Genomic DNA, 99,352 nt, shown 5'->3' with positions numbered 1-99,352 from the left:
CGGTCCCGAGCGTGCGGCGGCGCGGCGCGACGCGGGCAGCACCGTGCGCGCCGCGGCGTGCGGCGGAGGCGAGGGCGGCGGTGAGCGAGGCCCGGCTCGCGGTGTGGCGGCCCATCTAGCGCGCCTCGCCGCGGGCGGCGGGTCGCGCGCCGGTCGTGGTGCGGGCGGTCGTGTGGTGCTGTGCAGTGGTCAAGCGAACGATCCGATCATCGGGCCGTGGTCGCGGGCGGTCGAGCACGGTAGCGCTCCCATCCCTGGTGCACCTGCGCAGGACTGAGCGCTGGGTGACCACGACGGCGTGCGGTCGGGGCGGGGCGCACGCGCCCTCTCACCACGACGCCGGCAGGCCTGGTCGCAAGGTGGACCCAGGAGGCCTGTCGGCTGTTCCATCTTCAACTAGACATGTGTCCAGCGGGGTGCCGTGACGGGGGGAAGCCTCGGGAATGAGGTGCCGACCGTGTGGTCAGGATGTGAAGAGGGTACGTGTCACGCGTCCTGCGTCCCGGGTGACCGGCGAGCCGGCTCGCGTACCGCGGGCGGTCAGGGAGTGCCCTCCGCGCTCGCCGCGACGAGCGCGAGCACCGCGCGCGCGTAGGCGTCCGAGGCGTCCGCGGCGGCGAAGGTCCCGACGTCGTCGAGCACCTCGGTGCGGACGACGTACCCGCCCGTCGTCCGCTCGAGCCGCCGGAACGTGCCGCCGAGCAGGTCCCGGAGCTGACCCTCGAGCGGGTGCCACAGGGCGTCCTCGATCGCGACGGAGTCGAGCGCCCACTCGGTCGTCCCGTTGAAGCCGAGCACGACGCCCGTGTCGAACTCGTGCGGCTCGATGGTCATGTCGCTCACCGTGAACACGTCGCCGTCGTGACCCGTGGCCAGGAGGCGGAAACGGTCGCCCGACGCGGGCGACCATCGCACGCCCGCGTCGCGCAGGGCGAGCGCGAGCTCCCACGAGATCATGCCTGCCACGGTAGGCCCGGGTCGCCCCGCCCGCGCGTCGGCCGTCGTCCCGACCCGCGGGACGATCCGTCCCGCGTCCCGCGCACGTTCACGGCCCGGAAACACGTGCCGCGTTCACTCGTCCCATGACCCACGACGTCCCCGGGGACGCGCGGCGGACCGGCGGTGACCCCGCCGGTGCCGTGCCCCTGATCCCGACCTCCCCCGCCCCTCGCCCGCCCGCCGCCGGCACCGGCCCCGTGACCGTCGCGATCGAGCGGCGGGTCCTGCCCGAGAACGTCCCGGCGGTCACGCGCTGGGTGCAGACCGGGGTGAACCTCGCCAACCGCTACCCGGGCTTCCTCGGCTCCGGCTGGGTGCGCGCCTCCGCCGGGTCGCACGACTGGCACATGCTGTATCGCTTCGCCGACGCCGCCACGCTCGACGCGTGGGAGACGTCGCCGGACCGGGTGGGCTGGCTCGCGCAGGGCCGGGACCTCGTCGAGGAGACCCGGGTCGAGCGCCGCACGGGCATCGAGGGCTGGTTCGACGCCCCGACGGCGAGCACGCCGGCACTCACGGTCGAGGCGTCCGCGGCCGCGCCTCCCCGCTGGAAGCAGTCGGTGAGCATCTGGCTCGGGTTCTTCCCGGTGAACCTCGTGTTCACGCTCCTCGTGGGGGGTCTGGTCCCCGCCTGGGACGCCGTGCCGGTCGTCCCGCGCGTCCTCGCCACGACGCTCGTCCTCACGCCTGTCATGACGTACCTCGTGCTGCCGCGCGTGACGCGGCTGCTCGCCCCGTGGCTCGCCCGCCCGCCACGGGGCGGGGAGCGTCGCTCCCGTCCCGCGGCCCGGAGGTGACGACCCGAAGGCCTGCCTAGCCTGGAGGGATGGACACCGAGATCGAGAGCACGACCGACGTCCTCGTCGCCCTCGGTGCGGTCGCGGCGGGCGTCCTGCTGGCGTTCGTCCTGGGGACGGTGATCTCCGCGGTGGTCCGCCGGGCGGGCCGGCGCAGCGAGCTCGCCCGCGACCTCTCACGGCGGCTGCGCCGACCCGACCGGGCGGTCCTCACCGTCGTCGCGGTGTGGATCGCGGTCCGCCTGACCACCGACGCGTCCACGCCGTGGCGTCCCGCGGTCGAGCACCTCCTGCTCATCGCTCTCATCGTCGTCGGCGCGTGGTGGGTGGGCGCGATCGCGTTCGTGCTCGAGGACTCCGCGCTCCAGCGCTACCGCATGGACACCGCGGACAACCGGCACGCGCGCCGCGTCCGCACCCAGATCACGGTGCTGCGCCGGCTGACCGTGGCGGTGATCGTCGTGTGCGCGGTCGCGGGCATCCTGCTCACGTTCCCGGCGGCCCGAGCGGCCGGCGCGAGCCTGCTGGCGTCCGCGGGACTCATCTCGATCGTCGCGGGCCTCGCGGCCCAGACGTCGCTCGCGAACGTGTTCGCGGGCATGCAGATCGCGTTCACGGACGCGATCCGCGTGGACGACGTCGTGGTGCTCGAGGGCGAGTGGGGCCGGATCGAGGAGATCACCATGACCTACGTCGTCGTGCACCTCTGGGACGACCGCCGTCTCATCATGCCGTCGACCTACTTCACGACGACGCCGTTCCAGAACTGGACCCGGCGCGCGGCCGACCTGCTGGGGACCGTCGAGCTCGACCTCGACTTCGAGGTGCCGGTGGGCCCGATGCGGGCCGAGCTGCGGCGCCTCCTCGCGCTCACCGACCTGTGGGACGAGCGCGTGGGCATCCTCCAGGTGACCGACGCCGTCGGGGGCCTGGTGCGGGTGCGCGCGCTCGTGAGCGCGCACGACGCGCCCACCTTGTTCGACCTGCGGTGCTTCGTGCGCGAGGGGTTGGTCGACTGGCTGCAGCGCGCGGCGCCGCAGGGGCTGCCCCGCACGCGCCTCGAGCGGGCGGCCGACGCTCCGGAGGTGGGCGGGCCCGACGAGCGGGAGGGGTCGGGTGCTCTCGGGCCGGACGGCGCGGAGGCGCCCGGTGGTCTCGACCGTGGCGCCGCGGAGGACGGCGCGCCCGTCGCTCCCGCGCGACCGCCCCGGCTCCCCGCCGAGCGCGGGTCGCGCCGCGCCGACGCGCCCGTCGTCCTCGGGACGATCCGGCGCGCGGGGCGGGGTGCTGGTGCCGCGCCGAGCGAGGACCCGACACGGCTCGTGGGCGTCGTCCCGGGCCCGGCCGGCGACCCGGGCCGTCCCGGCGGTGCGGGCGACGGGAGCGCCTCCGATGCCGAGGCGCCAGGCGGCACCCGGCCGTTGCCCGCCGTCGGGCACGACACGCACGACGACGCCACGCCCGAGGCGGCCGAGTCCGCCTTCTTCAGCGGCACGCCCGAGGGCGAGGAGCGCTCGCGGGCGTTCGCCGGGCCTGGCCAGGACGTCATCGACGAGCGCGAGCGCACGGCCGAGCACGGCGTCGTGCCCGACGACGACGACGAGCCGGGGAGGTCGGTCACGTCCGACGCGGACGGCGAGCGGCAGGCCGACGTCCACGGGGACGGCGACCGCGGCGACGGCGACCACGGCGACGGCAGAACACGCGGCTGACGGCCGGGAGCGCCGCGCCCCGTCGCGGACCGGGTGCCCGGTCGCGGAGAGTCGCCGTCAGCCGAGCCCGGGGACCTCCACCGTCGCGTCGGCGTAGGGCGCGACGAGGAGCGTCGCGGTGGCCCAGCCGCGCGTGAGCAGCCCGGTGTCGGAGTCGGGCTCGGAGTGGCGCTCCGTGCCGGAGTACTGGAGCACGAGGTGCCGGTCGCCGTCCTCGTGGATGTTCGCCTGCACGAGCCCGAACGTGGCGAGGGGCGCCTGCCGCAGCCCCCGCAGCCCGTCCGGGGGGACGTCGGGGACGTTGACGTTGAGCGTGCGCCGGTCGAGCGGGACGCCGTCCGAGGCGGCACCGTCCATCCACGCGAGCACGTGGTCGGTGACCAGGCGCGCCGTGTCCCAGTGCTGCGGCTCCGCCGCGTCGACCGAGACGGCGAGCGAGCGGATCCCGTGCGTCATGGCCGAGAGCGCCGCGCCCACGGTCCCGGAGTGCAGGATCGCGTTGCCGGTGTTGGCACCCTTGTTCGCCCCCGAGAGCACGAGGTCCGGCCGCGTACCGAACCCGCCGTACGCGGCGACGAACGCGATGAGCGCGGGCGCCGCCCGCACCGCGTAGGACGTCACGCCGTCGGGCAGACCGGGTGCCGACCTGGTCTCCACCGCGAGCCGGCCGTCGCGCTCCGCGCCGAGCAGGGACGCGCTGGCGCCGGATGACTCGCGGGCGGGCGCGGCGACGACGACCTCGTAGCCGGCGTCGAGCGCCGCCCCGGCGAGCACCGCCAGTCCGGGGGAGTCGATCCCGTCGTCGTTGGTCACGAGGGCGCGCACGGTGGTTCTCCTCTGTCGTCGGGGTCGGTCGGGACACTCGGGGTCAGGCAGGGGCCTCGCGCACCGTGATGCGGCGCGCGAGGCGTTCGATCTGGTCGCGGCGCCCCGTCCCGAGACCGCGCCGCGTGACGTTGAGCGCACCCGCCGCGGCGCCGAGGCGCACCGCGTCGGGCAGGTCGAGGCCACGGCCGAGCCCGACGGCGATGCCCGCCGTCATGGAGTCGCCCGCGCCCCGGTGGTCGACGGTCGTGATGCGGGGCGTGCGCACGGTGTAGGTGTGCTCGCGCGTCACGAGCAGCGAGGGGTCGTGCGCGCGCGAGACGACGACCGCGCGCGGCCCGGCGTCGACCATCGCGCGCGCGGCGGCGAGCAGCGCCGCCTCGGTGTCGTCGTCGGCGAACCCGCCCTCGACCATCTCCTCGTGGCTGATCTTGAGCACGGCACCGGGCGCGTCCGCGACGGCGCGCGCCTGCTCCCCGGAGAGGTCGGCGACGACCTGGCGCTCGGACGCGTGCAGGTCCCGCGCGAGGCGCCCGAAGAACGAGGCCGGGACCCCGATCGCGGTCTCCGACCCGGTGAGGATGGTCACCGCGGCGTCGAGCCCGGACACGAGCACCGTCCCGTACAGGTCGTCGACCTCGTGCCGGTTCAGCGGGAAGGGGTCCATGGTCGCGACCTCCTCCCGGTGCCCGCCCCGCCGGTCGTGGACGTAGGCGCCGTTCCCGCCGGTCGTCGTCGCGCGCAGGTCGAGGTTCTCGGCCCGCGCGAGGTGCGCAGCGACCGTGCCCGTCTCGCCGCCGAACGGGCCGCACACGACGACCTGGGCGCCGAGCGAGTACGCCATGCGCGCGAGCCACAGGCCCTGGCCGCCGGGGTGGACGTGCACCTCGGGCGACGTCTCGTACGGCCCGGCGGGCTCGATCTCCACCGTGAGCAGCGGCGTCAGGGCGAGCACGCACACGCTGGGGGTGCGGGCGGGGGCGGGCGGGTCGGGCGGGACGGAGAGCGGACCGGGCGCGGGCGTCGGGGTGGCGCTCATCCGTCCACGCTAGGGCGACGGCGCGCGCCCCACCCGTCGAGAGCCGCCCGGGCGTCCGCCGGGTCCGCGTCGGGTCGCGAGTCCGCCGACGCGTCCACCCGACCGTCGAACCGGGCGTCGAGCCAGCCGACGAGCCGGTCGGGACGGTCGGTCATGATCGCGTCGACGCCCTGGGTCAGGAGGTCTTCCCACTCGTCGGTCGTGTTCGCGGTCCAGACGTGCACGCGCAGCCCCGCGCCGCGGAGCGTCTCGACCAGTCCGGGCTCGTGCGCGAGGAGCGCGACCTCCGGGTTGCAGGCCACGACCCCCAGGTCCGCGCACACCTCGACGAGCTCGGCGAGGCTGTCCGGGTGCAGCGCCAGCAGGAGCGCGCGGTCGAGGTGGCCCGCCGCGTCGCGGAGCGCCGCGACCGTGGGCGGCCAGAACGACTGGACGACCACCCGGTCGGCGAGCCCGGCGTCGTCGACCTGCTGGGTCACGAGCAGGACGTCCTCGACCGTCCACAGGCCCTTGAGCTCGACGAGCAGCCCGACGCCCGGGCGTGCGACGGCGAACCGCGTGACCTCCGCGAACGTCGGGACGCGCTGGCCCGCGAACGCGCGCGAGAACGACGACCCGGCGTCGAGCGCCCGCACCTCGGCCAGTGCGAGCCCGTCCACGCGGCCGGTCCCGTCCGTCGTCTCGTCGACCACGTCGTCGTGCAGCACGACCACCTGGCGGTCGCCCGTGAGGTGCACGTCGAGCTCGATCGCGTCGGCGCCCGCGCGCCACGCGGCCTCGAACGCCGCGAGCGTGTTCTGCGGCGCGACGGACGAGTTGCCGCGGTGCCCGACGACGAGGGGTCGCCCGCCGCGGTCGGCGACGGGCCGGAGCAGAGGGGACGGGTGCCAGCTGCCGGGTCGTGAGGGGGTGATGGGCACCATGGCGTCAGTTTCGCGTACCTACGGGCGTCATGCCACGCCCGGTCCCACCGCTCGGGCTGATCGACGGGACGTCGCCTGGGAAGGGTGCTCCGGGTGGGCGGATGTGGTGTGTGCGGCCAGATGGCGTCCTGCCTCACCAACCGGCAGGTCGCGGCCTGGATCACCCCGCAGGGCCCGGCCGACACCCGGCCCCAGTCCAGCCCGGAGGAGTTCCTGTGCGCCGGGCTGCCGTCCGCGGCGGGGGAGTCGGCGCCGACGAAGCCCGGCACCCTGTACTCGCTGTCCAAGGAAGGGCGCGGCACGGCCGGACCGCTCGTCACCGCGCTCACCCTCGCCGTCGTGGAGGCAGCCGAGGAGCTGGCCGCCCAGTCCGCTGGCGGACGCCTGGCGACCCCGCTCGTCGGCGTGCTCGACGAGGCCGCGAACGTGTGCCGCTGGCGCGAGCTGCCCAACCTCTACTCGCACGCGGCTCGCGCGGGATCGTCCTGGACACCGTGCTGCAGAGCTGGTCCCAGGGCGTGGAGGTCTGGGGTGAGTCCGGCATGAAGAAGCTGTGGAGCGCATCAAACGTCAAGGTCTACGGCGGGGGAGTGAGCGAAGCGAACTTCCTCGAGGACCTCTCGCGCATGATCGGGGACTACGACCGACTCTCGTCCTCGACATCGACGGGGCGCGGCAGCGCACGGTCTCCCAGCAGACCCGCCGCGAACGCAACATGGACGTGGCCGACCTCGCGGCGCTGCCCAATGGCCGCGCCGTCGTCCTGGCCTCCGGGGCCCGCCCGACGCTCATCCGGACAGTCCCGTGGATGGCCGGCCCGCACCGCAAGGCCGTCGAGGCGTCGATCGCCGCGAACGACCCGCAGGCGGGGCGCACCCTGCGCGAAGCCCACGACGAGATGGCGACCGTCGCGGCCGCCATCGGCGTGATGGACCACGGCGGCTGCGTCCTCAAGCTCGCGTTCCCGGGTGCTGACCGCGGCGGTACGCCGGGCGAGGACACGGCGGGCCCTCTCGACGTCCTTGGCCGCCGCGACGCGCTGCCACGTCGCCCTGGTCGCGTCGCCGGAGTAGTCGGTGACCTTGGCCTCGGCGACGCGCACCGCGCCCTCGGCGTCCGCGAGGGCGTCGCGCGCGTCGTCGAGCTGGGTCGTCGCGCAAGCGTGCGCCGCGAGAACCTCGCCGACGCCATCGACCGGGCACGGCCCTCCGCCGAGCACGCGAGCGACGAGACGGCGCGCCGGCGCTCTACTACGGGTCGGTCGACGAGTTCGTGCGCGAATACCTGCGTAACGTCTACCGCCGCCACATCGTCGGCCGCGGCGAGCACCGGGTCTGGGCCGCCGAGTGGTGGAAGTACGACGAGGCCGTCATCCGCCTCGAAGCACTCTGGCGCGCCTGGGAACACCTGCGCCGAGACCCCGCCACCTGCATGAGCGTGTGGTGGCGCGACCACGCCGACCACCACATGGCCGTTCTGCTCGACCCCCAGAACGGCCCGTACGGCCCGATCGACGGCCAGCAGGACCGCAACACCCCCGGCGCACCGCTACCCTACGTCGCACCTCCGGAGGGAATGTTCACTGACGCCCGAGTTCATGGCAACGGGTCGCGCCGATGAAGCAGAGGGGAACTACGCTCATCGCTTTCGATGAGACCTCCAGTTTCCCGCCGCTCTCCGGACTCTTGAATTGCGGGACAGACCACGGGTACATTGACTCAGTGATGCCAAGAAGCATGAACGGCTCAGTCGCGACGGGGATGCTACTAGTTCTGCTTTGCGCCTGCTCACAAGGCCGCAGTCAGCAAAACGGATCGTGCCTTCCGCAGGATCCAGTGATCACACCGGCCACCGCTGCACCCGGCGAGATGATCGAGATCGCGTCCGCAGGCTTCAATGATACGTCGGATTGCGAGCCGTCCTTGCCCGAGGGCGCGACCTATCGAATTCGCGTCAAGTCGCTCGATGGCGGGGACTCCATCGAAGTTCGCGAACTTGCGCCACAAGAGGATGGCGGACTGGTTGCGCACGTCGAAGTACCTAGCGAATTCCCACCCGGGCGGGCAGCTGTCGATCTGCTCGTCGACGGAGCCCGACTATTCTGCGAAGTTGATCAGTCGATTGAGTGCGGAAGATCGACCGCGCTTCTCGAGGTGGCGGAGGCGCATTAGCACGCCTCCGCCACCCTCAAGAATCTTAGTCGCTCGCAACGGCGTTTGCACTCGCTCCATCAAGGGCGATGCGCTCGGGCAAATCGGTCTGGCCCGATGATGCGGTCCCTGACTCCCCTGAAAGTTGCCACGCGGCCTGGCCTCCGACAATTACATGCTGACCGGTCTCTGCGGACGAGATCCTCTCCCAGGGCTTCAAATAGAGCAGGTACTCACTTCCCTCCCGAAGAAGAGGTGCCGCATTAACGGCGTACTCGGCGTCATCCCCGAACTGCCGCACCTCCACCATGTCCCCCACGGCGAGATCTCCGCTCAAGGCTCCCGTGACTCGCGCGGTGGTGACGGTGAAGGGTGTTGGCTCGCTATTCAGCGACCCTCCGATGTACTCCACGCGAGAGGATACTGTTGGTTCGACGACAACAACATCGGAGGCGTCTGCCTCGAGCGCCTCAAGAGAATCGTACGTGCGGACAAAGTCGAGTACCGACGGAGTTGCTGACGGGTTCGGTGGAGCCGTTGCGTCACGCTCTTCGATTCGCGCGATATCTACTGGACCACAATCGTCGCACGGATCCGAGAGCGCATAAATCCAATTGACGCCCTCAATATCATCGCCCTGAGGCGTGTAGACATCGCAATTTGACCGGGGCGCCCAATAGTGATTCATAAGCGAGACCTCGGCGCACGGCATGCTCTCGACCTGATTCGGCGGGTGCGCGAGCCCTACGGCATGCCCAAACTCGTGGGCGATCGTACTCCGCTTTTCCTCGATCGTTGCGGTTTGGTGCTCAAAGTGGTTGATCTGCACCGTTTGCCAGTCGTGAATACCAGATCCGCAATCAAACGCCTCGGGTGCTCTGCCCGCCCAGTCAGTGTTCCCGAAATCCTCGACTTCGACGCCAATGTCTGCTGGCCCCATGTTGATGTACTGGCGTGACGATAGAAGGGTTGAGGCAGCCCAGCTTCCAGCTGCCATCCTGGTAATTGTCTCGTAGTGGGCCGAGTATTCTCCCCAGATCGCCCAAGTCATGAATCGGTCAGGCATCTGACACCCGGTGGATGACCAAGCTTGTGCTGGTTCGGCTGATACCGCGCCGGCTCCAAATAGTGCTGCTGTGAGCGCGACCGTAGCCCCTGCGCTGATGACGGTCATTTTCTTGCGTACTTTCACGATGCCCCCTCAGGCTACACAACGCCGTGTGGAGTGATCGCAACCTAGCAGCCTTGTCAAGAGAGCGCCTCGCAACGTCCCCGCATCACGAGCGGGGTGGTGCCCGTGCTTGTGCAGCAGGATGCCGCGGTTCAGGTGGCAGAACAGAGATCGCGGCACGGTGCACTCATCGAGTCAGGATGGCGATCGCATTCTTCGGTTTCGTCCCGGCCGATCCGCGCGCCAGGTCCAGGGCGTTTCGTAGAGGGTCTGCGTGCGCATCTTCTCGAGAACGTGTGCGCTGATCGTGGCACACGACCTCTCCTTCGAGTTCCCGCGTTCGGCCGTCGGCGCACCATCGAGAGTTCAGCGGTCGACGCCTGTCCGCTGAGCCTGAGCCACGCGCCCGCGGATGTTGCGGGCTTCACCCTGAGTGCGCCGCGGCGGAGGCCCCGCGGACGGGCATGGGGCCGCAATGCTCAGCGGCGGCGACCCGTGAGCGCGAGGAGGTGCGTGAGGTCGTCGGCGCCGTCGTCGACGTCGAGCGGGCCGCGGAACAGCGGGCCCGGCTCGAGGAACGTCGAGCGCGACTCCGCGTAGTGCAGCGCCCAGGCGACCAGCGCGGGCTCGCCCTCCTCGTCCGCCCCGACGGCGCGGGCCAGGTCCCACGCGTGCACCACGAGGTCGAACGTCATCTGGGCGCAGTACTCCGCGCCCGACTCGTCGCCGTAGGACAGGTGCACGCGGCGGTCCAGGGCGTCGGGCGCGAGGAACGCCTCGCGGGCCTGGACGGACGCGTCGACCCACCGGTCCACCGGGTCGTCGCCGAGCACGTCGCCCTCGAAGACGGTGCCGACGTCCTCGATCCAGCGCCCGGCGAGCAGCTCGGGCGCCCAGAGCTGCTCGACCGTGAGGTGGTTGACGAGCTCGCGGACGGTCCAGTCGGCGTCCGGGGTGGGCAGCGACCACTGGTCGTCGCGCAGCGGGCGGACGAGCGCGTCGAACGCGCCGATCGCGTCGCCGTGGGCGGCGAGGACGTCCATGCGCACCTCCCGTGGCCTCGTGAGCCTCCACCGTGGCACGCCGGACCGCGCGCCGCAGGTCGAGCGCGGGCCGGCGGAACGGTCCGGTCGAGCAGCGCGGCCCGCGGCCCCCGGGGACGGTGGGGGCCGCGGGCCGCCGTCTCACACCGACACGACGATCTTCACGTGGTCGTCCTTGTGGTCGATGAGCTCTCGGTACCCCTTCTCCACGACGTCCTCGACCGCGATGCGGCTCGTGACGAACGGGGCGAGGTCGACCTTGCCCTCCTGGACGAGGCGGATCACGGCCGGGTGGTCGTCGGCGTACCCGATGGCGCCCTTGATGGTCAGCTCGCGCAGCAGCACCGTCATGACGTCGAGGGTCGGCGGCTCGGAGAACAGCGCCACGATCTGCAGCGTCCCGCCCGCCTTGAGCGCGTGGGTCAGGGTGTCGAGCACCGGCTGCGCGCCGGAGCACTCGATCGCGACGTCCGCGCCCCGACCGTCGGTGAGCTCGAGGACGCGCGCGGCGACGTCGACCTCGCGCGGGTCGAGCACGATGTCGGCCACCCCGGTCTCCAGCGCCTTGGCCTTGCGCGCCCCGCTCACCTCGGTGACGACCGCGCGCGCCCCGATGGCGTGCAGCACGGCGCACGTGAGCAGGCCGATCGGCCCCGCACCCCCGACGAGCACCGTGTCGCCCACCTTCGCGCCCGACAGCCGGACACCGTGGTACGCGACCGCGAGCGGCTCGATGAGCGCCGCCTGGTCCAGCGGGACGTCGCCGACCGGATGCACCCACCGCCGCTCGACGACGATGTGCTCGGACAGGCCGCCGCCCCGCCCGGAGATGCCGATGAACCCCATCTTCACGCACGCGTTGTAGAGGCCGTCGCGGCACGGCGGGCACTCGCCGCACACCATGAACGGCTCGACGACGACCGCGTCCCCGACCGCGAGGCCCTCGACCCCCTCGCCGAGCTCCTCGACCACCCCGGAGAACTCGTGCCCGAACACCACGGGCACCGTCTCGCCCGACAGCGGGTGCGGCTGGGTCTCCGACGGCGCCGGCGGGAACGGGCCCTCGAGGTAGAGGTGGAGGTCGGATCCGCAGATGCCCGTCCACGCGGGCCGGATCTTCACGGTCCCCGGCCTGGTCTCCGGCTCCGGGACGTCCTCGATCCGGAGGTCTTCCTTGCCGTGGTACCGCGCCGCCTTCATCGTCCTCACCTCGTCCGTCGGGCCGCGCGCACCGCTCGGTGCGCGGCGGGCGGTCCCCGGACCGGTCCTCGGTGAGACCTCGGCGGGCCGTGGCGACCGACCGCACCTCCACGGTAGGCCGGGGCTCGACCGCCACGCCGCGCCGAAGGTCCTCACCGGCGGGGCCGGTCGTCGTCCGCGCTCGCGTCCGCGGGCGACGTGGCCGCGCCGGTCGTGTGGCTGTTCGCCGTGGTGTCGGTCGCCGCGGTCCCGTTCACGCGCGGACGGCGCGGGCTCTCCGGGGTGGTGTCCGGTGCGGAGGTCGTCGACGCACGGGAGACGGCGCTCAGTCCTGCGTGAGGAGCCCGATGGTCAGGGCGATCGCGCCCCAGATCACGAGGCCCCCGCCGACGGCGATGGCCATCCCGTTCGCCCCCGTGGAACCGACCCGGCGCGCGCCTCGGGCGGCCGTCGCGGCGATCGCGAGGCCGGACACGACGAGCACAGCCCCTGCCACGATCCAGAACATCGCGAACACCGTCGCATACGTCCCCTGTGCGGCGCATCGTGGACGGATGTCCAGGATCCGCGGGACGGAGAGCATCGACCCCCGCGAGCCGCGGGGACCTGCGGATTCTCCGGCCCGTGGTCTTCACGGAGAGCGAACACGCCCAGCGCGCCCTGGACCGAGCCGTGAGACGGCTTGCACCGATGTGGCGCCGCACCGCACGGTGTGCGGGTGCACCCTCCCGCCTCACCGGTCCGTCGCGTCCTCTTCCCGGGGCGTCACCACGTCGTCACGCGCTACCAGGTCGACTACCTGCGGGCCCTGCGTGCCGGGCTCGTCCGCGACCTCGACGGGCGCCGCGTGCGCTGCGCCCCCGACGTCGAGGTCGTTTGGGTCGTCACGTCCGCGAACCACGCGGGCACGCGCCGCAACCCGCTACCGGGGCACCGGCGCGAGGCGCTCGTCGAGAACGTGACGACGCGCGAGGGGATCGCGTCCGTCGTCGTGCCCGTGCCCGACGTCGCGCCCGACGACCGGTTCGCGCACCTCGTCGTGACGAGCGTCGCGACGGCGACCGGGGTCGCGCCCGACCCCGCCGACACCGTCGTCGCGTGCTCGACCCCGGCGCTCGTCGACGCGTACCGCGCGCTCGGCTACCGCGTCGCGGGCGTGGAGCTCGACGTCGTCGAGCCCGGCGGCGAGCCTCCCGCCCGGCCGTGGGACGTCGTCGAGCAGATCGCCGCGGGGGACGAGCGCTGGCGGGAGATCGCGCACCCGGCCGTGCCCGACTTCTACGCGCGCTACCGGTTCGTGGAGGACGTCCGGCGCATCTTCGCCGACCCGGTCGTCTCCGGTGACGGCGACCTGACCTCGACGCGTGACTACCGCACGTACGCCGCCGCGTTCGAGGACGCGTCGGCGCGCAAGTGGGCCCAGGTGGCGCCGCACGTGCGGCCCGGGCGGATCGTCGACATCGGCTGCGCGACCGGCGGCCTGCTCGAGCACGTCGCGCGCGAGCCGCGCCTGCACGAGTCGGACCTGTTCGGGGTCGACGTCGCGCGGCACCTCGTCGCCGAGGCCGAGCACAAGAAGGCGCAGGGCGCGTTCGCGAACCCGCACGTCTGGTTCGTGCAGGCCAACATCCTCGACCGGTCCGTGATGCCCGACGCGACCGTCGACACCACCCTGACGATCGCCCTCACGCACGAGGTCTCGTCGTACGGGGCGGGCGTCCGCGACGTCGAGGCGTTCGCGCGCCGCGTCCACGCCCACACGCGACCCGGCGGAGTGTGGATCAACTCCGACGTGTGCGGTCCTGCCGAGCCGGACCGCGTCGTCGTGCTCACGCTGCGGACCGACGACGGCGCCGCGGCCACCGGGGACGGGGCCGGCGGGGCCCGCACCGACCTCGACGACCTCGCGCGCGCGGACGTCGCCGCATGGGTCGGGGCGCTGTCCACGGACGCGCGCCTGATCCAGTTCGCGCACGACTTTCCGCGCCTGTCCGGCGCCGCGTTCGGCCCCGAGCGCCTGGCGCCGGGGTCGTGGCGGCTCACGCTGCGCGAGGCCATGGAGTTCCTGACGCGCAAGGACTACGTCGACAACTGGCTGTCCGAGTGCCACGAGCGGTTCTGCGACCTCAGCGGCCCGCGGTGGGCGGACCTGCTCGCGAGCGCCGGCTTCGAGCTCGAGCCGGGCAGCGGCGCGTGGCGCAACGAGTGGGTCGTCGAGCACGCCCTCGCGCCCGTGGCGGCGTTGCACGACGCCGCGACCGGCGAGCCCGTCGACTGGCCGGACACGCACGTCCTCACCGTCGCCCGCCGCCCCGAGCTCGCCTGACCGGCCCCCGAGCCGAAGCCGCCGAGGTAGAGCCCTGGTGCGCCGAGGTAGAGCCCTGGTCATGACCACGGCTCTACCTCGCGTGATCGGGGCTCTACCTCGGGAGACCGGGGCCGCGCCGTCGTACGCTCGGAGGCGTGCTCCTCGACGCCCGCACGCTGCGCGGCCTCCAGGACGGGACCGTGACCCTCGCGTTCCGCCGCTGGACGACGCCGCGCGTGCGGGTGGGGACGCTCCAGCGGACGCGGATCGGGGTCGTCGAGGTGACGTCGGTCGAGCGCGTCCCCACCGGCGCGGACGGCGCCCCCCTCGTGTCCGACGACGAGGCGCGGCTCGCGGGGATGGCCTCGCCGGAGCGGGTGCTCGCGCGGGGCGCCGCACGAGAGGGCGACCTGTACCGCGTGGGGATCCGGCTCGCGGGGCCCGACCCGCGCGTCGCGCTGCGCGAGGACGCCGAGCTGGACGCGGCCGCCGTCGAGCAGATCCGCGCGAGCCTCGCGCGCAAGGACCGTGCCGCCGCCACGCCGTGGACCCGGCAGTACCTCGAGCTGGTCGCGGCGAACGAGGGTGTGGTCGCGCGCGAGCTCGCCGCCGGGCTCGGGATGGCGCGCGACGACTTCAAGGTGCGCGTGCGCCGGCTCAAGGAGCTCGGCCTCACCGAGAGCCTCGACGTCGGCTACCGCCTCTCTCCGCGCGGCCGGGCCTACCTCGACGCGACGGAGCCCGGCCCCTGACGGAGCAGAGGACTGTCAGCACCTGCTCGCGACGCCGCGCGACGACGCCCTGACCGGTGGCGGACGCATCGACTCGTCAGCGAGAGGTCGCGCTCGACCGCGACGACGTGCTGGCAGGCTCGCCGATCGCCGGGAGCCCGTCGATGCTCGTGGAGTTCTTGGTGACGCGGTAGGCGTCGAGCTGTTCCGGGGTCTTGCGGTCGGCCCAGCGGTCGAGCAGGTCGCGGTCCTCGACGAGCTCGAGGTGCGGGACGGAGAAGCCGCACGAGTCCGAGACGCGCGTGACGTCCACGACGACGATGCCGCGCTGCCCGGCGGTCTCCGCCTTGGCGAAGTGCCCGCGCAGCGCGTCGAACCCCGCGCTCCCGGCCTCGACGTACCGGCCCGTGCCGTGGAACCGGACGATGGTGGGCGGCCCGGTGAACGCGCAGAACATCACGACGACGCGGCCGTTCTCCCGCAGGTGCGCGGGAGCCTCCGCGCCCGACCCGGTGTAGTCGAGGTAGGCGACGCGGTGCGGGTCGAGCACGGCGAACGTGCCCGCCATGCCCTTGGGCGAGACGTTGACGTGGCCGTCCGCCGCGAGCGGCGCGGTACCGACGAAGAACACCGGCTGCGCGAGGACGAACGCCGCCAGCCGGTCGGTGATCTCTGCGTGCACGGTGCCCATGAGGGCGAGTCTGGCACCGGCGTCGGAGGGCGTCGGTAACGTCCGGTGGATGAGCACGAGGACGGCACCTGGCCACGACCCCAAGGCGACGCTGCTGCGGTACCTGAGCCGGGAGCGCGACGCGCTGCTCGCCAAGGCGGAGGGGCTGAGCGAGTACGACGTCCGCCGTCCGCTCACGCGCACCGGAACGAACGTCCTGGGCCTGGTGAAGCACGTGGGCAGCGTGCAGCTCGGCTACCTGCACGAGGCGTTCGGCGGTACGCACGACCTGGAGCTGCCGTGGTTCGCCGACGGCGCGGAGGTGAACGCCGACATGTGGGCCACGGCGGACGAGAGCCGGGAGGAGATCCTGGAGCTCTTCCGCCGGTCGTCGGAGCTGTGCGACGCGACGGTGGCGTCGCTCGACCTCGACGCTCCCGGGCGCGTGCCGTGGTGGCGCCCGGAGAACCGCGACGTCACCCTGCACCAGGTGCTCGTGCACGTCCTCGCGGAGGTGGCCCACCACGCCGGCCACGCGGACATCGTGCGCGAGCTCGTCGACGGCGCGGCGGGAGACGGGCGGGGCAACCTGCCGGCGCTGGACGACGACGAGTGGGACGACTACCGCGCGCGGGTCGAGGCCGCGGCCGTCGAGGCCGCCCGACGTGCGGGGGAGCGCTCCTGAGGGTCGCCGTTCCGTCGTCGGCCGCGGTCAGGCGCGTTCGAGGAGGACCGCGACCTCGTAGTGCGACGTCTGCGGGAACATGTCGAGCACGCGCGCGGCGCGCGGGCGCAGCGACGGCATGAGCGCGAGGTCGCGCGCGAGCGACGTCGCGTTGCAGCTCGAGTAGACGACGTGCCCGACGCCGGACTCCTCGAGCCACGTGCTGAGCGTCTCCCCGATGCCGCGTCGCGGCGGGTTGACGACGACGAGGTCGGGCGCGTCCTGCCGGGACAGCGCGAACGCGGTGGCGTCCTGCGCGAGGAACGTCGTGCGGTCGAGGCCCGCGTCCCGCGCGGTGAGCCGCGCGCTCGCGACGGCCTCCGCGCTCGTCTCGACGCCGACGACGTCGCGGCCCGGTCCCGCGACGTGCAGGGCGAACCCGCCCACCCCGCAGTAGAGGTCCCAGACCGTGGCGGGCGCGGCGTCGTCCACCCACTCCCGGCCCTGGCGGTACAGCGCCGCGGCGACGTCGGTGTTGGTCTGGAAGAAGCTCTGCGGGCGCAGGTGCAGGTCGATCCCGTTGACGCGCATGCGCAGCGTCTCGGCGTCGGTGAGGAGGATCTCCGTCTCGCCCTCGACCACGGCCTTGTGCTCCGGGTGGAGGTTCGCGGAGACGACGCGGAGCGACGGCAGCGCGTCGAGCAGGCTCGGCAGGTGCTTGCGGATCCGGGGGAGCGACTCGGTGGACCGCAGGACGAACCGCGCCATGAGGTCGCCGTCGGGGGAGAGCGTGACCAGCACGTACTTGAGCTCGCCGCGGCGGGCGCGCACGTCGTAGGGGACGAGCCGCGCGCGCGTGACGAACTCCGCGAACGCCGGGAACGACGCCTGGAGCGCGGCCGGGTAGAGCGGGCAGTCGGTGAGGTCGACGCCGCCGCCCTCGCCGAGGATGCCGAGCACCGGGGCGTCCGTCGTGCCCGTGACGACCATCTTCGCCTTGTTCCGGAAGCCCGACTCCGCCGACTCGACCGTGGGGAGCCAGGTCAGGTCGGGTGCGAGCGGCGCGAGGAGGTCGGCGCAGTGCTCCTGCTTGCCGGTGAGCTGCGCCGGGTACGCGAGCTCGAGGAGGCTGCACGACCGGCACCGGCCGGCGTCGTAGTGGTGGCACTGCACTCGTTCGAGTCTAGGTGCCGGGCGGGCCGGCGGACCCGCCGTGGCGGGCGCGCACGACGTCGGTGGCTCTCCTGACGAATCCGTGGGAGCGCTCCCTGGCGTGTTCGTCCGAGGTCGGCTAACGTCGTGGCAGCGCTCCCACGCCGGTGTGGAGCGGCGCTGTCGCCGGGCCGGTCCGGCGAGTGCGGTTTCGACGGAGCAACCGAACAAGGAGCAGATCCGGCATGAGCCTCGACAGGCGGAGAAGAAGCAGACGAGCATGGGCGGCGCTGTGCGCGGCCGTCCTCGCGGTGAGCGGGGCGGTCGTCGGCGCGGCGGCCCCCGCGAGCGCGGTCCCGGCGACCATCCCGCTCACGATCACCAACGACTCGGGCAAGGGGCCGATCTACCTGTACGTCCTCGGCGAGCGCGACGGCGTCGCCGGCTGGGCCGACGCGGGCGGCACGTTCCACCCGTGGCCCGGCGGCGTCGGGCCCGTGCCCGTCCCGGCACCCGACGCGTCCATCGCGGGCCCCGGCCCCGGCCAGTCCGTGACGATCCAGCTCCCGAAGCTGTCCGGGCGCGTCTACTACTCGTACGGCCAGAAGATGACGTTCCAGATCGTGCTCGACGGGCGGCTCGTCCAGCCCGCGGTCCAGAACGACAGCGACCCCAACCGCAACGTCCTCTTCAACTGGACCGAGTACACGCTCAACGACGGCGGCATCTGGATCAACAGCACCCAGGTGGACCACTGGTCCGCGCCGTACCAGGTGGGCGTCAAGCGCGCCGACGGGCACGTCCTCAGCACGGGCATGCTCAAGCCGAACGGCTACGAGGCGTTCTACACCGCCCTCGAGAGCGCAGGGTGGGGCGGGCTGGTGCAGCGCGCCCCCGACGGGAGCCGCCTGCGCGCGCTCAACCCGTCGCACGGGATCGACGTCGGCAAGATCTCCTCGGCGTCGATCGACGCGTACGTCACCGAGGTGTGGAACTCGTACCGCACGCGCGACATGGTCGTCACCCCGTTCTCCCACGAGCCCGGCACGCAGTTCCGCGGCCGGGTCGACGGCGACTGGTTCCGGTTCAGGAACGGGTCCGGGCAGGAGGTCGCCGCGTTCAAGAAGCCCGACGCGTCGAGCGTCTACGGGTGCCACAAGGACCTCCAGGCGCCGAACGACCACGTCGTCGGGCCCATCGCCCGCACCCTGTGCGCCGCGCTCGTCCGCACCACGGCGCTGACCAACCCGAACCAGCCCGACGCGAGCAACGCCGGCTTCTACCAGGACGCCCGGACCAACGTCTACGCCAAGCTCGCGCACCAGCAGATGGCGAACGGCAAGGCGTACGCGTTCGCGTTCGACGACGTCGGCGCGCACGAGTCGCTCGTCCACGACGGCAACCCGACCGCCGCGTACATCAAGCTCGACCCGTTCACGGGCACCGCGACACCCATCGGCGACAGCGGAGGCGGCACCGAGCAGCCCAACCCCGGCGGCGGCCTGCCGACCGGCACCGGGACGATCCGCGCCGGCGCCGCGCTGTGCCTCGACGTGCCGTGGGCGGACCCGACCGACACCAACCAGGTCCAGCTCGCGACCTGCAGCGGCAACGCGGCGCAGCAGTGGACGCGCGGGTCCGACGGCACCGTGCGAGCGCTGGGCAAGTGCCTCGACGTCGCGCGCAGCGGGACCGCAGACGGCACCGTCGTCTGGATCTACACGTGCAACGGGACGGGCGCCCAGAAGTGGGTCTACGACGCCGGTACCCAGGCCCTGCGCAACCCGCAGTCCGGCAAGTGCCTCGACGCCCAGGGCGGGGCGCCGCTCCGCGACGGCCAGAAGGTCCAGCTCTGGACCTGCAACCAGACCGAGGCCCAGCGCTGGTCGTTCTGACGCCGCCCGGTCCCTGACCCGGCAGCACGCCCGGTGCCCGACGCCGCCCGCTCGCGGGACGTCGTCGGGCACCGGTGCGCGCGGGGCACGACCGGGGGACCCGCGCGGTGTCCGGGGGCGTCAGGCCGGCTTGGTCGCCTTGCCGTCGAGCCACAGGGTGTCGGACTCGTCGCGGTGCGTGCCGTCGGACCCGACGTGCTTCGAGGAGATCTGCGGGCCCTTGGTGATGACGTGCACGATCGCCATCCCGTGGCCCCGTCCCAGCCCGTAGTCGGCCTGGAGCCACTCGAGGATCGGCGTCGCCTTCGTGGACTCGTCGAACCCGCGCTCGTGCGCGAGGTCGACCAGCTGGCGCGGGGTGAGGCCGGTCTTGTCCTCGACCGCGTCGAGATAGGCCTGGAAGGACATGCGTGCTCCTCGTCGTCGGGGCGGCTCGGTCGAACCGCTGGTGAACCTACCGACGCCCTCCCACACCCTGACTCATCGGTCGTGACGTGGGGTCCTGCGCCGCGGGCGGGGCGACCGCTCGCCCGACCTCAGGACGTCCGACACCGCGTTCTCCACCAGGACGGGGACGAAGTCGCGCACGTGCGCGGTCTGGTACCGCCCGAGCTCCGCGAGCACCTGGTCGCGGACGTCGTCCACCGGCACGTCCGGGAAGCGCGTACTGATCCGCTCGACCACGACGTCGATCTCGCGGTCCTCGTCCTCGATCGCCATGACCCGACGTTCCGGCCCCGCGGCGCGGCGCGCAACCAACTGCTGGTGAACATCGGGCGTCCGTGCCGTGGCAGGGACGGAGTGGGCCCCGTGGGGTTCGAACCCACAACCTACGGATTAAAAGTCCGCAGCTCTGCCAATTGAGCTAGAGGCCCTGGACGCTCGGCGTCCAGGCACAGGTTACCCGCGTGCCGAGGCGGCGGTTCGTGTCGAGTTCGGCAGCCCCGGTCGAGATCGGCAACGGGGATCGCCGACCTCGGCAGGAACTGCCGACCTCGGTGTAAAAAGCGCGCGGGCGCGGACCTTACGCGCGTCGTCGGGTGCTGTCACGCGCAGTCTTGCTCCGTGAGAAATTCGGTGAGAATCGGGCGATTCGCTTGCGAGCGGCGCGCGTTCTTGTTTCGGTGGAGTGGACCGAGGAGCCCGCGGGAGGGTGCACCGACGGCAGGTCACGCCGGCCAGGCGTGAGCCGCACGGACGTGTCCCGCAGGGTTCCGCCCGGCGACGAGAGGAGCTCTCGTGCTCACCCTGACCGACAACGCCCGTACCGCTGTCCACGACCTGCAGACCCAGGCCGGTGTCCCCGAGGGAGGCGGTCTGCGGATCGCCGAGTCCGCGGACCAGGCGGGCAGCTTCGAGCTCGCGCTCGTGCCCGCCCCGCAGCCCGACGACACGGTCGTCGAGGACGGTGAGGCGAAGGTGTTCGTGGAGTCCGCCACGGCCCCGACGCTCTCGAACCTCACGCTCGACACGGACCCGAACGCGCAGGGCCCGGCGTTCGTCCTGACTCCTCAGGGCTGACCCACCAGTTCTACCGGCGCCCGCGCCGGACGATCTCGACGACGCGTCCTCCTCCTCCAGGCGCGTCCTCGGTCGCACGACGGGCCGTCCGCTCCGGCGGGCGGCCCGTCGTCGTGTCCGGGCAGGTCGGTTCAGGCCGCCGGCCCCACGATCCACGACCCGCCGAGCACGGCGGCGCCGAGCGTGACGACGAGGAACACGCCCACCCAGAACAGCCCGGGCATGTGCGTGAGGCGCGCGAGGATGTCGGCGTCGGACGTCGCCGCCCGTCCGCGCGACCGCTCGCTCTGCAGCTCGAGCACCGGCCGGACCGCGCCGAGCAGCAGGAACCAGGTGACGGCGTAGGCGACGGCGCTCTGCACGTCGGGCGTCGCCCACCACGACACGCCGACGAGCGCGGCGCCCGTGACGAGCACGGACCACAGCCCGAACCAGTTGCGGATCTGGAGCAGCATGAGGGCGAGCAGCACGACGAGCAGCCACAGCAGCCCCACCGCGTAGCCCTGGCGGAGGAGCGCGGCGGCACCGAGCCCGATGAGGCCCGGCCCGACGTATCCCATGAACGCGGTGAGGATCATGCCGAACCCCCGCGGGCGGCCCGACGACACGGTGAGCCCGGACGTGTCGGAGTGCAGCCGGATACCCGAGAGGCGTCGTCCGGTGAGCAGCGCGGCGAGCGCGTGCGACGCCTCGTGCGCGATCGTCACGACGTGCCGCGCAACGCGCCACACCGGCGTCACGAGCACGACCGCCAGGGCGAGCGCACCCATCGCGACGACGACGGCGGTCGCCGGGGGAGCGACGGGCGTCGTCGCGGCCTCCCACACCTGCCCCACGACGTCCCCCACGGACGCGGCGACGTCGCCGCCCGAGGTGGTGCCGCCGTCGGACAGCACGGCCAGGTCTACGGCGAGGGAGGACGTCAGCGCGTGCACGCGCGCCATTCCACCACAGCCCGTGAGGAGCTCGACACGCCGAACCCGGGGTTGCGGGTCACGGCACCGTCGGCGTGCCCCGCAACCCCGGGTTCGGCGCAGGGACCCACCCCGGCAGAGGCGGACGAGACGCACCTCACCCGTGCTCCGGCGTCGGGCATGAGACACTGGATGTTCGAGGGCAGCGCGATCCCGCGCGCCCCGCGTCGTGGAGATCCCCCCGGATTGCGTGCGGCGGACCCCGACCTTGAGCCCCGAGAGGCCCATCACCTGTGACTTCCTTTGCCGATTTCGGCCTGCCCACCCCCGTCGTGCGCGAGCTCTCGCGCCAGGGCATCGACTCCCCGTTCCCCATCCAGACCGCCACGCTGCCCGACTCGCTGAAGGGCCGTGACGTCCTCGGCCGTGGCCGCACAGGCTCCGGCAAGACGCTCGCGTTCTCGCTGCCGACCGTCTCGCGCCTGTCGTGGGCCAAGTCGTCGCGCCACCCGCGCCGGCCCCGCGCGCTCGTGCTGTGCCCGACGCGCGAGCTCGCCAACCAGATCAACGCCACGATGGAGCCCGTCGCGAAGGCGCTCGGCCTCGTGACGACGACGATCTTCGGCGGCGTCGCGCAGTCGCGCCAGGTCGCCGCGCTCGACACGGGCGTGGACATCGTCATCGCGTGCCCCGGCCGTCTCGAGGATCTCCTCAACCAGCGCCTGCTCACGCTCGACGCCATCGAGATCACCGTGCTCGACGAGGCCGACCACATGGCCGACCTCGGGTTCCTGCCCGGCGTGAAGCGCATCATGGACAAGACCCCCAAGCAGGGCCAGCGCATGCTGTTCTCCGCGACGCTCGACAACGGCGTGGACCAGCTCGTCAAGCGCTACCTCAACAACCCGGTGCGCCACTCGGTGGACGACGCCGCGGCCGCGCCCCCGCAGATGACGCACCACATCCTCGCGGTGCGCGACGCGGACGCGAAGAAGCAGATCGTGCACGAGCTCGCGTCCGGCACCGGCCGCCGCGTGCTGTTCATGCGCACCAAGCACCAGGCGAAGAAGCTCGCGAAGCAGCTCACCGCGAGCGGCGTCCCGGCCGTCGACCTGCACGGCAACCTCGGCCAGGGCGCGCGCGAGCGCAACCTCGAGGCGTTCTCCTCGGGCGCGGTCAAGGTGCTCGTCGCGACGGACATCGCGGCGCGCGGCATCCACGTGGACGACGTCGAGCTCGTCGTGCACGTCGACCCGCCGGCCGAGCACAAGGCATACCTGCACCGGTCGGGCCGCACCGCGCGCGCCGGGTCGGAGGGCGTCGTCGTGACCGTCATGCTCCCGGAGCAGCGCGGCGACGTGCGCGACCTGACCCGTAAGGCCAAGATCACGGCCCAGCCGAAGCCCGTCGCCCCCGGCGACGCGACGATCAAGGGCCTCGTCGGCGAGGTCGCGGAGTACGTGCGCCCGGCGGACATCACGCCGCCGCAGACGCAGGCGAAGCGCGGCACCGGCTCGTCCAACGGCGGGTCGCGCGCGTCGCGCCGCAACCGTGGCAGCCAGGGCGGCGGCCGTCCCGCCGCCCAGGGCGCCGGTCAGGGCACGACGGCGCAGCGCGGCCAGGGCGGTCAGCGCCCGGCGGGTGCGGGACGCCCCGAGGGCGGCCGGGACGGACGCGGCGCCTCGGGCACCGGGAACGGCGCGGCGGGCCAGGGCGGCGGCCGTCGTCGCGGCGGCCGCGGTCGCGCGCAGCGCCCCGCCGGCGGGTCGAGCACCGTCTACTCGACCTCCAGCCCGCGCTGACGCCCCCAACGCTGAGTGCATGAAATAGTCGCGGTCGAACCGATTCGGCCGCGACTATTTCATGCACTCAGCGGATGGGTGGGACGGGAACACCGGGGCTCTGCGCGCGGTTGGGATCGTCGGAGGTGGATCATGACCAGCCAGACCCACGACAACCAGCCCTACGAGGTCGTCAAGACCGACGACGAGTGGCGCGCCGAGCTGTCGCCGCAGGAGTTCGCCGTGCTGCGGCAGGCGGGGACCGAGCGCGCCTGGACGGGCGAGCTCCTCGACGAGAAGCGCGTCGGCGTCTACGCGTGTCGCGCGTGCGGCAACGAGCTGTTCCGCTCGGACACCAAGTTCGACTCGCACTGCGGGTGGCCGAGCTTCTTCAGCCCGCTCGCGGGCGACCGCGTCGAGCTCCTCACCGACCGCAGCCTCGGCATGGTGCGCACGGAGGTGCGCTGCGCGCGCTGCGGGTCGCACCTGGGCCACGTGTTCGACGACGCGCCCCAGACGCCGACGGGCGACCGGTTCTGCATGAACTCGGTCAGCCTGACCTTCCAGGCCGGCGAGGAGTAGCCCACCGGGCGACGGCCCACGTGTCGACCGCGCACGCGAGGCCGACGCCCACGAGATAGCAGACCAGGTCCCGCACCGCGAACGTGCTGCCCAGCAGCCACGCCGCGGGCGGGACCGCGTCGTTCACGGCGGCCGCCAGCCCCGTGGCCTGCACGGCCTCGACCGCCCAGCACCAGCCGAGCGCGAGGGCGCCCGCGACGAGCGGGCGGGTGCGCGCGAGCACGAGGACCACGAGCACGTAGGTCGCGACGGCGTAGAGGACGTCACCGCCGACGTCCCCCCACGGGTCGGGCACCCGCGTCGCGACGAGGAGCCCCGCGACCACGACGACCCCGAGCACGAGGGCGACGGCGAGGCGCCGTCGGCGGGGCCGCGAGAGCACCGGCGAGGCGCCGGGGCGGGGTGAGCGCGCGGCGTCGGGCACCGTCACGACGGGTCAGGGCGAGGCGTCACCGGTTCGCGGCCCAGCGCACGACGTCCTCGGAGTAGCGGTGCAGCAGCGCCGCGAGCGCTGCGACGTCGGCGCGGTCCCAGCCGTCGAGCGCCTCGGTGATCGAGACGACCCGGCCGCTGTGCGCGGCGTGGAGCCGGGCCTCGCCGTCGGGCGTGAGCGTGATGAGCTGGCCGCGCGAGTCGTCGGGGTCGACCTCGCGCGCGACGAGACCCAGGGCGTGGAGCCGGCTGAGCTGGCGGGAGATCGTCGCGCGGCCGACGCCGAAGTGCGCGGCGAGCTCCGACCCGCGGATCCCGGGGTGGTCGGCGATGTGCGCGAGGAGCGGGTACGCGCTCGCCTCGAGGTCCGGGTGGATCCGACGCGCCATGGCGGTCGCCGCCGCCCCGCCGCGGCGCAGCAGGACCCGCAGCTCGCGTTCGAGGTCGACGTACGCGACGTCCGGCTCGGCGTCGCGCGCGGCGTCGGGAACGGTGCGGGTGGGAGCGGTCTCGGCGGGCACACGCCCATCATGACGCCCGGGACGGCACGGGGTCACGCCCGTCCGAAAAACCTCACCCGCTGGACGACCGACCAACACCCTGAGTGCAGGAAATCTGCGGCCTCGAACCGATTCGAGACCGCAGAATTCCTGCACTCAGCGTGCGGGGGTCAGCGCGACGAGCGCGGCCCCGCCTCGTCGACGACGCCCGCGGGCTCGTACGCCTCGAGGAGCGTCGACTCCGTCTCCTCGGCCGGCGTCACACGGCCCGGGGTCGCGTCGACCGGGGCGTCCGAGCCGAGCAGGGCCGCCTCCTTCTCGAGGCGCTCCTGCAGGCCGGTCTTGGTGCCGAGCGGCACCTCCTTGAGGAACGACACGGCGATCAGCGCGACGAGCGCGAGCGGCACCGCGACGAGGAAGATCTCGGCGATGCCGTCGCCGTAGGACTTCTCGACGAGGTCCTTGATCGGCGCGGGCAGCGTCGAGACGTCGGGCACGGCGTTGCCGCCGCCCATCGAGTCGGCCGGGACGCCGAGCCTGGTCAGGCCGTCCTGGATCGACGTCGTGACCTTGGTCGCGAGCACCGCGCCGAGCACGGACACGCCGATCGCGCCGCCCAGGCTGCGGAAGAAGGCGACGGTCGAGGTGCCGGCGCCCATCTCGTCGACGTCGAGCGTGTTCTGCACGGCGAGCACGAGGTTCTGCATGAGCATGCCCATGCTGACGCCGAGGAAGAACAGGTAGACGCTGATGAGCGTGAAGCTCGTGTGGTAGTCGATCGTCGACAGCGCGAACAGCGACGCCACGAGGACCGCGCCACCCGTGACCATGAAGGCCTTGTAGCGGCCGTAGCGCGTGATGAGCTGACCGAACAGGGTCGACGCGACGAACGTTCCGACGATCATCGGGATCGTCAGGAGCCCCGACTCGGTCGGGGTCTTGCCGCGCGCCACCTGCATGTACTGGCTGAGGAACACGGCGGTGCCGAACATCGCGACGCCGACGGCGACGGACGCGACGACCGCGAGGACGAACGTGCGGTTCTTGAACAGGTGCAGCGGGATGAGGGGCTCGGGCGTCACGCGCTCGACGAGCACGGCACCGACGAGCGCGAGGACCGCGCCGCCGACCATGGCGAACGTCTGCCACGAGAGCCACTCGAAGTTCTGCCCGGCGAACGTCACCCACAGCAGGAGCGAGGAGACGCCGACGCTGATGAGGATCGCGCCCCAGTAGTCGATCCGGACGACGCGGCGCGCGACCTTCGGCAGGTGCAGCGTGCGCTGGAGGACGATGATCGCGGCGATGGCGAACGGCAGGCCGACGAAGAAGTTGAGGCGCCAGCTCACGGCGTCGGTGAGGACGCCGCCGAGGAGCGGTCCGCCGATCTGGCTGACGGCCATGATGCCGCCCATGAGGCCCATGAACTTGCCGCGCTCGCGCGGCGAGATGATGTCGGTGATGAGCACCGTGGCGAGCGCCATGAGGCCACCGGCGCCGATGCCCTGGAACGCGCGCAGCGCGATGAGGGTGCCGACGTTCTGCGAGAGCCCCGCGAGCGCGGAGGACACGACCGCGACGACGAGTGCGATCTGGATGAGGACCTTGCGGTTGGTGAGGTCGGCGAGCTTGCCCCAGATGGGGGTCGAGATCGTCATCGCGAGCAGGGTCGAGGTGACGACCCAGGTGTAGGACGACTGCGAGCCGTCCAGGTCGCTGACGATCTTGGGGAGCGAGCTCGAGACGATCGAGCTCGCGAGGATCGCGACGAACATGCCGAGGAGGATCCCGGAGAGGGACTCCATGACCTCGCGACGGGTCATGGACGTCCCGGTCGCGCCGGGCGGGGCGGTGCGTTCTGGAGTGGTGCTGGTCATGAGGCGCTGAGTTCCTTCTGCTCACGGGGCCGTGTCGGAGCGGCCGTGTCGTGTGGCGGTGTCGTGGGGCGGTGTCAGGTGGTCGTGGCCGGTCGCGCGGCGGCGCGGTCGGCGGTCGAGGGCGTGCCCGACGGCGGTGGCGCCGCGGGTGCCGTCGGTCACCCGGTCGTGCGGGGTGCGTCGTGGCCGGCGACGACCGCCGCGACGACACGCTCGATGTGGCGCGTGGCCTCGACGATCTCGTCGTCGTGCCACTCGGCGAACGTCGTGGCGGCCAGGGTGTCGATGTGCTCGTACGCCCGCAGGACGAGCGTGCGCCCGTCCTCCGTGAGCTCGACGGTCCGGGCGCGCCGGTCGTCGTCGTCCACCGTGCGACGGACGAGGCCCTCGTCGACCAGGTGGCTCACCTGGCGGCTGGCCACGGACAGGTCGACGCGGAGCCGCGCGGCGACGTCCCCGAGCTGGACGGGACCGCACCGTTGGAGCATGCGGAGCAGCCCGAACGACGAGCGCGGGATGTCGAGGTCCCGCGCGATGCGCACGGCCGACTCGCGCTGGGCGCGGGCCAGCTCGTCGAGCGCCCGGATGAGGCCCGCCGCGGGGGACGGGTCGGGCACGAGCTCGGGGGCCGCGGTGGTCGCGGAGGGGGTGATGGTGGGCACGACGACTCCTTGGTTGCTGCAGGCAAGCATACGCCTCGCAGTTGCTTACAGCAACCATTGTCAGGGGCAAGGAATTCCCGGGCGTCCCGCCGAGGCCCAGAGACGGCCGAACCCGGGGTCCGACCTCACCCGGCGCGCGCCGTGAGGACCGACCCCGGGTTTGGGACGAGAGTCAGTGCGCCGTGCGCCCCACGCGCTCGTCGCCCATGTCCTCGAGCTCGATGCCCTTGGTCTCGGGCACCTTGCTGAAGACGAAGACGAACGACAGCGCCGCGAAGATCGCGTACATGAGATAGGGGATCGTGGCGCCGAAGGCCGACAGCATCGGCGGGAACGTGAGGGTGATCGCGAAGTTCGCGAGCCACTGCGCCATGGCCGCGACGCCGAGCGCGGCCGCGCGGATGCGGTTCGGGAACATCTCGCCCAGCAGCACCCAGACGAGAGGCCCCCACGACGCCCCGAAGAACACGACGAACGCGTTCGCCGCGACCAGGGCGATGGGGCCCCAAGGGTCGGGCAGGGTGATGTCCTTGCCGCTCCCGACCGCCTGCGTGAACGCGAGCGCCATGAGGCCGAGCGAGACCGTCATGCCCGCCGAGCCGATGAGCAGGATCGGCCGACGGCCCACCTTGTCCACGAGAGCGATCGCGATGAACGTCACCGCGACGTTGGTCACGGACGTGATCGTCGAGACGAGGAACGACTGGCTCTCGTCGAACCCGACCGCCTGCCAGAGCGTCGTCGAGTAGTAGAAGATGACGTTGATCCCGACGAACTGCTGGAAGACCGACAGCAGGATGCCGACCCACACGATCGGCTTGAGACCGAACGCCGAGCCCTTGAGCGTCCCCTCCTGGGCGTTCTTCTCGTCGACCGCGATCGAGCGGTGGATCTGCGCGATGCGGTCGTCGACGTCCTCCTCGGGGCCGAGCACGGACTCCAGCACGGCACGCGCCTCGTCGTCACGGCCCTTCGCCACCAGGTAGCGCGGGGACTCGGGGATGCGCAGGGCGAGGATGCCGTACACGGCCGCCGGGATCACGCACACGAGGAACATCCACCGCCACGCCTCCCACCCGAGCCACAGCTCGTTGGAGGCGCCGCCCGCGGTCTCCGCGAGGAGCTGGTCGGACAGCAGGGCCGCGAAGATGCCGACCGTGATCGCGAGCTGCTGGAGCGAGCCCATGCGGCCGCGCAGGCGGGCCGGTGCGATCTCCGCGATGTACGCGGGGGCGATGACGGAGGCGATCCCGATCCCGACACCCGCCATGAAACGCCAGATCGCGAGGTCCAACGCCGACCAGGCGATGGCCGACAGGATCGAGGAGGCGAAGAACAGGATCGCGCCGAACACCATCACGCGCGTGCGACCCCAGCGGTCGGCCAGCTTGCCGCCCGACCACGCACCGAGCGCGCAGCCCAGGAGGGCGATCGCGACGACGAGACCCGTGACCGCGGAGTCGAGGTCGAACTGGCCTTCGATCGCGGCGACCGCACCGTTGATGACGGAGCTGTCGAAGCCGAAGAGGAATCCGCCGACGGCCGCGGCGACGGCCAGGCCGATCGCCTTGCGGTGGGCGCTGCGCGCGCTCACGGTCCCGTGACCTGCTGCGTCGCTGCTCGACATCTCTCCTCCGCTCCTTCCGGAGCCGGTAGGAGGCCCCTTTCGTCACTGTAGGACGGGGTGCTCGCGGTGGCGCGGTGAACGGGGTGCGGCGAACGTCACGCGCACCGGACCCCAGCCGCGCAGGGCCGGTGGCCGGCCGGTACCGCTGCGACCGCCCCCGCGCCGGGTGGAGACTGGGCGCGTGCCCGACGACGCCTCCACCACCCCCGGACCCCGGCCCGACGCCGGCCGGTCCGACCGCACGCAACGCCCTCGCCGCCCGGCGATGCTCGACCCGCGCGACGCGGACGAGCTCCCGGGCGAGCTCGACCCCGCGCTGCGCGACCAGGTCGCGCACACCACCGCGCACGCGATCGTGCACCGCGCGCGCGACACCGAGGACCCCCAGGTCGTCGAGCGACTGGTCCACCTCGTCGAGACCGAGGGGCTCGACGTCGTCGCCGGTCTGTGGTCCGACGCGGCGCCGAACTCCCTGCCGGGCGCGCTCTGGCGGCTCTACGTGCTGCGCGAGTGGGTGCGTCGCGACCCGCAGACGGTGGCGCTGCGCTACCGCCTCGGGGTCGACGCCGCGCCGGTCCACGAGGCCATCGCCGGAGTGCCCCGGCCGCCCGGGCCGCAGGACGTGCGCGACCTCGCCGACGCCGTGCTCTCCGGCGTGTTCACCGGCGACCTCGCGGTCGCGCTCGAACGCGCCGGGTCGTTCTGCCGCATCCTCGCGACCGGCGCCGCGTTCGACGCCGACGCCCGCGAGGTCGCCGACCCCGACGGCGCGCTCCGCATGACCCGCGGCGCCGGCTCCCTCCTCCGTACTGCGCAAGAGCTCGAGCACGCCGCCGAGCTCTGGCGCGCCGACCGCCTCGACTGACCCACCAGCGGCCGCCCGGCTGCCGAGGGAGAACCCCGGTCGCGCGAGGTAGAGCCGTGGTTGCGCGAGGTAAAGCCCTGGTCACGCGAGGTAGAGCCGTGGTTGCGCGAGGTAGAGCCGTGGTTCTTGTGCTCGACGGCGTGTGGCTGGGTGGGGTGGTCGGGGTGGGTGGTGGTGCCGCGTCTACCATCCGCCGCTCGTTCCTCGCGGCTCCCGCCAGGCCCGCCACGACGCGGCACCACCACCCACCCCTCCCGGCGTCGTCTCGCCTTGGTCGGTCCTCACCGCGGGCGACCGCCCGCGGTGTCGGTTTCAAACCTTCCCCCATGCCCCCGGTCGTCGTAGCAGTCGGCGTTCGGTGTCTCGCTGTCCCGAAGTTCGGCGCAGGCCCGATGCTGTCCCATCGTGTCGAGCAGGCGGTGGGACGCGGGCCCGCCCATGGCGGCGACCCGGCTGCGCTGGGCGAGCCACCGTCGTCGGCCGTGACCACGGCTCTACTTCGCGTGACCACGGCTCTACCTCGCGCGAGGGTTCTACCTCGGTGGACCCGGGTTCTGTCTCGGCCGGGCGGGGCGGAGGGTGCGGGACACGGGGCGGGCGCGCACGTCGGCGGGCGGGGTTCTCGCGGAGCGCGAACACGGGGTCGGTCGGGTACCTCGCGGGGCGCTCGGCACGTACGATGGGTCACGACGCCGGGCCGCGGTAGCCCCGGGCTCCACACTCAGCCGCTACGAGCGGCCACGCGCCGAGAGGCGCTCCCGGTCCGGCGTCACTTCTTCCCCTCCTGGTGCGAGCACGATGCCGCGCGCCGGAGGGTCGCCGCCCCGGCGAGGACGCCGGGCGCGGGCCGTGAGCGTCCTGAGGATCCGGGACCTTCGCCCCGACGATTCCAGCATCGCTCCGCGCGTCGGCTACATTTGACGAGAGTTCGACGTGCGTTCATCCAGAGATCATCCGACCCGAGATCGTGACCACCCCGGCCGGCCGGCCTGTCCGGCGGCCGAGCGGCCCTTGTGGCCGACGCCAGCTCAGACCCCTACCCCGCGTCCCTTCCGGAGCCTCCCGTGCGCCTGCGCCTGACACCGCGCGACACCTCGTTCTTCGACCTCCTCGCCGCCTCGGCGCAGCACCTGGTCACAGGGTCCACGCTCCTGGCGGAGCTGCTCGGCGCGGACCGCCCGACGCGCAAGCAGCTCGCGAAGCAGCTCAGCGAGACCGAGCACCTCGCGGACGACGCGACGCACTCGATCATGCGTCGGCTCAACCAGACGTTCGTCACACCGTTCGACCGGGACGACATCTACGCCCTCGCGTCGGCGCTCGACGACTGCATGGACTTCATGGAGGAGGCGGCCGACCTCATCGTCCTCTACAAGGTGGACGAGCTCCCGGCCCGTGTGTCCGAGCAGGTCCAGGTGCTCCAGCGCGCGTCGGAGCTCACGGCCGAGGCGATGCCACGCCTGCGCTCCATGGACGACCTCCCCGAGTACTGGGTCGAGGTCAACCGCCTGGAGAACCAGGCGGACAAGGTGCACCGCAAGCTGCTCGCCGAGCTCTTCGACGACGTGTCCGACCCGGTCCTCCTCATGAAGCTCAAGGAGATCGTCGAGGTCCTCGAGCAGGCGGCCGACGCCTTCGAGAAGGTCGCGAACACGGTCGAGACCATCGCCCTCAAGGAGTCCTGAGCCCCGTGGAGGCAGTGCTCGTCGTCGTCGTCGTGGCGTTCGCCCTGGCGTTCGACTACACCAACGGGTTCCACGACGCCGCGAACGCCATCGCGACCTCGGTCTCGACCAGGGCCCTCACGCCGCGCGCGGCGCTCCTCATGGCGGCGGTGTTCAACCTCATCGGCGCGCTGCTCGGCACCGCGGTCGCGCAGACGATCGCCGAGGACATCGTCGCGGTCAACGACGTCCCACCACATCAGGGCCTCGTGATCGTGCTGTGCGGTCTCGTCGGCGCGATCACGTGGAACCTCATCACGTGGTGGCTGGGTCTGCCGTCGTCGTCGACGCACGCGATCATCGGCGGCCTCGCGGGTGTCGGGATCGCGTCAGGGATCACGGTCCACTGGGACGCGATCCTCGACAAGGTCGTGCTCCCCATGATCTTCTCGCCGCTCATCGGCTTCGGTCTCGCGTTCGCGCTCATGGTGCTGCTGCTGTGGGTGTTCCGGAACGCGGCGCCCGCCCGGGCGTTCCGCCGCTTCCGCATCGCGCAGACGGCGTCGGCGGCGGCGATGGCACTGGGCCACGGCCTCCAGGACGCGCAGAAGACGATGGGCGTGATCGTGCTCGCGCTCGTCGCGGGCGGGTTCCAGGACGACAACACGATCCCGTTGTGGGTCAAGCTGTCGGCGGCGACCGCGATCTCTCTCGGCACGTACGCCGGCGGGTGGCGCATCATGCGCACGCTGGGCCGCAAGATCATCGAGCTCGACCCGGCGCGCGGCTTCGTCGCCGAGTCGGTCTCCGCGGTCGTGCTGTACGCGAACGCGTTCATCTTCCACGCGCCGGTGTCGACGACGCACACGATCACCTCCGCGATCATGGGCGTCGGTGCGACCAAGCGGCTGTCCGCGGTCCGCTGGGGCGTCGCGAAGAACATCGGCGTCGCGTGGGTCCTGACCATCCCGGCGGCCGCGCTCGTCGCCGCCGTCGTCTACTGGATCCTCAGCCCGATCCTGCTCTGACCTGCTCGCGCGTCCGTGCTGCCGGGGCGGTCAGTGCAGCGGCGGGGCGACCTTCTCGGCCGCGACGACGCGAGGCCCCTTGGGCGTGCGGGCCACGTGGGCGACGATCATCTCGCCCGGCTCGAGAAAGGGGTCGTGCGTCGGGAGCGCGTTCGCGACGGGCCGCCGCGAGTGCTGCCCGAGCACGTCGAGCACGGTGGGCAGCACGGGCCGGTGGGTGCACAGCACCGACGACCGCTCGGCCTCGAGGAGCTCGCGGACCGTCCGGGCGACACGGGACGGCGAGCGCTCGTGCTGCGCCTCCGTGAGGTGGTCGATGCTCACGGTCTCCAGGCCTGACGCGCCGGCGTAGGGCGCGATCGTCTGGGCGCACCGGTCCCAGCGGCTCGTGACGACCGTCTCGACCCCGTAGGCGGCGAGCACCGGCACGAGCGCGACGGCCTGGGCATGGCCGGCGGGCGTGAGCGGACGGTCCTGCTCGTCGCCGTGCCATGCCGCGCGCGCGACGGCCTTGCCGTGCCGGGCGATGACGACGACGTGCGTCGCCAGCCGCCCCTCCTCGCGCTCGCGCACGAGCGCCTCGAGCGGGGCGCGGTCGGCCTCGCGCGTGAGCCGGTGCGCGGCGTCGTCGGCCGACAGCCACGCGGCGCGGTCGATCTCCTGCGGTGACACGGGCGGGACGGGCGCGCGCGCGGCGAGCGCGCCGGCGTCCACCTTCTGCGACGCCCGGCGCGCGGCCCAGTAGTGCACGCGTTTCACGCGGCCCTCGGGCGTGAGGTACTGCAGTCCCGGCAGCGGGACGCCCAGCACGACCGGCTTGCCCGTCTCCTCGGCGACCTCGCGCGCGGCCGCGGCCTGGAAGGTCTCGCCGGGGTCGAGCTTGCCCTTGGGCCACGACCAGTCGTCGTAGCGGGGCCGGTGGACGAGGCGCACCTGGAGGTCGTCGCCGCGCACGCGCCACACGAGGGCCCCGGCGGACTCGATGACCGGGGCGTGGGAGACGTGCGTCGGGCCGAGGGCGTCCACGAGGGGCAGCCCGCTGCGCAGGGCGGGGGAGGGCACACCCATCCGCTACCGCCTCCCGACGAGCCGGCGGCGCTGTCGCTGCACGAGGCTCGCCTGGAGGTCGACGAGCGGCGTGCCGTCGGGGCCCGACTCGGGTCGGTGCCACGTGCCGTCGGCGTCGAGGTGCCAGGACGCGGTGCGCTCGGACATCGACACGTCGAGCAGGTCGAGCAGCTCGATGACCTGGTCGGGGTCCGTGATGCGCACGAGGGCCTCGACGCGGCGGTCGAGGTTGCGGTGCATGAGGTCGGCCGAGCCGATGAACACCTCGGGCCCGCTGTCGGGCCCCTCCCCGATGGCGGGGCCCGCGGAGTTGGCGAAGGCGTAGATGCGCGAGTGCTCGAGGAAGCGGCCGAGGATCGAGCGCACGCGGATGTTCTCGCTGAGCCCGGGCACGCCCGGGCGGACGGCGCAGATGCCGCGCACGACGAGGTCGATCTTCACGCCCGCCTGCGACGCGCGGTAGAGCGCGTCGAGCGTCGTCTCGTCGACGACGGAGTTGACCTTGATCTTCACCCACGCCTCGTGCCCGGCCTGCGCCGCGGCGGCCTCGCGGTCGATGCGCTCGACGAGCCCCGAGCGGACGGTGCGCGGCGCGACGAGCAGGCGGTGGAACCGCGACTGGGGCGCGTACCCGGAGAGCTGGTTGAACAGGCGCGTGAGGTCCTGGCCGACGTCGGGGTCGCACGTGAGCAGGCCGTGGTCGGTGTACAGGCGCGCGGTCTTGGGGTGGTAGTTGCCCGTGCCGACGTGGCAGTAGCGCCGCAGGCCGTCCGACTCCTGGCGCACGACGAGGGACAGCTTGCAGTGCGTCTTGAGCCCGACGATCCCGTACACGACGTGCACGCCCGCCTGCTCGAGCTTGCGCGCCCAGGAGATGTTGGCCTGCTCGTCGAACCGTGCCTTGATCTCGACGAGCGCGAGCACCTGCTTGCCCGCCTCGGCGGCGTCGATGAGCGCGTCGACGATCGGCGAGTCGCCCGACGTCCGGTACAGGGTCTGCTTGATCGCGAGCACCGCGGGGTCGGCGGCCGCCTGCTCGAGGAACGTCTGGACCGACGTCGAGAACGAGTCGTACGGGTGGTGCAGCAGGACGTCGCGCTCGCGGATCGCGGCGAACACGTCCGTGGGCGACGCGCTCTCGACCTCGGCGAGGAGGCGGTGCGTCGTCGGGACGAACGGCGGGAAGTGCAGGTCCGCGCGGTCGAGGTCGGCGATGAGGTTGAGCCCCGTGAGGTCGAGCGGCTCGGGGATCTCGTAGACCTCCTCCTCGACGACGCCGAGCTCGCGCACGAGCAGCGCGCGGATGCGCGGGCTGATCCCGGGCGTGAGCTCGAGCCGGACGGGCGGGCCGAACCGCCGACGCAGGAGCTCCTTCTCCATGGCCTGGAGCAGGTTCTCGGCGTCGTCCTCCTCGACCTCCACGTCCTCGTTGCGCGTGACGCGGAACAGGTGGTGCTCGCGCACCTCCATGCCGGGGAACAGGTGGTCGAGGTGCTGGGCGATGACCTCCTCGATCGGCACGAACGACGTCGGTCCTCGGTCCGGGGCGGCGGTCTGCGAGGTCGGCGCGCTCGGGCGGCCCCGCGCGTCCACGGCGATGAACCGCGGCAGGAGCGGCGGCACCTTGACGCGCGCGAAGTGCTCCTTGCCCGTGGTCGGGTTCGCCACCACGACGGCGAGGTTGAGCGACAGCCCCGAGATGTAGGGGAAGGGGTGCGCCGGGTCGACGGCGAGCGGCGTGAGCACCGGGAAGATCTGCTTGCGGAAGAACTTGTGCAGGCGCTCCTGCTCGCGCGTCTCGAGCTCGTCCCAGTGGACGAGCGTGATGCCCTCGGCGGCGAGCGCCGGCTGCACGTCGTCGGCGAACACGCGCGCGTGGCGCGCCATGAGGTCGTGCGCGCGCTCGCTGATCGCGTCGAGCACCTGGCGGGGCGAGAGCCCGGACGCGGCGGTGACCGCGATGCCGGTCGCCATGCGGCGCTTGAGGCCGGCGACCCGGACCATGAAGAACTCGTCCAGGTTGGACGCGAAGATCGCGAGGAACCGGACACGCTCGAGGAGCGGCTGGCTCGGGTCCTCCGCGAGCTCGAGCACCCGCTGGTTGAACGCGAGCCAGCTCAGCTCGCGATCGGCGAACCGGTCGTCGGGCAGCGGACCGAGGCCGAGCTCCGCGCCCACCGGCTCGATCTCGGGTTCCTCCGCGATGTGCTCGGCGATGTGCGCCGCGAGGTCCGGGTCGAGCGTGCGCTGCGTGGACGTGTCGGTCATGGGTTCATGGTGGCACCAGTTGGTGAACGGTGCGTGACACGGGTCACCGAGCGCTCGGCCGTGCGTACTGCACGTGCACCGCGCGGCGCGTGAAGCCGGCGCGCTCGTACGTGCGCACGGCGGGCACGTTGTCGCCGTCGACGTACAGCACCGCGGTGGTCGCGCCCCGCTCGGCGAGGTGCGCGAGCCCGACGGCGGTCAGCAGCCGGCCGAGCCCCTCGCCCTGGGCGGTCGGGACCACGCCGACGACGTAGATCTCGCCCTCGCGCGCGTCGTCGGGCTGGCCGGTCGGGATCTTGGTCCACACGAACCCGACGAGCTCCGGCGTCCCGGAACCGGGAGTCGGGGTGCGCTCCAGGAGCAGGAGGCCCGCGGCGTCGAACCAGTCCTCGCGCATGCGCGCGCGCAGGTCGTCGACCGCGAGCCGGCCCTGCTCCGGGTGGTGCGCGAACGCTGCCGCGTTGGCCCCGACCCACGCGTCGTCGTCGTCCCCCGGCACGAACGCGCGCAGCCGCAGGCCCGCGGGGATCTCGGGACGCGGGTGCGCCCCCGTGCCGCCGAGCGGCCGCTCGAGGACGAGCAGCTCGCGCACGACCTCGTACCCGGCCCTCGCGGCGAGGCCGCGGGCCGCGGGGAGATCGCCGTGGGCCCAGACGCGCAGCGGCGGGCGCGGCGTCCGGGCGGGCTCGCCGTCGGTCTCCGCGCCGGGGTGCGGCTGCCCGTCGTGGTCGGGGTCGCTCGGGCGGGGCTCGGCCGCGCGGTCGGCCGCGCTGCCGAGCAGGTGGAACCCGAGCCCGTGCCGCCGGTGCTCGGGGCGGACCACGAGCTCGGCGCTCGGCGCCTCGCCGCGCTTGTCCACCTGGGCGTACCCCGCGAGCTCGCCCGCGCGCCACGTGAGGAGGTGCACGACGTCGTCCGTCGCCGCGCGCAGGTTGAGCAGCGGCTGCTCCGAGAGGGCGGCGACGCCGTCCTCGCGCTCGGCGGCGGCGGCGAGATCGTGGACCTGCGCGATCTCGACGTCGTCGATGAGCGGGCCGGTGTGCCAGAGGATCGCGGTCTCCACCGGTCCATCTTGCCCCCGCAGACCGCTCCCGCCCGTCCGCGAGAACGACACCACCCGCCGTCGAGCACGACATGGGGGTCGTCGACGTGCCCAGAGCGACCCCCATGTCGTGTTCGGCACAGTGTCGGATGCCCCGGGAAGGTTCGGCGGGCCGGGGTCGTTGAGGCGGTCGTGAGCGAGGTGACGGACGCGCGGGAGACGGTGGACGTCGTGGTCGTCGGTGCCGGACAGGCGGGGCTGTCCGCGGCCTACCACCTGCGCCGTGCCGGGCTGGACCCGCTCGTGCTCGACGGCGGTCGCGGCCCCGGCGGGGCGTGGCAGGACCGCTGGGACTCGCTGACGATGGCCGAGACGCACGCCGTGCACGACCTCCCGGGCGTCCCCCTGCCGGCCGGGGACCCCGCGGAGCGCGCCAACGTCGCCGTGCCGCGCTACTACGCCGCGTACGAGCGCGAGAACGGCCTGCGCGTCGTGCGCCCGGTCACGGTCGACGACGTGGCCCAGGACCCCGACGACCCGGCCCTGCTGCGCGTGCGCGCGACGGTCGGCGCCGGGCCGGACGCCCGACGGCTCACCGTGCGCACGCGCACCCTCGTCAACGCGACGGGCACGTGGACCCGGCCGTTCTGGCCCCGCTACCCGGGGATGGAGACGTTCCGCGGCCGCCAGCTCCACACGCACGACTTCCGCGCCGCCGAGGACTTCGCGGGGCAGCACGTCGTCGTCGTGGGCGGCGGGGCGTCCGCGACGCAGCTCCTGCTCCAGATCGCCCCGCACGCGTCCGGCACCACGTGGGTCACGCGCCGCGAGCCCGTCTGGGTCGAGGAGGAGTTCTCGCCCGAGCTCGGGCGCGCCGCGGTCGCGCGGGTCGCCGAGCGGACGTCCGCGGGCCTCCCGCCGGGGAGCGTGGTCTCGGTCACGGGGCTGCCGCTCTCGCCGCGCTACCGCGCCGGGATCGCGAGCGGCGTGCTGCGCCGCCGGCCGATGTTCGAGCGGGTGACGCCGTCGGGCGTCGAGTGGGCCGCGGGGGCGAACGACGACGGCCTGCTCTTCCAGCCTGCCGACGTCGTCCTCTGGGCCACCGGGTTCCGCGCCGCGCTCGACCACCTCGCGCCGCTCGCCCTGCGCGAGCCCGGCGGCGGGATCGTCCTCGACGGCACGACGGCGGCCCGCGACCGGCGGGTCCAGCTCGTCGGGTACGGGCCGAGCGCGTCGACGATCGGCGCGAACCGGGCCGGTCGCGAGGCCGCGCGGGGAGTGCTGCGCGTCCTGCGGGCGAGCCGGGTACCCGGAGACGCGGCAGGATCTCGCCTCGCGGTGGCGGTGTAAGCCCTCGTCAGGACGCCCGCCGCGGCCTACCGTGCACCGGTGAGCACCGAACCGCCCGTCCCCGACCCGTCGTCCGTGCGCCCCGCGTCCGCGCCCGACGACCCCGCCCTCCCGACGCAGCGCCGCACCCTCACGACGCTCGTCGCGACGCAGGTGCTCTCGGGGGTCGGCGTCGCGAGCGGGATCGCGGTCGCCCCGCTCGTCGCGTCCGCGCTCTCGGGGTCCGACGCGATCGCGGGGCTCACCTCGACGTCGGGGGTCGTCGGCGCCGCGCTCGTCGCGCTGCCGCTCGCGCACGTCGCCGGGCAGCGCGGGCGGCGGCCGTCCCTGCTCCTCGGCTTCGGCGTCGCGACCGGCGGCGCGGTCCTCGCGACGGTCGCCGTGCTCGTCGGCGCGTGGCCCCTGCTCGTCGTGGCGATGCTGCTGTTCGGGTCGGGCACGGCCGCCGGGCTCGCGTCCCGGTTCGCCGCGACCGACCTCGCGACGCCCCAGCGGCGGGCGCGCGACCTGTCGGTGGTCGTGTGGGCGACGACGGTCGGTTCCGTCGTCGGGCCCACGCTCGCCGGGCTCGCGGACCGCGTCGCCGGCCCCGGCCTGCGCCTCGGCGACGCGCACGCGCAGCAGGGCTCGACCGCGCCGAGCGCGGCGCCGTTCCTCCTCGCGGCGGTCGCGTTCGCGCTGGCGGCGGCCGTCGTCGCGGTGTGGCTGCGGCCGGACCCGCTGCTCGCGTCGCGCACGACGACCGATGAGGGGGGCACCGTGCCGGGTTCCGGACCGGGCGACGGCAAGGGGTCGTCGTGGCGCGACGGGCTGCGCGCGGGGTGGGCCGTCGTGTCTGCCAGCCCGACGGCGCGACTCGCCCTCGGCGCGATCGTCCTCAGCCACCTCGTCATGGTCGGGCTCATGTCCATGACCCCCGTCCACATGAACCACGGCGGCGCGACGCTCCAGGTCGTCGGCCTCGTCATCAGCGCGCACATCGCGGGCATGTACGCGCTCAGCCCGGTGGTGGGCTGGCTCGCGGACCGGGTCGGGCACGCGCGCGTGCTCTACGTCGGGGGTGCGCTGCTCCTCGCGGCGGCCGTCGTGGTGGCGGGTGCGCCGGGCGAGGACTCCGCGCGGCTGACGGTCGGCCTCGTGCTGCTCGGGCTCGGGTGGTCGTGCGGGCTCGTCGCCGGGTCGGCGCTGCTCGTCGACGCCACGCCCGGTCCGTCACGCACGTCCGTCCAGGGCCTCTCCGACCTCGCGATGAACTCGGGCGGCGCGGTCGGCGGCATCCTCGCCGGGGCGATCATCGGCTTCTCGTCGTACGGCGCGCTCGCGTGGGGCGCGGCGGCCCTCGTCGTCGTGTGCGCGGTGGTGGCGGCGCCGCTGGCGCGGCGGGCCACGCTGCGCTGAGGTCGGTCCCGCCCAGGTCGGCACTCCCGGCCGAGATCGGTCGTCGTGGCTGCCGATCTCGGCTGTGAGTGCCGACCTCGCGTGGTGCCCTGTCAGCGGCGGACCGCGGCTGCCTGCGCCGGGGTGAGGAAGAGCGCACGCGAGAGGTCCGCACCGCGCGCGTCGGCACCGCGCAGGTCCGCACCGAGGAGGTCGACGGCGTCGAGCCGGGCGCCGCGCAGGTCGGCGCCGAGCAGCAGCGCGCCCCGGAGGTCGGACCCGGTGAGGTCGAGCCCGCGCAGGTCGGCACCGACGAGGTCCGCGCCGGGTCGCAGGCGGCGCCGCACACCGCCGTCCGGCACCCGGTGCTCGACGGCGTGCCCCGGCTTCCGCCGGTCGTGGCCCGCGGCGGGTCCTCGGCCGCCTGCGGACCGCGGTCCGGCGTCCGCCGCTCCCCGACGGGGAAGCCGGCGCGTCGCGGCGCGCCGGGCGGAGTCGCGCACGAGCACGCTCGCGCGGTCGACGAGCGGCCCGACGTCGCGGCGGACGGCGCCGACGTCGAGCGCGAGCAGGGCGGCCGGGGCGAGGTCCGCAAGGGGTGCGGTCCGGTCGAGGGCCTGCCGGGCGTCGTCGTGCACGGGCGCCGCCGCGGGCAGCGCGAGCACCTCGGTGAGGTACCAGAGCAGCTCGTGGAGCTGGGTGACGACGGGGAGCGCGGCGAACGCGTCGCGCGCTGCGGCCGGGTCGTCGCGCCACGTGGCGCCGCCGTGCGCGGACCGGACGGCCGCCGTCACGCGCTGGCCCGCACCCAGACAGTCGTAGGCGACGCAGCCCGGGAACCCGGACTCGCGCAGCTGCGCGTGGATGCCGCAGCCGAAGTCGGAGCGCAGGTTCGGGCACGGGGTGCCCGCGGGCTTGTCGATCGCGAAGTCGGCGGAGCGCACGAGGTGCAGCCCCACGCAGCACAGGCCGGTGCAGCGCGCGCAGTCGCTGCGCAGGTCGAGCTGCTCGACGAGGAGGGCGCGACCGTCGGCCGCGGGAACGGGTGGCACGTCTCGACGCTACGCCGTCCGCGGGACGCCCGGCACGGACATATCGACCGCGCGGCGCGGGACGGCGACCGGACCCGGGCGGTCCGGTCGCCGGTCCCGCGTCCGGCGTGCGGGCTCAGGGAGCGGTGCAGCCCGCCGTGGTGGCGGTGGTCGGGGCGGCGCCCGTCGCGATGAACCCGACGGTCGCCGTGCCGCCCGCGGCGAGGGCGCCGTTCCACGCAGCGTTCGTCACCTGCACGCCCGAGGCGGTCGTGCCGTGCACGCCGCCCCAGAGCTGCGCGACGGCTGTGCCCGACGGCAGCGCGAACGTCGCCGTCCAGCCCGTGACCGCGGCGTCCCCCGCCGTGACGACGAGCTCGCCCTGCCACCCGCCGGGCCAGGCGTTCGCGACCCGGACGGTCGCGGAGCACGCCGCGTCGTCCGGCGGGTCGGTCGGGTCGGGCGGGTCGGTGGGGTCCGGCGGGTCCACCGGTCCGTCGCCGCCGAACCATGACGCCTCGACCGCGGTCTCGCGCAGACCGTCCGGCCCGTCGATCAGGCGCGTGCCCCACGCGCTCGGGCGCGCGGGGTCGAAGCCCTGGACCAGGTCGAGGTACTCGACTCCGCCACCGTTGCCGCTCCACGACCAGCCGAGCCAACCGATCCCGAGGCGCCGCGACTCGGCGAGGATCGCGTCCTCGTCGACGTCGCCGTCCGAGTGCGTGTTCCCGAACTCCCCGACGATCAGCGGCAGGCCCTCGGCGACGAAGTGCTCGAGGTAGCCCGTGACCGTCGCCGCCTGCGCGTACACGCCGTACATGTGGACGGAGAAGATCGTGTTGGCGTCCGGGTCGGCGGCGAAGACCTGCCCGGCCTGGTCGTACTGCGTCCGCTTCCAGTCCTGGCCCCAGTTCGGGGCGTCGACGACGACCGCGTGCTCGTACCCGATCGTGCGCAGGCGCTGGATCGCCGCCGACGTGTCCGCGGCCCACGTCGCGTTGGTGGTCTCGTCGTTGCCGTACGGCTCGTTGCCGATGTTGACGAGGACGAAGTCCTCGGTGCCCGCGAGCGTCGGGTACAGGTCCTCCCAGTAGTCGACGGCCCGGTCCAGCGACACCGCTCCCGGCGCGTGCTGCGGCTCGCCGTACCCCGTCGTGTCGTGCACCTCGAGGACGCACACGAGGCGGTTCTCCTCGCACAGGTCGACGACCGCCGCGACGTCCTCGGGGGAGTTCCGCGTCCATCGGTCGCCGCTCGAGAGCACGACACGCACGGAGTTCGCGCCCGCGGCCTTGATGTCGGCGAAGGAGCCCGTCTCGTGGGCGTACCAGGTGTGCGCGTGGTTGACGCCGCGCAGCACGAGGTCCGTGCCGTCGGCCTCGACGACCCGGCCGTCCGCGACGTGGATGCCCGGCGGCGCGTCCGCCTCGGCGGCGGTCGCGGACCGTGCGGCGGCGGTCGCGACCGCGCCGCACGTGGCGAGGACCGCGGCGGTCGCGAGCGCCGCGACGAACGGGGCGGACCGTCCGGTCCCGGGCGGGCGGGCGGCGTCGGCGTCGGGTACAGGGGCGGTGCGGCTCATCGGACGACCTCGTCTCTGTCGGCTGCGCACGCCCGGGTCGGCGTGCCCCGACATCGTGCGGGCGCGGGACCGCCGTCGGGCAGGGACTGAACCGCTTAGGCGACGACGCCCGCCGCCGAGCCCGAGCCTGTCCGCGCACGAGAACGGGGTCGGTGCCGTCCTCGCGCGGAGGACGACACCGACCCCGTGGTCGGCGGTGGGCCGGTCAGTCGTCGGTGGACGACGGCTTCTGGAGGCCGACCGAGATGAGGTCCATCACCGACGAGTCGGCGAGGGTCGTCGCGTCGCCGACGGTGCGGTTCTCCGCGACGTCGCGCAGCAGGCGGCGCATGATCTTGCCGGACCGGGTCTTGGGCAGCTCCGGCACGACGAGGATGCGCTTGGGCTTGGCGATCGGGCCGATCTCCTTCGCCACGTGGTTGCGCAGCTCGGTCTGCACGGCGGCGGCGCCGTCGGCGTCCGCGGCCCTGGCCGCGTGCTCGCCGCGCAGGATGACGAACGCGACGACGGCCTGGCCCGTGAGGTCGTCGCTCGCGCCGACGACCGCGGCCTCCGCGACGATCTCGTGGGAGACGAGCGCCGACTCGATCTCCGTGGTGGAGAGGCGGTGGCCCGAGACGTTCATGACGTCGTCGACGCGCCCGAGGAGCCAGATGTCACCGTCCTCGTCCTTCTTGGCGCCGTCGCCCGCGAAGTAGATGCCCGGGAAGCGCGACCAGTACGTGTCCTTGAAGCGCTCGAGGTCGCCCCAGATGCCGCGCAGCATGGACGGCCACGGCTCGGACAGCACGAGGTACCCGCCGCCGCCGTTCGGCACGGAGTGCGCCTCGTCGTCGACGACGTCCGCGACGATGCCCGGGAGCGGAACCTGGGCGGAGCCCGGCTTGGCGGCGGTGACGCCCGGCAGCGGCGAGATCATGATCGCGCCCGTCTCCGTCTGCCACCACGTGTCGACGATCGGCGTGCGGTCGCCGCCGATGACGCGGCGGTACCACATCCAGGCCTCGGGGTTGATGGGCTCGCCCACCGACCCGAGCACGCGCAGCGACGACAGGTCGAACTTCGCCGGGATCTCCTCGCCCCACTTCATGCACGCGCGGATCGCGGTCGGCGCGGTGTAGAGGATCGAGACTGCGTACTTCTGGACGATCTCCCACCAGCGGCCCTGGTGCGGGGAGTCCGGGGTGCCCTCGTAGATCACCTGCGTCGCGCCGTTGAGCAGCGGGCCGTAGACGACGTACGAGTGGCCTGTGACCCAGCCGATGTCGGCGGTGCACCAGTAGACGTCCGTCTCGGCCTTGAGGTCGAAGACGTTGCGGTGGGTGTACGCGGCCTGGGTGAGGTACCCGCCGGTCGTGTGGAGGATGCCCTTCGGCTTCCCGGTCGTCCCGGACGTGTAGAGGATGAACAGCGGGTGCTCGGCCTCGACCCACACGGGCGTGTGCGTCGTGTCGGCCGACTCGAGCGCGTCGTGCCACCACACGTCGCGGCCGTCCGTCCAGGCCGTGTCCTGGCCCGTGCGGCGCACGACGAGCACGTGCTCGACCGTCGTCGGGTCCGCGCCCTCCTTGGGCGCGAGCGCCTCGTCGACCGCCGGCTTGAGCGCCGATGCCGCGCCGCGGCGGTACCCGCCGTCGGCCGTGATGACGAGCTTCGCCTCGGCGTCAGCGATGCGGCTGCGCAGCGCGTCGGCCGAGAACCCGCCGAAGACGACCGAGTGCGGGGCGCCGATGCGCGCGCACGCGAGCATCGCCACGACGGCCTCGACGACCATCGGCAGGTAGATGACGACGCGGTCGCCCGTCTCCACACCGAGCGCCGCGAGCGCGTTGGCAGCACGCGACACGTCGCGCTGGAGCTCCGCGTACGTCACCGTGCGCGTGTCGCCCGGCTCGCCCTCGAAGTGGATCGCGACCCGGTCGCCCAGGCCCGCCTCGACGTGACGGTCCACCGCGTTGTACGCGGCGTTGAGCGTGCCGTCGGCGAACCACCGCGCGACGGGAGCCTGCGACCAGTCGAGCGTCTCGGTGAAGGGCGTGCGCCACGTGACGAGGTCGTTCGCCTGCCGCGCCCAGAACGCGAGCCTGTCGGCCCGCGCCTCCTCGTAGAGCTCCGGCGTCGCGTTCGCCTGCGCGGCGAGCTCCGGGCTCGGCGGGAAGCTCCGGGTCTCGTGGAGGAGGTTCTCCAACCCGGGCTGGGCAGTGGTGGACTCGTTCTCTGGCACGCTGACCTCCGGTGCGCATCGACTCTGGTGCGGCGCCCGCGCGTGGGCCACCGGGGAGCGGCGGCGGGCGCAGGGCGGTCGGACGCCCACCGCGGCGGGCCCCGACCTTCGGGAGTCTAGACCCGTCGTCGTGAGCGCGGTCACAAGGGTCCACCATTCGGCGGGATCGCTCGCAAACTGCCCGGGCTGCGACCCGCGCCGGTCGCGCGGTCCCCGGAACCGGCCCCCGTCAGCGCGCCCGGCGCTGGCGCACGGCCTCGTACAGGACGACCGTGGTGGCGCTCGCGGCGTTGAGCGAGCTCGCCGTGCCGAGCATGGGGATGCTCACCATGACGTCGCACGCGTCGCGCCATCCCGCGCTGAGACCGGTCGTCTCGTTGCCGGTGAGGACGAGCGTCGGGCCGGTCAGGTCGTGCTCGGCGAGCTCGACGTCGCCGTGCTCGTCGGTCCCGAGCAGCGTCAGCGGGACCCCGGCGGAGCGCTGCGTGGAGACCCAGTCGAGGACGTCGCGCCCTGCGGGCACGCGGACGGTCGGCACGGAGAAGATCGAGCCGGTGCTGGCGCGGACGGCGCGCGGGTCGTACGGGTCCGCGGCGTGCCCCGCGACGATCAGCCCGCCGCCCCCGAACGCGTCGAGCGACCGCGCGACGGTCCCGACGTTCCCGGGGCTCGTGGGTCGGTCGAGCACGACGCCGAGGAACGCGGTGTCCCCCCTCGGGCCGCGGCCGCCCGCGGCGATCCGCCCCAGGTCGTCGGGCGGCGTCGCGACGATCGCGAGCAGCTCGGGCGCGTCGTCCTCCTTGCCGCCGAGCTCGCGCATCAGCTCCGACGACACGGCGAACCGCTGGGTGCGCACCCGGTCGAGCATCGCGTGCGCCCAGCTCGACAGCGACCGGTCCGCGTCGACGAGCCACGTCCGCACGGTCCAGCCCGACTCGACGGCGAGCGTGATCGGGCGCACCCCCTGGACGACCATCTCGCCCGCGCGGTGCCGCTTGGTGCGGTTGGTGAGCAGCGACTCCCACTGCTGGAACGCGGCGTTGCGGGTGGTGACGCGCTGCACGGTCAGGCCTCCGGGGTGGTGGTCGAGGTCGGCGAGCCCGACGTGGGTGCCGTCGCGGGCGCGACGCGCGGGAGCCCGCCGGTGAGCGCGGCGGGCTCGGCCTCGTCGGCGGCGCGCGCGGCCCGCTCGACGGCGGCGGCGACGAGCGTCGTCACCTCGGGGTTGAACACGCTCGGGATGATGTAGGTGGGGTTGAGCTGGTCCTCGTGGATCGCGGACGCGAGGGCGCGGGCCGCGGCGAGCAGCATCCCGTCGGTGATGCGGTGCGACTGCGCGTCGAGGAGTCCGCGGAACACTCCGGGGAACGCGAGGACGTTGTTGATCTGGTTCGCGAAGTCGGAGCGCCCGGTGCCGACGATCGCCGCGTGCCGTGCCGCCTCGACCGGGTCGACCTCGGGGCGCGGGTTCGCCATCGCGAAGACGATCGCGCCGGGCGCCATGCGCGCGACGTCGTCGCCCGTGAGGACGTCGGGCGCGGACACGCCGATGAAGACGTCCGCGTCCACGACGGCCTCGCGCAGCGTCCCGGTGACGTGCCGCGGGTTGGTGCTGGCCGCCGTCCAGGCGAGCGCGGGGGACAGCCCCGGACGGTCGGGGTGGACGACGCCCTCGATGTCCGCGACGACGACGTCGTGCGCGCCCGCAGCGAGCAGGAGCTTGAGCACCGCCGTCCCGGCGGCACCCGCACCCGACAGCACGATGCGCACGTCCGGCAGGTCCTTGCCCACGACCTTCAGCGCGTTCGTCAGCGCCGCGAGCGCGACGATCGCCGTGCCGTGCTGGTCGTCGTGGAACACGGGGATGTCGAGCTCGGCACGCAGGCGTGCCTCGATCTCGAAGCAGCGCGGCGCCGAGATGTCCTCGAGGTTGATGCCCGCGAACACGGGCGCGATGGCCTTGACGGTGCGCACGATCTCGTCGACGTCGGTCGTGTCGAGCGCGATGGGGAACGCGTCGATGTCCGCGAACCGCTTGAACAGCGCGGCCTTGCCCTCCATGACGGGCAGCGAGGCGAGCGGGCCGATGTCGCCCAGCCCGAGCACGGCCGAGCCGTCGGTGACCACCGCGATGGTGTTGCGCTTGATCGTGAGGCGGCGCGCGTCGTCGGGCTTGGCCGCGATGGCCTCGCACACGCGCGCGACGCCGGGCGTGTAGATCATCGACAGGTCGTCGCGGTTGCGGATCGGCACCTTGGGCTCGATCTGCAGCTTGCCGCCCAGGTGCAGCAGGAACGTGCGGTCGGAGACGCGGTCGACCACGACGCCCGGCAGCGCGCGCAGCGCCTCGACGATCTGCCCGGCGTGCTCCTCGCCGCGCGTCGCGACCGTGACGTCGACCGTGATGCGCTCGTGGCCCGACGCCGTGACGTCGAGCGCGGACACGATCCCGCCCGTGTGCTCGATCGCCGTCGTCAGCTCGCTCACGGCGGTGGGGCGCGCCTCGACCTGGAGGCGGACGGTGATGGAGGAGGAGACACTCGGCGCTGACGTCATGGTCTCCAGTATCGCGCGGCGACCACGCGCCCGGCACGACGACGGCGCCCCCTCAGGAGCGCCGTCCCGCCAGCATCGCGGCGGCTATCAGGCGTGCAACCGTGTCCGCTGCAACGGCGCGAGGTGGCCGTCGTGGCCGGGTCTCGTCCGGTCAGCGAGTCCCTACGTGGACTTCCTGCGCGTGGGTACCGCCGAGATGCTGTTGTCCCTCCATCACAGCCCGGACGGTCGGCGGGCGCAACCGCTCCTCGGGTACTTCCACACCGTGTTCTACAGCGTTCGAACGCCCGCGGTGCGGTTGGTCCGGGAGGTCCGGATCGGCCCCTTCCGCGGGCGGTGGGAGGCGGCTCGCGACCCCGGCCCGCGCGTCGTTCAGCCGCGGCCTCGACGGCGCAGCGCGCGCCAGACGACCCACGCCGCGACGCCGAGCGCGACGACCCCCGCCGCGGCGAGGGCCGGCGTCGACCCGGCGAGGTGCGACCGCAGGGCGACGGGCTTCGAGAAGGTCAGGGCGCCCCAGCCGTGCTCCGCGGCGAGCCGGCGCAGCGTCCGGTCGGGGTTGACGACGAACGCGTGCCCGACGGCGCCCAGCATGGGGGCGTCGGTCACGGAGTCGGAGTAGGCGTAGCTCGCGTCCAGGTCGTACCCCTCGCGCTCGGCGAGCTCGCGGAGCGCGAGGGCCTTGTTCTCGCCGTACGCGTAGAAGTCGATCGCGCCCGTGTACCGGCCGTCCTCGACGGCCATGCGCGACGAGATCGCGTGGTCGGCGCCCAGCACCGCCGCGATGGGCTCGACGACCTCGCTCCCCGACGCCGACACGATGACGACGTCGTGCCCGTGCTCGTGGTGGGACTCGATGAGCTCGACCGCCTCCGCGTAGACGACGGGGTCGATGTGCTCGTGCAGCGTCTCCTCCACGATGCGCGACACCGTGGCCACGTCCCAGCCGGTCACGAGGTTCGACAGGTGCGCGCGCATGCGCTCGGTCTGGTCCGCGTCGGCCCCGCCCACCATGAACAGGAAGTGCGCGTACGCGCTGCGCAGCACGTCCCCGCGGTTGATGAGCCCGCCGGCGAAGAACGGCCGGGAGAACGCCGCGGCCGACGACGTCGCGATGATCGTCTTGTCCAGGTCGAAGAACGCGGCGACCCTGCCGGTGCGCGGCGGGTCCGTCGGGTCCGGGAGCGGGGTCACGGTCGCGAGCCTAGCCGCGGAACGAGGCCGTCCACAGGAGCGCTCGCCGGGGGCCCCTTCCACAGGTCGCGCGGCCTGCCCGACGACGCCCCGCCGGTCAGGGCAGGGTGGGGCGCCGGTCGACAGGGCAGCGGGGGAGGACGCGATGGGCGGAGCGGTCGTAGCGGTGGTGGGAGCACGCGGCGGGGCGGGGGCGAGCGTCGTCGCGGCCTCGCTCGTCCGCGCGGTGGCGCGACGCCGCGCACCCACCTGCCTGGTCGACCTCGCCCTCGTGGGCGGTGGTCTCGACGTGCTCCTCGGGATCGAGCAGGACCCGGGGGTGCGCTGGCCCGACCTCGCCGACGCGCGCGGCCGGCTCGACGGCGAGGACCTCCTCGCACGCCTGCCGCGGTGGGGCACGGTCCCGGTCGTCAGCACCGAGCGCGGCGGCGGACCGGAGCCGGCGGCGCTCGCGGACGTCGTGGCGGGGCTCGCCGAGGTCACGTCCGCGCGGTCGGGCGTGCTCGTGCTCGACGTCGACCGTGCCGGGATCGGGTCGGGCGCGGTCGGTGCCGGGCTGCTCGGGGCGTGCGACGAGGTGCTGGTCGTGACGCCGCTCGACGTGGCCGGGGTCGCGGGCGCCGCGGCGGTGCGCGACCGGGTCCCCGGTGCGGCGGCGCTCGTGCTGCGCCGGCCGTCTCCGGGGCGGTTGTCCGGCGGCGAGGTCGCGGACGCCGTCGGGCTCGAGGTCGCCGCGACGGTCGGCTGGGACCGGGCGCTCGCCGGGGCGATCGAGCGCGGCCAGGGCCCGTGCGTCGGGCGGGGGCCGGTCGTCCGCGCAGGACGGGACCTCGCGGCGCGGTACGCGGGGAGCCCCGGGTGAGCGGGCAGGGCTCCGTTCCCGGGCGGACCGGGCGGGGGCGCGGCCCGCTGCTCGACGGCGTCCGGGACCGCCTCGTGCGGGCCGGCGCCGAGCCGGGAGGCGGGACGGGGACGGGACCCGACGACGCGGCCGTCGCCGACGCGCTGCGGGCGTCCGGGCGCGTGCTCGGTACCACCGCCCTGCGGGAGCTCACCCGCACGGCGCACGCGGAGATCTTCGGCGCCGGCCCGCTCCAGCGCTACCTCGACGAGCCGGGTGTGACCGACGTGCTCGTCAACGGTCCGGACGAGGTCTGGGTCGACCGTGGCGCGGGACTCCAACGGGTCGTCGTCCCGCTCGGCGGGCCGGAGGCCGTGCGGTCGCTGGCCGTACGGCTCGCCGCCGCGGGCGGGCAGCGCCTCGACGACGCGTCGCCCGTGGTCGACGCGCGGCTCCCCGACGGGACGCGACTCCATGCGGTGGTGGCGCCCGTGTGCGGGCCTGGGGCCGTGATCTCGCTGCGCGTGCTGCGGACGCGGACGTTCGGGATGGCCGATCTCGTCGCGTCCGGCACGGTCCCGGGTGCCTGGGAGCCGGTCCTGCGCGGGCTCGTCGCCCGGCGCGCGAGCGTGCTCGTCTCGGGCGGCACCGGCACGGGCAAGACGACGCTGCTCGCCGCGCTGCTCGCGCTCGTCCCGCCGGACGAGCGCATCGTCTGCGTGGAGGAGGCGCGCGAGCTCGACCCGGACCACCCGCACGTCGTCCCGCTCACCGCGCGGCGGGCGAACGTCGAGGGTGCCGGAGAGGTCGACCTCGCCGACCTCGTGCGCGCCGCGCTGCGGATGCGCCCCGATCGCATCGTGCTCGGCGAGTGCCGTGGGGCGGAGGTCCGCGAGGTGCTCATGGCCCTCAACACCGGTCACGAGGGCGGCCTGGCGACGATCCACGCCAACGACGTCGAGGTGATCCCCGCCCGTCTCGAGGCGCTGGCGGCGCTCGCGGGCATGGACCGTGCCGCCGTGGCGGCACAGGCGGTCGGCGGGCTGGACGTCGTGCTGCACCTGCGCCGTGTGCGCGCGGGCGGCACGACCCGGCGCGTGCTCGCCCAGGTCGGGGTCGTGCGTGGCGACGTCCGGGCCGGGCTCCGGGTCGACGTCGCGGCCTCGTGGGACGGGGTGCCGGGCCCGCGCGACGGTTCCGCACGCGACGGCGGCGACGGCGGCAGCACGAGCGCCACCGGGCCGGTCGCCGGCCCGGCCTGGGACGAGCTCGTGGCGCGGTGGTGCGCGTGAGGCGCGCATGACGGTCCTCGTGGGCGTGCTCGTGGGGGCCGCGGTCTGGTGCGTGGCAGCGCGGGGCGGGCGCCGGGCCCGGAGCGTCGTCGGCACCTCGTCGCCGCGTCCCGGGCGACCGGCGTTCCTGCGGCGCCGGTCCCGGGCGCGGGCGGTGCCGGAGCTGGTGCGCGTCGTCGTGACGCAGGTGGGGTCGCTCCTGCGGTCCGGTGCCGCGCCCGGCGTCGCGTGGGAGCGGGCGGTCGGGGTGCGGGTCGACGCCGCGGGTGTCCCACGGGTCGCCGAGCTCGCGCCGCACGTGGGCGGGCCCGCGACCGCGCGGGCCCTCGTGGCGGCGTGCCGGCTGGCGGTGGAGGTGGGCGCGCCGCTCGCCTCCGTGCTCGACGAGGTCGCGGCCTCGGTCGCGGCGGACGCCGAGGCCCGCGCGGAGCGGGACGCGGCGCTCGCCGGGCCCCGGGCGACCGCGCGCGTGCTCCTGTGGCTCCCGGCGGTCGGTGTGCTGCTGGGCTACGTCCTCGGTGCCGACCCGCTCGGCACCGCGACCGACGGCGGCCTCGGGACGGCCGGGATCCTGCTCGGCCTCGTGCTCCTGCTCGCGGGCCGCACCTGGTCCGCGCGTCTCGTCGAGCGGGCGCGCAGCGCGGGGGAGGACCGGTGACCGCGCTCCTGGTGACGGCGTGGGTCCTGGCGGCGACCGCGCCGTGGTGGGCGACGCGGGCGGCCGTCGCGCGGCGGGCCGTCGTGGTGTCGCGACGCGCGCAGGGCGCCGCCGGCCGCCCCGCCGGGGCGCGGCGTGGGAGGGAGGCGCGAGGCGGAGGTCGGGGAGACCCGGACGACGCCGGGCCCCTCGAGACGGGCGTGCTCCTCGAGCTCCTGGCGGCGGCGGTCCATTCCGGTGCGGCCGTCCCGCGTGCTCTGGACGTGGTCGGGTCGTGCGTCGGTGGTCGGGAGGGTGCCGGCCTGCGAGCCGCGGGCGCCGCGCTCCTCCTCGGCGCGTCGTGGGACGCCGCCTGGGCGACGGCGCCACCGCGGCTCGCGGTCGTGCAGCGCGCGCTGCGTCCGGCCTGGCTGCACGGCGCCGCCCCCGCACCCGCGCTGCGGGCTGCGGCGCAGGCGTCCCGACAGGACCGGACCGCCTCGGCGAAGGCCGCCGCGGCGCGCCTCGCCGTGCACCTCGTGCTCCCGCTCGGCGCGTGCTTCCTCCCGGCGTTCGTGCTCGTCGGGCTCGTACCCGTCCTCGTCTCCCTCGGCTCCGGTCTGCTGGGCGGGTAGCCGACCCTGCCGGACTTCCGGACTTCCGGACTGCCGGACTGAAGGACTGACGGACTGACGGACTGTCAGCGCTGGGTCCCGCACCGGTGCCAGGCCCGTGCTCGTGCCCGGTTCTTGCTCGTGCTGGGTCGAGCACAAGTGCCGGTCTTGCCGTTCCTGCCGTACCGACGGGCCGCTCGCTACGGCGGGTCCAAGGTTGCGACCGCCGTCGGCCCGACCGAGCGGGGAGCCCTCGCCCAGCGGCTCTGGGAGGAGGTCGGTGGCGGCGAGTCGTCCACCTGGGTCTTCGTGAGCAAGGACGGTGCTCGGCACGCGAAGGTCGCGAGCGGCGACGAGGTAGCCGCAGCTCGCTGGTGAGCGTGACCGCGTGCGGTGGGCGGCCGACAGCGGGATACGCGGGCCCCGGCTGCTGGGATGGGTGGACGCCCCCGACGTGGCGGTCCTGACGACCAGCTCGGTGGCGGGAACGCCCGCCGACCAGGTCCGTCCCGACCAGGTCCGTCCCGACCAGGTCCGTCCCGACCAGGTTCGGCCAGGCGTGGGCGAGCATCCTCGCGACGGTCGCGACGGTCGCGACGGTCGCGACGGTCGCGGCGGTCGCGGCGGTCGCGGCGGTCCACGACGTCCCCGCGGGCGACTGCCCGTTCGACCGAGGGCTGCGCACCATGTACCCGCTCGCACGGGACGTGGTGGCGCGTGGCGCCGTGCGCAGGGAGATCCTGCGCCCCGAGCAGGAGTCCGAGACGGGCCGCGACCGGCGAGCGCGGAGACTCGGCGCGTGCACGCGGGCAGGGCCCTTTCCGCGACGATGCCCGAGGGTCGGGGACCGACGCCGTCCACAGGTCAGTCGCGCGAGGGTCCCGTCCACCGGCGGCGCCGGGCACGGTGCGTACCCGGCCGTCGACCCGCCACGGTGTCCTGGACCGCCCGCGGACGCGGGCCACGAGAGGGGAGACCTGACATGCCAGGACGGATTCGGCGCGTGCTTGCGCGCCTGACGGGGACGAGCACGGGACAGGACGGTGAGGCCGGTCTCGCGACCGCGGAGTACGCCATCGCGACCGTCGCGGCGGCGGGCTTCGCCGGACTGCTCATCGTCGTGCTCAAGAGCGGCGAGGTGCGCGAGCTGCTGCTCGGCATCGTGCGCAGCGCGCTGTCGTTGGGCTGAGCCGTGCGACGGGACGCAGGCAAGGGCACCGGTACGTGGCGCGGGTCCCGGCCGTGGGCGCTCCGCCCGCGGGAGGTCTGCTCGCGGGAGGTCCGTTCGCGCGGGGTTCGGTCCCGCGGGGTCCGGTCCCGCGGGGTCCGGTCGCGCGACGACCAGGAGCGGGGTGCGGTCACGGCCGAGCTCGCCGTCGCGCTGCCGGTGGTCGTCCTCGTCCTCGTCGTCGTCCTCACCCTCGCCGCGGCGGCGGGCGCCCAGATGCGCTCCGCCGACGCGGCGAGGGCCGCCGCACGCGCTGCCGCGATCGGCGAGGACGACGCGACCGTGCGCGCGACGGCGCTCCGGGTGGCTGGGGACGACGCGACCGTCGGCGTCGTACGCGGCGACCCGTGGGTCGAGGTCCGCGTCACGACCCCCGTCGTCGGCGGGTGGCTCTCCTCGTCGCCCCTGCGCGCGAGCGGCGAGGCCGTCGCGTGGGTCGAGCCATGACCCCGGAACGGGCCGTGGTCGGCGAAGGCCCGACCGCGCGTGCGCGGCGAGCCCGCAGGACCGGTCGCGGTACGGCCCAGGCCGGGATCGGGCCGCACGACGCGGAGCGCGGCGCGGGCACGGTGCTCGTGCTCGGCGTCGTCGCCGCCGTGCTCGTCCTGGCCCTCGGGCTGGCCGCGCTCGCGCACGCCCAGGCGGCACGTGGGGCGGCGCAGACCGGGGCCGACCTCGCGGCGCTCGCGGCCGCCGCGGCCGCTCGCGACGGCTGGGACCCGTGCGGTCGCGCCCGCGAGGTTGCGGCCCGTAACGCGGTGTCGGTCACCGCGTGCGGCGAGCAGGACGGTGGGGTCGTGCGAGTGGACGTCGCCTCGACCACCGGCGTCACCGTCCTCGGTGTCACGCTGGGCCGGGCGAGCGCCGCCGCACGCGCGGGCCCGGCGACCGCACGATGATCGCGGTTCTACCTCGTGCAACCACGGTTCTACCTCGTGCAACCACGGTTCTACCTCGTGTAACCACGGTTCTACCTCGTGCAACCACGGTTCTGTCTCGCGGCGCCGGGGTTCGGCCTCGTGGGGCCGGTTCTCCTTCGTGGGCCTGCGGTTCTACCTCGCGAGGTCAGGCCCGTCTCTCGTGGAGTCGGGGCTGTCGCTCCCGAGGTCGAGAACCTGGGCCTCCGGGGCGTGGGCGATGACGGCGTCGAGCAGGCGGACGGCAGCGTCCTTCTCGAGCGGGGCGTTGTACGACCCGCACTTGGGGGACTGCACGCACGCCGGGCAGCCGTCGTGGCAGGGGCAGCGCGCGATGGCGTCGCGCGTGGCGCGCAGCCACGTCGCGCCGAGCTCGAACCCGCGCTCGGCGAAGCCGGCCCCGCCGGGGTAGGCGTCGTGCACGAACACGGTCGCCTCGCCGGTGTCGGCGTGCAGCGCCGTGGACACTCCGCCGAGGTCCCAGCGGTCGCACGTCGCGAGGAGGGGGAGCAGACCGATCGACGCGTGCTCGGCGGCGTGCAGCGCGCCGGGCAGCTCGTCGGCGTCGACCTCCGCCTCCTCGATCACCGCCTGCGGGACGGTCCACCACACGGCCATCGTGGGGAGCGTGCGCTCGGGGAGGTCGAGCGTCTCGGTGCCGAGCACCTGCAGGTCCGGGAGTCGGCGGCGCTGGAAGCTCACGACCTGCGAGCACACGTCGACCGGGCCGTAGCCCCAGCCGACCGGCCCCCAGCTCCGCTCGACGACCTCGCGCCCCGCGGCGACGTCCCCGTCCGCGGGGTCGTCGACGATCGTGATGGACGTCGTGGACCGCGACCACGTCCCGTGGTCGACGTCCTGGCGGCGCACGAGCGCGACGTGGTCGGCGAGGTCGAGGTGCTCGACGACGTAGGTGCGCCCCTGGTGGACGTACACCGCGCCGTCGTGCACGGACCCGTCCGCGGACGCGGCGTCGACCGTGCCGAGCAGCCGGCCGGTGCGGGCCTCGGCGACCCGCACGGGCGCGCCACCCGACCCGCGCAGGTCGGTCATGCCCGACGCGGGCTGCGCGTGCGTCCAGTACCAGCCGGACGCGCGACGGCGCAGCGCGCCGCGGGCGACGAGCACGTCGAGCAGGCCGCGCACGGCGTCAGGGTCGCCGAACGCCACGAGGTCGTCGGAGCGCAGCGGGTTCTCGGCCGCGGCCGCGCACAGGTGGGGCGCGAGGACGTACGGGTTCGCGGGGTCGAACACGGTCGCCTCGAGCGGGGCGTCGAACACGGCCTCGGGGTGGTGCACGAGGAAGGTGTCGAGCGGGTCCTCCCGGGCGACGAACGCCACGAGGCCGTCCGCACCGGCGCGCCCGGCGCGGCCCGCCTGCTGCCACACCGACATGCGGGTACCCGGCCACCCCGCGATGAGGACGGCGTCGAGGCCCGAGATGTCGACGCCGAGCTCGAGCGCGTTGGTCGTCGCGAGGCCCAGGACGTCGCCCGTGCGCACGGCGTCCTCGAGCTCGCGCCGCTCCTCGGGCAGGTACCCGCCGCGGTAGGCGGCGACGCGCCGGACGAGCCGCGGGTCGACGACACGCACGCTGTCCTGCGTCTGGACCGCGACCGACTCCGCGCCTCGGCGCGAGCGCGTGAACGCGAGCGTGCGCGCGCCCGCGATGACGAGGTCCGCGAGCAGGTCCGCTGCCTCGGCCGTCGCGCTGCGCCGCGGGTGCTCCGGTGCGGCGTCGACGGACGTCGGGACGGTCGGGTCGTCGTCGTGCCCCTCGGCGGGACCGGCGGCGGACGCCGCGTCGAAGCCCACGACTACCGGCGGCTCCCACAGCGCGAACGTCTTGCGCCCCGCGGGCGAGGTGTCCTGCGCGACCGTCACGACGTCGTCGGGCTCGACGCCCACGAGGCGCGCGGCGCTCGTCGCGGGGTCGGCGGTCGTGGCCGACGCGACGACGAACGTCGGCGGCCGGTCGCCCTCGCGCGCGTAGTGCGCGGCGAGCCGTCGCAGGCGTCGCAGGACGAGGGACACGTGCGCGCCGAACACCCCGCGATAGGCGTGGCCCTCGTCGACGACGACGTACCGCAGGTCGCGCAGCAGCCGCGACCAGCCGCGGTGGTACGGCAGGAGAGCGAAGTGCAGGAAGTCCGGGTTGGTCAGCACGACGTCGGCGTGCTCGCGGACCCAGCGCCGCTCGTCCTGCCCCGTGTCGCCGTCGCACGTCGCGACCCGCACGTCGCGCGTCCCGGCCGCGTCGAGCAGCCGCTGGAGCCCCGAGAGCTGGTCCGCGGCGAGCGCCTTGGTGGGCGACAGGTAGAGCACGGACCCCCGCCGGACCACCGACTCGATGCGGCCGGGATCCATGACGCGCGCGGCGGCGTCCGCCCGCACCGACGAGAGCGCGGGCAGCCAGAACGCGAGCGACTTGCCGGACCCCGTCGACGTGGCGAGCGCCACGTGGCGGCCCGACCATGCGGCGTCGGCCGCGATGACCTGGTGCTCCCACGGGCGGTCGACGCCGAGCGCGCGGTAGCCCGCGACGAGCGACGCGTCGGCCCACCCCGGCCACTCTGCCTGCGCGCCTTCTCGCGCGGGCAGCTCGCGCACGTGCAGCAGCCGCTCGTCGCGCCGCCCGCCCGCGCGCAGCACGTCGAGCAGGGCCGCGCTCGTCGGTCGCAGGGAGGTGGGGGCGGGGGCGTGCGGCACGCTCCGAGTCTCCCACCTCCGGCCCACCCTTCGGCCGAGGGGCGGCCACGCTCGGGACCTCCGGCCCTCGCGCCGGGCACGGCGCGCGGCCGAGGATCGGGTCATGGGAGCGGTGCGTGGGGTCCGGGTCGTGGCGACGGCGGCGCTCGCCGTCGGGGCGCTCCTGCTCACCCGGCGCATGACCCAGACGTGGGGCACGTGGGAGGGCGAGCACGAGTGCGTGCTCCCGGGCGACGACCTCGTGCCCGACGCGCGCGCCGTCGTCGCGACGCGGGCGGTCACGGTCGACGCGCCGCCGTCGGGGGTCTGGCCGTGGCTGGTGCAGCTCGGCCAGGGTCGCGGCGGGTTCTACTCGTACGACGCGCTGGAGAACCTGGTCGGCCTGGACATCCGTAGTGCCGACGCGATCGAGGAGCGCTGGCAGGGCTTGGCCGTGGGCGACGACGTCCATCTCGCCGACGAGGCCGTCCTGCGCGTCGCCGCGCTCGAGCCGGCCTCGCACCTCGTGCTGCTCGGCGCCCCGGGACCGGGGCAGCCGGACTCGATGCCGTTCCGGTTCTCGTGGGCGTTCGTCGTCCGCGCGCTGCCGCCGGGCGAGGACGGCACGGCCCGGTCGCGCCTGCTGGTCCGCGAGCGCTACCTGCCGCTGGGCGCCGCGGGCCGGGCCGTCGTCGAGGCGGTGCAGCCGGTCAGCTTCCTCATGACGCAGAAGATGCTGCGCGGCGTCCGCGCCCGCGCCGAGCACGCCGCCGCACCCCGCTGACCGTGCGGTGGTGCCCCGTCAGGGTCGTGCGACGGGAGTCCGCCGCATGCTCGGCGGGGCCTGCGGGGACGGGTCAGCCGCGGAAGACCTCGACCACTGCGCGGGAGAGGTACCACGGGTCGACGACGGCGGTGAGCTCGCGCGCGGAGTGCATCGAGAGGATCGGGACGCCCACGTCGACCGTGCGGATGCCGAGGCGCGTCGCCGTGAGCGGGCCGATCGTCGAGCCGCACGGCACGGTGTTCTTCGACACGAACTCCTGGCTCGGCACCCCGGCCCGTGCGCACGCCCGCACCCAGGCCGCCGCGCCGTGCGCGTCGGTCGTGTACCGCTGGTTGGCGTTGATCTTCAGGATCGGCCCGCCGCCCGCGAGGGGCCGGTTCGCGGGGTCGTGCCGCTCCGGGTAGTTGGGGTGCACCGAGTGTCCGACGTCGCTCGACACGCACAGCGACGCCGCGAGCTGGCGGTGCCGCTCCTCCTCCGTCGCGCCGAGGCCGGCCGCGGCCCGGTCGAGCACGTCGGCGAGGAACGGGCCCGACGCCCCGGAGCGCGACTCCGAGCCGATCTCCTCGTGGTCGAACGCCGCGAGCACCGGGATCACGTCGCCCTCGACGGGACGGTCGGGCGAGCCGGCGACCTCGAGCAGGGCGACGAGCCCCGCGTGCACGGAGAGCAGGTTGTCGAGCCGCCCGGACGCGAAGAACGCCCCGTGCGCGCCGAACACGCGCGGCGACTGCGTGTCCGCGACGACGACGTCGTACCCGGCGACCTCGCTCGCCCGGACGCCCGCGTGGTGCGCGAGCTCCGCGAGCACGTCCCCGCCGCTCGTCCCGTGGGACGCGCCCACGGCGTCGGACCCGGCCGGCCCCGACGCCGACGCGAGCCCCCACACGGGCTGCGTGTGCTGCTGCTTGTCGAGCGTGAGCCCGTCGTTCGCGGCCCGGTCGAGGTGGATCGCGAGCTGCGGGATGCGCAGGAGCGGCCCGGTGCGCACGAGGTGCTCGACGCCGTCCGACGTCACCAGCCGCCCGGCGAGCTCGAGCTCGCGGTCGAGCCACGAGTTGAGCAGCGGACCGCCGTAGATCTCGACGCCGGCCTGCCACCAGCCCTCGCGCCCGGTGCTCGGCCGAGGCTTGAGCTTGAAGCCGGGGGAGTCGGTGTGGGCGCCGAGGACCGCGAACGGCGTCGTCGCGGTCGCGCCCGCGGGCACGGCCCAGGCGATCACCGCGCCGTCGCGCACGACGACGTACCGCCCGCCCGCGGGACCGTCGCCCCCGTTGCCGGTCGACGAGGGCCACGCCGCCGTCTCGTCGAGCCGTTCGAAGCCGGCGGCCTCGAGGCGGCGCGCGACCTCGTGGGCCGCGTGGTAGGACGACGGGGACGCCTCGACGAACGTCGCGAGGTCCAGCGCGTGCGCGTGCGCGCGCTCGTGGGGGGTCGGGTCGGTCACGGGGGTGCTGGGCGTCGACACAGGCTCCACCCTACGCACGCCCAGGAGCGCTCCGTAGGGTGGTCGGGGCCGTTGCCGGAGCGTGGCACGGGGAGAACGGAGTCCGCATGACCTGGGTCGTCCTGCCGGGCCTCGCCCTGACCCCCGAGGACTTCGCCCCTCTCGCGCGCGCCCTCGGGTCCCCGGGCGGCACCGACGACGTCCGCGTCCTCGACGCGTGGCGCGTCCCCGTGACAGGACCGGTCGCCGCGGTGCGCGCGGCGCTCGGCGTCGACGGGTCCGAGCCCGTCGACCTCGTCGGGCACTCCGTCGGCGGGCTCACCGCGCTCGAGTGGGCGCTGCTCCACCCGGACGAGGTCCGCCGTCTCGTGCTGCTCGACCCGACGAGCCCGTGGGAGGCGCACCTCCCGGCGCTGCACACGGGGCGCGCACTGGCCCGGGCGGGCACCGCGGCGGCGAGCGTGCTCGCGGCCGGCCTCGCCGTGACCGGACCGGAGCTGCGCCGTGTGGGCGTCCGGGTGGTCGCGCGTCGGCCGGACCGCCTCACGCGCCACGTCTCCCGCGCCCGCTACGGATCCCGCGACGCGTGGACGGCGCTCGCCCACCAGTGGTTCGCGAGCTGGGAGCAGGCACCTCGCGTGCGCGCCCTGCTCGACGACGGTCGCGCCCTCCCGCCGTCCGTCCAACCCCTGCTCGTCACCGGGCTCCGGGCGAGCGCGCGCTTCCTGCGCCAGCAGCGCGAGCTCTCCGACCGGCTCGCCGTCCCGCGCGTCGGCCTCGCGGGCGAGGGCCACCTGTTCCCGCTCACCCGGCCCGACGTCGTCGCGCACCTCGCGCGGGGGGCCGGCCGTCGGGGGACCGCGAGCGCCGTGGGATGATCGTGCGTCCGTCGGGAGCGCCACCACGCGCGCCCCGCGGTCCTTACCAGCGTCGCCGGGGCCGGGGCCGGGGTCGCTCAGCGGACGACGAACGACGCCGGCTCGGAGATCAGCCAGCCCTCGAAGAGAGGAGCGTCGTCGGCGGTCTGGGTGGCACCCCAGGAGCCGTCCTTCTGCATCAGGCGGTACGACGTGATCGTCCAGGGCAGGAGCCCGTAGTAGGTGTACGTACCGGGAGCGAGGGTCCCTCCCGTGGCGGCGCCGTCGTCACAGCGGATCTCGGTGGAGTACTCGAACGGCACCGGCTCCTCGGCAGCGAGCACCGTGGTCCGCAGGTCCGCCGACGTCCGGGAGCTCGACCTCGTGGAGCTGACGATCAGGCCGTCGCGCACCACGACGTAGGCGCTCGCCGTGGTCGGGTAGGCAGCCCGGACCTGGGCGAGCGAGTCGCCGTAGAGCATCGAGGCACGCGTCGTGGTCGTGCCCGCCCCCACCTGGATCACCCCCGGTCGAGCCAGGTACGCGAGGAGCGAGGTCGACGGCGTGGGTGCCGGCATGCCGCACTCGAGATCGGCGGACGTGGGCCCGGACGGGAACGTCGTGGACGGGCCCGTGGCCGCGTGCCCGAGGGGGTCCGGAGCCTCGGACCCCTCGTCCTGCCCGGGCTGGTCCGGTGGTTCGACGACGACCGGCACGGTGCTGGAGACCAGCCAGCCGTCGAAGAGCGGCGCAGCGTCGCTCGCGCCCGACGGTGACTCCCCGTCGTCGTGGGTCTCCGCCGCGTGGGGCAGGACGGTCCACGGCACGATGACGGCGAGCTCGTACTCGCCCGGCATCAGCGAGGGCGACTCGCCCACCCCGTAGAGGTCGCAGACGGCGAAGGAGTCGACGGAGAGGGTGAGGGGGACGACGGACCCCGCGGCGAGCTCGGTAGGTGCCTCGTCCTGCGCCGGGTTGGGCCACCTGGCCGTGGTCGACACGATGGTGCCGTCCTGGACCAGCACGTAGCCGGCGCGCACCGTGGGGTCGAGCGCGACCACGTCGGCGCCGTCCTCGATCCTGAGCTGCGCGACGACGTCGGCGAGCCCGGGCGAAGGCACCGACAGGGCAGTGGTCTCGATGGTCGCGGTCGCGAGCAGGTCGGCGCCGGTGGCGGCCGGGGCTGGGCTGCCGCAGCGGAGGTCGTCCTCGGTCACCGGCGCGGGGAAGTCGGCCGGGCGCGTGGGGCCAGGGTCCGTCGGCGTGGGGTCGGGGCTCGGCGCGGGCGCCGGGATGAGGGGCTCGGGACTGCGGTCCCAGGCCGCCGTGACGCCCACGCCACCGAGGACGAGCGCGAGAGCGGCGGCGGTCCCGACCAGTCCCGCGCGGCGGTGGCGGGCGCGCCGCACGGCACCGTGCAGGCGCTCGCGGGCGACCGCGTCGTCGGTCGTGGGCCGTACCGCGTCCGCGGCGGAGTGCAGGGCCCCCTCGAGGTCGAAGGGCTCGTCGGTGATGGGCCGGTTCATCGCGCACCTCGCTGGTTCGTCACGGTCAGGTCGTCGTCGGCCGCTCGGACGGGGCCGAGTCGGGCGGCAAGCTTGGTGTTCGCGTCGCTGAGGTAGCGCTTGACGGTCCCTTCGCCGATCCCGAGCTGTGCGGCGACGTCGCGGACGGGGAGGTCGCTGAAGTACCGCAGGACGACGCATGCGCGCTCTCGTGGCGAGAGCGCCCCGAGCGCCTCCACGATGTCGAGGCGCACTTCGGTAGGGGTCGGCTCGTGCACCTCGGGGCGCGGATCGAGCAGATGGCGCACACCGTCCCACCGCTTGCGGCGGCGGGTGCCGTCGAGGTACGCCGTGACGATCGAGCGGCGGACGTAGCTCTCGGCGAGCTGGAAGTCCGTCGCAGAACGTCCGCGGCGAAAGGTCCGGAACAGGGCGTCCTGGACGAGGTCCTCCGCCTCCGTGGCGTTCCCGGTGAGGAGATAGGCGTAACCGACGAGCGCCCTCCGCCGGGTGCGGACGATCTCGTCCAGCACCGTTTCCCATCGCGCCATCGCGCATGCCTCCTGCTCGTCGTGAACACCGTCGCCCTTCTCAACGTCCGTCGCGAGCGTTCGGTTGGGGTCGGGTGCAGCCTCTTCCGCGACCGGCTCGCCGAGGGCGGCGGGGATGCGTTTGTGACGTCCTGCACGAGTGGTCGTGACGTGCGCCACACGTGCGTAGACTCACCCCCATCGCTCCGGCAGGGGACCGGCGCGACGGTCGCGCGGTTCGTCAAGGAGGACGGATGCTCACGCTCGGTTCGGAAAGTCTCACCATCGTCGCCGTCATCGCGGTGATCGCGCTCGTGGCGCTGGTCTTCGCGTTCGTCCTGCGCAGACAGGTCCTGGCCGCGGACGACGGCACGGCGAAGATGCAGGACATCGCCCAGGCCGTGCAGGAGGGCGCCGGGGCCTACCTGAGCCGCCAGTTCCGCACGCTCGCCCTGTTCGCGGTGATCGTCTTCGGCCTGCTGTTCCTGCTGCCTGGTGACGGCGGCATCCGCGTCGGGCGCTCGGTGGCGTTCCTCGTCGGCGCCGGGTTCTCGGCGGCCATCGGCTACCTCGGCATGTGGCTCGCGGTGCGGGCCAACGTGCGCGTCGCGTCGGCCGCGACCCGGCCCGGCGGACGCACCGAGGGCGCGCGCATCGCGTTCCGGACGGGCGGCGTCGTCGGCATGTCGGTCGTCGGCCTCGGCCTGCTCGGTGCCGCGGGGGTCGTGCTGATCTACAAGGGCGACGCGCCGGCCGTGCTCGAGGGCTTCGGCTTCGGCGCCGCGCTGCTCGCCATGTTCATGCGCGTCGGCGGCGGCATCTTCACCAAGGCGGCCGACGTCGGTGCGGACCTCGTCGGCAAGGTCGAGCAGGGCATCCCCGAGGACGACCCGCGCAACGCGGCGACGATCGCGGACAACGTGGGCGACAACGTGGGCGACTGCGCCGGCATGGCCGCCGACCTCTTCGAGTCGTACGCCGTGACGCTCGTCGCGGCGCTCATCCTCGGCAAGGCGGCCATGGGCGAGGAGGGCCTCGTCTTCCCGCTCGTGGTCACCGCGATCGGCGCGCTCGTCGCCGTGCTGGGCGTCTTCATCACGCGCGTGCGCGGCCAGGAGAACGGGCTCAAGGCCATCTACCGCGGGTTCTACCTCTCCGCGCTCATCGGCGCGGTGCTCGCCGCGGTCGCCGCGTTCGTCTACCTGCCGTCGTCGTTCTCGGCGCTCGACGGCACGGCGGACCTCGGCGACCTGTCGGGGATCGCCGCCGACCCGCGCGTCGTCGCGAGCCTCGCGGTCGTCATCGGCATCGTCCTCGCGGGCATCATCCTGTGGATCACGGGCTACTTCACCGGCACGACGTCGAAGCCGACGCTGCACGTGGCGGCCACCTCGCGCACGGGCGCCGCGACCGTCGTCCTGTCCGGCATCGGGGTCGGGTTCGAGTCCGCGGTGTACACGGCGGGCGTGATCGCCGCCGCGATCTGCGGCCTGTTCCTCCTCGCGGGCGGCTCGGTGTGGCTCGCGCTGTTCCTCGTCGCGCTCGCCGGGTGCGGGCTGCTCACCACGGTCGGCGTCATCGTCGCGATGGACACGTTCGGCCCGGTCTCGGACAACGCCCAGGGCATCTACGAGATGTCGGTCGGCGAGTCCGGCGACGGCGACGCGGAGGCGGCGCAGATCCTCACGGACCTCGACGCGGTGGGCAACACGACGAAGGCCATCACCAAGGGCATCGCGATCACGACGGCGGTCCTCGCCGCCACCGCGCTGTTCGGGTCGTACGCCGACGCGGTGAGCCACGCGCTCGCCGACGTCGAGGCGGTCGGCAGCGGCCTCGTCACCGCCATGCTCGACTACCAGATCATCTCGCCGATCACGCTCGTGGGCCTGATCCTCGGTGCCGCGACGGTCTTCCTGTTCTCCGGCCTCGCGATCGACGCCGTGACGCGGGCCGCCGGGGCGATCGTCTTCGAGGTGCGCCGCCAGTTCCGCGAGCACCCCGGGATCATGACGTTCCAGGAGCGCCCGGAGTACGGCAAGGTCGTGGACATCTGCACGCGCGACTCGCTGCGCGAGCTCGCGACGCCGGGTCTGCTCGCCGCGTTCGCGCCCATCGCGGTCGGGTTCGGCCTGGGCGTCGGCCCGCTCGCCGGCTTCCTCGCCGGGGCGATCGGTGCGGGTGTGCTCATGGCGGTGTTCCTCGCCAACTCGGGCGGCGCGTGGGACAACGCGAAGAAGATCGTCGAGGACGGTGCCTACGGCGGCAAGGGCTCCGAGGCGCACGCGGCGACCGTCATCGGTGACACCGTCGGCGACCCGTTCAAGGACACGGCCGGGCCGGCGATCAACCCGCTCATCAAGGTCATGAACCTCGTGTCGGTGCTGATCGCACCGGCGGTGGTGCTCATGAGCGTCCCCGCGGACGCGAACCACACGCTGCGGATCGGCATCGCTGTCGTCGCGGCGGCGATCGCGTTCGGCGCGGTGATCATGTCCCGGCTCCGCGCGGCGCGCGTCGACCGCGAGCAGTCCACGGTCGAGCCCGAGCGCGTCGCGACCGGCGCCTGACCGATCGCGGACCGGTGCGCGCGGGTCGTGCGTCGTCCGTCCCTGTGCATGGTGGTCCGGTGCTCACTGAGCAGCCGAGCTGTTGCCGGGGTCGGGGACCCTCGACCGCGGGGTGCGGAACACCCCGCGGTCGAGAGACTCGACCGGGTGCCGGGTGGGAGGGTGCCAGGGCGGCGTCAGACACCCGGTCCGCCCTCACCTCCCCGAGTCCGGGGTGGTGAGGGCGATCGCCCTCGGTTCCGGCAGGTCACGAGGGCGACGGTGCGGCGTGGTCGTCGCGGAGTCTACCGCTACCGGTGACCACGGCCCAGGATGAGCCGCAGTGCGACGTAGGGCAGCAGGACCGCCCCACCTGCCGCGAGCCACTGCCCCTCCGCGGCGGCGCACAGAGCACCGGCCGAGACGACACCGATCGTCGTCACGGTCGTCACGGTCCGTGCCGACTCCCGCTGCTCGGCGACGTGCTGTGACCAGGCCACGAGCAGCCCGACGGACCCGCACAGCACGAGCCAGAGGTTCGTGTCGGTCATCGGCAGTATCTTCCTGCTTCTGCCCCGGCGTAGGGCTGCCAGACGTTGGCACGGTTGAGGTAGTACACGAACTTGATGCACTTCCCCTCGTTGTACCAGATGCGGGCGTAGAGCGAGCCCGCCTGGGCCATCGCGCCGATCGCCTTGGCGACGGCGTGCGGCACCAGTCCTGCGACGAACGCCGTCACCTGTGCGCCGTCCGCGAGCCGCCGGGTCTCGTAGCGGTTGAGGTAGACCGTGGTGTTCCACCAGGTCTTGGTGATCTTCGGATCGGCGACGACCGGATAGGTGGTGCCCGCGTCGGTGTCGACGGTCTGGACGAGTGCGTCCCCGTCGATCCGGTAGGTGGTGCTCAGCGGAGCGCCGTCGGCGTCGGCGGCCCACGGAGCGCTGACCTGTCCGACGGTGAGGGCGACACCCGGCGCGATCTCCTGGACGAGCTCGACGGCCCCGTCCCGTCCCTCGACGGGCGTGATCCCGTCCCCGAACGTGTAGGTGAACGCGTGCGGTCCGTCTGCGCTCGGGGTGATGGTCTGGATGCGCACGGACCCGTCGTCGAGGGCCTGGACGGCAGCGTGCGCCCCGTCGTCGACGGCCTCGTAGACCACGGTGCCGTCCGTCGCGACCTGGCCGTCGTGCGTGCTGGTCTCTGCCGGGAGCGACACCGTGAGCGGGGGTGTCCGGTCGGTGGCGTCCTCGAGGACGACGGGCTCGTCGCCGTCGAGCGGGACGGTGGCGTCGACGTGCGGGGTTCCGGTGACGACGGCCCCGCTCCGCTGCGCACCGGTCAAGACCTGACCCTGGTCAGGGGCGACCTCGGCGATGAGGCTCGCCGTGGTGTCGGCGAGGTCCTGCGGCCCGGGGTGGCCGGACCCTCCTCGGGTGGAAGCCGAGGCGCCGGTGGCGCCGACGGAGATGAGCAGCGCGGTACAGACCCCGACTGCGGTGATCGACCGGGTACGGCGGACGGTCATGTGTTTCCCCCTGAGATCGAGACGACGAGCCGACCGCTGTCGACCCGTCGCAGAATGCTACGTAAAAGTAGCGATCCTGCCAAGGCTCGAGCTCGTCCCTGTGGATGGTGAGGGACCGCACGTCCTGCCCGCCCGTGGAAGCGTCGGGCGCGGGCGAATGACCGGGGGCTCAGCCCTTGACGACGAACGGCGCGCGCAGGAGCGCGTTCTCGCGCGAGGACGGGCCGACCCGGAGCTCGAACTCGCCCGGCTCGACGACGCGACGTCCCAGGGCGTCGACGAGCGTGCAGTCCGCGACGGGGACCTCGAGGTCGACGACCGTGGACTCGCCCGGGCCGAGCGCGACCTTGCGGTACGCCTTGAGCTCCTTCTCGGCCCACGTCACGGACGTCACGGTGTCGCTCACGTAGACCTGCACGGTCTCGCGGACGGGCCGCGTGCCGGTGTTGGTGAGCGTGACCTGGGCGCGCACGACGTCGTCGGGGCCGTGCACCGAGCCGAGGACGCGCAGGTCCGCGTAGTCGACCGTCGTGTAGCTCAGGCCCTCGCCGAAGGCGAACGCCGGGCTCTGGGTGAGGTCGGCGTACCGGTCGCCGTGCTGCCCGCGGACCACGTTGTAGTACGTGGGCTGCTGGCCGGCGTGCCGGGCGAACGAGATCGGGAGCCGGCCCTCGGGCTCGATCCGCCCGAGGACGAGCTCGGCGACGGCCTGGCCGCCGCGCATGCCCGGGTTCGCGGCCCAGACGATCGCGGCCGCCGCGTGGGCGGACGGCGGGAGCACGAGCGGCTTGGACGCGACGACGACGACCACGACGGGCGTGCCGGTCGCGACGAGCGCGTCGAGCAGGGCGACCTGGCCGCCGACGAGCTCGAGCGTCGCGGTCGACCTGCCCTCACCGACGAGCTCGATGCGGTCGCCGACGACGGCCACCACCAGGTCCGCGTCGCGTGCCGCGGCCACGGCCTCGGCGATCAGCCCGTCGTCGGGCTCCGCGGGCACGACGACCTGCGGGCGCGGCTGGCCGTCGGGGAACAGCTCGCCCTCGGGGTCGGGCTCGAGCGTGAGGATGTCGGCGCCGCGCGCGTGCGTGACGGTCCAGCCCTCGGGGACGAGGGCGCGGAAGCCGTCGAGGACGGTCGTGGTCATCTCGCGCGGGTGGCCGTCGGGCAGCCAGTCGGCCTGGCCCGACGCGCCCGCCCAGTCGCCGAGCTGGGTGTGGTCGTCGTCCGCGTTCGGGCCGACGACGGCGACCGTGCGCCCGCCGGTGAAGGGGAGCGTGCCGTCGTTCGCGAGCAGGACCAGTGACCGCCGGGCGACCTCGAGGTTGACGGCGGTGTGAGCCGCCGAGGCGATGACGGCCTCCTGGCGCGCGACGTCGGGGCGGCGCGGGTCCTCGAACAGCCCGAGCCGGAACTTGAGCGTGAGGATGCGGCGCACCGCCGCGTCGATCGCGGCCTCGTCGACGAGCCCGCGCGCGACCGCCTCGAGCGCGCCCTCGAAGAACTTCGGCGTGGTCATGATCATGTCGTTGCCCGCGCGCACGGCGGCGGCGGAGGCGTGCACGTAGTCGGGTTGGATGTGCTGCTCCCAGACCATGCGGCCGACGTTGTCCCAGTCGGTGACGAGGGTGCCCGTGTAACCCCACTCGCCGCGCAGGACGTCGTCGAGCAGCCAGCCGTTGACGGTGACGGGCACGCCGTCCATGGACTGGTAGCCGAGCATGAAGGTCGCGCAGCCCTCGCGCGCGACGCGCTCGAACGGGGGCAGGAACCAGGACCGGAGCTTGCGCGGCGAGATGTCGGCCTCGCTCGCGTCGCGGCCGCCCTGCGTCTCGGAGTAGCCGGCGAAGTGCTTGGCGGTCGCGAGGACCCCGGTCGGGTCCGCGAGGCCGTCGCCCTGATACCCGCGCACCATCGCCGACGCGAGCTCGCCGATGAGGTACGGGTCCTCGCCGAACGTCTCGTCGACGCGCCCCCAGCGCAGGTCGCGCGCGATGCACAGCACGGGGGAGAACGTCCAGTGGATGCCGGTCGCGGCGACCTCGACCGCCGTGGCGCGGGCGACCCGCTCCACGAGCTCGGGGTCCCACGTGGCGGCCATCCCGAGCTGCGTGGGGAAGATCGTCGCGCCGACCCAGAAGGAGTGGCCGTGGATGCAGTCCTCGGCGACCAGCAGAGGGATGCCGAGCCGGGTCTGCCCCGTGAGCGCGTGAGCCTCGACCACGTTCTGCGGGGACGTGTGCAGCAGCGACCCGGCGTGCTTGTCCAGGACCGCCGGCTCGACGCCGTCGCGCGCGTCGAGCTGGAGCATCTGCCCGACCTTCTCGGGGAGCGTCATCCGCGCGAGGAGGTCCTCGACGCGGTCGGCCACGGGCAGAGCGGGATCGAGGTAGGGGAGGGTGCTCACGGACGGTCCTTCCACGGCGACGGCGACGGCTGCCCGCGGCGGTGCGTGTCGGGCGGGTCGCCACCGACGCGCTCGGGGGCCCGGGCGCCGCCACTCTACCGGTAAAACTGAATAACCGGTAAGTAAGTTGGAGCCTCAGTGCCAGTGGTCCAGGAAGCGCGCGACCGTCTCCGTCGCATGGTCCAGCACGCGGCCGTCCTCCGCGGCCGCCGCGGAGAGCAGCGCCGCGTCGACCACGTGCGCCACGAGGTCGACGTCCGTCACGTGCGCGTGCCCCGACGCGTCCAGCACGGTCTGCGCCGCGGCGAGCAGGCGCGGCCGCGACGCGCGCATGATCGGCCGCAGCGCAGGGTCGCGCATCGCCGTGAGCATCGGGTCCAGCCGCACGTCGACCACCGTGTCGTCCACGTGCGGCGCGTACAGCGTCTCGATCAGCTCGCGCGCCGTCGCCGCGCTCGACCGAGGCTCCCGCGACAGCGCGTCGGCCCGCTCCTGCGCCGCCGTCGCGCGCACGTCCTCCGCGGCCTCGACCGCCGTCGAGACCAGCGACGCGCTCGTCGGGAAGTAGTACGACGCCGAGCCCTGCGGCACGCCCGCCGCGCGAGCCACCTGGCGGTGGGTCACGGCGCCGAAGCCCTCCGCGATGAGCAGGTGCGCCGCCGCCTCGACCATCGCGCGCTGCCGCTGCGCGCTGCGTCCCTGCACCGTGGCGCGCGCGCCGTGCGTCGCGCCGTGCGTCGCGCCGTGCGTCGCGTCGTGGGTCGCCCCGCGCGCCGCGCCGGCCCCCGCACTCTCCCCGTCGCGCCGCGCTGCCCGGTCGATGGTGCCCGCTCCGTCGTCCACGCGGCCATCGTAGTGAGCCCGGCACCACCCGCCCGGAGCCGCCGACGTAGAGACCTGGTTGCGCGAGGTAGAGCCCTGGTCGCGCGAGGTAGAGCCCTGGTTGCGCGAGGCAGAGCCGAGGTCGCGCGAGGTAGAGCCCTGGTTGCGCGAGGTAGAGCCGAGGTCGCGCGAGGTAGAGCCCTGGTTGCGCGAGGTAGAGCTGTGGTTCTTGGGTTCGACGGCGTGTGGTTGCCCTGGGTGGGCGGGGTGGGTGGTGGTGCCGCGTCTACCATCCGCCGCTCGTTCCTCGCGGCTCCCGCCAGGCCCGCCACGACGCGGCACCACCACCCACCCCGCCCGGCGTCGTCTCGCCTTGGTCGGTCCTCACCGCGGGCGACCGCCCGCGGTGTCAATTCGTCCTCTGCGGTGCCGTGAGGTGCCTCGCGCGTACCAATGCTGGCCAGCGCGGGTCGAGCGACCACCCCCCCGGCCCCGGCGGGCGGACCCGGCCGTCCGGCACGGCCATGGTTCTCCGTCGGCGGACCACGGCTCTACCTCGGCGGACCGCGGCTCTACCTCGGCGGACCGCGGCTCTACCTCGGCGGACCACGGCTCTACCTCGGCCGACCACGGCTCTACCTCGGCGTCGCAGGGGCCCGCTGTGGCGGCTCGAACGGATCTGGAGCAATGGGTGGGGAATAACCTATACGTTCGTATGGTTATTGCCCTCGAGTCGTGAGCGCGACTCAGGGGAACGAACGAGGAGTGGACAGAGATGGTCGCCGCCGAGGGGCTCGTCATCGACTGGGCGCAGATGCCCACCTACAACACCGTGATGTCCGTCGCCGTCGGGGCCGGGCTGATCCTGCTCGTCATGCTCGGCCGTGAGCTGCTGCGGGCGCCGGGGAAGGTCGTCGTCGAGGGGTGGTCGCTCGCGTTCGGCGTGCTCGGCACGATCCTCACGGCGACGGGGCTGCACATGACGCTCACATGGCCGCTCGCCGCGGGGGGCTTCCCGTTCGACAACATCATCTTCGGCGAGACGAGCCTCGCGTTCGGCGTGCTGCTGCTCGCGGCGGCGTTCTACCTGTGGACGCGCGGCCGGGCGGCGCTCGAGCGCGCGGACGCGACCGAGCACCTTCAGGCCGTGGCCCGCCCCGTCTCGGTGTTCGTGCTCGGCATGGGCCTCGGGCTCGTCGCCATCGCGATCGCGGGCGTGACGTACCAGCTCTTCGCCGCGCCGCCGGAGGAGCCCATCTCGGGCGCGTTCGCCGCCTACCCGCTCGTCGAGGCGATCTTCATGTCCGGCCTCATCGCGCTCGTCGGCGTCGGGGCGATCCTCTTCCCGTTCGCGGTGCGCTCCGGTCGCCGCGCCGTGCGAACCGTCATCGGCTGGGCCTGGGGCCTGTCCGGGGTGGCCTTCCTGCTGTTCGGCGCCATGAACTTCTTCACCCACATCGGGCTCGTCGTCAACACGATGGGCTGATGCCGGGCCGACGCCGAGCGGCAGGCCAGGACCCCGTGGGCCGGGACGGCTCGCGGGGTTCGCCTCGCGTGCGGGAGGCGTCATCATAGGGCCATGCAATCACCGGTGCGCGTCGTGGCACACGCCGCGGTCCTCGCCGTCGTCGCCGGGCTCTGCCTCGCCGTCGTCGCGAGCGGCGCCTTCGACGTCGTGTCGCTGCCCGACGCGGCACCTGCCGCCGCACCGTCCCCGCCCGCCGCGGCGGAGGGCGGCGACGCCGCCCCGGCGGACGACGACGGCGGCGCCGACACCCCGGGGGCCGTGCCCGACGACGGGGCGGCCGAGCCGGGGGACGGGGTCGACGGTGCGACGGCGGACCCCGCCGCCCCGACCGCCGTCGACCCGGTCTGCCGGGACGCGGAGGTCGCGTGGGGTGCCGCGGCCAAGGCGCAGGTCAACCTCACCGTCGAGCACCCCGAGGCGCTGGTCGAGGGCTTCACGACGGCGCGGGACGCGCTCACCGGCGCCACGCCACCGGGCGACATCGCCCGCGACTGGGCCGTCGTGACGACCTACCTCACGATGATCGCCGACGAGGTCGAGGCGACGGGCGCGCGTGACACGGACGAGCTGTCCCGGGCGATCGACCGCGTCGGGCGGCGCATCGACACGGCCGCGCTCACGACGTCGTCGCAGGCCGTCACGGACTACTTCCGGGCGGGCTGCGCGCGCTGACCGGTGCACGGCGGTTTTTCACCCGGTGGCGCTCGACACATGGGGAGGGCTCCCCACCTCGGCGGTTTGGGGGCGCGCACGGCGCCGGCATGGGAAACCATGGGACCCATGCGCAACCGACTGACGATCACGAAGACCACGACCGCCCTCGCGACGAGCGCCCTTCTCGTGCTCGGCCTCGCCGCCTGCGGCGGCTCGGGCGACGACGCGAGCACCGACTCCGAGACCACCGCGTCGGAGGAGACGACCCCGGCCGAGGACGAGGCCAGCGACACCACCGAGTCGGAGGACGCCACGGAGGAGGAGAGCGGCGACGCCGAGGCGTCGGGCGACTTCTGCACCGCCTACCAGACGCTCCTCGACGCCCAGAGCACGCTCGGCTCGATCGACTCCAGCGACCCGGCCGCCGCCGTCACCCAGTTCGAGACGTTCACCGCGTCCCTCGAGGCGGCTGAGGCCCCGGCCGAGATCAGCGGAGACTGGGACACGGTCACGGGTGTGTTCCGCCAGCTCACCGACACGCTCGAGACCGCCGTGGACGACCCGGCCAGCGCCGACCTGTCCGCCATCACGTCGCTCATGACCGACGAGTCCTTCCAGACCTCCGCGCAGAACGTCGCGGTGTACGGCACGCAGAACTGCTGACGTCCCCTGCTCCCACCGGACCCCGGCCCGCCTCGGCGCGCCGGGGTCCGGTGCGTCCAGGGCCGGACCGGCCGTCCCCGTGCGGATCCGCCAGGATGGACCCATGCCTCCCGCCGACGCCGCCCCTGCCTCCCCCACGCCCGCCGCGCCGGACGTCGTCGTGAGCCCGCCCCCGCCCGGTGCGGGCCTGGCGCCGGCGGAGCTCGCGGCCGCCGCGGCGACGCTGCGCGAGGACCTCGCGGCGGCGGGCTTCACGGTCGACGGCGTCGAGCGGGTGCTCGGCCCGGTGGCCTCGGCCGCGCTGCACCGCGAGCAGGCCGTGGCGGCGCGGCGCGCGCTGCGGGGCCGCGGGTCCGACCCGGCGGCCGCTCTGGCCGCGCTGTTCCTCCTGGGCGACGACGTCCCGCGCGCCGCGCTCGACGTGGCCCTCGGGCGCACGGGGGTCGACGGCGCGCGGCGGCTCGGGCTGGTCGAGGCGGCGGGCGCGGGCGACGACGACGCCGTGCGCGCCGTCGTGGACCTGCGGCCCTACGCGGCGTCGGACGCGGCAGGCCCGGTGACGTGGTGGCTGTCGTCGGACCTGGGCGAGCTCGCGACGGGCCGCCGGCTCGCCCCGGACCACGTACTGGGCGCGGGCGGGGCGTCCCTGACGCTCGCGCAGGTGACGGTCCGGACCCCGGTCGGGAGCGTGCTCGACCTCGGGACGGGCTGCGGCATCCAGGCCCTGCACGCCGCGCGGCACGCGCGGTCGGTCGTCGGCACCGACATCTCGCGCCGCGCCCTGGGGTTCGCAGCGTTCAACACAGCCGTCAACACAGCGTTCGGCGCGGCGACCAGCACGGTGGCCGACGCCGGGGTCGCGGGGCCCGGCGCGCCGATCGAGCTCCGCGCGGGGTCGATGCTCGAGCCCGTGGCGGGCGAGCGGTTCGACCTGGTCGTGTCGAACCCGCCGTTCGTCATCACCCCGCGCGGCGGGGGCGGCGGCGCGGACGCCCTGCCCGAGTACGAGTACCGCGACGGCGGGCGTGCGGGCGACGACGTCGTGCGCGGCCTCGTGACGGGCGTCGGCGCGGTGCTCGCGCCCGGTGGCGTGGCGCAGCTCCTCGGCAACTGGGAGCACCGGCGCGGCGTCCCGTGGGACGAGCGCGTCGGGGCGTGGCTCGACGCGGCGGGGCTGGACGGCTGGGTGGTCCAGCGCGAGGTGCAGGACCCGGCCGAGTACGCCGAGACGTGGATCCGCGACGGCGGCACGACCCCGGAGCGGGAGCCCGCAGCCTGGGCGGCCGCCTACGACGCGTGGCTCGACGACTTCGCGGCCCGTGACGTGGAGGCCGTCGGGTTCGGGATCGTGACGCTGCGGCGCCCGCTCGACGGCGCGCGTCCCACCCTGCGCCGGCTCGAGGAGCGCACCGGGCCGGTCCGCCAGCCGCTCGGGGGGCACCTCGCGGCGGCGCTCGCCGCGCACGACTGGCTCACGGCCCGCGACGACGACGCGCTCGCGGGCGCGCGCCTCGCCGTCGCGCCCGACGTGACCGAGGAGCGGTTCCACACGCCGGGCGCCCCCGACCCCACGGTCGTCCTGCTGCGTCAGGGCGACGGGTTCGGGCGGGCCGTCCAGGCGTCGACCGGGCTCGCCGCACTCGTCGGGGCGAGCGACGGCGAGCTCACGGTCGGGCAGCTCGTCGGAGCGATCGCCGCGCTCTTCGAGGTGGCGGCCGACGACCTCGCGGGCGAGCTGCTGCCGTCCGTGCGGGGCCTCGTGCGCGACGGCTTCCTGACCCCGGTCGGCTGAGAGCCGTGGCCGTGGGGCCGCCGTCGCCGCTCCGGGGCCTCCTCCAGGCGCTCGCGGAGGCAGACTGCGCGCTCGCGCAGTCCCGGAGGCCCGTCCTGCTTCCGGGGGCGGGGACGTGATCGCGGCACGCCGAGCGCGGGGGTCTCGTCAGGCCAGCAGCGCCGGGCCGTACTTGAGCACCACGAGGATCGCCAGCCCCACGAGCCACGCGGCCACCAGGTACCCGTAGGCCCCCGAGCGGACGAAGCCGAGCATCCGTGCCTGCGCGGCCCGCGGCAGGTACAGGTTGTCCTCCAGGACGTTCCAGTGCAGGAGCGACGCGAAGACGAGCGTCGTCGAGACCGTGATGAGCAGGCACCACGGGCACAGCGCGCCGATGACGAACATCGACTGGTAGAAGAGCCAGTAGGCGAACACGACCCCGAGGAAGTACACGCACTGCGCGGCGAAGAGGAACCAGCGGGGGAACCGCGTGCCGCCCAACGCCGCGACCGCCGTCGTGATGACGATCGGCTCCGCGACCAGGCCGAGGAACGCGTTGGGGAACCCGAACACCTGCGCCTGCCACGACTGCGCGACCGTGCCGCACGACAGCACGGTGTTGACGTCGCACGAGAGCGTGGCGGTGGGGTTCGCGGCGAGGAGCACGGCGTCGTACGACAGCACGAACGCCGCGGTGAGGCTGAGCAGGCCGAACAGCAGCATCTCGCCGAACAGCACACCGCGGGAGTGGGTCCACCCGGTCGGTCTCGCGAACGGGTCGAACGCCGCGTCCTGCACGCGCTCCGTGCCCGACGGCGTCCGGTCGCCCGGTCGCGCGTCGTCCGTCAGGGCGGTGGTCGTTCCGGTCACGGGCGGTCCTCGGGTCCGCGGGGCCCCGCCGGGTCGGGGGACGCCCCGGCGGGCGGGCAGAAGGTGGCGCCGGCCGGCAGGGTGGGCGCGCTGCCGGCTCGGCGCCGCACCCAGGTTACGGAGCGCGCGCCCGCCGCCGACAGGGACCATGGTCCCGGATGCGGGGCCGCGCTCAGGCCGCTGCCGAGCGATGCGCTCCCGCTCGAGCGATGCGTCCGGGGACGCATCCGTCGCGCACGGACGCAGCGCTCGACGGCTGGCCAGGTCCGTCCGCCCGGTGGGTCGTCCAGGTCGTGGGGGAGTCGCGACCTAAGATCTGGGGGCGCCCGCGCTCCCCGCGGCGCCGACCGGCCCGAGCCCCCCGAGAGGACCTGCGTGCAGCACGACGACGTCGACTCCCTGCGACGGTCGAGCGCGGCGTGGCGGCTCCTGCGCGCGGACACGGCACCCCTCGTGCTGTCGTTCCTCGGCACGCTGTTCGTCGAGGACAACGTGCGCGCGATCCCCGAGAGCGAGCTCGTCGCCCGGCTCGACGACCACCTGTGGGCGGTCGACGGCCGGTCCGCACGGGCGTCCGGCTCGGAACCCCGCTACCCGCGCGCCCCGCAGGCGTACGTCGACCACTGGGCCCACCCGGACCAGGGCTGGCTGCGCGCCTGGTACCCGCCGGGCTCCGGCGAGCCGCACTACGACGCGACGCCCGCCGTCGAGCAGGCCGTGCGCTGGGTCGCGTCGCTGCGCGGGCGCGGTTTCGTGGGCACGGAGTCGCGGCTCAACACGGTGTTCGAGCTCCTGCGCCAGCTCGCCGTCGGCACGCAGACCGACCCGGCGGAGCGCCTGCGCGAGCTCGAGGAGCGGCGCGCCGCCATCGACGAGGAGATCGCGCAGGTGCGCGCAGGGCGCGTGGCCGTGCTCGACGCCGCGGCGCAGCGCGACCGCTACCAGCAGCTCACGCAGACCGCGGCCGACCTGCTCTCCGACTTCCGCGAGGTCGAGGCGAACTTCCGCTCGCTCGACCGCGAGCTGCGCGAGCGCATCACCGGCTGGGACGGCGCCAAGGGCGAGCTGCTGGAGGAGGTCGTGCGGTCGCGCACGGCGATCGCGGAGTCGGACCAGGGCCGCTCGTTCCACGCGTTCTACGACTTCCTGCTCGACCGTCGCCGCCAGGAGGAGTTCGCCGCGCTCGTGGAGCGCGTGCAGTCCCTCGACGCGATCACGCCCGACGTCGTCCGGCCGGCCCCGGGGGCGCCCGGCCCGGTCGTGGACGCCGCCGCGACGGACGCGGCGGCACGGGAGCGAGAGCACCGCCGGCTGCGGCGCGTCCACTACGACTGGCTCGACGCCGGCGAGCGGACGCAGGCGACCGTGCGGACGCTCTCGGAGCAGCTCCGCCGCTTCCTCGACGACCAGGTGTGGCTGGAGAACCGGCGCGTCATGGACATCCTGCGCGGCGTCGAGGCCAAGGCGCTCGCGGCGCGCGACGTCCGTCGCGGACCGGGCGGCCCGCCCGGCATGGCGATCGACGCCGTCGCCCCGGAGGTCGTGCTGCCGACGGAGCGGCCGCTGTTCACGCCGCGACCCACGGCGCGGCTCGACTCCGACCACGTCGAGGCCGGTGACGACGACTTCGAGGTCGACGCGCTCTACGACCAGGTGCACGTGGACCCCGAGCGGCTCGCGCGCACGGTGCGCGCCACGCTCACCGCCCCGGGCGGACCGGGGGAGGTCGCGCTCGCCGACCTGCTCGAGGCGGTGCCGCTCGAGCACGGCCTGGCCGAGCTCGTGACGTACCTGTCGCTGGAGGACCCGCGCTTCGTCGTCGTGCACGACGACGAGCGCACCGACGAGGTGCGCTGGGAGGGCGAGGCCCCGGCGGGGCCGGTCGCCGACGACGGCGCGCCGGACCCGGTGGTGCGCGTCGCCCGGCTGCCCCGCGTCACGTACGCGCGGCGCACGGGGGCGGGCGGCGGGGCACCGCCGGTGCCGCGCGACCCTGTCCCGGGCGGCCCGTCCGCGACCCGACCCGACGAGAACCCGCACGACACCACCGACCCCGCCCCGGAGGAGACCCCGTGAGCACCACCCGCACCGCGCGCGACCCGGAGCTGTCCGTCGTCGTGACGTCGATGCTCAAGGGCGTCGTCTACCGTGAGTCCGGCGAGGCGCTGTGGCGCGACCTGCTCGCGCGCGAGGCGCAGGTGCGCGACACCGTCGCGATGATGGGCCTGCAGGTCGTCGTCGACGAGGGCGACGGCTACGCCTACCTGCGCTCGCAGCCCGAGCACGAGCGCGACGAGCGCGTGCCCCGCCTGATCCCGCGCCGCGAGCTGCCGTTCGACGTGAGCCTGCTGCTCGCGCTGCTGCGCAAGCGGCTCGCGCAGGCGGACTCCGAGGGCGGCGAGACGCGCCTCGTGCTCGCGCGCACGGAGATCGTCGACCTGCTGCGGGTCTTCCTCGCGCAGGACGCGGGCGCCGCCGCCAACGAGGCGCGGCTCGTCGACCGGGTCGACGGGCTCGTCCGACGCGTCGTGGAGCTCGGCTTCCTGCGGCCCGCGGGTCGTCCCGACCCGGACGGCGCGCCCGACGGCGGGGTCGCCCCGGTCGAGGACGTCGACCCGGCCGCGGGCGACGCGCGGCGGTACGAGGTGCGCCGCATCCTCAAGGCGTTCGTCGACGCGCAGTGGCTCGCGGACTTCGACGCGCGCCTCGCGCAGTACCTGGAGCTCGCCGCGGACGGCGGGCCGCGCGGGACGTCGTCGGGCACGGCGGGCACGGGGATGGGCGCAGGTACGGGCGCAGGCACGACGACGAGGACGGTGGCGTGATGGAGGGCCTGTTCAGCGCCGTCGAGCTGCACGACCCGGCGGCGGACCTCGACGCCCGGGCGGGCTTCCGCCTCGAGCGGCTCGAGGTGCTCAACTGGGGCACGTTCGACCAGCGCGTGTGGGCGTTCGACCTCGACGGTCGTAACGCGCTCCTGACGGGCGACATCGGTTCGGGCAAGTCGACGATCGTCGACGCGGTCACGACGCTGCTCGTGCCGTCGCACCGCATCTCCTACAACAAGGCGGCGGGCGCGGGCGCGCGCGAGCGGTCCCTGCGCTCGTACGTCGCGGGCCACTACAAGTCCGAGCGTGACGAGGCGACGGGCGCGACGCGCCACGTCGGGCTCCGCGAGCGTGGCACGTACTCCGTGGTGCTGGGTCGGTTCTCCAACCGCGGGTTCGACCAGGAGGTCACGCTCGCCCAGGTGTTCTGGCTCGCGCAGGGCCAGTCCGGCCAGCCGGACCGGTTCTTCGTCACGGCCGACCGTCCGTTGACGATCACCGAGGACTTCGCGGGGTTCGGCGGCGACGTGGCGGCGCTGCGGCGCCGGCTGCGCGAGTCGGGCGCGCAGGTGCGCGACCACTTCCCCGAGTACGGGCGCGACTTCCGCCGCCTGCTCGGGATCCCGTCGGAGCAGGCGATGGACCTGTTCCACCAGACGGTGTCCATGAAGTCGGTCGGTGACCTCGGCGAGTTCGTCCGCGAGCACATGCTCGAGCCGTTCGACGCCGACCGCTGGACCGACCGGCTCGTCGCGCACTTCGACGACCTCACGAGCGCGCACGACGCCGTCGTGCGGGCCACCGCGCAGATCGAGCGCCTCGCGCCGCTGCTCGCGGACTGCGACGCGCACGACGCGCTGGGGGAGCGGTCCGCCGCGCTCGTGGCCCGGCGCGACGCGCTGCGCGCGTTCACCGCGTCGCGTCGCGTGGCCGACCTCGACGGGCTCATCGGCGCGCTCGACGAGCGCGTGGCGGACGGCGAGACCCGTCGGCAGCGCGTCGGGGACGAGCTGGGACTCCTCGCCGCCGAGCGCCAGCGGCTCGAGCTCGATCGCGCGGGGCACGGCGGCGACCGGCTCGCCGCGATCGAGGGCGAGATCGCCCGTCGCGAGGTCGAGCGCGCCGCGCGCGAGCGCCGCGTCGCCCAGCTCGCGGGCTACGCCGCCGCGGCAGGCCTCGCGCTCGGCAGCCCCGACGCTGCCGAACCTGGCGACATCCCCGGGTTCGGCGGTCGCGGTGACGACGCCCTCGGGTCCGGCGGCGGGGCGGCGGCCGTGGCCGCCGCGCTCGTGGACGCCGAGGCGTTCGCCGCGCTGCGGCGCGGGGCCGACGACGCGGCGGTGCGGGTGCGCGACGACCTCGCCCGGGCGGAGGAGCGGGTGAGCGAGGTCGCGGCCGAGGTCCGCGCGGTCGAGCAGGAGACCGCCGACGTCAAGGCCGAGCTCGCGAGCCTCGCGGACCGCCGCTCGAACCTCCCGCGCACCCACCTGGAGGTCCGTGACCGCCTGTGCGCCGGCGTCGGGCTCGCGCCGGGCGACGTGCCGTTCGTCGGCGAGCTGCTCGCGGTGCGCCCCGAGCACGCCGACTGGGAGGGCGCGGCCGAGCGCGTGCTGCGCGGCTTCGCGCTCTCGCTCCTCGTGCCGGCGGCGCACTACGAGGCCGTCGCCGCGTGGGTCGACCGCGAGCACCTGGGCCTGCGGCTCGTGTACCACCGGGTGCCCGAGCGCGTGCCTGCCGCCCGGCCCGCGCCGCGCGACGACGTCCCGCTGCTCGCCGACCTGCTCGACGTGCGCAGCCTCGACGACGCGCCGTCGCTCACGGCGTGGGTCGAGGCCGAGCTGGAGCGCCGCGCGGACCACGCGTGCGCGCCCGACCTCGACGCGTTCCGGCGGCTGCCCCGCGCGATCACGCGCGCCGGCCAGGTCAAGCACTCGCCGGACCACCACGAGAAGAACGACACGCGCGCCGTCGACGACCGTCGCGGCTACGTGCTCGGGTGGTCGACGCAGGCCAAGATCGACGCGCTGCTGGAGCAGGCGGCCGAGGTGACCGCGCGGCGCGACACCCTCGCGCGGCGCCGCGACGAGGCCACCGCCGTGCGCGGCGGGCTCCAGGCGCGCTCGGCCGCGCTCGGGCGGCTCGACGTCTACCGCGACTGGGACGAGCTCGACCGCGGCGCGGAGACGGCGCGCATCGCGGAGCTCGCCGAGGAGAAGCGACGCCTCGAGCAGGCGAGCGACGAGCTCGGCCGGATCGCCGGCCTGCTCGACGACAACGCGCGCCGCCACGGCGAGCTGGAGGCCGAGCGCGACCGCGTCGTCGCGACGCTCGGTGCCGACCGGCACGCGCTCGACGAGGCGCGCACCGCGCGTGAGCGGGCGCGGGCGGTGCTCGACGGCGCGGGCGAGACGCTCGACGAGGAGACGACGGCGGCGCTCGCCGCGGAGTTCGACCGCGAGCTCGCGGCGGTAGGGCCCGCCTCCCGCGACCGGGAGGGGGCCGTCGGCCCGACGCGCGCGGCCGACCTGGACGCCGTCGAGAACGCGGTGCGCTCGCGGCTCACGGCCGAGGCCGAGCAGGCCCAGCGCGAGCGCGCCGACCTCGGGACGCGCGTCGCGGGCCAGATGGCGTCGTTCCGGTCGGCGTACCCGGTGGAGACGGCGGAGCTCGACGCGGACGTGCGGTCGGCCGCCGGCTACCGCGAGATCCACGACCGGCTCGTCCGCGACGACCTCCCGCGCTTCGAGGCCGACTTCAAGGCGTACCTCAACACCAACGCGATCCGCGACATCGCGGGCTTCGCGGCGGAGCTCGCCAAGCAGGCCGACGTCATCCGCGACCGGATCGACACGATCAACGACTCGCTGCGCGCGATCGACTACAACCCGGGCCGGTACATCCGGCTCGAGATGTCGCGCACGCCGAACCTGGAGGTGCGCGAGTTCCAGCAGGACCTGCGCGCGTGCACGGACGGGGACGGGATCCTCGCCGAGGACGACCGCGCGCTCGCCGAGGGCGACGGGTCCGTCGCGGGGGACACCGACGCGCTGTCGTACTCGGAGGACCGGTTCCTGCGGGTCAAGGCGCTCGTCGAGCGGTTCCGCGGGCGTGAGGGCATGACCGACCTCGACGAGGCGTGGCGCCGGCGCGTGACGGACGTGCGCAACTGGTTCGTGCTCTCCGCGTCGGAGCGCTCGCGCGCCGACGACTCCGAGCACGAGCACTACTCGGACTCCGGCGGCAAGTCGGGCGGGCAGAAGGAGAAGCTCGCGTACACGGTGCTCGCGGCGTCGCTCGCCTACCAGTTCAAGCTCGACTGGGGCGCGGTGCGATCGACGGCGTTCCGGTTCGTCGTCATCGACGAGGCGTTCGGCCGGGGGTCGGACGAGTCGACCCGGTTCGCGCTCGAGCTGTTCCGCCGCCTCGGGCTCCAGCTGCTCATCGTCACGCCGTTGCAGAAGATCCACGTCATCGAGCCGTACATCTCCGCCGTCGGGTTCGTGGACAACCCGTCGGGCCGGTCGTCACGCCTGCGGACCCTGTCGATCGCCGCGTACCGCGACGGTCGTCCGGCCGGCGAGGCGCCGCCGTCGGACGCCGGACTCGAGACCGCAGCGGCGCCCGAGCCCGCCGCGAGGTAGAACGCTGGCCTCGCGAGGGAGAGCGCTGGTCCCGGCGGCACTCCTGGGCGGACGCCGTGCCCGACGACGACCGGTCAGCCGAGCGGGCGCGGTCGCCGTGCCCCGGCGAGGGTCGAGGCGAGGATCGACTCGATCGCGAACGCGGTCGACTCGGCGAGGTCCACGGCGTCGGGGTCGAGGAGCCACTGGATCTGGAGGCCGTCCATCGCGCCGATGATCGTGGACGCGGCGAGGTCGAGCGCGGCGTCGGTGAGCTCGTAGTCCGTGTCGGTGTCGCCCGCGGCGCGGCGCTCCTCGACGACCTCGCGCAGCGCGCCCGCGATGTCGGCGCGCAGCCCGGTGAAGCGCTCGGTGACCCAGGCGCTGGCCGGGTGGCCGTCGGTGACGGCCTCGCCCGTGAGCACGGTGTAGGCCTGGACGATCCCGGGCCGCTCCGCGTTGATCGCGGCGGTCTTGACGAGGTGCCGGAAGAGGTCGAGCCCGCCCGGGATGTGCTGTCCCTCGAGGTGCTCGACGTCGACGCGGTCCCGGAACTCCAGCACCTCGGTGAGCAGGCGGTCCTTGGAGCCGAAGTGGTGCAGCACCCCGGCGTGGGTGATGCCCACCTGCTCGGCGACCTCGGCGAGCGAGCCCTGGTGGTAGCCCTTGGACCCGAACACGCGCATCGCCGCGCGCAGGATCTCCTCGCGACGCTCGAGCGTCGCGGGTCGCGTGCGGCGGGGGCGGGGCGTCCGTGCGGGGGCGGCGTCGGTGGCGCTCCGCGCGGGGGTGGCGTCGGTCATGACGGTAACCATACTGTGACCCAGTTGGTCTTACTGACGAGTCAGTAATGTGTGGTGGAATCGCCTCCGGAACGGCGTCGAGGGCGACGGAGCCCGGCGTCGCCGCAGATCACGGACTCGCCGAGAGCCCCGCGTGACCACTCGCACCGACGCCCGCCGCCCCGTCCGCGCCGCGGGGTCCTCGACCGACGAGGCGGCGCGCGCGGCGGCGCTGGCCACGATCCAGCACGTCGACGTGGACCAGGTCCCGGCGATCCCGCTCCTCGGCCGGCCGACGGCCGCCCAGTCCTCGACCGTCGCGTACTCCGGCTTCCCCTCGGACGTCGACCCGTACGCGTCGCCGCAGCCGACGAGCCCCGGCCGCGTCGCTCGTCCTCACGCGGCCGGTGCCCAGCGCGGGGGAGCAGCGCACGGAGGCTCTTCCCGCCGTCTTCCCCGAACGCACACACGCGTCCTCTACCGTGGAGGGATGCCTGCCGACCACGCCCAGACCCGGCCGCTGCCGACCAGCGGCGGGTCAGGGACGCGACCGCTCCCGGCGACGCCGCCGGTGCTGCCGCCCACACTCTCCGGCGCCCCGTACCCGCCGGTCGCTCCACCCCCTCCGGCGCCGTACCCGCCGGCCGGCCCGTACCCGCCCGGGGCGTCCTACCCGCCGGCGCCGCAGCCGGCGCCCCGCCCGCTCCCGACCGTCGAGGCGGACGGCCCGAGCACCGCGTCGCGCGTCGTCGCCGCCGTCGTCGCGGTGCTCGCCGTCGCGTGCGCGTGGCTCGTGTGGCGGTTCTTCGTCGACACCTTCGCCGGGCAGATGCTCGAGCGAGCCGCGTTCGACGGCGCCGTCACCGGCCAGGGCGAGCTCTGGGCGGTGGCCAAGCCGGTCCTGGACACGGTCTCCGTCGCGTTCGTCGTCGGCGGCCTCGGCGCCTCCATGGGGATCGCGCTCCTGCGCCGCCGCTGGGGCCTCGCCGTGCAGGTGGCGTTCCTCGTCGTCGGGGCGAACGTCACGACACAGCTCGTCAAGCACTCGCTCCTCGGCCGTGAGGAGCTCATCGGCGGCTGGCACTGGGAGAACTCGCTGCCCAGCGGTCACACCACCGTCGCCGGGTCGGTCGCCGCGGCCCTGCTGCTCGTCGTGCCGCGCGCGGCACGACCGCTCGTGGCGGTCCTCGGCGGCGCGTACACGGCCGCCACCGGGGTCTCGACGCTCGTCGGGCAGTGGCACCGGCCGAGCGACGTCGTCGCCGCGGTGCTCGTCGTCCTGGCGTGGGCCGCGCTCGTGTGCGCCTTCACGCCGCGTTCCGCGCTCGACCCGGGCGCCGGCGCGTCGCCGGGCTCGACGGTCATGGCCGTGCTGCTCCTCCTCGGGGCGGCTGCGGCCGGTGTGGCGGCGGCGCTCGCGCTGCGGGCGACGCCCGCGACGTGGGACACGACGGCCGCGCAGGAGGTGACCGCGTACGCCGGCGGGGTGGCAGGAGTGCTCGCGGTGACCGCCGCGGCGTTCGCCGTCCTGCTCCTCGTCCGCCAGTCCACAGCCCGCCCCGACGCCCGTCCGGTTGGGCGGTAGGGTGCGGCTGGCGCGATTGGCGTAACGTCGTAGGCTGCCACGGCGGACGACCGGAGGGTCGTTCTCGCGGCACCACGACGCACCGGCCGCGCCCCGGGTGGTGCCCGGCCGCCGTCGGGCGGGGAGCGCCCGCCACGGACACGTACGCACGGACGAAAGCAGGATCGGATGCCACGCAAGCTCGTGATCGTCGAGTCGCCCGCCAAGGCTCGCAAGATCCAGGGCTACCTCGGCGACGACTACGAGGTCGAGGCGAGCGTCGGGCACATCCGCGACCTGCCGCAGCCGTCCGAGCTGCCCGCGGACATGAAGAAGGGCCCCTACGGGAAGTTCGCGGTCGACGTCGACCACGGCTTCGACCCGTACTACGAGGTCTACGCGGACAAGAAGAAGAAGGTCGCCGAGCTCAAGCGCGCGCTCAAGGACGCCGACGAGCTCTACCTCGCGACCGATGAGGACCGCGAGGGCGAGGCCATCGCCTGGCACCTGCTGGAGGCGCTCAAGCCCAAGGTCCCGGTCAAGCGCATGGTGTTCCACGAGATCACGCGCGAGGCGATCCAGCGGGCGCTCCAGAACACGCGCGACCTCGACGAGCACCTCGTCGACGCGCAGGAGACCCGCCGCATCCTCGACCGCCTCTACGGCTACGAGGTCTCGCCCGTGCTGTGGCGCAAGATCGCGCAGGGCCTCTCGGCCGGGCGCGTGCAGTCGGTCGCGACGCGCCTCGTGGTCGAGCGAGAGCGTGAGCGCATGGCGTTCGTCGCCGCGGAGTACTGGGACGTCACGGGGACCTTCGAGCACGCCGACGCCTCGGCACCGGACGCGGGCAAGGCGTTCGGCGCCCGGCTCGTGCAGCTCGGCGACGCCCGCGTCGCCTCGGGTCGTGACTTCGACGACCGCGGGCAGCTCAAGCCGGGGGCGGCGCGCGACGGCGTCGCGCACCTCGACGAGACGACGGCGCGCGCCGTCGTGACGGGCCTCGCGGACGCGGCGTTCGCCGTGCGGTCGCTCGACACCAAGCCGTACACGCGCCGCCCGGCGGCGCCGTTCACGACGTCGACCCTCCAGCAGGAGGCGAGCCGCAAGCTGCGCATGTCGTCGCGCCAGGCCATGCGCACCGCGCAGTCGCTCTACGAGAACGGCTACATCACCTACATGCGTACGGACTCGCCGTCGCTGTCGGCGGAGGCCACCACGGCCGCCCGGCGCCAGGCCGCCGAGCTCTACGGCCCCGAGTTCGTCCCGGAGAAGCCGCGCGTGTACGCCGCGAAGAACCAGGGCGCGCAGGAGGCGCACGAGGCGATCCGTCCCGCGGGCGACTCGTTCCGCACGCCCGCGCAGGTCAAGCGCGAGCTGAGCGACGACCAGTTCAAGCTCTACGAGCTCGTGTGGAAGCGCACCGTCGCGTCGCAGATGGCGGACGCGAAGGGGTCGACGGCGTCCGTGCGGCTCGGCGCGACGCTGTCGGCGGACGCGGGCGACGTCGCGGGCCGCGACGCGGTGTTCGCGGCGTCGGGCACCGTCATCACGTTCCGCGGGTTCCTGGCTGCGTACGAGGAGAGCTCGGACGTCGACCGGTACGCGGAGGACGCGCCCGTCGTCGGCGCCAAGGGCGACGACGACGCGCGCCTGCCGCAGATGAGCGAGGGCGACGCCCTGCGCGGCGACGACCTCACCGCCGACGGGCACTCCACGTCCGCGCCGCCGCGGTACACGGAGGCCAGCCTCGTCAAGGCGCTCGAGGAGCTCGGGATCGGGCGGCCGTCGACGTACGCCTCGACGATCTCGACGATCCAGGACCGTGGGTACGTGCTGTCGCGCGGGCAGGCGCTCGTGCCGAGCTGGCTCGCGTTCGCCGTCGTGCGGCTGCTCGAGGAGCACTTCGACCGGCTCGTCGACTACGACTTCACCGCGCGCATGGAGGCCGACCTCGACGAGATCGCGGCCGGACGACGCGACCGCGTCGCGTGGCTCACCGAGTTCTACTTCGGCGACGCCGCGAAGGGCGAGGACGCCGAGGGCCTGCGCGACCTCGTCGCGAACCTCGGCGACATCGACGCGCGCGGCATCAACTCGGTGCCGATCGGCGAGGGCATCCAGCTCCGCGTCGGGCGCTACGGGCCCTACGTCGAAGACCTCTCCGTCCCCGTCAAGGAGGGCGAGAACCCGCCGCGCGCGTCCGTGCCCGACGACGTCGCCCCCGACGAGCTGACCGTCGCCAAGGCGCGCGAGCTGCTCGCCGCCGGCGCCGACGACGGCAAGGTCCTCGGCACCGACCCGGTGTCCGGCAACGAGATCATCGCCAAGGCGGGTCGCTACGGCCCGTACGTGACCGAGGTGCTCGACCTCCCGCCGATCGACACGAGCCTCTCGGCCGCCGCGCAGAAGAAGGCCAAGGCCGCGCAGCCCAAGCCGCGCACGGCGTCGCTGCTCAAGACGCAGTCGCTCGACACGATCACGATCGACGACGCGCTGCGCCTGCTGTCGCTGCCGCGTGTCGTCGGGACGGACCCGGAGTCGGGCGAGGAGATCACGGCGCAGAACGGTCGCTACGGCCCCTACCTCAAGAAGGGCACCGACTCGCGGTCGCTGCCCGACGAGGAGTCGATGTTCACCGTCACCCTCGACGAGGCGCTCGAGCTCTACAAGCAGCCCAAGCGTGGCCGCGGCCAGCGCGCCGCGACCCCTCCGCTCCGCGAGCTCGGCGACGACCCGACCACCGGCAAGCCCATCGTCGTCAAGGACGGCCGGTTCGGCGCATACGTCACGGACGGCGAGACGAACCGCACCCTCCCGCGCGACGTCACGCCCGAGTCGATCACCCCGGAGCGCGCGATCGAGCTGCTCGCCGAGAAGCGCGCGCAGGGCCCGGCCAAGAAGCGCACGACGACGCGCAAGCCGGCGGCGAGAAAGCCCGCGGCCAAGAAGTAGCGCTCTTCCCGCCGAGCAGGCGGTCGTGGCGCGTCCGGGTCGCCGGACGCGCCACGACCACCTGCTCGACCGGCCGGAACCGGTCAGTGCGCGGTGTGCTCGACCGGCTCGGGGAGGCCCGCTTCGGCGCGGACGCGTCGCGAGAAGCCCTCGATGGAGCGCAGGGCGTCGACGAGCTCGGGGACGCGTACCGGGAACGGCATGGCGTGGATCGTCTCGCCCTCGACCGTGGCCGCCTCCGCGACGCGCGTGAGGTCGTGGACGTCGGCCGTGGTGAGGCCGATCTCGGTGAGCGTGTTCGGCAGGCCGACGCGCGTCGTGAAGCGCACGAACTCCTCGATCTCCTCGGTCGGCGCGCCCTCCAGCACGAGCTGCGTCACGGAGCCGATGTTCACCTTCTGGCCGTGCGTGAGCCCGTGCGTCTGGGGCGCGGCGGTGAGGCCGTTGTGGATGGCGTGCGCCGCCGCGAGGCCGCCGGACTCGAAGCCCAGCCCGGACAGGAGCGTGTTCGCCTCGACGACCTTCTCGACCGCGGGCGTCACGAGGTGGTTCTCCACCGCGTCGATCGCGGGCAGCGCGTTCTCCCAGAGGATGTCCCACGAGAGCTGCGCGAGCGCCGTGCCGGTGACGAGAGGGAGGCCACCGGCCATGGTCGACGCGTTCGCCTCGGCGACGGCGCGCGCCTCGATCCACGTCGCGAGCGCGTCCCCGACCCCGGCGACGAGGAACTTCACGGGCGCGTTCGCGACGAGGCCCGTGTCGACGAGCACGAGGTCCGGGTTGTGCGGGAAGAACCGGTACTCCTCGAAGGCGCCGTCCTCGGTGTAGATGACGGACAGCGCGGAGCACGGGGCGTCGGTGGACGCGACGGTCGGCACGGACACCCAGCGGATGCCGCGCAGGTGGCCCGCGGCCTTGACCGCGTCGATGGTCGAGCCGCCGCCGATGCCGACGATCACGTCGGCGCCGAGCTCGTCGATCTCGCGCGCGAGCCGGTCGACCTCGGCGGCGGTCGCGTACGTGCCGAACCCGGTGCGGTGGCGGGGGAGGTCCTGCTCCTGGAAGGACACGGCGACGGTGTCCTGGACGATGCCCCACACGACGTCGTCGGCGACGAGCAGCGGCTTCGTGCCGACCGGTCGGACGAACTCGCCGAGCCGCGTGAGCGCACCGCGGGCCTGGACGTAGCGCAGCGGGCTGATGAGCGTGCGGACGGGAACCTCGGACATCGTGGCCTCCTGTGGAGTCGGTGGGTCGCCGTCGGGCGCGCCGCAGCCGTGCGAGGCCGGTGCCCGCCGGCCTTTCCCACCGTGTCACGCGTCCCCGGGGACCACCACCGGGACGCCGGGGCGCGTGACCTTGGTCCCGCCCGGGTCAGCGGGCCAGCAGCGTGATCGTGCCGAGCACGACCGTCACGGCGGGCAGGAGCAGCACACCCCAGCGCCCGGTGCGGTCGGTGCGGTCGCTCGGTGCGTCGTCGAGCGGGTCCACGACGGGATCGCCGGAGCTCTGCTCGCGCAGACCCCAGACGGTCCCTGCGACGAGGGCGAGCGCGGCCGCGACCAGGACGGGGACCGCGGGCAGGGTGGCGACCGGGGCGCGCAGCGTGACCGCGACGGCCACGAGGGCAGCCGTCACGACCATGTTCCCGAGGACGGTCAGCACGGGGTGGGCGAGCGCGGCACGCAGCAGCCGGTCGCCGGCGCGCCACAGCCCGACGAACCCCGCGAGCGCGGCGACGAGGACGAGGAGCATCCCGGCCGGGACCACGAGGGCGGCGCCGTCGAGCGCGGGCCGCAGCGTCCACAGCACGCCGAGCATCCCGACCGTCTGCACGGCGGAGGCGGCGACCGTCCGGCCGATCGAGGAGCTCGACTGGGCGGGGTCCTCCGGCAGGTCGAGCGAGCGCGCGTACGCCACGGGATCGCCGAACGCCTCCTGGGCGGTCTCGCCGGAGTCGACGACGTGCGCGTCCACCTCGGCGAGCACCGCGCCGATGCGCGCTCCGGCGACGCCCTGGAGCCGCAGCTCCAGCAGGAGCGCCTCGGCCCAGCGCGGGTCGACGTGCGGCGCGTGGCGGCGCTCGATCGTGTAGCGGGTCGTGTCGCTCATCGGGGGGTCCTTGTCGGGGTGGGGTCGGGAGGGGATGCGTCTGCCGGGATCGCGCCCGGCTCCGGGACCGGTCCTGGCCCCGGGTCGGGGACCGGGCGCGGGCCGTCCGGCGAGGGCGTGCCGGAGGCGCCCGCGAGGAGGGAGGTCGCCGCCGACGTCACGGCGTCCCAGCGCGAGGTCGCGTCGGCGAGCGCGACACGACCCTGGTCCGTGACGGCGTAGTACCGACGGCTCGGTCCGCGGTCCCCCTGGTGCCAGGAGGCCGTGACGAGACCGTCGTCCTCCAGGCGTTGCAGCAGCGGGTAGAGCGTGCCGCCCTTGACGGTGCCGAGGCCCGCCTCGGCGAGCGACCGCGTGATCGCGTAGCCGTAGGTGGGGCCATGGGTCGCGACGACCGCGAGCACGCACAGCGGCAGGACGCCGCGCAGGAGCTCGCGGTCGAGCCGCTCGTCGAACCTCATGGCTAGACAGTACGGCTATCTAGTTAGCGAGGCAACCTAGCGACGAAGAGAACGGCGCTCTCTGGGCGACCCTCGCCGAGTCGTCCTCGACGTATCGCATGAGTGCTGTTATAACAGTGCTATGACTTCTCTGGACCCGACCACGGTCCCCGGTCGCTGGGACTCCCTGCACGCCGTGCTCCGGCGCCTCGACGACGAGATCGAGACCGTCTACGCGGACCGCGGGATCGTCGGGGTGCGCCCGCGCTTCGTCTACCCGCTGATCCGGCTCGCGCACACCGGACCGCTCACCATCCGGGAGCTCGCGGAGTCGCTCGGTCGTACCCACTCGGCGATGAGCCAGACCGTGACCGCCATGCGGGGCGAGGGGCTCGTCGAGACCGAGACCGGCACGGACGCCCGCACGCGTCGCGTCGCGCTCACGGCGGAGGCCCGGTCGCTCGTGCCCCTCCTGGAGGCGGAGTGGCGCGCGACCGAGGAGTCCGTCGCCGAGATCGACGACGAGCTGCCGCACGCCCTGAGCGCGGTGGTCACCGAGCTCGAGCGGGTCCTGGCGCGCCGCTCCCTGCGCGAGCGGCTCGTGGAGCGGCTCGACGCGGCGGGCTACCCGCTGCCTGCCGCGTCCGCCCCCGACGCTGCCCCGCCCGAGGACCGCTGAGGTGCGCGACCACGTCCTCGACGTCCGCCCCCTGCGCTCCCACCGCGCGTACCGCGACCTGTGGGCCGGGTCCGCCGTCGGCGGGCTGGGGTTCCAGATCGCCAACGTCGCCGTGCTGCTCCAAGTGTGGGAGCTCACCCACAGCCCGCTGTGGACGGGCACGATCGGCCTCGCCACGGCCATCCCGCTCCTGACGCTCGGGCTCGTCGGCGGCCACCTCGCCGACGTGCACGACCGGCGCACGATCATGCGGCTCGCCGCGGCCGGGCAGGTGCTCGCCGCGGTCGGGCTGGCCGCGCAGGCGCTCGCGGGGAACCGGTCGGTGTGGGTGCTCCTCGGGCTCGTGAGCCTCGGCGCCGCGTGCAACGCGTTGGGCTCCCCGGCCCGGCGGACGGTGCCACCGCGCCTCCTCCCGCCCGACCAGGTCGCCGCAGGCCTCGCGCTCCAGAACCTCGCGTTCCAGGTCGCGATGCTCGCGGGCCCCGCGCTGGCGGGTCTGGTGCTCGCACGCTGGGACCTCCCGGCGGCGTACGGGCTGCAGGCCGTGGCGGCGATCGTCGCGCTGCTCGGGCTCGTTCGCCTCCCGCCGCTCCCGCCGGGCCGACCACCCGCGACACCTCCGGGACCGTCCGACGCCGTGACTCCGGTCGTCCCCGTCGGCGCGCCCGGCGACGACCGTGCGGTGGCGGCGGAGGCGCTGGACGAGACCCGGGCGACGGGCGCGCCGACCGCCGCGCCCGCGCCACGCCGTCGGGCCGCCGCGGGCGGGTGGTGGATCGTGTGGCGCAAGCCGACGCTGCGTGGTTCGTTCGCGACCGACGTCGCGGCGACCGTGCTCGCGATGCCGATCTCGCTCTTCCCGCTCGTCAACGAGCTCCGGTTCGACGGCGACCCGCGCACGCTCGGTCTGTTCCTGTCGGCCGTCGCGGTGGGTGGCATCGGGGCGGGCCTGTTCTCTGGTGCGGTGACCCGGGCGCCGCGGGCGGGCGCGCTCCAGCTCGCCGCGGCCGCGACGTGGGGCGTCGCCCTCGCCGGGTTCGGTCTCACGGGACCGCTGTGGCTCGCGCTCGCATGCCTCGCGGTGGCGGGAGCCGCCGACACGGTGAGCGTGGTGACTCGTGGCGCGCTCGTCCAGCTCGAGACGCCGGACGAGTTCCGGGGGCGCGTGTCGTCGGTCGAGCACGTCGTGGGCGTCGCGGGGCCGGAGGTCGGGAACTTCCGTGGAGGAGTGCTCGCGTCGCTCACGTCCGCCCCGGTCGCGCTGGCGGTGGGCGGACTGGCCGCGAGCGCCGTCGTCGGGCTCGTCGCGTGGCGCAACGCCCCGCTCCGCCGCTACCGCACCCCGGCCCCGGAACCCCTCCCGGTCCCGTGAGTGCATGAGATAGTCGCGCTCGGGTGCCCGGACCGCGACTATTTCATGCACTCAGCGGGGGGCGGGTCAGTCGACGGTGACCGCGTCGAGGACCGGGAGGCGGGCGGCGCGGATCGCGGGCCACACGCTCGCGACGAGGCCGATCACGACGGCGACGCCGAGGATCGCGAGCACCTGACCCCAGGGGACGGCGAGCGTGCTCAGGCCCTCGTCGGCGAGCACGCCGGGCAGCGCGGCGCCGATCCCGATGCCCGTCGCGACGCCCAGCACCGTGCCGTACACGGCCGTGAGCACCGACTCGATCGCGATGACGCCCGCGAGCTGGAGCCGCCCGAGGCCGACCGCACGCAGCAGCCCGATCTCGCGCGTGCGCTCGATGATCGACAGGGCGAGCGTGTTGACGATGCCGAGCAGCGCGATGACGATCGACAGCGCGAGCAGCGCGTAGAGGATGACGAGCACCTGGTTCACCTGGTCGGCGAACGCGGACGCCGTGTCCTCGCGGTCGAGCACGGTGACCACGAGGAAGGGCTCGACGACGGTCGTCAGCGCCGCGCGCAGCTCCTCGACCTCCGCCGGCGTCGCCCCCTCCGCCGCCGACACGTAGACGATCCGGACGCTCGCCTGCGCGGCGGGCACGACCGCGTCGAACTCGTCGTCGCGCACGAGGATGCCGGTCCCGACGAGCTGGCTGTCGATGACGGCTCCCACGCGCGCCTCGACCGCGGCGGCGCCCTCGCCGAGTCGCAGCGTGTCGCCCACCTCCCACCCACGGTCGCGCGCGGTGCGCCGGTGCACGACGACGTCCCCCGCCTCGAGCGTCGTCGTCGGGTCTCCCGCGAGCGCCACGGGGTCGAGCGCGGTGTCGAAGAAGCCCGCGGGCACTCCGGCCACGTCCGTCCCCCGCGCCGCGCCGTCGTCCGCCGCGCCGTCGCCCGAACCGGCGGCCCCGGCGTCCTCGACCGTCGCCACGGACGCGAGGCCCAGCCGCACGGTGTCCACCACCGTGGCGCCCGGGGTCGCGGTCACCGCCTCGACGGCGCCCTCCGGGACGACGAGCGTCGCGGAGTCCACCACGAGGTCGGCGCGCACCTCGTTCTCGACGATGCTGCGCACGGACGCCTGCGTCGAGGCGGCGATGACCCCGGTGACGGACACGAGCGCCATGCCGATGAGCAGGGCGCCCGCGGTGCTCGCCGTGCGGCGCGGGTTGCGCGTCACGTTGCCGCGCGCGAGGCGACCGAGCGGTCGCAGCGCCACGACGAGCGGCCAGGCGAGCACGGTGAGCACGCCGCGCGCGACGGCCGGGGACCCGACGAGCACGCCGACGAGCACGAGCCCCGCGCCGACGCCGAGCAGCACGCGCGGGCTCAGGTCGTCGACCCACGCCCAGCCGGTCGGGGCGTCGGCGACCGACGACCCGAGGAACGACGCGAGCCACAGGACTCCTGCTCCCGCCGCGACGAGCACGATCCCGCCCACCGCACGGACGCCGGTCCCGCGGTCGGGGGCGACGTCGTCGCGCATCGCCTGGACCGGCGGGATCGCCGCGGCACGCCGTGCGGGCAGGACCGCCGCGAGCACGCTGACCACCGCCCCGAGCCCGACCGCCGCGACGACCTGTGGCGTGCCGAGGGGCACGCGGCCGGAGAACTCCATGCCGGCGAGCGCGAGCCCCCACCGGATGACGCGCACGAGCCCTGCCCCGGCGAGGACTCCGAGGCCGCCGCCCACGAGCCCCACGACCAGCGCCTGCACCAGGACCGACGCGAAGACCTGGCCGGGCGACGCGCCGAGCGCGCGCAGCAGCGCGAGCTCGCGCAGCCGCTCCCGGACCGACATGGCGAACGTGTTGGCGATGATGAACGCGCCGACGAAGAGCGCGATCGCGGCGAAGACGAGCAGGAACGTCTCGACGAACCCGAGCACCTCCTCGACGGCCTCGCTCGCCTCGGCACGCGCCTGCTCGCCCGTCACGGCCTCGGTGCCCTCGGGCAGCACGGCCCCGACACGCTCCGCGAGCGCGTCCTCGTCGACGTCGCCCGACGACTGCGACGACCAGACCGAGAGCTGCGGCACCATGCCGTCCGGCGCGTACACGTCGCGCGCGGTCTCGCCGTCGATCCCGACGAGCACCGCGCCGGCCGCGGCGGCCTCGATCCCGAAGACGCCGGACACGATCACCGGCGTCGGCTCGCCGCCCAGCACGACCGTCGTCTCGTCGCCGGTCGTCAGCCCGGCCGTCTCCGCCGCGCTCTGCTCGAGCACGATCTCGCCCGCGGCCGGCCAGGCGCCGTCGAGCAGCGTGAGGCTGGGGTCCTCGGGGTCGACCGAGAACGCGGTGCTGGGCGGGCCGGTCGTCACGACGGCGGTCCCGTCGGCCGCGACGAGCACGACGGGCCCGGACACGTCCGGGACGGCGCGCGCGACGCCGTCGACGGCCTCGACGTCGGCCGCGAGGTCGGCGGGGACGAGCGTGCGGTCGCCCGCGAACCCGTTCCCGCCCCCGCCGCCTCCGCCCCCCGGACCGGCCGCGTCGCCGGTGACCTCCTGCGACCCGCGCACGTAGACGTCGGCGGTGAGCGTCGTCGCGATGATGTCGTCGAACGTGGAGGAGAGCATGCCGCGGAACGCGAACGTCCCGACGACGAACGCGACGCCGAGCGTCACGGCGAGCACCGAGAGCACGAACCGCACGACGTGCGCGCGCACGCCCCGCAGCGCGACGCGGATCATGCGGGGTCGACCGGCGCGGCGTGCCGCCCGACCGGCGCCGCGGGCTCGGCGGGGGTCACGGGCCCGGCGGCGGCGAGCCCCGCCGGCGGACTGCCGTCGTCCGCCGCGAGCGCGAGCGCGTCGAGGATGTCCTGCTGAGACGGGTCGTGCAGCTCGCCCGCGAGGCGGCCGTCGGCGAGGAACACCACGCGGTGCGCGTACGACGCCGCGCGCGGGTCGTGCGTGACCATGACGACGGTCTGGTCGAGCTCGTCCACGGACCGGCGCAGGAACGCGAGCACCTCGCCGGCCGAGCGCGAGTCGAGGTTCCCGGTCGGCTCGTCGGCGAACACGATCGACGGCCGCGAGACGAGCGCCCGGGCGCACGCGACGCGCTGCTGCTGCCCGCCGGAGAGCTCGGACGGGCGGTGGTGCAGGCGGTCGCGCAGGCCGACCGAGTCGACGACCTCGTCGAACCACTCCCGGTCCACGTGCGTGCGCGCGATGTCGAGCGGCAGCGTGATGTTCTCCGCCGCGGTGAGGGTCGGCACGAGGTTGTAGGCCTGGAAGACGAACCCGACGCGCGTGCGCCGCAGGCCCGTGAGCCGGCGCTGCGAGAGGCGGCTGATCTCCTGGCCGTCGATCACGACGCTGCCGGACGTCGGGGAGTCGAGCCCCGCCAGGCAGTGCATGAGCGTCGACTTCCCGGATCCGGACGGACCCATGATCGCGGTGAGCCGCCCGCGCGCGAAGTCGACGTCGACGCCGTCGAGCGCGCGCACCGCCGTCGTGCCGGACCCGTAGACCTTGACGAGCTCGCGGGCGCTCGCGCGCGCCTCGGGCGCGTCCGGGGTGTCGGTCGGCGCGTCGGTCCGGGGTGCGGGGGGCGTCATGGTCCCCATCGTGGCGCGGCCCGCCGCACGCCGCACCACCCGCGCGGGGGAGATGTGGTGTCGTGGGGCGCCACGCGGCGCGACGATCCGTGGGCGCAGCCCCGTGGGAGCGATCCCACCGGGATAGCGTGGCCCCATGAGCACCGTCGCCCCGCCGCCCGCCGAGCAGTCCGCCCGGTCCGCCGTCCACCCCGTCCCCGACCTGTCCGCCGACGTCACCGGCACGGTCCCCGACCCGCGCACCGCGCCCCCGATCCGGTGGGGGATCCTCGGCGCGGGCGGCATCGCGTCGTCGTTCGCGGAGGCCGTGCGCCTGCACACGCAGGGACGCGTCGCGTCCGTCGGGTCCCGCGACCGCGTCCGCGCCGAGCGCTTCGCGACCGCGCACGGCGTCCCGACGACGCACCACGGCTACCAGGAGCTCGTCGAGGACCCGCAGGTCGACGTCGTCTACGTCGCGACGCCGCACTCGCACCACCACGAGCACGCGCTGCTCGCGATCCGCGCGGGCAAGCACGTGCTCGTCGAGAAGGCGTTCACGCGCAACGAGGCGGAGGCGGTCGAGGTGCTCGACGCCGCGCGCGAGGCCGGCGTGTTCGTCATGGAGGCCATGTGGACGCGGTTCCTGCCGCACGTCGCCGCGCTGCGCGGGGTGATCGCGCGCGGGGAGATCGGCGACGTCGTCAACCTCAGCGCCGACCACGGCCAGTGGTTCGCGTTCGACCCGGCGCACCGGCTCTACGCGCCCGAGCTCGCGGGCGGCGCGCTGCTCGACCTCGGCGTGTACCCGGTGTCGTTCGCGCACGACCTGCTGGGCGCGCCGTCGTCGGTCACCGCGGTGGGCTCGCTCACCGAGACGGGCGTGGACGGGCAGGCGAGCATCGTGCTCGGCTACGGCGACACGCAGGCGACGCTCTCGACGACGCTGTGGTCGCGCACCGCGACGGCCGCGGTGGTCTCGGGCACGGCGGGGCGCATCGAGGTCGAGGGGAGCTTCTACGCGCCGACGTCGTTCCGGGTGATCCGGCACGACGGCGCGTCCTGGTACTACGACGGTTTCACGGGCGAGGGCAAGCAGTACCAGGCGGCCGAGGTCGCGCGCCGCGTCGCCGCGGGCGAGACGCAGAGCCCGCGCATGTCGTGGGACTCGACGCTCGAGGTCATGCGGACGCTCGACGAGGTCCGTCGCCAGATCGGGGTCGTGTACCCCGGGGAGTGAGCCCGGGGCCCCGGGCTCGACCCGAGCGGCCCGGACCGACCCTCGGAGGGCCGATCCGGACGCGCTCGGGTCGCTCCCGCGGGAGGGTCAGTCGGTGTGCTCGACGACGTAGCTGCGGCCGTCCGGGCCCGTCACGCGCTCGAAGCGGGTCTTGAGCTCCTGGTCGCGCTCGCGCTCGGCGTCGGACACCCCGCGCCCGTCCGCGTCCTGCCGGCCCACCTGCGCGGGGCCGAAGATCGGGAGGAAGCCCTCGGTGATGCGCATGCCGAGCGTGCGCCTGTCCTTCTTCCGCGCCACGGCGTCCTCCGCTGCAAGGTCTCGTCGATGATTGGTGCACCAATCATTGGTGCACCAAGAATAGCGCGATCCTCGGTACCATGGCGCCGTGGCGGGTGACGAGGTCGACGGGACGGTCGCGCGAGGAGCGGGGACGCTGTTCGCCGACCCCCTCGCGCTCGAGGCGCAGGTCTGCTTCGCGCTCTCGGCGGGGGCACGGGGCATGGTCGCGCTGTACCGCCCGCTGCTCGAGCCGCTCGGCATCACGCACCCGCAGTACCTCGTGCTCCTCGCGCTCTGGCAGGACGACGCCGCGGGGGCGACGTCGACCGTCGGCGACCTCGCCGTGCGCCTGCACCTCGACGCCGGCACGCTCTCGCCCCTGCTCAAGCGGCTGGAGGCGCTCGGGTACGTGCGCCGGTCGCGCTCGCCCGACGACGGCCGCCAGGTCCGCGTGACCCTCACCCCCGAGGGGCGCGCGCGCCGCCGCGACGCCGAGCGCATCCCGCCGTCGATCGTCGCGGCCACGGGACTCACCCTCGACGAGCTCGCCGAGGTCCACGCCGCAGCGTCCAAGGTCGTCGCGGCCGCGCTGCGCGCGGGCGTCTACTGACGAGAGTCAGGCGTCGGTGACGCGGACGCCGTCGGGCCCGACGACGAAGCGGACCGCCGCGAGCCCGCTCGCCAGTGCGTCGGGCGCGGGGGACGCCTCCGCGAGCTCGGCGGCCGAGTGGGTGCCGGTCACGGCGAGCGTCGCGCAGCCCGCCGCGCGCGCCGCGGCGATCCCTGCAGGGGCGTCCTCGACGACGAGGCACCGCGCCGGGTCCACGCCGAGGCGCTCCGCGCCGAGCAGGAACGGGTCCGGGTCGGGCTTGCCGCGCGCCACGTCGTCGGCCGTCACCACGACCGACGGCGCGTCGAGGCCCGACGCCGTCATGCGCGCCGCAGCGAGCGGGCGCGTGCAGGACGTGACGATCGCCTGCCGCGCGGGCGGGAGGACGGCCAGGGCGTCCCGAGTCCCGGGCAGGATCGTCACGCCCTCGTTGTCCTCGAGCTCGAGCGCGTGGATGCGCTCGTAGGCCGACTCGACCCGGTCCTCCGGCAGGAGCTCGGCGATGAGCGTGCGCGCCGGGGTGCCGTGCTGGATCTGGAACTCCTCCGGGTCGGGCAGGCCGTGCTCCGCGGCCCAGCGCCGCCAGTTCCGGTCGACCGCCGGGACCGAGTCGATGAGCGTGCCGTCCATGTCGAACAGCACGGCGTCGAACGTGCGTCCGGCGAACGCGACGCCGGGGGTGGGCAGGGGGCGGGGCGCGGCAGCGGGGTCGGGCATGCCCCGAGGCTAGCCCGCGGCCGCACCGGTGTCCGACGCCGCGGCTAGGGTGGACGCCGTGAGCGCACCCGGGTACTTCATCTCCTTCGAGGGCGGCGACGGCGTCGGCAAGTCCACCCAGTCGCGCCTGCTCGGGCAGTGGCTCGGCGAGCTCACGGGGCGCGAGGTCGTGCTGACGCGCGAGCCCGGCGGCACCGAGCTCGGCAAGGAGCTGCGCGCGGCGGTGCTCCACGGGCAGGACATGGACCCGCGCACCGAGGCGCTCATCTACGCGGCGGACCGCGCGCACCACGTCGCGAGCCTGGTGCGCCCCGCGCTCGAGCGCGGCGCCATCGTCGTCACGGACCGCTACCTCGACTCGTCGGTCGCGTACCAGGCGGGCGGACGCGAGCTCGGCGCGGACGAGGTCGAGCTCATCTCGCGCTGGGCCGTGCAGGACCTCATGCCGGACGTCACGATCCTGCTCGACCTCGACCCGGCCGCGGCCTCCGCGCGGATCCGGCGGCAGCACGACCGCCTGGAGCGCGCCGGGGCGGAGTTCCACCGCCGCACGCGGGAGGCGTTCCTCGCGCGCGCGGCGGCGGACCCGGAACGCTGGGTCGTGCTCGACGCCACGGCCTCGATCGACGACCTCCAGGCGCAGATCCGGGTCGACGTCGCCGCGCGGCTCGAGCTCACGCCGGTCGTCGAGGAGGCGGAGGACACGATCGCGGCCGAGCCCGACGACGGCTTCGACGACACCGACAGCGCGATCGGGTACACCCCGGGCCTCGGCCTCGGCCTCGGGCCGGGTGCCGCCGGGCCGACGACGGGGAGCGGTGCCGCGTGACCGTCTGGGACGACGTCGTCGGCCAGGAGCAGGCCGTCGAGGTGCTCCGCGCCGCCGCGACCGACCCCGCCGCGATGACGCACGCGTGGCTGCTCACCGGCCCGCCCGGCTCCGGCCGCTCGAACGCCGCGCGCGCGTTCGCCGCCGCGCTCCAGTGCGAGCAGGGCGGGTGCGGGCACTGCCAGGCGTGCCGCACCACGCTCGCCGGGACCCATCCCGACGTGACGCTCGTCGCGACGGAGCTCGTGACGATCAAGATCGACGAGGTGCGCGACCTCGTGATGGTCGCGAGCCGCACGCCGTCGCAAGGGCGGCGTCGCGTGATCGTCGTCGAGGACGCCGACCGCATGGCGGAGCGCACCACGAACGTGCTGCTCAAGGCGATCGAGGAGCCCGCGCCCCACACGGTGTGGATCCTCTGCGCGCCGAGCCCGCAGGACGTGCTCGTCACCATCCGGTCCCGCTGCCGCGGCGTCGTGCTCCGCGTGCCCCCCGTCGAGGCCGTGGCCGGGCTGCTGGTCCAGCGCGACGGCGTCGACGAGCAGGTCGCGCTCGTCGCCGCCCGCGCGGCGCAGAGCCACATCGGGCTCGCGCGCCGGCTCGCCCGCGACGCGGGGGCCCGGGAGCGGCGGACGTCGGTGCTCTCGCTCGCGCGCCGCGTCCGCGGGGTGGGCGACGCCGTCCTCGCCGCCGGGGAGCTGGTGGACCTCGCGCAGGCCGAGGCGAAGGCCGCGACGGAGGAGCGCGACGCGGCCGAGAAGGCCGAGCTGCTGCGCGCGCTCGGCGTCGCCGACGGCGAGACCCTCCCGCCCCGCCTGCGGTCCCAGCTCCGCGACCTCGAGGCCGACCAGAAGCGACGCGCGACCCGGCACCAGCGCGACGTGCTCGACCGCGCGATGGTCGACCTGCTGTCCCTCTACCGCGACGTGCTCGTCGTGCAGCTCGGGGCCGAGGTCGAGCTCGTCAACGTCGAGCTCGCGGACGCGGTGCGCACGCTCGCCGAGGACTCCACGCCGGAGCAGACCGTGCGGCGGATGGACGCGATCGGTGTCGCGCGCGAGCGGCTCGAGGGCAACGTCGCGCCGCTGCTCGCGGTCGAGGCGATGGTCGTCGCGCTGCGTCCTCAGGGCTGACGCGCTCACGGCCGCCCTGCCCGCAGACGGTCGACGACACGGCACCGAC

General features: G+C 74.4%; 88 protein-coding genes, 1 tRNA gene and 2 pseudogenes. 45 read left to right on the top strand and 46 right to left on the bottom strand.

Features of this window, described 5'->3' with window-relative positions; translation table 11 throughout:
- Positions 1-540: 540 nt before the first annotated feature.
- The gene (locus tag CCE02nite_RS10110) at positions 541-957 is read right to left on the bottom strand and encodes a hypothetical protein (RefSeq protein WP_141389502.1); all 417 of its coding nucleotides are present in this window, start codon (positions 955-957) and stop codon (positions 541-543) included.
- Positions 958-1,082: 125 nt separating this feature from the next.
- Between CCE02nite_RS10110 and CCE02nite_RS10105 the strand changes: the two genes are divergently transcribed.
- Positions 1,083-1,796 (top strand): antibiotic biosynthesis monooxygenase, encoded by a 714-nt coding sequence (locus CCE02nite_RS10105; protein ID WP_141389501.1) that lies wholly within the window; start codon positions 1,083-1,085, stop codon positions 1,794-1,796.
- A 29-nt stretch (positions 1,797-1,825) separates the two neighbouring features.
- Complete coding sequence (locus CCE02nite_RS10100) at positions 1,826-3,508, top strand: mechanosensitive ion channel domain-containing protein (protein WP_141389500.1); 1,683 nt, start codon at positions 1,826-1,828, stop codon at positions 3,506-3,508.
- A 57-nt stretch (positions 3,509-3,565) separates the two neighbouring features.
- On the opposite strand, the gene surE is transcribed toward CCE02nite_RS10100, so the two are convergent.
- From surE to CCE02nite_RS10085, 3 genes are read right to left on the bottom strand one after another with little or no spacing between them, the layout of a single operon-like run.
- On the bottom strand, positions 3,566-4,333 hold the full coding sequence (gene surE, locus CCE02nite_RS10095) for a 5'/3'-nucleotidase SurE (protein WP_141389499.1): 768 nt from the start codon (positions 4,331-4,333) through the stop codon (positions 3,566-3,568).
- A gap of 43 nt (positions 4,334-4,376) precedes the next feature.
- Positions 4,377-5,372 (bottom strand): 1-phosphofructokinase family hexose kinase, encoded by a 996-nt coding sequence (locus CCE02nite_RS10090; RefSeq protein ID WP_141389498.1) that lies wholly within the window; start codon positions 5,370-5,372, stop codon positions 4,377-4,379.
- Entirely contained in the window at positions 5,369-6,295 is a 927-nt protein-coding gene (locus CCE02nite_RS10085) for a glycerophosphodiester phosphodiesterase (protein ID WP_141389497.1), read from the bottom strand. The genes CCE02nite_RS10090 and CCE02nite_RS10085 overlap by 4 nt, the downstream gene beginning before the upstream one ends.
- Positions 6,296-6,415: 120 nt before the next feature.
- Here CCE02nite_RS10085 and CCE02nite_RS21295 point away from each other — a divergent pair, with 120 nt between their 5' ends.
- Both CCE02nite_RS21295 and CCE02nite_RS21290 read left to right on the top strand, forming a co-directional pair.
- The gene (locus CCE02nite_RS21295) at positions 6,416-6,841 is read left to right on the top strand and encodes a TraM recognition domain-containing protein (RefSeq protein ID WP_371861913.1); all 426 of its coding nucleotides are present in this window, start codon (positions 6,416-6,418) and stop codon (positions 6,839-6,841) included.
- Positions 6,790-6,918 (top strand): annotated as a pseudogene (locus CCE02nite_RS21290) (TraM recognition domain-containing protein); the annotation flags it as partial. The gene CCE02nite_RS21295 and the pseudogene CCE02nite_RS21290, both read left to right, overlap by 52 nt.
- A 14-nt stretch (positions 6,919-6,932) precedes the next feature.
- On the opposite strand, the gene CCE02nite_RS21285 reads toward CCE02nite_RS21290, so the two are convergent.
- Positions 6,933-7,514, bottom strand: a complete 582-nt coding sequence (locus CCE02nite_RS21285) for a hypothetical protein (protein ID WP_371861914.1) — start codon at positions 7,512-7,514, stop codon at positions 6,933-6,935.
- A 44-nt stretch (positions 7,515-7,558) separates the two neighbouring features.
- Here CCE02nite_RS21285 and CCE02nite_RS10070 point away from each other — a divergent pair.
- Both CCE02nite_RS10070 and CCE02nite_RS10065 read left to right on the top strand, forming a co-directional pair.
- Positions 7,559-7,915 (top strand): annotated as a pseudogene (locus CCE02nite_RS10070) (DUF4913 domain-containing protein); the annotation flags it as partial.
- Between the two features lie 116 nt (positions 7,916-8,031).
- Entirely contained in the window at positions 8,032-8,466 is a 435-nt protein-coding gene (locus tag CCE02nite_RS10065; RefSeq protein WP_170227278.1) for a hypothetical protein, read from the top strand.
- Positions 8,467-8,491: 25 nt separating this feature from the next.
- Here the strand turns inward: CCE02nite_RS10065 and CCE02nite_RS10060 are convergent, their stop codons facing one another.
- The 3 genes from CCE02nite_RS10060 to CCE02nite_RS10050 all read right to left on the bottom strand — a co-directional run bounded on the left by CCE02nite_RS10060 (position 8,492) and on the right by CCE02nite_RS10050 (position 11,859).
- The gene (locus CCE02nite_RS10060) at positions 8,492-9,511 is read right to left on the bottom strand and encodes a zinc metalloprotease (RefSeq protein WP_170227277.1); all 1,020 of its coding nucleotides are present in this window, start codon (positions 9,509-9,511) and stop codon (positions 8,492-8,494) included.
- Between the two features lie 584 nt (positions 9,512-10,095).
- Positions 10,096-10,659, bottom strand: coding sequence for a TIGR03086 family metal-binding protein (locus CCE02nite_RS10055; protein WP_141389493.1), 564 nt, complete (start codon positions 10,657-10,659; stop codon positions 10,096-10,098).
- Between the two features lie 141 nt (positions 10,660-10,800).
- Positions 10,801-11,859, bottom strand: coding sequence for a 2,3-butanediol dehydrogenase (locus CCE02nite_RS10050; protein ID WP_141389492.1), 1,059 nt, complete (start codon positions 11,857-11,859; stop codon positions 10,801-10,803).
- Between the two features lie 198 nt (positions 11,860-12,057).
- Here CCE02nite_RS10050 and CCE02nite_RS20460 point away from each other — a divergent pair, with 198 nt between their 5' ends.
- Complete coding sequence (locus CCE02nite_RS20460) at positions 12,058-12,198, top strand: hypothetical protein (protein ID WP_170227276.1); 141 nt, start codon at positions 12,058-12,060, stop codon at positions 12,196-12,198.
- Here CCE02nite_RS20460 and CCE02nite_RS10045 read toward each other — a convergent pair.
- On the bottom strand, positions 12,185-12,367 hold the full coding sequence (locus tag CCE02nite_RS10045; RefSeq protein WP_141389491.1) for a hypothetical protein: 183 nt from the start codon (positions 12,365-12,367) through the stop codon (positions 12,185-12,187). The genes CCE02nite_RS20460 and CCE02nite_RS10045 overlap by 14 nt on opposite strands.
- Positions 12,368-12,577: 210 nt before the next feature.
- Between CCE02nite_RS10045 and CCE02nite_RS10040 the strand changes: the two genes are divergently transcribed.
- The gene (locus tag CCE02nite_RS10040) at positions 12,578-14,185 is read left to right on the top strand and encodes a class I SAM-dependent methyltransferase (RefSeq protein ID WP_141389490.1); all 1,608 of its coding nucleotides are present in this window, start codon (positions 12,578-12,580) and stop codon (positions 14,183-14,185) included.
- Between the two features lie 137 nt (positions 14,186-14,322).
- Positions 14,323-14,919: a hypothetical protein gene (locus CCE02nite_RS10035; RefSeq protein WP_141389489.1), complete on the top strand. Its 597-nt coding sequence runs from the start codon at positions 14,323-14,325 to the stop codon at positions 14,917-14,919.
- A 76-nt stretch (positions 14,920-14,995) separates the two neighbouring features.
- Here CCE02nite_RS10035 and CCE02nite_RS10030 read toward each other — a convergent pair whose 3' ends face one another.
- Positions 14,996-15,589, bottom strand: coding sequence for a pyridoxamine 5'-phosphate oxidase family protein (locus tag CCE02nite_RS10030; protein WP_141389488.1), 594 nt, complete (start codon positions 15,587-15,589; stop codon positions 14,996-14,998).
- Positions 15,590-15,638: 49 nt separating this feature from the next.
- On the opposite strand from CCE02nite_RS10030, the gene CCE02nite_RS10025 reads away from it, so the two are divergent.
- Positions 15,639-16,253, top strand: a complete 615-nt coding sequence (locus CCE02nite_RS10025; RefSeq protein ID WP_141389487.1) for a DinB family protein — start codon at positions 15,639-15,641, stop codon at positions 16,251-16,253.
- A gap of 27 nt (positions 16,254-16,280) precedes the next feature.
- Here CCE02nite_RS10025 and rlmC read toward each other — a convergent pair whose 3' ends face one another.
- Positions 16,281-17,405, bottom strand: a complete 1,125-nt coding sequence (gene rlmC / locus CCE02nite_RS10020; RefSeq protein WP_141389486.1) for a 23S rRNA (uracil(747)-C(5))-methyltransferase RlmC — start codon at positions 17,403-17,405, stop codon at positions 16,281-16,283.
- Positions 17,406-17,629: 224 nt separating this feature from the next.
- Between rlmC and CCE02nite_RS10015 the strand changes: the two genes are divergently transcribed.
- The gene (locus CCE02nite_RS10015) at positions 17,630-19,279 is read left to right on the top strand and encodes a glycoside hydrolase family 64 protein (protein ID WP_141389485.1); all 1,650 of its coding nucleotides are present in this window, start codon (positions 17,630-17,632) and stop codon (positions 19,277-19,279) included.
- A 120-nt stretch (positions 19,280-19,399) separates the two neighbouring features.
- On the opposite strand, the gene CCE02nite_RS10010 is transcribed toward CCE02nite_RS10015, so the two are convergent.
- From CCE02nite_RS10010 to CCE02nite_RS10000, 3 genes are all read right to left on the bottom strand, one after another.
- Positions 19,400-19,687, bottom strand: a complete 288-nt coding sequence (locus CCE02nite_RS10010) for a DUF4287 domain-containing protein (RefSeq protein WP_141389484.1) — start codon at positions 19,685-19,687, stop codon at positions 19,400-19,402.
- A gap of 72 nt (positions 19,688-19,759) precedes the next feature.
- Positions 19,760-19,999 carry a three-helix bundle dimerization domain-containing protein gene (locus CCE02nite_RS10005; RefSeq protein WP_141389483.1) on the bottom strand — a complete coding sequence of 80 codons (240 nt, stop codon included), beginning with the start codon at positions 19,997-19,999 and terminating at the stop codon, positions 19,760-19,762.
- 82 nt (positions 20,000-20,081) lie between these two features.
- A tRNA-Lys gene (locus CCE02nite_RS10000) sits at positions 20,082-20,154 on the bottom strand.
- 364 nt (positions 20,155-20,518) lie between these two features.
- Between CCE02nite_RS10000 and CCE02nite_RS09995 the strand changes: the two genes are divergently transcribed.
- On the top strand, positions 20,519-20,800 hold the full coding sequence (locus tag CCE02nite_RS09995; RefSeq protein WP_047231388.1) for a HesB/IscA family protein: 282 nt from the start codon (positions 20,519-20,521) through the stop codon (positions 20,798-20,800).
- A gap of 131 nt (positions 20,801-20,931) precedes the next feature.
- Here the strand turns inward: CCE02nite_RS09995 and CCE02nite_RS09990 are convergent, their stop codons facing one another.
- Positions 20,932-21,648, bottom strand: a complete 717-nt coding sequence (locus CCE02nite_RS09990; RefSeq protein WP_255318787.1) for a M50 family metallopeptidase — start codon at positions 21,646-21,648, stop codon at positions 20,932-20,934.
- Positions 21,649-22,007: 359 nt separating this feature from the next.
- On the opposite strand from CCE02nite_RS09990, the gene CCE02nite_RS09985 reads away from it, so the two are divergent.
- Together CCE02nite_RS09985 and msrB are read left to right on the top strand one after the other, a co-directional pair.
- The gene (locus tag CCE02nite_RS09985; RefSeq protein ID WP_141389481.1) at positions 22,008-23,516 is read left to right on the top strand and encodes a DEAD/DEAH box helicase; all 1,509 of its coding nucleotides are present in this window, start codon (positions 22,008-22,010) and stop codon (positions 23,514-23,516) included.
- 132 nt (positions 23,517-23,648) lie between these two features.
- Entirely contained in the window at positions 23,649-24,077 is a 429-nt protein-coding gene (gene msrB / locus CCE02nite_RS09980) for a peptide-methionine (R)-S-oxide reductase MsrB (protein WP_141389480.1), read from the top strand.
- On the opposite strand, the gene CCE02nite_RS09975 is transcribed toward msrB, so the two are convergent.
- The 5 genes from CCE02nite_RS09975 to CCE02nite_RS09955 all read right to left on the bottom strand — a co-directional run bounded on the left by CCE02nite_RS09975 (position 24,046) and on the right by CCE02nite_RS09955 (position 29,175).
- Positions 24,046-24,507 carry a ribosomal maturation YjgA family protein gene (locus tag CCE02nite_RS09975; protein WP_141389479.1) on the bottom strand — a complete coding sequence of 154 codons (462 nt, stop codon included), beginning with the start codon at positions 24,505-24,507 and terminating at the stop codon, positions 24,046-24,048. The genes msrB and CCE02nite_RS09975 overlap by 32 nt on opposite strands.
- A 19-nt stretch (positions 24,508-24,526) precedes the next feature.
- Positions 24,527-25,030 carry a MarR family winged helix-turn-helix transcriptional regulator gene (locus CCE02nite_RS09970; protein ID WP_255318779.1) on the bottom strand — a complete coding sequence of 168 codons (504 nt, stop codon included), beginning with the start codon at positions 25,028-25,030 and terminating at the stop codon, positions 24,527-24,529.
- Positions 25,031-25,179: 149 nt separating this feature from the next.
- The gene (locus CCE02nite_RS09965) at positions 25,180-26,886 is read right to left on the bottom strand and encodes an MDR family MFS transporter (RefSeq protein ID WP_141389478.1); all 1,707 of its coding nucleotides are present in this window, start codon (positions 26,884-26,886) and stop codon (positions 25,180-25,182) included.
- A 158-nt stretch (positions 26,887-27,044) separates the two neighbouring features.
- Positions 27,045-27,548, bottom strand: coding sequence for a MarR family winged helix-turn-helix transcriptional regulator (locus CCE02nite_RS09960; RefSeq protein ID WP_170227275.1), 504 nt, complete (start codon positions 27,546-27,548; stop codon positions 27,045-27,047).
- 172 nt (positions 27,549-27,720) lie between these two features.
- Positions 27,721-29,175 (bottom strand): sugar porter family MFS transporter, encoded by a 1,455-nt coding sequence (locus tag CCE02nite_RS09955; protein WP_141389476.1) that lies wholly within the window; start codon positions 29,173-29,175, stop codon positions 27,721-27,723.
- Positions 29,176-29,440: 265 nt separating this feature from the next.
- On the opposite strand from CCE02nite_RS09955, the gene CCE02nite_RS09950 reads away from it, so the two are divergent.
- The 3 genes from CCE02nite_RS09950 to CCE02nite_RS09940 all read left to right on the top strand — a co-directional run bounded on the left by CCE02nite_RS09950 (position 29,441) and on the right by CCE02nite_RS09940 (position 32,732).
- Entirely contained in the window at positions 29,441-30,040 is a 600-nt protein-coding gene (locus CCE02nite_RS09950; protein ID WP_047231598.1) for a hypothetical protein, read from the top strand.
- 1,064 nt (positions 30,041-31,104) lie between these two features.
- Positions 31,105-31,725: a DUF47 domain-containing protein gene (locus tag CCE02nite_RS09945; RefSeq protein ID WP_047231395.1), complete on the top strand. Its 621-nt coding sequence runs from the start codon at positions 31,105-31,107 to the stop codon at positions 31,723-31,725.
- Between the two features lie 5 nt (positions 31,726-31,730).
- Positions 31,731-32,732, top strand: a complete 1,002-nt coding sequence (locus tag CCE02nite_RS09940; protein ID WP_087471047.1) for an inorganic phosphate transporter — start codon at positions 31,731-31,733, stop codon at positions 32,730-32,732.
- Positions 32,733-32,762: 30 nt separating this feature from the next.
- Here CCE02nite_RS09940 and CCE02nite_RS09935 read toward each other — a convergent pair whose 3' ends face one another.
- The 3 genes from CCE02nite_RS09935 to mshD are packed head-to-tail and all read right to left on the bottom strand — an operon-like array spanning position 32,763 to position 37,131.
- A complete protein-coding gene (locus CCE02nite_RS09935; RefSeq protein ID WP_255318786.1) occupies positions 32,763-33,758 on the bottom strand; it encodes an NUDIX hydrolase in 996 nt (331 codons plus the stop codon).
- Between the two features lie 45 nt (positions 33,759-33,803).
- Entirely contained in the window at positions 33,804-36,068 is a 2,265-nt protein-coding gene (locus CCE02nite_RS09930; protein WP_141389474.1) for an RNA degradosome polyphosphate kinase, read from the bottom strand.
- A 43-nt stretch (positions 36,069-36,111) separates the two neighbouring features.
- Entirely contained in the window at positions 36,112-37,131 is a 1,020-nt protein-coding gene (gene mshD, locus CCE02nite_RS09925; protein WP_255318778.1) for a mycothiol synthase, read from the bottom strand.
- A gap of 171 nt (positions 37,132-37,302) precedes the next feature.
- Between mshD and CCE02nite_RS09920 the strand changes: the two genes are divergently transcribed.
- Complete coding sequence (locus CCE02nite_RS09920) at positions 37,303-38,460, top strand: FAD-dependent oxidoreductase (protein WP_255318777.1); 1,158 nt, start codon at positions 37,303-37,305, stop codon at positions 38,458-38,460.
- 39 nt (positions 38,461-38,499) lie between these two features.
- A complete protein-coding gene (locus CCE02nite_RS09915; protein WP_141389473.1) occupies positions 38,500-39,858 on the top strand; it encodes an MFS transporter in 1,359 nt (452 codons plus the stop codon).
- Positions 39,859-39,950: 92 nt separating this feature from the next.
- Here the strand turns inward: CCE02nite_RS09915 and CCE02nite_RS09910 are convergent, their stop codons facing one another.
- From CCE02nite_RS09910 to CCE02nite_RS09885, 6 genes are all read right to left on the bottom strand, one after another.
- Complete coding sequence (locus tag CCE02nite_RS09910) at positions 39,951-40,889, bottom strand: pentapeptide repeat-containing protein (RefSeq protein WP_170227274.1); 939 nt, start codon at positions 40,887-40,889, stop codon at positions 39,951-39,953.
- A 115-nt stretch (positions 40,890-41,004) separates the two neighbouring features.
- On the bottom strand, positions 41,005-42,450 hold the full coding sequence (locus CCE02nite_RS09905) for a cellulase family glycosylhydrolase (RefSeq protein ID WP_141389472.1): 1,446 nt from the start codon (positions 42,448-42,450) through the stop codon (positions 41,005-41,007).
- A 205-nt stretch (positions 42,451-42,655) separates the two neighbouring features.
- A complete protein-coding gene (gene acs / locus CCE02nite_RS09900; RefSeq protein WP_141389471.1) occupies positions 42,656-44,674 on the bottom strand; it encodes an acetate--CoA ligase in 2,019 nt (672 codons plus the stop codon).
- A 229-nt stretch (positions 44,675-44,903) separates the two neighbouring features.
- Positions 44,904-45,737, bottom strand: coding sequence for an RNA methyltransferase (locus CCE02nite_RS09895; RefSeq protein ID WP_308463692.1), 834 nt, complete (start codon positions 45,735-45,737; stop codon positions 44,904-44,906).
- Between the two features lie 2 nt (positions 45,738-45,739).
- Positions 45,740-47,230 carry an NAD-dependent malic enzyme gene (locus CCE02nite_RS09890; protein WP_141389470.1) on the bottom strand — a complete coding sequence of 497 codons (1,491 nt, stop codon included), beginning with the start codon at positions 47,228-47,230 and terminating at the stop codon, positions 45,740-45,742.
- A gap of 372 nt (positions 47,231-47,602) precedes the next feature.
- Positions 47,603-48,424 (bottom strand): HAD family hydrolase, encoded by an 822-nt coding sequence (locus tag CCE02nite_RS09885; protein ID WP_141389469.1) that lies wholly within the window; start codon positions 48,422-48,424, stop codon positions 47,603-47,605.
- A 166-nt stretch (positions 48,425-48,590) separates the two neighbouring features.
- Between CCE02nite_RS09885 and CCE02nite_RS09880 the strand changes: the two genes are divergently transcribed.
- The 8 genes from CCE02nite_RS09880 (at position 48,591) to CCE02nite_RS09845 (ending at position 53,935) form a co-directional block, all read left to right on the top strand.
- Positions 48,591-49,286, top strand: coding sequence for a CpaE-like family protein (locus CCE02nite_RS09880; protein ID WP_255318776.1), 696 nt, complete (start codon positions 48,591-48,593; stop codon positions 49,284-49,286).
- Positions 49,283-50,557 carry a TadA family conjugal transfer-associated ATPase gene (locus tag CCE02nite_RS09875; protein ID WP_371861911.1) on the top strand — a complete coding sequence of 425 codons (1,275 nt, stop codon included), beginning with the start codon at positions 49,283-49,285 and terminating at the stop codon, positions 50,555-50,557. The genes CCE02nite_RS09880 and CCE02nite_RS09875 overlap by 4 nt, the downstream gene beginning before the upstream one ends.
- Before the next feature lie 7 nt (positions 50,558-50,564).
- Entirely contained in the window at positions 50,565-51,215 is a 651-nt protein-coding gene (locus CCE02nite_RS09870; protein ID WP_141389467.1) for a hypothetical protein, read from the top strand.
- Positions 51,212-51,829 (top strand): type II secretion system F family protein, encoded by a 618-nt coding sequence (locus CCE02nite_RS09865; protein WP_255318775.1) that lies wholly within the window; start codon positions 51,212-51,214, stop codon positions 51,827-51,829. Before CCE02nite_RS09870 ends, CCE02nite_RS09865 begins: the two co-directional genes overlap by 4 nt.
- 138 nt (positions 51,830-51,967) lie before the next feature.
- Positions 51,968-52,186: a hypothetical protein gene (locus tag CCE02nite_RS20455; protein ID WP_170227272.1), complete on the top strand. Its 219-nt coding sequence runs from the start codon at positions 51,968-51,970 to the stop codon at positions 52,184-52,186.
- 604 nt (positions 52,187-52,790) lie between these two features.
- The gene (locus tag CCE02nite_RS21010; protein ID WP_141389466.1) at positions 52,791-52,997 is read left to right on the top strand and encodes a DUF4244 domain-containing protein; all 207 of its coding nucleotides are present in this window, start codon (positions 52,791-52,793) and stop codon (positions 52,995-52,997) included.
- 3 nt (positions 52,998-53,000) lie between these two features.
- Positions 53,001-53,483, top strand: a complete 483-nt coding sequence (locus CCE02nite_RS21185) for a TadE family type IV pilus minor pilin (protein WP_304363329.1) — start codon at positions 53,001-53,003, stop codon at positions 53,481-53,483.
- Complete coding sequence (locus CCE02nite_RS09845; protein WP_141389465.1) at positions 53,480-53,935, top strand: Rv3654c family TadE-like protein; 456 nt, start codon at positions 53,480-53,482, stop codon at positions 53,933-53,935. The genes CCE02nite_RS21185 and CCE02nite_RS09845 overlap by 4 nt, the downstream gene beginning before the upstream one ends.
- Positions 53,936-54,088: 153 nt before the next feature.
- On the opposite strand, the gene CCE02nite_RS09840 is transcribed toward CCE02nite_RS09845, so the two are convergent.
- Positions 54,089-56,662 carry a DEAD/DEAH box helicase gene (locus tag CCE02nite_RS09840; protein ID WP_255318774.1) on the bottom strand — a complete coding sequence of 858 codons (2,574 nt, stop codon included), beginning with the start codon at positions 56,660-56,662 and terminating at the stop codon, positions 54,089-54,091.
- 103 nt (positions 56,663-56,765) lie between these two features.
- Between CCE02nite_RS09840 and CCE02nite_RS09835 the strand changes: the two genes are divergently transcribed.
- Positions 56,766-57,425 (top strand): SRPBCC family protein, encoded by a 660-nt coding sequence (locus CCE02nite_RS09835; RefSeq protein ID WP_218027079.1) that lies wholly within the window; start codon positions 56,766-56,768, stop codon positions 57,423-57,425.
- 73 nt (positions 57,426-57,498) lie between these two features.
- Here the strand turns inward: CCE02nite_RS09835 and CCE02nite_RS09830 are convergent, their stop codons facing one another.
- Positions 57,499-58,896 carry a M18 family aminopeptidase gene (locus CCE02nite_RS09830; protein ID WP_371861910.1) on the bottom strand — a complete coding sequence of 466 codons (1,398 nt, stop codon included), beginning with the start codon at positions 58,894-58,896 and terminating at the stop codon, positions 57,499-57,501.
- 38 nt (positions 58,897-58,934) lie between these two features.
- On the opposite strand from CCE02nite_RS09830, the gene CCE02nite_RS21005 reads away from it, so the two are divergent.
- Complete coding sequence (locus CCE02nite_RS21005; protein WP_371861909.1) at positions 58,935-59,753, top strand: alpha/beta fold hydrolase; 819 nt, start codon at positions 58,935-58,937, stop codon at positions 59,751-59,753.
- A 77-nt stretch (positions 59,754-59,830) separates the two neighbouring features.
- Here CCE02nite_RS21005 and CCE02nite_RS09820 read toward each other — a convergent pair whose 3' ends face one another.
- The gene (locus tag CCE02nite_RS09820; protein WP_141389463.1) at positions 59,831-61,258 is read right to left on the bottom strand and encodes a hypothetical protein; all 1,428 of its coding nucleotides are present in this window, start codon (positions 61,256-61,258) and stop codon (positions 59,831-59,833) included.
- Positions 61,255-61,947, bottom strand: a complete 693-nt coding sequence (locus CCE02nite_RS09815; RefSeq protein WP_255318772.1) for a sigma-70 family RNA polymerase sigma factor — start codon at positions 61,945-61,947, stop codon at positions 61,255-61,257. Before CCE02nite_RS09815 ends, CCE02nite_RS09820 begins: the two co-directional genes overlap by 4 nt.
- 74 nt (positions 61,948-62,021) lie before the next feature.
- On the opposite strand from CCE02nite_RS09815, the gene CCE02nite_RS09810 reads away from it, so the two are divergent.
- A complete protein-coding gene (locus CCE02nite_RS09810) occupies positions 62,022-64,337 on the top strand; it encodes a sodium-translocating pyrophosphatase (protein WP_141389462.1) in 2,316 nt (771 codons plus the stop codon).
- Between the two features lie 290 nt (positions 64,338-64,627).
- Here CCE02nite_RS09810 and CCE02nite_RS09805 read toward each other — a convergent pair whose 3' ends face one another.
- The 4 genes from CCE02nite_RS09805 to CCE02nite_RS09790 all read right to left on the bottom strand — a co-directional run bounded on the left by CCE02nite_RS09805 (position 64,628) and on the right by CCE02nite_RS09790 (position 69,091).
- Entirely contained in the window at positions 64,628-64,867 is a 240-nt protein-coding gene (locus tag CCE02nite_RS09805; RefSeq protein ID WP_141389461.1) for a hypothetical protein, read from the bottom strand.
- Complete coding sequence (locus CCE02nite_RS09800) at positions 64,864-65,841, bottom strand: hypothetical protein (RefSeq protein ID WP_141389460.1); 978 nt, start codon at positions 65,839-65,841, stop codon at positions 64,864-64,866. The genes CCE02nite_RS09805 and CCE02nite_RS09800 overlap by 4 nt, the downstream gene beginning before the upstream one ends.
- A gap of 169 nt (positions 65,842-66,010) precedes the next feature.
- Positions 66,011-68,248 (bottom strand): exo-beta-d-1,3/1,6-glucosidase, encoded by a 2,238-nt coding sequence (locus CCE02nite_RS09795; protein ID WP_255318771.1) that lies wholly within the window; start codon positions 68,246-68,248, stop codon positions 66,011-66,013.
- Between the two features lie 135 nt (positions 68,249-68,383).
- A complete protein-coding gene (locus CCE02nite_RS09790) occupies positions 68,384-69,091 on the bottom strand; it encodes a TetR/AcrR family transcriptional regulator (RefSeq protein ID WP_141389458.1) in 708 nt (235 codons plus the stop codon).
- A gap of 754 nt (positions 69,092-69,845) precedes the next feature.
- Between CCE02nite_RS09790 and CCE02nite_RS09785 the strand changes: the two genes are divergently transcribed.
- From CCE02nite_RS09785 to CCE02nite_RS09770, 4 genes are all read left to right on the top strand, one after another.
- Positions 69,846-70,556: a DUF981 family protein gene (locus CCE02nite_RS09785; protein ID WP_255318770.1), complete on the top strand. Its 711-nt coding sequence runs from the start codon at positions 69,846-69,848 to the stop codon at positions 70,554-70,556.
- Positions 70,557-70,649: 93 nt separating this feature from the next.
- Entirely contained in the window at positions 70,650-71,270 is a 621-nt protein-coding gene (locus CCE02nite_RS09780; protein WP_141389457.1) for a hypothetical protein, read from the top strand.
- A gap of 108 nt (positions 71,271-71,378) precedes the next feature.
- The gene (locus CCE02nite_RS09775) at positions 71,379-71,915 is read left to right on the top strand and encodes a hypothetical protein (RefSeq protein ID WP_141389456.1); all 537 of its coding nucleotides are present in this window, start codon (positions 71,379-71,381) and stop codon (positions 71,913-71,915) included.
- A 103-nt stretch (positions 71,916-72,018) separates the two neighbouring features.
- The gene (locus tag CCE02nite_RS09770; protein WP_141389455.1) at positions 72,019-73,707 is read left to right on the top strand and encodes a DUF7059 domain-containing protein; all 1,689 of its coding nucleotides are present in this window, start codon (positions 72,019-72,021) and stop codon (positions 73,705-73,707) included.
- A 147-nt stretch (positions 73,708-73,854) separates the two neighbouring features.
- On the opposite strand, the gene CCE02nite_RS09765 is transcribed toward CCE02nite_RS09770, so the two are convergent.
- A complete protein-coding gene (locus CCE02nite_RS09765) occupies positions 73,855-74,559 on the bottom strand; it encodes a vitamin K epoxide reductase family protein (protein ID WP_255318769.1) in 705 nt (234 codons plus the stop codon).
- Between the two features lie 375 nt (positions 74,560-74,934).
- On the opposite strand from CCE02nite_RS09765, the gene CCE02nite_RS09760 reads away from it, so the two are divergent.
- From CCE02nite_RS09760 to CCE02nite_RS09750, 3 genes are read left to right on the top strand one after another with little or no spacing between them, the layout of a single operon-like run.
- A complete protein-coding gene (locus CCE02nite_RS09760) occupies positions 74,935-76,635 on the top strand; it encodes a DUF3375 domain-containing protein (RefSeq protein WP_141389454.1) in 1,701 nt (566 codons plus the stop codon).
- Entirely contained in the window at positions 76,632-77,384 is a 753-nt protein-coding gene (locus CCE02nite_RS09755; protein ID WP_255318768.1) for a DUF4194 domain-containing protein, read from the top strand. The genes CCE02nite_RS09760 and CCE02nite_RS09755 overlap by 4 nt, the downstream gene beginning before the upstream one ends.
- The gene (locus CCE02nite_RS09750; RefSeq protein ID WP_141389453.1) at positions 77,384-81,028 is read left to right on the top strand and encodes an ATP-binding protein; all 3,645 of its coding nucleotides are present in this window, start codon (positions 77,384-77,386) and stop codon (positions 81,026-81,028) included. Before CCE02nite_RS09755 ends, CCE02nite_RS09750 begins: the two co-directional genes overlap by 1 nt.
- A 74-nt stretch (positions 81,029-81,102) precedes the next feature.
- Here CCE02nite_RS09750 and CCE02nite_RS09745 read toward each other — a convergent pair whose 3' ends face one another.
- Positions 81,103-81,810, bottom strand: coding sequence for a TetR/AcrR family transcriptional regulator (locus CCE02nite_RS09745; protein WP_255318767.1), 708 nt, complete (start codon positions 81,808-81,810; stop codon positions 81,103-81,105).
- Between the two features lie 133 nt (positions 81,811-81,943).
- Between CCE02nite_RS09745 and CCE02nite_RS21180 the strand changes: the two genes are divergently transcribed.
- Positions 81,944-83,374, top strand: a complete 1,431-nt coding sequence (locus CCE02nite_RS21180) for a phosphatase PAP2 family protein (RefSeq protein ID WP_304363328.1) — start codon at positions 81,944-81,946, stop codon at positions 83,372-83,374.
- Between the two features lie 168 nt (positions 83,375-83,542).
- Positions 83,543-86,305 (top strand): type I DNA topoisomerase, encoded by a 2,763-nt coding sequence (topA, locus tag CCE02nite_RS09735; protein WP_141389451.1) that lies wholly within the window; start codon positions 83,543-83,545, stop codon positions 86,303-86,305.
- Positions 86,306-86,388: 83 nt separating this feature from the next.
- Here topA and CCE02nite_RS09730 read toward each other — a convergent pair whose 3' ends face one another.
- The 3 genes from CCE02nite_RS09730 to CCE02nite_RS21225 all read right to left on the bottom strand — a co-directional run bounded on the left by CCE02nite_RS09730 (position 86,389) and on the right by CCE02nite_RS21225 (position 88,878).
- A complete protein-coding gene (locus CCE02nite_RS09730; RefSeq protein WP_141389450.1) occupies positions 86,389-87,534 on the bottom strand; it encodes a glycerol dehydrogenase in 1,146 nt (381 codons plus the stop codon).
- 145 nt (positions 87,535-87,679) lie between these two features.
- Positions 87,680-88,417 (bottom strand): hypothetical protein, encoded by a 738-nt coding sequence (locus CCE02nite_RS09725; protein ID WP_141389449.1) that lies wholly within the window; start codon positions 88,415-88,417, stop codon positions 87,680-87,682.
- A complete protein-coding gene (locus CCE02nite_RS21225) occupies positions 88,414-88,878 on the bottom strand; it encodes a PadR family transcriptional regulator (RefSeq protein ID WP_141389448.1) in 465 nt (154 codons plus the stop codon). Before CCE02nite_RS21225 ends, CCE02nite_RS09725 begins: the two co-directional genes overlap by 4 nt.
- Positions 88,879-88,999: 121 nt before the next feature.
- Between CCE02nite_RS21225 and CCE02nite_RS09715 the strand changes: the two genes are divergently transcribed.
- Together CCE02nite_RS09715 and CCE02nite_RS09710 are read left to right on the top strand one after the other, a co-directional pair.
- A complete protein-coding gene (locus CCE02nite_RS09715) occupies positions 89,000-89,536 on the top strand; it encodes a MarR family winged helix-turn-helix transcriptional regulator (protein ID WP_141389447.1) in 537 nt (178 codons plus the stop codon).
- A gap of 1 nt (position 89,537) precedes the next feature.
- Positions 89,538-90,908 carry an MFS transporter gene (locus tag CCE02nite_RS09710; RefSeq protein WP_141389446.1) on the top strand — a complete coding sequence of 457 codons (1,371 nt, stop codon included), beginning with the start codon at positions 89,538-89,540 and terminating at the stop codon, positions 90,906-90,908.
- Positions 90,909-90,974: 66 nt separating this feature from the next.
- Here the strand turns inward: CCE02nite_RS09710 and CCE02nite_RS09705 are convergent, their stop codons facing one another.
- Both CCE02nite_RS09705 and CCE02nite_RS09700 read right to left on the bottom strand, forming a co-directional pair.
- A complete protein-coding gene (locus tag CCE02nite_RS09705) occupies positions 90,975-93,644 on the bottom strand; it encodes an ABC transporter permease (protein WP_141389445.1) in 2,670 nt (889 codons plus the stop codon).
- Complete coding sequence (locus tag CCE02nite_RS09700; RefSeq protein ID WP_141389444.1) at positions 93,641-94,516, bottom strand: ABC transporter ATP-binding protein; 876 nt, start codon at positions 94,514-94,516, stop codon at positions 93,641-93,643. The genes CCE02nite_RS09705 and CCE02nite_RS09700 overlap by 4 nt, the downstream gene beginning before the upstream one ends.
- 136 nt (positions 94,517-94,652) lie before the next feature.
- Here CCE02nite_RS09700 and CCE02nite_RS09695 point away from each other — a divergent pair, with 136 nt between their 5' ends.
- Positions 94,653-95,735: a Gfo/Idh/MocA family protein gene (locus tag CCE02nite_RS09695; RefSeq protein ID WP_141389443.1), complete on the top strand. Its 1,083-nt coding sequence runs from the start codon at positions 94,653-94,655 to the stop codon at positions 95,733-95,735.
- Positions 95,736-95,822: 87 nt separating this feature from the next.
- Here CCE02nite_RS09695 and CCE02nite_RS09690 read toward each other — a convergent pair whose 3' ends face one another.
- On the bottom strand, positions 95,823-96,032 hold the full coding sequence (locus tag CCE02nite_RS09690) for a hypothetical protein (RefSeq protein WP_141389442.1): 210 nt from the start codon (positions 96,030-96,032) through the stop codon (positions 95,823-95,825).
- 88 nt (positions 96,033-96,120) lie between these two features.
- Between CCE02nite_RS09690 and CCE02nite_RS09685 the strand changes: the two genes are divergently transcribed.
- Complete coding sequence (locus CCE02nite_RS09685) at positions 96,121-96,624, top strand: MarR family winged helix-turn-helix transcriptional regulator (RefSeq protein ID WP_255318766.1); 504 nt, start codon at positions 96,121-96,123, stop codon at positions 96,622-96,624.
- 6 nt (positions 96,625-96,630) lie between these two features.
- Here the strand turns inward: CCE02nite_RS09685 and CCE02nite_RS09680 are convergent, their stop codons facing one another.
- On the bottom strand, positions 96,631-97,341 hold the full coding sequence (locus CCE02nite_RS09680; RefSeq protein WP_141389441.1) for an HAD-IA family hydrolase: 711 nt from the start codon (positions 97,339-97,341) through the stop codon (positions 96,631-96,633).
- Positions 97,342-97,399: 58 nt separating this feature from the next.
- On the opposite strand from CCE02nite_RS09680, the gene tmk reads away from it, so the two are divergent.
- Together tmk and CCE02nite_RS09670 are read left to right on the top strand one after the other, a co-directional pair.
- On the top strand, positions 97,400-98,170 hold the full coding sequence (gene tmk, locus CCE02nite_RS09675) for a dTMP kinase (RefSeq protein WP_141389440.1): 771 nt from the start codon (positions 97,400-97,402) through the stop codon (positions 98,168-98,170).
- The gene (locus CCE02nite_RS09670) at positions 98,167-99,303 is read left to right on the top strand and encodes a DNA polymerase III subunit delta' (RefSeq protein ID WP_141389439.1); all 1,137 of its coding nucleotides are present in this window, start codon (positions 98,167-98,169) and stop codon (positions 99,301-99,303) included. The genes tmk and CCE02nite_RS09670 overlap by 4 nt, the downstream gene beginning before the upstream one ends.
- Positions 99,304-99,352: the final 49 nt, after the last annotated feature.

This window comes from Cellulosimicrobium cellulans, assembly GCF_006539945.1.
GTDB classification, from domain to species: Bacteria; Actinomycetota; Actinomycetes; order Actinomycetales; family Cellulomonadaceae; genus Cellulosimicrobium; species Cellulosimicrobium cellulans.
The sequence above is the reverse complement of the archived record's forward strand: the minus strand, read 5'-3'. Positions and strand labels throughout refer to the sequence as shown.

Excerpts from the sequence above, each read along its gene's own strand:
- CCE02nite_RS10110 (WP_141389502.1), bottom strand. The coding sequence starts at position 957 with ATGATCTCGTGGGAGCTCGCGCTCGCCCTGCGCGACGCGGGCGTGCGA.
- CCE02nite_RS10105 (WP_141389501.1), top strand. The coding sequence starts at position 1,083 with ATGACCCACGACGTCCCCGGGGACGCGCGGCGGACCGGCGGTGACCCC.
- CCE02nite_RS10100 (WP_141389500.1), top strand. The coding sequence starts at position 1,826 with ATGGACACCGAGATCGAGAGCACGACCGACGTCCTCGTCGCCCTCGGT.
- CCE02nite_RS10090 (WP_141389498.1), bottom strand. The coding sequence starts at position 5,372 with ATGAGCGCCACCCCGACGCCCGCGCCCGGTCCGCTCTCCGTCCCGCCC.
- CCE02nite_RS10085 (WP_141389497.1), bottom strand. The coding sequence starts at position 6,295 with ATGGTGCCCATCACCCCCTCACGACCCGGCAGCTGGCACCCGTCCCCT.
- CCE02nite_RS21295 (WP_371861913.1), top strand. The coding sequence starts at position 6,416 with ATGGCGTCCTGCCTCACCAACCGGCAGGTCGCGGCCTGGATCACCCCG.
- CCE02nite_RS10065 (WP_170227278.1), top strand. The coding sequence starts at position 8,032 with ATGAACGGCTCAGTCGCGACGGGGATGCTACTAGTTCTGCTTTGCGCC.
- CCE02nite_RS10060 (WP_170227277.1), bottom strand. The coding sequence starts at position 9,511 with ATGCCTGACCGATTCATGACTTGGGCGATCTGGGGAGAATACTCGGCC.
- CCE02nite_RS10055 (WP_141389493.1), bottom strand. The coding sequence starts at position 10,659 with ATGGACGTCCTCGCCGCCCACGGCGACGCGATCGGCGCGTTCGACGCG.
- CCE02nite_RS10050 (WP_141389492.1), bottom strand. The coding sequence starts at position 11,859 with ATGAAGGCGGCGCGGTACCACGGCAAGGAAGACCTCCGGATCGAGGAC.
- CCE02nite_RS10045 (WP_141389491.1), bottom strand. The coding sequence starts at position 12,367 with ATGTTCTGGATCGTGGCAGGGGCTGTGCTCGTCGTGTCCGGCCTCGCG.
- CCE02nite_RS10030 (WP_141389488.1), bottom strand. The coding sequence starts at position 15,589 with ATGGGCACCGTGCACGCAGAGATCACCGACCGGCTGGCGGCGTTCGTC.
- CCE02nite_RS10025 (WP_141389487.1), top strand. The coding sequence starts at position 15,639 with ATGAGCACGAGGACGGCACCTGGCCACGACCCCAAGGCGACGCTGCTG.
- CCE02nite_RS10015 (WP_141389485.1), top strand. The coding sequence starts at position 17,630 with ATGAGCCTCGACAGGCGGAGAAGAAGCAGACGAGCATGGGCGGCGCTG.
- CCE02nite_RS10010 (WP_141389484.1), bottom strand. The coding sequence starts at position 19,687 with ATGTCCTTCCAGGCCTATCTCGACGCGGTCGAGGACAAGACCGGCCTC.
- CCE02nite_RS10005 (WP_141389483.1), bottom strand. The coding sequence starts at position 19,999 with ATGGCGATCGAGGACGAGGACCGCGAGATCGACGTCGTGGTCGAGCGG.
- msrB (WP_141389480.1), top strand. The coding sequence starts at position 23,649 with ATGACCAGCCAGACCCACGACAACCAGCCCTACGAGGTCGTCAAGACC.
- CCE02nite_RS09965 (WP_141389478.1), bottom strand. The coding sequence starts at position 26,886 with ATGACCAGCACCACTCCAGAACGCACCGCCCCGCCCGGCGCGACCGGG.
- CCE02nite_RS09955 (WP_141389476.1), bottom strand. The coding sequence starts at position 29,175 with ATGTCGAGCAGCGACGCAGCAGGTCACGGGACCGTGAGCGCGCGCAGC.
- CCE02nite_RS09950 (WP_047231598.1), top strand. The coding sequence starts at position 29,441 with ATGCTCGACCCGCGCGACGCGGACGAGCTCCCGGGCGAGCTCGACCCC.
- CCE02nite_RS09930 (WP_141389474.1), bottom strand. The coding sequence starts at position 36,068 with ATGACCGACACGTCCACGCAGCGCACGCTCGACCCGGACCTCGCGGCG.
- CCE02nite_RS09905 (WP_141389472.1), bottom strand. The coding sequence starts at position 42,450 with ATGAGCCGCACCGCCCCTGTACCCGACGCCGACGCCGCCCGCCCGCCC.
- CCE02nite_RS09890 (WP_141389470.1), bottom strand. The coding sequence starts at position 47,230 with ATGACGTCAGCGCCGAGTGTCTCCTCCTCCATCACCGTCCGCCTCCAG.
- CCE02nite_RS09870 (WP_141389467.1), top strand. The coding sequence starts at position 50,565 with ATGACGGTCCTCGTGGGCGTGCTCGTGGGGGCCGCGGTCTGGTGCGTG.
- CCE02nite_RS21010 (WP_141389466.1), top strand. The coding sequence starts at position 52,791 with ATGCCAGGACGGATTCGGCGCGTGCTTGCGCGCCTGACGGGGACGAGC.
- CCE02nite_RS09845 (WP_141389465.1), top strand. The coding sequence starts at position 53,480 with ATGACCCCGGAACGGGCCGTGGTCGGCGAAGGCCCGACCGCGCGTGCG.
- CCE02nite_RS09835 (WP_218027079.1), top strand. The coding sequence starts at position 56,766 with ATGGGAGCGGTGCGTGGGGTCCGGGTCGTGGCGACGGCGGCGCTCGCC.
- CCE02nite_RS09820 (WP_141389463.1), bottom strand. The coding sequence starts at position 61,258 with ATGAACCGGCCCATCACCGACGAGCCCTTCGACCTCGAGGGGGCCCTG.
- CCE02nite_RS09810 (WP_141389462.1), top strand. The coding sequence starts at position 62,022 with ATGCTCACGCTCGGTTCGGAAAGTCTCACCATCGTCGCCGTCATCGCG.
- CCE02nite_RS09805 (WP_141389461.1), bottom strand. The coding sequence starts at position 64,867 with ATGACCGACACGAACCTCTGGCTCGTGCTGTGCGGGTCCGTCGGGCTG.
- CCE02nite_RS09800 (WP_141389460.1), bottom strand. The coding sequence starts at position 65,841 with ATGACCGTCCGCCGTACCCGGTCGATCACCGCAGTCGGGGTCTGTACC.
- CCE02nite_RS09785 (WP_255318770.1), top strand. The coding sequence starts at position 69,846 with ATGGTCGCCGCCGAGGGGCTCGTCATCGACTGGGCGCAGATGCCCACC.
- CCE02nite_RS09780 (WP_141389457.1), top strand. The coding sequence starts at position 70,650 with ATGCAATCACCGGTGCGCGTCGTGGCACACGCCGCGGTCCTCGCCGTC.
- CCE02nite_RS09775 (WP_141389456.1), top strand. The coding sequence starts at position 71,379 with ATGCGCAACCGACTGACGATCACGAAGACCACGACCGCCCTCGCGACG.
- CCE02nite_RS09770 (WP_141389455.1), top strand. The coding sequence starts at position 72,019 with ATGCCTCCCGCCGACGCCGCCCCTGCCTCCCCCACGCCCGCCGCGCCG.
- CCE02nite_RS09750 (WP_141389453.1), top strand. The coding sequence starts at position 77,384 with ATGGAGGGCCTGTTCAGCGCCGTCGAGCTGCACGACCCGGCGGCGGAC.
- CCE02nite_RS09745 (WP_255318767.1), bottom strand. The coding sequence starts at position 81,810 with ATGACCGACGCCACCCCCGCGCGGAGCGCCACCGACGCCGCCCCCGCA.
- topA (WP_141389451.1), top strand. The coding sequence starts at position 83,543 with ATGCCACGCAAGCTCGTGATCGTCGAGTCGCCCGCCAAGGCTCGCAAG.
- CCE02nite_RS09730 (WP_141389450.1), bottom strand. The coding sequence starts at position 87,534 with ATGTCCGAGGTTCCCGTCCGCACGCTCATCAGCCCGCTGCGCTACGTC.
- CCE02nite_RS09725 (WP_141389449.1), bottom strand. The coding sequence starts at position 88,417 with ATGAGCGACACGACCCGCTACACGATCGAGCGCCGCCACGCGCCGCAC.
- CCE02nite_RS21225 (WP_141389448.1), bottom strand. The coding sequence starts at position 88,878 with ATGAGGTTCGACGAGCGGCTCGACCGCGAGCTCCTGCGCGGCGTCCTG.
- CCE02nite_RS09715 (WP_141389447.1), top strand. The coding sequence starts at position 89,000 with ATGACTTCTCTGGACCCGACCACGGTCCCCGGTCGCTGGGACTCCCTG.
- CCE02nite_RS09705 (WP_141389445.1), bottom strand. The coding sequence starts at position 93,644 with ATGATCCGCGTCGCGCTGCGGGGCGTGCGCGCGCACGTCGTGCGGTTC.
- CCE02nite_RS09700 (WP_141389444.1), bottom strand. The coding sequence starts at position 94,516 with ATGACGCCCCCCGCACCCCGGACCGACGCGCCGACCGACACCCCGGAC.
- CCE02nite_RS09695 (WP_141389443.1), top strand. The coding sequence starts at position 94,653 with ATGAGCACCGTCGCCCCGCCGCCCGCCGAGCAGTCCGCCCGGTCCGCC.
- CCE02nite_RS09680 (WP_141389441.1), bottom strand. The coding sequence starts at position 97,341 with ATGCCCGACCCCGCTGCCGCGCCCCGCCCCCTGCCCACCCCCGGCGTC.